General features: G+C 46.6%; 94 protein-coding genes and 2 tRNA genes (1 of these 96 cut by a window edge). 29 read left to right on the top strand and 67 right to left on the bottom strand.

Translation table 11 applies throughout. The features are described from left to right. The 8 genes from BUC22_RS09780 to BUC22_RS09815 form a co-directional block, all read right to left on the bottom strand. A protein-coding gene (locus BUC22_RS09780; protein WP_013380601.1) for a cupin domain-containing protein crosses the window boundary here: on the bottom strand, positions 1 to 160 show its 5' portion. The gene continues 248 nt to the left of window position 1, outside the view; the window shows 160 of its 408 coding nt (coding positions 1–160); the start codon lies at positions 158 to 160; the stop codon falls past the left edge of the window. 209 nt (positions 161 to 369) lie between these two features. Continuing rightward, entirely contained in the window at positions 370 to 540 is a 171-nt protein-coding gene (locus tag BUC22_RS09785) for a DUF362 domain-containing protein (protein ID WP_013380602.1), read from the bottom strand. Positions 541 to 587: 47 nt separating this feature from the next. Further along, the gene (locus BUC22_RS09790) at positions 588 to 956 is read right to left on the bottom strand and encodes a DUF4180 domain-containing protein (protein WP_013380603.1); all 369 of its coding nucleotides are present in this window, start codon (positions 954 to 956) and stop codon (positions 588 to 590) included. A 233-nt stretch (positions 957 to 1,189) separates the two neighbouring features. After that, positions 1,190 to 3,118, bottom strand: coding sequence for an ABC transporter substrate-binding protein (locus BUC22_RS09795; RefSeq protein ID WP_013380604.1), 1,929 nt, complete (start codon positions 3,116 to 3,118; stop codon positions 1,190 to 1,192). A 151-nt stretch (positions 3,119 to 3,269) separates the two neighbouring features. After that, positions 3,270 to 4,505, bottom strand: coding sequence for a glycerate kinase type-2 family protein (locus BUC22_RS09800; protein ID WP_013380605.1), 1,236 nt, complete (start codon positions 4,503 to 4,505; stop codon positions 3,270 to 3,272). Positions 4,506 to 4,585: 80 nt separating this feature from the next. After that, positions 4,586 to 6,004: a C69 family dipeptidase gene (locus BUC22_RS09805; RefSeq protein WP_013380606.1), complete on the bottom strand. Its 1,419-nt coding sequence runs from the start codon at positions 6,002 to 6,004 to the stop codon at positions 4,586 to 4,588. Positions 6,005 to 6,221: 217 nt separating this feature from the next. Beyond that, positions 6,222 to 7,271 (bottom strand): response regulator transcription factor, encoded by a 1,050-nt coding sequence (locus BUC22_RS09810; protein ID WP_013380608.1) that lies wholly within the window; start codon positions 7,269 to 7,271, stop codon positions 6,222 to 6,224. An 84-nt stretch (positions 7,272 to 7,355) separates the two neighbouring features. Beyond that, positions 7,356 to 7,444, bottom strand: a tRNA-Ser gene (locus tag BUC22_RS09815). Between the two features lie 193 nt (positions 7,445 to 7,637). Between BUC22_RS09815 and BUC22_RS09820 the strand changes: the two genes are divergently transcribed. Next, the gene (locus BUC22_RS09820; protein ID WP_070081230.1) at positions 7,638 to 8,036 is read left to right on the top strand and encodes a secondary thiamine-phosphate synthase enzyme YjbQ; all 399 of its coding nucleotides are present in this window, start codon (positions 7,638 to 7,640) and stop codon (positions 8,034 to 8,036) included. Between the two features lie 55 nt (positions 8,037 to 8,091). Here the strand turns inward: BUC22_RS09820 and BUC22_RS09825 are convergent, their stop codons facing one another. Both BUC22_RS09825 and BUC22_RS09830 read right to left on the bottom strand, forming a co-directional pair. Then, positions 8,092 to 9,531, bottom strand: a complete 1,440-nt coding sequence (locus tag BUC22_RS09825) for a sensor histidine kinase (protein WP_013380611.1) — start codon at positions 9,529 to 9,531, stop codon at positions 8,092 to 8,094. 12 nt (positions 9,532 to 9,543) lie between these two features. Further along, positions 9,544 to 10,239 (bottom strand): response regulator transcription factor, encoded by a 696-nt coding sequence (locus tag BUC22_RS09830; RefSeq protein ID WP_013380612.1) that lies wholly within the window; start codon positions 10,237 to 10,239, stop codon positions 9,544 to 9,546. A gap of 154 nt (positions 10,240 to 10,393) precedes the next feature. Between BUC22_RS09830 and BUC22_RS09835 the strand changes: the two genes are divergently transcribed. From BUC22_RS09835 to BUC22_RS09845, 3 genes are read left to right on the top strand one after another with little or no spacing between them, the layout of a single operon-like run. After that, positions 10,394 to 11,302, top strand: coding sequence for an ATP-binding cassette domain-containing protein (locus BUC22_RS09835; protein ID WP_013380613.1), 909 nt, complete (start codon positions 10,394 to 10,396; stop codon positions 11,300 to 11,302). Further along, complete coding sequence (locus BUC22_RS09840; RefSeq protein ID WP_013380614.1) at positions 11,302 to 12,051, top strand: ABC transporter permease; 750 nt, start codon at positions 11,302 to 11,304, stop codon at positions 12,049 to 12,051. The genes BUC22_RS09835 and BUC22_RS09840 overlap by 1 nt, the downstream gene beginning before the upstream one ends. A 12-nt stretch (positions 12,052 to 12,063) precedes the next feature. Continuing rightward, positions 12,064 to 12,798 carry an ABC transporter permease gene (locus tag BUC22_RS09845; protein WP_013380615.1) on the top strand — a complete coding sequence of 245 codons (735 nt, stop codon included), beginning with the start codon at positions 12,064 to 12,066 and terminating at the stop codon, positions 12,796 to 12,798. 375 nt (positions 12,799 to 13,173) lie between these two features. Here BUC22_RS09845 and BUC22_RS09850 read toward each other — a convergent pair whose 3' ends face one another. The 10 genes from BUC22_RS09850 to BUC22_RS09895 form a co-directional block, all read right to left on the bottom strand. Then, entirely contained in the window at positions 13,174 to 14,658 is a 1,485-nt protein-coding gene (locus BUC22_RS09850) for an FGGY family carbohydrate kinase (RefSeq protein ID WP_013380617.1), read from the bottom strand. A 41-nt stretch (positions 14,659 to 14,699) separates the two neighbouring features. Next, entirely contained in the window at positions 14,700 to 16,127 is a 1,428-nt protein-coding gene (locus tag BUC22_RS09855) for an FAD-binding oxidoreductase (RefSeq protein WP_013380618.1), read from the bottom strand. A gap of 39 nt (positions 16,128 to 16,166) precedes the next feature. Continuing rightward, positions 16,167 to 17,693, bottom strand: a complete 1,527-nt coding sequence (locus BUC22_RS09860; RefSeq protein WP_013380619.1) for an FGGY-family carbohydrate kinase — start codon at positions 17,691 to 17,693, stop codon at positions 16,167 to 16,169. A gap of 28 nt (positions 17,694 to 17,721) precedes the next feature. Continuing rightward, positions 17,722 to 19,470 carry an FAD-dependent oxidoreductase gene (locus tag BUC22_RS09865; protein ID WP_013380620.1) on the bottom strand — a complete coding sequence of 583 codons (1,749 nt, stop codon included), beginning with the start codon at positions 19,468 to 19,470 and terminating at the stop codon, positions 17,722 to 17,724. A gap of 190 nt (positions 19,471 to 19,660) precedes the next feature. Beyond that, positions 19,661 to 20,425: a DeoR/GlpR family DNA-binding transcription regulator gene (locus BUC22_RS09870; protein WP_070081231.1), complete on the bottom strand. Its 765-nt coding sequence runs from the start codon at positions 20,423 to 20,425 to the stop codon at positions 19,661 to 19,663. 103 nt (positions 20,426 to 20,528) lie between these two features. Then, positions 20,529 to 21,467, bottom strand: coding sequence for a cation diffusion facilitator family transporter (locus BUC22_RS09875; protein WP_013380622.1), 939 nt, complete (start codon positions 21,465 to 21,467; stop codon positions 20,529 to 20,531). 62 nt (positions 21,468 to 21,529) lie between these two features. Further along, the gene (locus BUC22_RS09880) at positions 21,530 to 21,904 is read right to left on the bottom strand and encodes a RidA family protein (RefSeq protein WP_013380623.1); all 375 of its coding nucleotides are present in this window, start codon (positions 21,902 to 21,904) and stop codon (positions 21,530 to 21,532) included. Further along, complete coding sequence (locus tag BUC22_RS09885) at positions 21,879 to 22,430, bottom strand: phosphate-starvation-inducible PsiE family protein (RefSeq protein ID WP_013380624.1); 552 nt, start codon at positions 22,428 to 22,430, stop codon at positions 21,879 to 21,881. The genes BUC22_RS09880 and BUC22_RS09885 overlap by 26 nt, the downstream gene beginning before the upstream one ends. 53 nt (positions 22,431 to 22,483) lie before the next feature. After that, positions 22,484 to 24,304 (bottom strand): phospholipid carrier-dependent glycosyltransferase, encoded by a 1,821-nt coding sequence (locus tag BUC22_RS09890; protein ID WP_013380625.1) that lies wholly within the window; start codon positions 24,302 to 24,304, stop codon positions 22,484 to 22,486. After that, positions 24,267 to 25,901, bottom strand: a complete 1,635-nt coding sequence (locus tag BUC22_RS09895; RefSeq protein WP_013380626.1) for a 6-pyruvoyl-tetrahydropterin synthase-related protein — start codon at positions 25,899 to 25,901, stop codon at positions 24,267 to 24,269. The genes BUC22_RS09890 and BUC22_RS09895 overlap by 38 nt, the downstream gene beginning before the upstream one ends. A gap of 215 nt (positions 25,902 to 26,116) precedes the next feature. Between BUC22_RS09895 and BUC22_RS09900 the strand changes: the two genes are divergently transcribed. Genes BUC22_RS09900 through phnX form a run of 5 tightly spaced genes read left to right on the top strand, consistent with a single transcriptional unit; the run spans position 26,117 to position 31,479 of the window. Next, positions 26,117 to 26,872: an ABC transporter ATP-binding protein gene (locus BUC22_RS09900; protein ID WP_013380627.1), complete on the top strand. Its 756-nt coding sequence runs from the start codon at positions 26,117 to 26,119 to the stop codon at positions 26,870 to 26,872. Continuing rightward, the gene (locus BUC22_RS09905) at positions 26,862 to 28,544 is read left to right on the top strand and encodes an ABC transporter permease subunit (RefSeq protein ID WP_070081232.1); all 1,683 of its coding nucleotides are present in this window, start codon (positions 26,862 to 26,864) and stop codon (positions 28,542 to 28,544) included. The genes BUC22_RS09900 and BUC22_RS09905 overlap by 11 nt, the downstream gene beginning before the upstream one ends. Further along, on the top strand, positions 28,544 to 29,542 hold the full coding sequence (locus BUC22_RS09910) for an extracellular solute-binding protein (protein ID WP_013380631.1): 999 nt from the start codon (positions 28,544 to 28,546) through the stop codon (positions 29,540 to 29,542). Before BUC22_RS09905 ends, BUC22_RS09910 begins: the two co-directional genes overlap by 1 nt. A 47-nt stretch (positions 29,543 to 29,589) precedes the next feature. Next, positions 29,590 to 30,681, top strand: a complete 1,092-nt coding sequence (phnW, locus tag BUC22_RS09915; protein ID WP_013380632.1) for a 2-aminoethylphosphonate--pyruvate transaminase — start codon at positions 29,590 to 29,592, stop codon at positions 30,679 to 30,681. A gap of 12 nt (positions 30,682 to 30,693) precedes the next feature. Beyond that, entirely contained in the window at positions 30,694 to 31,479 is a 786-nt protein-coding gene (phnX, locus tag BUC22_RS09920) for a phosphonoacetaldehyde hydrolase (RefSeq protein WP_013380633.1), read from the top strand. An 84-nt stretch (positions 31,480 to 31,563) separates the two neighbouring features. Here phnX and BUC22_RS09925 read toward each other — a convergent pair whose 3' ends face one another. After that, positions 31,564 to 32,439 carry a pyridoxamine kinase gene (locus tag BUC22_RS09925; protein ID WP_013380634.1) on the bottom strand — a complete coding sequence of 292 codons (876 nt, stop codon included), beginning with the start codon at positions 32,437 to 32,439 and terminating at the stop codon, positions 31,564 to 31,566. A gap of 161 nt (positions 32,440 to 32,600) precedes the next feature. On the opposite strand from BUC22_RS09925, the gene BUC22_RS09930 reads away from it, so the two are divergent. Together BUC22_RS09930 and BUC22_RS09935 are read left to right on the top strand one after the other, a co-directional pair. Then, positions 32,601 to 33,722, top strand: a complete 1,122-nt coding sequence (locus BUC22_RS09930) for an FUSC family protein (RefSeq protein ID WP_041689869.1) — start codon at positions 32,601 to 32,603, stop codon at positions 33,720 to 33,722. A 147-nt stretch (positions 33,723 to 33,869) separates the two neighbouring features. Beyond that, the gene (locus tag BUC22_RS09935) at positions 33,870 to 34,358 is read left to right on the top strand and encodes a hypothetical protein (RefSeq protein ID WP_013380636.1); all 489 of its coding nucleotides are present in this window, start codon (positions 33,870 to 33,872) and stop codon (positions 34,356 to 34,358) included. 89 nt (positions 34,359 to 34,447) lie between these two features. Here BUC22_RS09935 and BUC22_RS09940 read toward each other — a convergent pair whose 3' ends face one another. Next, positions 34,448 to 34,879, bottom strand: a complete 432-nt coding sequence (locus tag BUC22_RS09940) for a VOC family protein (RefSeq protein ID WP_013380638.1) — start codon at positions 34,877 to 34,879, stop codon at positions 34,448 to 34,450. Positions 34,880 to 35,018: 139 nt separating this feature from the next. On the opposite strand from BUC22_RS09940, the gene BUC22_RS09945 reads away from it, so the two are divergent. Continuing rightward, positions 35,019 to 35,240, top strand: coding sequence for a hypothetical protein (locus tag BUC22_RS09945; RefSeq protein ID WP_013380639.1), 222 nt, complete (start codon positions 35,019 to 35,021; stop codon positions 35,238 to 35,240). 51 nt (positions 35,241 to 35,291) lie between these two features. Here the strand turns inward: BUC22_RS09945 and BUC22_RS09950 are convergent, their stop codons facing one another. Further along, on the bottom strand, positions 35,292 to 35,717 hold the full coding sequence (locus BUC22_RS09950; protein WP_013380640.1) for a DUF3795 domain-containing protein: 426 nt from the start codon (positions 35,715 to 35,717) through the stop codon (positions 35,292 to 35,294). Positions 35,718 to 36,338: 621 nt separating this feature from the next. On the opposite strand from BUC22_RS09950, the gene BUC22_RS09955 reads away from it, so the two are divergent. Next, complete coding sequence (locus tag BUC22_RS09955; RefSeq protein ID WP_013380643.1) at positions 36,339 to 37,166, top strand: EFR1 family ferrodoxin; 828 nt, start codon at positions 36,339 to 36,341, stop codon at positions 37,164 to 37,166. A gap of 52 nt (positions 37,167 to 37,218) precedes the next feature. Here BUC22_RS09955 and BUC22_RS09960 read toward each other — a convergent pair whose 3' ends face one another. Continuing rightward, on the bottom strand, positions 37,219 to 38,862 hold the full coding sequence (locus BUC22_RS09960; protein WP_013380644.1) for an SWIM zinc finger family protein: 1,644 nt from the start codon (positions 38,860 to 38,862) through the stop codon (positions 37,219 to 37,221). Between the two features lie 256 nt (positions 38,863 to 39,118). Between BUC22_RS09960 and BUC22_RS09965 the strand changes: the two genes are divergently transcribed. After that, positions 39,119 to 39,204, top strand: a tRNA-Leu gene (locus BUC22_RS09965). 136 nt (positions 39,205 to 39,340) lie between these two features. On the opposite strand, the gene BUC22_RS09970 is transcribed toward BUC22_RS09965, so the two are convergent. Further along, positions 39,341 to 39,718 carry a hypothetical protein gene (locus BUC22_RS09970; RefSeq protein ID WP_013380646.1) on the bottom strand — a complete coding sequence of 126 codons (378 nt, stop codon included), beginning with the start codon at positions 39,716 to 39,718 and terminating at the stop codon, positions 39,341 to 39,343. A 112-nt stretch (positions 39,719 to 39,830) separates the two neighbouring features. Here BUC22_RS09970 and BUC22_RS09975 point away from each other — a divergent pair, with 112 nt between their 5' ends. From BUC22_RS09975 to BUC22_RS10000, 6 genes are all read left to right on the top strand, one after another. After that, the gene (locus BUC22_RS09975; RefSeq protein ID WP_013380647.1) at positions 39,831 to 40,172 is read left to right on the top strand and encodes a NusG domain II-containing protein; all 342 of its coding nucleotides are present in this window, start codon (positions 39,831 to 39,833) and stop codon (positions 40,170 to 40,172) included. A gap of 1 nt (position 40,173) precedes the next feature. Next, on the top strand, positions 40,174 to 40,689 hold the full coding sequence (locus tag BUC22_RS09980; protein WP_013380648.1) for a Gx transporter family protein: 516 nt from the start codon (positions 40,174 to 40,176) through the stop codon (positions 40,687 to 40,689). A gap of 14 nt (positions 40,690 to 40,703) precedes the next feature. Continuing rightward, a complete protein-coding gene (locus BUC22_RS09985) occupies positions 40,704 to 41,387 on the top strand; it encodes a response regulator transcription factor (protein WP_013380649.1) in 684 nt (227 codons plus the stop codon). A gap of 107 nt (positions 41,388 to 41,494) precedes the next feature. Next, positions 41,495 to 42,445, top strand: coding sequence for an ATP-binding cassette domain-containing protein (locus BUC22_RS09990; protein ID WP_013380650.1), 951 nt, complete (start codon positions 41,495 to 41,497; stop codon positions 42,443 to 42,445). Continuing rightward, on the top strand, positions 42,438 to 43,307 hold the full coding sequence (locus tag BUC22_RS09995) for an ABC transporter permease subunit (protein WP_013380651.1): 870 nt from the start codon (positions 42,438 to 42,440) through the stop codon (positions 43,305 to 43,307). The genes BUC22_RS09990 and BUC22_RS09995 overlap by 8 nt, the downstream gene beginning before the upstream one ends. Before the next feature lie 7 nt (positions 43,308 to 43,314). Continuing rightward, positions 43,315 to 44,226 carry a sensor histidine kinase gene (locus BUC22_RS10000; RefSeq protein ID WP_013380652.1) on the top strand — a complete coding sequence of 304 codons (912 nt, stop codon included), beginning with the start codon at positions 43,315 to 43,317 and terminating at the stop codon, positions 44,224 to 44,226. A gap of 358 nt (positions 44,227 to 44,584) precedes the next feature. On the opposite strand, the gene BUC22_RS10010 is transcribed toward BUC22_RS10000, so the two are convergent. From BUC22_RS10010 to BUC22_RS10050, 9 genes are all read right to left on the bottom strand, one after another. Further along, positions 44,585 to 45,229, bottom strand: coding sequence for a BUD32 family EKC/KEOPS complex subunit (locus tag BUC22_RS10010; RefSeq protein WP_041689870.1), 645 nt, complete (start codon positions 45,227 to 45,229; stop codon positions 44,585 to 44,587). Then, entirely contained in the window at positions 45,207 to 45,968 is a 762-nt protein-coding gene (locus BUC22_RS10015; protein WP_013380655.1) for a molybdopterin-guanine dinucleotide biosynthesis protein MobB, read from the bottom strand. Before BUC22_RS10015 ends, BUC22_RS10010 begins: the two co-directional genes overlap by 23 nt. A gap of 15 nt (positions 45,969 to 45,983) precedes the next feature. Next, entirely contained in the window at positions 45,984 to 46,349 is a 366-nt protein-coding gene (locus BUC22_RS10020) for a hypothetical protein (protein WP_013380656.1), read from the bottom strand. Further along, entirely contained in the window at positions 46,346 to 48,253 is a 1,908-nt protein-coding gene (locus tag BUC22_RS10025) for an alkaline phosphatase family protein (protein WP_013380657.1), read from the bottom strand. Before BUC22_RS10025 ends, BUC22_RS10020 begins: the two co-directional genes overlap by 4 nt. A gap of 30 nt (positions 48,254 to 48,283) precedes the next feature. Then, on the bottom strand, positions 48,284 to 49,162 hold the full coding sequence (locus BUC22_RS10030; RefSeq protein WP_013380658.1) for a methionyl aminopeptidase: 879 nt from the start codon (positions 49,160 to 49,162) through the stop codon (positions 48,284 to 48,286). A 65-nt stretch (positions 49,163 to 49,227) separates the two neighbouring features. After that, complete coding sequence (locus BUC22_RS10035) at positions 49,228 to 49,800, bottom strand: CDP-alcohol phosphatidyltransferase family protein (RefSeq protein ID WP_013380659.1); 573 nt, start codon at positions 49,798 to 49,800, stop codon at positions 49,228 to 49,230. A gap of 39 nt (positions 49,801 to 49,839) precedes the next feature. Next, entirely contained in the window at positions 49,840 to 50,910 is a 1,071-nt protein-coding gene (locus BUC22_RS10040; RefSeq protein ID WP_123876064.1) for a hypothetical protein, read from the bottom strand. Positions 50,911 to 51,005: 95 nt separating this feature from the next. Then, on the bottom strand, positions 51,006 to 52,160 hold the full coding sequence (locus tag BUC22_RS10045) for a transglutaminase domain-containing protein (protein WP_050814061.1): 1,155 nt from the start codon (positions 52,158 to 52,160) through the stop codon (positions 51,006 to 51,008). 112 nt (positions 52,161 to 52,272) lie between these two features. Next, positions 52,273 to 54,000, bottom strand: coding sequence for an oleate hydratase (locus BUC22_RS10050; RefSeq protein WP_013380662.1), 1,728 nt, complete (start codon positions 53,998 to 54,000; stop codon positions 52,273 to 52,275). Positions 54,001 to 54,205: 205 nt separating this feature from the next. Between BUC22_RS10050 and BUC22_RS10055 the strand changes: the two genes are divergently transcribed. From BUC22_RS10055 to BUC22_RS10065, 3 genes are all read left to right on the top strand, one after another. Continuing rightward, positions 54,206 to 55,831, top strand: a complete 1,626-nt coding sequence (locus tag BUC22_RS10055; protein WP_073382823.1) for a PucR family transcriptional regulator — start codon at positions 54,206 to 54,208, stop codon at positions 55,829 to 55,831. Between the two features lie 121 nt (positions 55,832 to 55,952). Next, positions 55,953 to 57,065 carry a DUF917 domain-containing protein gene (locus BUC22_RS10060; protein ID WP_041690239.1) on the top strand — a complete coding sequence of 371 codons (1,113 nt, stop codon included), beginning with the start codon at positions 55,953 to 55,955 and terminating at the stop codon, positions 57,063 to 57,065. Beyond that, positions 57,053 to 58,600: a hydantoinase/oxoprolinase N-terminal domain-containing protein gene (locus tag BUC22_RS10065; protein WP_073382825.1), complete on the top strand. Its 1,548-nt coding sequence runs from the start codon at positions 57,053 to 57,055 to the stop codon at positions 58,598 to 58,600. Before BUC22_RS10060 ends, BUC22_RS10065 begins: the two co-directional genes overlap by 13 nt. A gap of 55 nt (positions 58,601 to 58,655) precedes the next feature. Here BUC22_RS10065 and BUC22_RS10070 read toward each other — a convergent pair whose 3' ends face one another. The 4 genes from BUC22_RS10070 to BUC22_RS10085 form a co-directional block, all read right to left on the bottom strand. Next, positions 58,656 to 59,456, bottom strand: coding sequence for a MerR family transcriptional regulator (locus BUC22_RS10070; protein WP_013380666.1), 801 nt, complete (start codon positions 59,454 to 59,456; stop codon positions 58,656 to 58,658). A 132-nt stretch (positions 59,457 to 59,588) separates the two neighbouring features. Further along, positions 59,589 to 59,906: a DUF6951 family protein gene (locus tag BUC22_RS10075; protein WP_013380667.1), complete on the bottom strand. Its 318-nt coding sequence runs from the start codon at positions 59,904 to 59,906 to the stop codon at positions 59,589 to 59,591. A 145-nt stretch (positions 59,907 to 60,051) separates the two neighbouring features. Beyond that, entirely contained in the window at positions 60,052 to 60,903 is an 852-nt protein-coding gene (locus BUC22_RS10080; RefSeq protein WP_013380669.1) for a phosphate ABC transporter substrate-binding protein, read from the bottom strand. Positions 60,904 to 61,246: 343 nt separating this feature from the next. Continuing rightward, positions 61,247 to 61,678 (bottom strand): DUF4279 domain-containing protein, encoded by a 432-nt coding sequence (locus tag BUC22_RS10085; protein WP_041689871.1) that lies wholly within the window; start codon positions 61,676 to 61,678, stop codon positions 61,247 to 61,249. A 398-nt stretch (positions 61,679 to 62,076) separates the two neighbouring features. Between BUC22_RS10085 and BUC22_RS10090 the strand changes: the two genes are divergently transcribed. Further along, positions 62,077 to 62,457: a hypothetical protein gene (locus BUC22_RS10090; protein ID WP_013380671.1), complete on the top strand. Its 381-nt coding sequence runs from the start codon at positions 62,077 to 62,079 to the stop codon at positions 62,455 to 62,457. Between the two features lie 419 nt (positions 62,458 to 62,876). Here BUC22_RS10090 and BUC22_RS10095 read toward each other — a convergent pair whose 3' ends face one another. Then, on the bottom strand, positions 62,877 to 63,533 hold the full coding sequence (locus tag BUC22_RS10095) for a DUF1905 domain-containing protein (protein ID WP_013380672.1): 657 nt from the start codon (positions 63,531 to 63,533) through the stop codon (positions 62,877 to 62,879). Positions 63,534 to 63,824: 291 nt separating this feature from the next. Between BUC22_RS10095 and BUC22_RS10100 the strand changes: the two genes are divergently transcribed. Further along, positions 63,825 to 64,682: a methylenetetrahydrofolate reductase gene (locus BUC22_RS10100; protein WP_013380674.1), complete on the top strand. Its 858-nt coding sequence runs from the start codon at positions 63,825 to 63,827 to the stop codon at positions 64,680 to 64,682. A 103-nt stretch (positions 64,683 to 64,785) separates the two neighbouring features. Then, the gene (locus BUC22_RS10105; protein WP_013380675.1) at positions 64,786 to 64,998 is read left to right on the top strand and encodes a TOBE domain-containing protein; all 213 of its coding nucleotides are present in this window, start codon (positions 64,786 to 64,788) and stop codon (positions 64,996 to 64,998) included. Between the two features lie 43 nt (positions 64,999 to 65,041). On the opposite strand, the gene BUC22_RS10110 is transcribed toward BUC22_RS10105, so the two are convergent. Beyond that, a complete protein-coding gene (locus tag BUC22_RS10110; RefSeq protein WP_013380676.1) occupies positions 65,042 to 65,695 on the bottom strand; it encodes a hypothetical protein in 654 nt (217 codons plus the stop codon). A gap of 185 nt (positions 65,696 to 65,880) precedes the next feature. Further along, the gene (locus tag BUC22_RS10115; RefSeq protein WP_013380677.1) at positions 65,881 to 66,129 is read right to left on the bottom strand and encodes a DUF6485 family protein; all 249 of its coding nucleotides are present in this window, start codon (positions 66,127 to 66,129) and stop codon (positions 65,881 to 65,883) included. 174 nt (positions 66,130 to 66,303) lie between these two features. On the opposite strand from BUC22_RS10115, the gene BUC22_RS10120 reads away from it, so the two are divergent. Genes BUC22_RS10120 through BUC22_RS10130 form a run of 3 tightly spaced genes read left to right on the top strand, consistent with a single transcriptional unit; the run spans position 66,304 to position 69,760 of the window. Beyond that, positions 66,304 to 67,974 carry a glutamine--tRNA ligase/YqeY domain fusion protein gene (locus BUC22_RS10120; protein WP_073382830.1) on the top strand — a complete coding sequence of 557 codons (1,671 nt, stop codon included), beginning with the start codon at positions 66,304 to 66,306 and terminating at the stop codon, positions 67,972 to 67,974. Positions 67,975 to 68,009: 35 nt separating this feature from the next. Further along, entirely contained in the window at positions 68,010 to 69,311 is a 1,302-nt protein-coding gene (locus tag BUC22_RS10125; RefSeq protein ID WP_013380679.1) for a phenylacetate--CoA ligase family protein, read from the top strand. Positions 69,312 to 69,322: 11 nt separating this feature from the next. Next, entirely contained in the window at positions 69,323 to 69,760 is a 438-nt protein-coding gene (locus BUC22_RS10130; protein WP_013380680.1) for an amino acid-binding protein, read from the top strand. Positions 69,761 to 69,825: 65 nt separating this feature from the next. On the opposite strand, the gene BUC22_RS10135 is transcribed toward BUC22_RS10130, so the two are convergent. The 26 genes from BUC22_RS10135 to BUC22_RS10260 all read right to left on the bottom strand — a co-directional run. After that, the gene (locus tag BUC22_RS10135) at positions 69,826 to 70,035 is read right to left on the bottom strand and encodes a helix-turn-helix domain-containing protein (RefSeq protein WP_013380681.1); all 210 of its coding nucleotides are present in this window, start codon (positions 70,033 to 70,035) and stop codon (positions 69,826 to 69,828) included. Between the two features lie 15 nt (positions 70,036 to 70,050). Further along, the gene (locus BUC22_RS10140) at positions 70,051 to 70,716 is read right to left on the bottom strand and encodes a hypothetical protein (protein ID WP_013380682.1); all 666 of its coding nucleotides are present in this window, start codon (positions 70,714 to 70,716) and stop codon (positions 70,051 to 70,053) included. Next, positions 70,697 to 71,935, bottom strand: coding sequence for an MFS transporter (locus BUC22_RS10145; protein WP_013380683.1), 1,239 nt, complete (start codon positions 71,933 to 71,935; stop codon positions 70,697 to 70,699). The genes BUC22_RS10140 and BUC22_RS10145 overlap by 20 nt, the downstream gene beginning before the upstream one ends. Before the next feature lie 539 nt (positions 71,936 to 72,474). Continuing rightward, positions 72,475 to 73,035 carry a YcbK family protein gene (locus BUC22_RS10150; protein WP_013380686.1) on the bottom strand — a complete coding sequence of 187 codons (561 nt, stop codon included), beginning with the start codon at positions 73,033 to 73,035 and terminating at the stop codon, positions 72,475 to 72,477. 74 nt (positions 73,036 to 73,109) lie between these two features. After that, positions 73,110 to 73,346, bottom strand: a complete 237-nt coding sequence (locus BUC22_RS10155) for a DUF2922 domain-containing protein (RefSeq protein WP_013380687.1) — start codon at positions 73,344 to 73,346, stop codon at positions 73,110 to 73,112. A 196-nt stretch (positions 73,347 to 73,542) separates the two neighbouring features. Continuing rightward, positions 73,543 to 73,767: a DUF1659 domain-containing protein gene (locus tag BUC22_RS10160; protein ID WP_013380689.1), complete on the bottom strand. Its 225-nt coding sequence runs from the start codon at positions 73,765 to 73,767 to the stop codon at positions 73,543 to 73,545. Between the two features lie 124 nt (positions 73,768 to 73,891). Beyond that, the gene (locus tag BUC22_RS10165; protein WP_013380690.1) at positions 73,892 to 74,494 is read right to left on the bottom strand and encodes an RNA polymerase sigma factor; all 603 of its coding nucleotides are present in this window, start codon (positions 74,492 to 74,494) and stop codon (positions 73,892 to 73,894) included. A gap of 11 nt (positions 74,495 to 74,505) precedes the next feature. Continuing rightward, a complete protein-coding gene (locus tag BUC22_RS10170) occupies positions 74,506 to 74,715 on the bottom strand; it encodes a hypothetical protein (RefSeq protein WP_013380691.1) in 210 nt (69 codons plus the stop codon). A 130-nt stretch (positions 74,716 to 74,845) separates the two neighbouring features. Continuing rightward, positions 74,846 to 75,286, bottom strand: a complete 441-nt coding sequence (locus tag BUC22_RS10175) for a primosome (RefSeq protein WP_013380692.1) — start codon at positions 75,284 to 75,286, stop codon at positions 74,846 to 74,848. Next, on the bottom strand, positions 75,283 to 75,996 hold the full coding sequence (locus BUC22_RS10180; RefSeq protein WP_073382833.1) for a hypothetical protein: 714 nt from the start codon (positions 75,994 to 75,996) through the stop codon (positions 75,283 to 75,285). Before BUC22_RS10180 ends, BUC22_RS10175 begins: the two co-directional genes overlap by 4 nt. 22 nt (positions 75,997 to 76,018) lie before the next feature. Beyond that, on the bottom strand, positions 76,019 to 76,567 hold the full coding sequence (locus BUC22_RS10185) for a hypothetical protein (RefSeq protein WP_013380695.1): 549 nt from the start codon (positions 76,565 to 76,567) through the stop codon (positions 76,019 to 76,021). A 61-nt stretch (positions 76,568 to 76,628) separates the two neighbouring features. Continuing rightward, positions 76,629 to 77,636, bottom strand: coding sequence for a hypothetical protein (locus BUC22_RS10190; protein ID WP_013380696.1), 1,008 nt, complete (start codon positions 77,634 to 77,636; stop codon positions 76,629 to 76,631). A 155-nt stretch (positions 77,637 to 77,791) separates the two neighbouring features. Beyond that, positions 77,792 to 79,222 (bottom strand): O-unit flippase-like protein, encoded by a 1,431-nt coding sequence (wzx, locus tag BUC22_RS10195; protein WP_013380697.1) that lies wholly within the window; start codon positions 79,220 to 79,222, stop codon positions 77,792 to 77,794. Between the two features lie 15 nt (positions 79,223 to 79,237). Further along, positions 79,238 to 79,807 (bottom strand): dTDP-4-dehydrorhamnose 3,5-epimerase, encoded by a 570-nt coding sequence (gene rfbC, locus BUC22_RS10200; RefSeq protein WP_013380698.1) that lies wholly within the window; start codon positions 79,805 to 79,807, stop codon positions 79,238 to 79,240. A 1-nt stretch (position 79,808) separates the two neighbouring features. Continuing rightward, a complete protein-coding gene (locus tag BUC22_RS10205; RefSeq protein WP_013380699.1) occupies positions 79,809 to 80,732 on the bottom strand; it encodes an NAD-dependent epimerase/dehydratase family protein in 924 nt (307 codons plus the stop codon). A gap of 10 nt (positions 80,733 to 80,742) precedes the next feature. Continuing rightward, entirely contained in the window at positions 80,743 to 82,077 is a 1,335-nt protein-coding gene (gene rfbH / locus BUC22_RS10210; protein WP_013380700.1) for a lipopolysaccharide biosynthesis protein RfbH, read from the bottom strand. Then, complete coding sequence (rfbG, locus tag BUC22_RS10215) at positions 82,070 to 83,197, bottom strand: CDP-glucose 4,6-dehydratase (protein ID WP_013380701.1); 1,128 nt, start codon at positions 83,195 to 83,197, stop codon at positions 82,070 to 82,072. The genes rfbH and rfbG overlap by 8 nt, the downstream gene beginning before the upstream one ends. Then, on the bottom strand, positions 83,182 to 83,955 hold the full coding sequence (gene rfbF / locus BUC22_RS10220; protein ID WP_013380702.1) for a glucose-1-phosphate cytidylyltransferase: 774 nt from the start codon (positions 83,953 to 83,955) through the stop codon (positions 83,182 to 83,184). The genes rfbG and rfbF overlap by 16 nt, the downstream gene beginning before the upstream one ends. 97 nt (positions 83,956 to 84,052) lie before the next feature. Continuing rightward, positions 84,053 to 85,054, bottom strand: coding sequence for a glycosyltransferase family 8 protein (locus tag BUC22_RS10225; RefSeq protein ID WP_013380703.1), 1,002 nt, complete (start codon positions 85,052 to 85,054; stop codon positions 84,053 to 84,055). Continuing rightward, a complete protein-coding gene (locus BUC22_RS10230; protein ID WP_013380704.1) occupies positions 85,051 to 86,007 on the bottom strand; it encodes a glycosyltransferase family 8 protein in 957 nt (318 codons plus the stop codon). Before BUC22_RS10230 ends, BUC22_RS10225 begins: the two co-directional genes overlap by 4 nt. After that, positions 85,985 to 87,187, bottom strand: a complete 1,203-nt coding sequence (locus BUC22_RS10235; protein WP_013380705.1) for a hypothetical protein — start codon at positions 87,185 to 87,187, stop codon at positions 85,985 to 85,987. Before BUC22_RS10235 ends, BUC22_RS10230 begins: the two co-directional genes overlap by 23 nt. Then, positions 87,184 to 88,302, bottom strand: a complete 1,119-nt coding sequence (locus BUC22_RS10240; protein ID WP_070081233.1) for a glycosyltransferase family 1 protein — start codon at positions 88,300 to 88,302, stop codon at positions 87,184 to 87,186. Before BUC22_RS10240 ends, BUC22_RS10235 begins: the two co-directional genes overlap by 4 nt. After that, on the bottom strand, positions 88,299 to 89,027 hold the full coding sequence (locus tag BUC22_RS10245) for a DUF2334 domain-containing protein (protein WP_013380707.1): 729 nt from the start codon (positions 89,025 to 89,027) through the stop codon (positions 88,299 to 88,301). Before BUC22_RS10245 ends, BUC22_RS10240 begins: the two co-directional genes overlap by 4 nt. Before the next feature lie 13 nt (positions 89,028 to 89,040). Then, a complete protein-coding gene (locus BUC22_RS10250) occupies positions 89,041 to 89,658 on the bottom strand; it encodes a class I SAM-dependent methyltransferase (protein ID WP_073382836.1) in 618 nt (205 codons plus the stop codon). A gap of 15 nt (positions 89,659 to 89,673) precedes the next feature. After that, complete coding sequence (locus BUC22_RS10255) at positions 89,674 to 90,651, bottom strand: SDR family oxidoreductase (RefSeq protein WP_073382838.1); 978 nt, start codon at positions 90,649 to 90,651, stop codon at positions 89,674 to 89,676. Between the two features lie 3 nt (positions 90,652 to 90,654). Then, positions 90,655 to 91,828 (bottom strand): nucleotide sugar dehydrogenase (locus tag BUC22_RS10260; protein WP_073382841.1); only part of this gene is annotated, 1,174 nt, incomplete at its 5' end.

Consider the following 91,828-nt stretch of genomic DNA (forward strand, 5'->3'; position numbering starts at 1 on the left):
AGTTGTTTCTGCAGCCTGGCTCAAAGGTAACATTTCCAATCACTACGCCCGATGTCGACAGCATATTCAGATAACTTTGGCCAACAAAGTATTCCGCAAAGGCGTCGTTTTTTTCTCCAATTGAAAAAACACCCGGATTTTTATAATTATTTTTGTTCATTTTTAACCCTCCTTATATGATTTCTAACGTCAGCCTGTGTTTTCAGGCCTCTGTATATTACTTTAACACTTGAAGTGAACTCCAAGTCAAGCTCATATTGAAAATATTTATGCTGTTTATCATTTTTATTTTAAACAAAAAAAGAACGTGTATATCAAAGTTACACGTCCAAATATTTTTTATTACACTATTTAACGCGATGATGCTTCCTACTCAGATATAATCGCACCAGTAGGACAGGTTTCCTCGCACACACCACAGTCTACACATTCATCTGCGTTAATAATATACCTGTCATCCCCTTTTGAAATTGCCTCGACCGGACACTCTGTCACACATCCGCCGCAGGCTATACACTCGCCTGAAATAATATACGCCATTAGCCACTCCTTATGTCATCTTAAAAATCTGGAATTCGCACTTAATACTATAATTTTTTCTTTAGCCGGTCAACGGCTTCTTCCCGCGTTGCCACGAAAAAGAAATCTTTGCCATGGTTACTTTCATAAATAAAATCTTTCAAAGGCTTACTCGTATATTTTGAGTAATCACCAAATATCGCTGCTTTGATACGATAATTCATAAATTTCTGTAGGATCTCACCGGCAATTCCTGTACTGAGTATAAAAAATTCTTCTGAAACAGCATCTTTATCAATCACAATTCTGTCCGCACCGGTTTCGTATTGTACTGTCATGATTAAATCAAGTGCGGAGTTCGTATCTACAATGATTCTCTCTTCACTGGAAACAACTGCAATATTCGCTTCATCTGTCATAATCTTTTCAATTTTCATAAATCTCCTCCTAAAACTAAATTTGCAGTACAAATTCCAGCTAGCTAGAGAGTATACTATGATTTTTCGTTTTTGTCAAATGCCTGCCTCTGTCCCGCTTTAATTAAGACATTTTATATAATAGAACTTAATTCCATAATTCAAAAGAAAAAAGAAAAACTTTTCGTCATTATATCGCTGAGGGTTCACTTCAAGTCAAGAGAAGAATACCGATATAACCTCACACTGCCAGCCTAACGGATCTTATCCAGAAGCATATTGTACTGGCGGTTTTCTGCATTGATTCCCAATGATTTGATGCCTCCCTGCACACCAGTGTTCTTTTTGATCATAGACTCGATATAATCGGAGTGCTGAGGCCCTGTTCGGAATATTTCCTCTGCATGGTGGTCTTTATCAATGCGGAAGCAGGACATGGTTCGGATAGTGTGGTGGTCCTCCCCGCGGACTGTGACACGGCCGCCGGGACCATCATAGAACACGTTTCCGCTCTCAAGCGCTGAGATAACCGCTTCGGTTTCTGTTGTCCCTGCCATCTCCACAGCCCGTTTATACAAATACATGGCCGTGTAGGCGGTTTCAGTATCCATGTTCATGTATGGTACATTCTGATGGTTGTAGACAGAGCGGAATTTCTTTACATATTGCCGCGCTTTTGGGGTTTTTAACTCTTCAATGAACGATGCCATCACATACATATTCTCAAGGACTGGCGCTTTCAGTTCAACATTCAATGGATACTCTGCTGCGACCTGTGTGGTTGCGTTGGGAATATGGTTCAGCCCGCGCTCATGCCACTGGAGATAAAAGCGGTCCTGATTTGGATAAACGCACATGGAAAACAGAACATCGGTCTGTACCTGGAGAATGCGGTCAATGACTGATGTGAAATCCATCATTTTTTCATCGAGATATTCAATACCGACGACCTCTCCCCCCAGCTTGGGAACAAGGTATTTCACCCACTCAGCAGACAGAATGCCATAATTATAATCTGCTGCCACAACATAACATTTAGAACCATACTTTTTAAAAAGGTAGGCCAGCATTTTTTCCATTTGCTGCTCCGGCATGGCCGATAAGCAGAAAACATAGTGCCCTGAAACACCGCCCTCGGTCTGCTGGGTGTTGAGATAAAGCGTCTTTGTCTGCTGGGCACAGCGCTGCATGATATCTCGTGAGGGAGACAGGGTTGACCCCATTAAAACATCCACATGCTCCTGTTGAGTGAGCTCAAAGGACGCCCTGTTTGTCAGGTCAGACTGAGAACTGTCGTCGCGGATCAGCAGTTCAATCTGTTTTCCATCGATACCGCCTGCCTCATTAATCTCCTTTGCTGCCAGCTGGTAGGCCGCCTGCTTGCTCCGTTCTTCCTTTGAGGCGATGCCTGTCAAATCTCCGATAATACCAATTTTAACCACAGAGCTGTCCTTTCTGACTTTTATATCAAGATAAGTCATTTTTTCTGGAAAGCAGATGGTTACCTCACAGCCCTTTTCAGGTTGTCCCATAATCGACGCCTTTCCATCAAACCGCTCTGCAATCCTGCGAACAGTCGCCAGACCGATACCATTTCCCTCGTAGGCTTCATTGCTCTCAAGCCGTTCAAATGCTTCAAAGACGCGATCCGCATAGTTCATATCAAAACCAATACCGTTATCGCGAAAATGAAACGCCACACTGCCATCACGTACTGTGGCAAAAACCTTGATCTGCGCTTTTTTTCTGCTTCTTGTAAACTTAATACTATTTGAAAGAATATTCATGACCATCAGCTTGATCAGAAACAGATCACCTGTAATCTCGGGCAAATCCTCCATACTTAGGATAACCTTCCGTTTCGGCTCTGCCCGCATCAATTCCTCAAAGCACTGGCGGATGAGCAGTTGTGTATTAATGCGTATCCGATCAATATTTTTAAGATCCGCTTTAGAGTACTCCATCAGCCGTTTCACCATATCGGTCATTCTCTTACAGGTTCTGCGAATGGCGTGAAGGTCCTCAATAGACTGCGGCGCCAGCCTGTCTCTGTTGTCCTCTTCAATAAACTCCGCATACAGGCTGATTTCACGGGCTGGTGTTTTCAATTCGTGGGCAACGGTATAGATAAAAGAATTGAGCTGCTCAGCCGTTTTTTCTTCCATTTGTTTTTTATCTTCCATGGCTTGTATCTCCATATACTTTGTTAATTGCACAAATAAACCGACCAAATACAAACAAAAAAGTGCCGGCTCAACACCGGCACTGCTTCTTCAGGCTGTTAAGTCCTGATGATACTTTATCACGCTTCATGCTTCCAGGCAACAGCTTATCTTAACGTTTTACCAAAACCATCGCAACATCATTGACATTCGTACCTGTCGCTCCGGTCATGATCAGGCCATCACAGGCCTTAAGGGCATTGTAAGCATCGTTCTCCTGAAGGGTATCAAATATCGAAATTCCCAATTCCGATAATGCTGATTTTGTGTTTTCATTCACAAAACCGCCTGCGGCGTCTGTCGGCCCATCCGTACCGTCAGAGCCGACGCTGAAAACAGCCGTATCATGGCAATCTGAAATCTTATCAGCTGCCGCCAGAGCAATCTCCTGGTTGCGGCCTCCTTTTCCTTTTCCGGTCAGCCGGACCACTGTCTCTCCACCAGCGATCCAGGCACAGCTTTTTGTTATCTCCTGATGCGTCAGGGCGATATCTCCCAGCAGTGTTCCAGCCTCCCGCGCGACACAATCGAGGTGATCCGTTAAGAGCTCGGTTTTATATCCGCGCTCTTCTGCAGCGTTTCTAGCCGCTGTACAGAGCTCACGCACACTTCCGGTTATCACTGTCTCAACATTGTCAAGCTGCTTTGGTGTCTCCCGTTCCAAGGCATCCCATGCAGCTGATGAAAGCTTCAACCCATATTTCCGTGCCACGCGCTTAGCGTCGTCGGCTGTTGAGGAATCTGGGTAAGCTGGTCCGCTGGCAATCATATCCAGCGGATCACCCACAATATCACTCAGGACAATACAGTATACTTGGGTAGGCTTACAGGCGAGGGCGAATCGCCCGCCCTTCACCCTGCTCATACGCTTGCGAAGCGTGTTCATTTCAACGATGTCCGCACCACTGGCCAGCAGCTGTTCTGTCAGATCGGCCAGTTCTCTTCCTGGAATCACCGGGTCCTCGAACAATGCCGATCCACCTCCTGAAAGTAAGAACAGAATGGTGTCCTCCTGACTTAATCCCTTGACCAACGCAAGGGCTGCCTGTGTAGCTTTAAAAGAATTCTCATCCGGGACAGGATGTCCCGCCTCAATGCAGGTATAATTGGCGACAGGGCCTTTATTATAGCCGTATTTTGTCACAATTACGCCAGCCTCAATGCGTTTTCCCAACACCTTATCTGCCGCCTGCGCCATCTGCCACGCTGCCTTGCCTACCGCTACCAGCCGCACCCGGCCATTTCCAAAATTTTTGTTTTCAAGAGCCCTTTTGACCGCTTCGTCCGGCAAAACGGCGTCAATTGATTTTTTTATAATATAATCTGCGTCTTCTCTGATACTTGACATTTTATTACCTCTGTTTTCATTTTGGATATTTCCGGATCGCTATGCTTATCCTGCTATTTCACAGATCTTAGAATCTGTTCTTAAACGCGGAACATCTTTTTAGCACGCTCAATAGCTTCCTGCGCTTCCCCAACACATTTTTCGGTATAAGCATAAAGGATATCTGCCGCTTCCTGCACTTTTCCATCATTTTTCAATGCCGCTGCTCTCATCTCAACAGCGTCGATCTCGGCCAGCCATCTGTTTTCCAGCTCATCAAATAAACTCCTTACAATCGCGTGGCGCTGTTCATAGGTGTCTCCATCTGCGTTGCCGTTGATTTCATCCAGCAGCGAACGCATATCCCACCAGAATGAACCTTCTTTACAGGTGTCTTCACAGTCAACCTCTGACGGCGCACACATGGTTTTTCCAAAGGTTCCTGCCTTCTGTAAATATTCCGGCAGGCCTCTGGCGTCAATAAACAATGGGATATAAATGCTGCAGCATGGGACCACTGGCGCCCACCACATAACAGGCAGCTTCCGGTCATTATCGGGTAAAACCGCCACCATCGAAGAGGCAGTATTTCCCCAGGTGAATCCTGCCGGAGAATCGTGCATACAGATCGTAAGAAAATCCGGTGACGACGCATTGAAATATGGGCCTTCTAAAAAGGTGTCCTCATAGTGGTCGCGCAGAATACGTTTCATATCTGTAACACCAATTTTTTCATCACGGCCTGCTGCCTGTGAAAGTAATTGCCGGGCACGCTGAACGCGGATATGAGAAAGCTGGCGTGGGTTGTTCTGATTAATATATGCCTTTGCAAAATCAAAAGCATCCCATTTTTCCTCTGGCCACCAGCCCTTTTTAATCGCGTGGTCAATAAGATCACTGCAGCCACTTGTCATATCTGTGCGGATACTGACCTCATTTGAAATGGCAGCATAGCCTTTTTCAACTTTACGTACAGCCCAACGGTTACCAGCGGTTTCAAGAATGTAGGCTTCTTTTTTATCTGCGATAATATAAGAATTATTATAAGAGCCCGAAACTGTGTCCGACATCGGTACGCCAGAGCCCCACTGCCCATACGCTTCAACCAGTTTTGCCATAACATCCAGGGCTTCTTCTGCGGTTTTACCCCGTTCCAGTCCTAACCGGATAAGCTCCATACCCAGAATTCCCTTATCGACCGGCTTTCCTGATTCCTCGGATTCTGCATTTTCGGTTAAATCCTTTGTATAAACCGCTTCATTGCCAATGGTCACACCAAACTCATTCATGCCCTCTTCATATCCCCAACACCAGTAAGGTGATGACCCAAAGGTCCGATACCGTTCTCCAGTCTGATCAATCGACACGTACGCAAGCTGCAGTTTTTCTCCGTCACCAAATGTTTTTGCTTCATGATAAGCCATCGGCTGACAGTCAAAAGCCGGGCGATCACTATTTTTTGCCAGAATCACGGAATTCAATGCCGAAACGTCAGACAACGCTACAAAAGTATCACACATTTTAATTACCTCCTGAAAAATAAAACTTAATAACCAGTGTACTTCTTATGGTTAAATGATACTGGAAAGGTTATCAAAAGTGAATGCAATTTGGGCAAAGGATTATTTCAAAAAGACAGGAGGAGGACATACTCTGGAAATTATTCCATGAAAAACCTGTCTTTTTTCCAGAAATAAGCCGGACGTGCTCACGCCATAACAACGCGATTAAAGCTGCCTATTTTCTGAGCAGATTCTCTCTGTAACTACTTGGCGACCAGCCTGTCGTATTTTTAAAAATACGGCTGAAGTACTCTACATCCTCGTAACCCAGTACTTCAGCTATTTCATATATTTTCAAGCATTTATCCAACAGCAGTATTTCTGCGCGCCGCATTTTTAAAAATGTCAGATACTGTGAAAAGCTGACCTTCATTTCCTGTTTAAATAAGCTTCCCAGATATTTCTGGTTGACAAAATAAGTGTTGGCCAAGCCAGCAAGGCTATGCTTTTCCTCTGGCTGTTCAAGTGCCAGCTCACACATTTCCCTGACCATTCGGTTGTCGGTTTTTGGGATAAAAGGCTTCAATTCTTTAAATATCCGGGAAATCCATTTTGCAAAGGTAAACGCCTCTGTTTCATTTGTTCGTTCCTGAAGGTCGATATGAAACAAATCCTTCATCATAAAATATTTTTTCAAATAAGGCTTTATGCTGAGAAGAGACTCCTCGAGCTTTTTAAGCAGATCGTTCATACAGATAGCCCGCGCCTCTCTGCTCTGCGTGTCCTTTTCCAGTTCATCATCAACATGCCGCGCATAAACCATGGTGTCATCCAGATTTCCGCTCAGGATATATTCTGCCAGGGCATCGATATAACGTACACTGGAGGGCGCCGTTTCGCTGATACTGCTGAGGAAGGTGTAAGCTCGCTCAAAAGAATCTTCCACCTTAGTGTTATCAATGGGCTTGACAATGTAATCAAAGGCACCGTTTAAAATCCCTTCTTTTGCATATGAAAATTCAGCATATTCACTCAGCAGAATAACACAGCTGCAAAGATTCTCCTGCTTGATCTGCTTAAGCAGTGAAATCCCGTCAACCAACGGCATCCGGATGTCTGTGAGAACCAGATCGATTTTCTGTTTTCTGAGAAGCTCAAGAGCTTCAAGGCCGTTTGAAGCCTCGCCGCTGATCCTGAATTTTCCATTACATTTCTCCCAATAGGGCATACGCTTCAGCTTTCTTCGAAAAACTTCTCTGTCATCAACGACTAATATGTTGTACATTCTTATTTACCTCTTCATAGCATCAGGACCCCTGCCGTCACGCGAAAACAAAAAAGCCCTCAATCATTGATTTCAGGCAGTTTATGGCGGAGAAGGTGGGATTCGAACCCACGTGCCCCGGAAGGCAACCGCATTTCGAGTGCGGCTCGTTATGACCACTTCGATACTTCTCCAAACAATATTTATCTTATAATATCCTAATCCACTTTATCCAAGATGTCAATTCTTTTTTCCTGAAAAAGCATGCGTCCTTTTAAAGATAATTTTCAAGAATACATTGTATAATATTAAAAAATTATTTTATTTCAGCAAAATATAAATCCAGAAGAATGAATGGATAATTAAAATGAAAGAAGGTTCCTGACAATGCTCTATGAATTTAAGCTAAAAACAGACCGTGAAAATATGCACGATATTACGCCTCAGGTTTGGGAGGCCGTCCAAAAAAGTGGTATTAAGGATGGCACGGTTACAGTCTTTGCGCCACATACCACAGCCGCCATTACCATCAATGAAAACGCCGACCCGGATGTGGTTCATGATATGCTTATCGGACTGCGCCATACCTATCCCGATCTTCCCGAATACCAGCACGCGGAGGGCAACAGCACTGCCCACTTAAAATCAAGCACACTTGGTGTAAGCGAGACAATTATGCTGGTGGGCGGCAATTTACTGCTGGGAACCTGGCAGGACATTTATTTCTGTGAGTTTGATGGCCCCCGAAACCGCCATTTTTATGTACGGATCACAGAAGAAAAATAATGAGACGAACGCTGAGCAGTTTTGTACTGTGTCAGCGTTCATTTTTTAATACGCGCTATTCCTCCCGCGGTAAATTAGCATCTTTTTCCTGCGCAGTGAGCAATACTGGCAGAACCATTTTGACAGAAAAGTACTTGTTTTTCTGGCTCTCAAAAGTTATTTTTTCAGCCATAACGCCCACCACCTTTTTTACAATGAAAAGGCCAAGGCCGTGATTCTGCACAGCGTTCTCCTGTTCGTTTTGGATATAATGAGTGGCGTTTCGGATTTGCTTAAGCTTTTCGGGCCCGGCCCCAATCCCGTTATCCGATATTAACAGCTCCAGCTTCTCCCCTCTTTTTTCAAGCTTTACCAGAATATCACAGCCATCCGGGTTATGCCGGATGCTGTTTTGTATCAGATTAACAAGGGCCCTCTCAAAGAGTCTGTCATCCCCCTTTACCAGACATCCGCCGCAGCCGTCACTGTAAACAAAATCAATGGTATACTGCTCTGGAAGACCATTGTTTAAAGTGTCGCTGATAACCTGGCGCAGGCACTCCATAACATCTATGGACTCAAGGCACAGGGGCTGCATTTCATATTCCAGCTTTGACGCCAGATTCAAATCATTGACCAGTGAACGGATACGCAGGGTTTGATGGCTGATGGTTTCCCCTGCCTGCCGGGTTTCGGTATCATCCCTTGTCTTAAGGCCTTCGGCGTAGCCAAGGATAATGGACAACGGTGTTCGGATATCATGGGATACACCGGCAATCCAGTTTGCGCGGGCGCTGTCCTTTTTTTTAAGGGCTTCATTTTTTTCTGACAATATGGCCGAGGTCTGATTAATGCTCGCGAACAGCTCTGAGAATGCTCCTTTTTCTTTGAGCTTAACCGGACGATCTCTGGAAAGTGCCTCTAATCCTGCCACTATATTTTTGACAGGGCGCATCATCAGGGTTCCGCTGATGATATAAATCACCATGATCACCAGCAGATTGAGCGCCAGCATAAGGGGCAGAGCCTGGGTAATGGTCTTTTGAAGCACTGGTATGCTGTAATATTTATCGCCGAGACGCATGTAGCTGTCCTTTGGAAAGCCCAAAACCAACAAGCCATTGGGATTTTCCCAGGTAAAGACCGGGTAGTCTTTCAGGTAATAGCGCGAAAAACCGGCAATATCTGTTGGTGTGAAATGGCTGGGTATTTCCGGCGGCGCGTGGTCACTCCAGATAATGTTACTGGCTGCATTGTCAATGAGTATGGCCCAGGCGCCGCTCTCTGCAAGCAGGGTTTTTCCCTCCTCCGAAAGCTCAGGTGTACCACTTTCGCTTTTCAGCAGGCCACCGGATACCTTTTCGATAATCGCGCCTGGCGACTCCTTCAGATTTCCAGTTACCGGATGGACTGCGACCGCATAGCCCAAATACAGATTGAGGATAAAGAGCACAACAATGGAAAGCATGATCAAAACCATATAGCGTCTGAAAAAAAACCGGATATGCTTAAACATGATATTGCTCCTCTATTTACTTACGAGCAGCTTATAGCCAAGCCCTTTGACTGTAATAAGAGACTTTGGATGGCTGGGGTTAGTCTCGATTTTTTCCCGGATACGCCCGATATGAGCCATGAGCGGTTTTTCATAGCCATAGCTGTCGCCCTCCCATACAAAATCACAGAGGGCGCCAATGGTTACAATTTTCCCTGCATTTTCATAGAGCTTTTGAAGAATGGCATGCTCTTTGGCCGTAAGGGGAAGAATCTCCTCTCCCCTGATAATCTCAGCGCGGTCCAGATCTACTGTGGCGTCAGCCAGGATAAAGGTCGGCGCTTCGTTTTTGTAGGCACGTTTTAAAATAGCTGTGATCCTGAACACAAGCTCCTGGGGCAGAAAGGGCTTGATAATATAATCATCCGCTCCCAGACCAAAGCCGGTGAACCGGTCGTCGGCATTGCCTCTGGCTGATAAAAAAAGCACCGGGATATCCGAGGATCCACGGATGAATTTTAGCAGCTCAAAACCTTCACCATCTGGCAGCATCACATCAAGCACGGCCATATCCGGAGCTTTTTCCAGAAAAACGGTCATTCCCTCGGCCATGCTCGACGCTGTATAAACCTTCGCAAATCCTTCATTTTCGAGTATCTTATGCACCAGCTTTAAAAGCTCTGGTTCATCGTCGACCAGAAGAATGCCTTTATCTTTAATGTAATCCATAATTTTACCTCCTGTTCTAAAGGGATTATACCACATTCTAAGCGCCTTCCGGCGCTACAGATAAAAAAGTAGACTAAAAGTAGAGTGGCTGTAAAGCATTTGTGAAGTGGCGGTGGTAAGCTATAAACAGCTTAGAAAAAGGAGTACAGAAAAAATGAATAATATTGTTGAAACAAAAATGCTTTGCAAGGAATACGATTCAATCTATCGCGTTAAGCATTTAAGCCTCCAAGTGCGTGAGGGTGAAGTTTATGGCTTTCTGGGTCCAAACGGCGCCGGAAAGTCCACTACCATGAAGATGCTTCTGGGCCTGGCGCATCCCACCTCTGGCGATATTACAGTTTTCGGCAAACCCTTCACAGCAGAGAACCGCCTGGATATTTTAAAGCATACTGGATCGCTCATTGAATCTCCGTCCTACTACGGCCATCTGACCGCCCGAGAAAACATGTATATTTTGCAGAAGCTCTCAAATATTTCTGAAAAAGACGCTCTTGAGGCCCTGCGTATCGTGCGGCTTGACAACCAGCTGGACAAAAAAGTCAGCCAGTTCTCCTTTGGCATGAAGCAGCGCCTTGGTATCGCCATGGCCATCGCAGGCTTCCCGAAGCTTCTGATCCTCGATGAGCCTACCAACGGCCTTGACCCTGCTGGAATCGAGGAAATCCGCGAATTGATCAAATCTCTTCCCTCAAAGTACGGCATTACTGTAATGATTTCAAGCCATCTGCTCAGTGAAATCGACCAGATGGCCACCACCTGCGGCATTATCAATCATGGAGAACTTATCTTTCAGGGCAGTCTGAAATCTCTGCACGCATATAGCAGCGCCAGTATAGCTTTTAAAACCAGCAACCCGGTCGGTACAGAAGCTCTTCTGCACCGTATGAAGCCACAAATAGAAGATGACACTGTTCTTGTCCATGATATTGATGATAAAATGACCGCGCAGATCAACCGCCTGCTCATTGAAAATGGGATTGATGTCTACCGTATTGAGGAGCATGCACTGAGCCTCGAGGATATTTTCCTGAAGCTTACCGGTAAAGGAGGCGCGTTATAATGACCTATTTAAAACTGGAATTTTACAAGCTGAAACGCCGCAGGGTTTTTCTGACAACCACAATCATTCTGCTGATCCAGGCCGTCTGGGTCATTGCCGCTACAGATCAATATTTATCGAGAGGACGAATGCTTGATTTTCCCTGGGAATCCTTGCTCATGACCTTTACCTCCATGCAGGTGATTTTCTTTCCCATTGCCGCTGCGGTGCTCAGCAGCCGCATATGCGATATTGAGCATAGGGGTAATACTCTGAAATGGCTGGAGACCACCTCTGAGACCAGAAGCCGCCTTTACCTTGCCAAATTTACTGCCAGCAACCTGCTGCTCTTTATATCCTCACTCATCACCTTTGGCAGCCTGATCGTCTATGGCTTTTTCCTCAAGGATTTCTCAGCTTCCTTTCCAGTCACAGCCTTTCTGACCGCCCTTGTGGGGACAGCTCTGGTTAACGCAGCTTTGCTCGCCCTTTTCCAGGCGATCGCACTGTATTTTAAAAACCAGCTTATCGTGATGGTTGCAGGCATTGTTTCCGGCTTTCTGGGAATCATGGGAAGCCTTCTCCCATCCGCCCTGAGGCGTCTGGTTTTATCCTGCTACTATTTGGATTTATCCCCGGCTGTAATGGCGTATCCCTCCGGGGAAATCCTGCTGACAGCAGTGCCTGTCTGGCCCTTTGCCGTCGCGCTTTTTCTGGGCATTATCCTTTATTTTGCCGGACGTTACTACACCTGCAAAAAAGAATTTTGAAAGGAGTCTGTTATGTTTAAAAATGCTGTTTTGGCTGAAATCCTGAAGCTTAAGGGCTCAAAAATCGCTTTACCTGTAATCCTTCTGCCCCTGATCAGTGTTCTTCTTGGCAGCGGCAACTTTGTCGCTAATCCCCACGAGCTCGTCAACGGATGGTACAGCCTCTGGACACAGGTCGCTCTGTTTTATGGTTATTTCTTTTATCCAATCATTATTTCCATCTGCTGTGCGTACACCATGCGGCTTGAAAAGAGCAATCATAACTGGAACATGATGATGACCTATCCTATCCTTCCGGGAGCTGTTATTCTGTCAAAGCTTATTATCATTTCCATAATCAGCCTGATTGTCCAGTCTTTTCTGGTAATACTCTATCTGACAGCCGGACTGCTTCTCGGTGTTAAAGGCGGCTTTCCACTGGATATTTTAAATTTCAGCCTCTGCGGCCTTGCAGCCTCCATCGCAGTAGCGGCTGTTCAGCTTTATTTATCCATGATCGTTAAAAGCTTTGCTCTGCCCATCGGCATCTGTCTTGGCACCTGTGTGCTGGGGTTGGGGCTCTGCGTCTCTGGCCTGTGGATGCTGTATCCTACTTCCCTGCTGGTCAAGGGCTTTGGCGCGCTGAACCAGGCAGCGCTCAGCCCGCTTGAGCATATCTTGTTTTTTATCCTCTGCGCTGTGTATATCCTTGTTTTCACAGGGCTGGCAATCCGTCGTCTTACAAAGCGGGACACCGCCACATCATAGACGTGATACGTCGAAACGGCGTATCATGAGCGTGTCAAAAAACCTAAGAGACGAAGCCTTTTACCTAAGAAAGGAAAAAGCGTCCTGCGGGCACTGCCTACTCATCTGTATCTTTTTCATGAATGTTGACCCCTGATCTCGCCAATGTCCGGCTGTTCCGGTAAAGCAGTATGATTCCTGACCGTTTACCACAGCGCCTGGACCTTTTTTCTTATCTGGATAAAAGGCCCAGTCTTGGGTTGCTCCACTTCTTTGACAGCCTGATGATACGTCGAAACGGCGTATCATGTCCTGGGCATAACAATTTAAAAAAGGTTTCTGCCGGCGATTAACCAGCAGAAACCTTTTTTATAAAATACTAACAGGGGTTAAGTGTTAGTGTCTAATCCAATTCAGCGAACGTTTTACGGCTTCTTTCCACTCCAGGCTGCGGGTGTCACGAAGCACAGGATCAATTTGGGGCTCAAAGACCTGGTCTGTGTTCAATACATTTTTGACATCCTCCAGGCCGATCATGTTCACGTACAGCGCTGCCATCAGCGCTGCTCCAAGACTGGTGGCTTCCAGTGTATCAGGCCGTGAGACCCTTGCGTCACAGTAATCTGCCAGCATCTGAACCAGCAGATTGTTTTCAGAAGCGCCGCCGTCAATCTTGATTTCCTCAATTTTTACATTGCATTCCCGTTCTACTACATCCAGAATATCCTTGATGCCAAAGGCGATACATTCAAGGGTTGCGCGGGCGATATGGGCTTCTGTGGTTCCGCGGGTAATGCCAATGAGCATACCTCGGGCAAAGGGATCGTTATGTGGTGTGGTCAGTCCTACCAAAGCCGGTACAAAGTAAACGCCGTTGGTATCTGGAACAGAAGCCGCCAAAGCCTCAATATCTGAGGATTTCCGAATAATTTTCAGGCCGTCACGCAGCCACTGAACTGCTGAGCCGGTAACAGACACAAAGCCTTCAACTGCATAGGTAATGGTGTCGCCAAGCTTCCAGGCGATCAGATTATCCACGCCGCCTGAGGCAATATTAAATTTTGAGCCAATGTTGATATCCATAAAGCTGCCGGTACCGTTGGTACATTTCATGGTCCCGGGCTCAAGGCAGCCTTGGGCAAACAATGCGGACTGCTGATCTGCAACCGCCCCGGTAATCGGGATTGCGCTGCCAAAAAGATCGGTGGTTCCATAATCGGAGGATTCTGACTGAATAACTGGAAAAATATCCATCGGGACACCGACGTAATCCAGAAACTCTTTGTGCCATTCACCGGTTCTAAGATCAATACAGCCACTGCTGGAGGCGTTAGAGCAGGAAACCGCATGGGTCTTTCCACCTGACAGCTTCCAGATCATCCATGTATCCATAGTTCCGTACAGTGCCTCACCTCTATCAATTTTTTCTTTGATTTCCGGCACATTGTCCATATACCATTTGATAATCAGGGCATTGTTGTGCGGCGCGATCACCTTACCGGTCTCCTGTAAAATCTTTTCCGCCCATTCGGTCTGCTTAATGGCGTCTACGGCCTGTCCGGTTCGGCTGTCCTGCCATACAATGGCATTGTACAGTGGTTCACCGGTGTTTTTATCCCAGATAACGCAGGTATTCCGCTGATTGGTAATGCCCATACAGGCAATATCATCACTGCTGAGTCCTGCCTTCTCGATGGCCTCGCGGCAGACACCCACACTCTTGGCATAGATTTCCATGGCGTCATGCTCAACCATGTTTTCCTGCGGTGTATACTGCGTAAATTCCTGATAGGCCTGAGCGGCAATGTTGAAATCCGAATCAAAAATCAAAGCCCGGGTGCCGGTAGTGCCTTCATCAATTACTAATACATATTTCCCCATTTTATCTCTCCTCATATAAATATTTAATTTTACCCCTAAAATTATCTTTCGACTAACAAAACGCCCTTATTCATAATGTGGTTTGGATCAAGTGCATCCTTGAGGCGATACATCAATTCATAGGATGAGCCATGCTCCTGCGGCATCCATTTTGTCCGGTATTTTCCAGAGCCGTGATGATGTGCGATGCTTCCGCCCCGCTTCAGTGTTTCTTCCATAATAATGCTGACCAGATCCATATAATCTTTCTGTACGGCATCGACCCCCTTGTCCGCTAAGAAATTAAACCGGCAATAAATATTTGTCCCTGTGAGGTAGCTGTGTGAGGAATGTGCGCCGACAAAGGAAATATTGCTGATTTCATTCTGAATTCTCTCGATCATCGCTTCATAGATGTCCCCGATTTCAGACCAGTTGGCTGCTATTTCAGTGGTGTCTGAAACCAGCCCCTTATTGTAATTGATGGGCTTGTCAATGTTCGGGCAGGAATCGTTTCGTGTTTCCAGCCAGACCTCTACAGGCTTGGTACCCAAGTCTAACAGCTCGTATTCGCCTGCCAGTTTTTCAATGGCTTCGCCTGTAACCCTTGCGATTTCCGCCGGCCCTTCCGCGATAAAGAGAAGCATGGCATAACCCTCTGGAGCGGGCGCTCCCATGCGTTCCGCTACCTCATATTTGTCATGAAGGCGCACCACTGCCGGCTTGTAGCCTGCAATCATAACTTCCCGGATAAAATCAAGTCCCCGCTTCATGCCGATAACACCATAAGCATGCATCCATCTATTCTCTGGCTTGTAAGGATACAGCTTTAAGGAAACCTCTGTCACAAAGCCCAGCATCCCCTCACTGCCAATAAACAGATGTCTGAGATCTGGCCCGGTAGAGCGTCTCGGCACATTTTTTATACGGACAACGGTACCGTCTGCCAGCACCGCTTCCAGCCCGACGATCACATCCTCAATACCGCCGTAAAGGGTTGAAAACTGGCCGATGCTCCGGGTTGCCACCAGACCGCCCAGGCTGGCAAGGGGCAGGGACTGGGGATAGTGCCCGGTGGTGAAGCCCTTTTTGTTCAGCACCTCTTCAAGGTATTCCAGAGGTGTGCCGCACTTGGCGGTTACAATCCGGTTTTCCTCGTCAATCGCAATAATCTCATTCATATCTGAGCCATCTAAAATCACACCGCCCTCTACGGGCTCCAAGCCCATGGTAACGCTGGAACCGCCGGTTCTGGGAACTACATCGGCCTTGTTTGCATTTAAAAATTTTAATACTTCTGAAGCCTGCTGGGTGTCAGCGGGTTTTACAACACAGGCGGCCTTTGGTACCCATATTTTTCCATCTGACCTGTGATAACGTCGAAAACCAATATAATCTCTGGATGCCACTTCAATACTGGCATCGTCTGTGATTACCCGGTCGTCACCGACCACCTTTTTAAGACCTAAAATCAACTCTTCCTGTTTCATGCGCTTTCTCCAATCTGTTGTGTATTTTATTTAAAACGGCTAAGCCGTTATTTCAGCGATTTCCTTCAATAAATCTTCATTAATGGTGTAGCACTGGCTGAACACGCGGTCCATCAGCTTCTGGTATATGGCATGGTGCTCTGCGATCGGGGTATAGGTTTCTGTCTGCTGCCCCATGGCTTCGACAGCCTGCTGAAAATCCGGAAAGATCCCTGCGCCCACCGCCGCGCAGATAGCACAGCCTAAAGAACAGGTTTCAGTTTCGACAGATTTTTTAACCGGGATATTGAATACATCCGCAATGGTCTGAACGGCTGTGACGCTCTTGCTCCCACCACCGCCCACGCGAAGCTCTGTGATGGATTTTCCAATGATGCCGCACATTTCATCTGTGCTGACTTTAAGCTGCATCACAATGCCTTCGATCAGTGATCGGAACATGTGGGCTCTTTTATGGCGGTGGTCAAAACCAATAAACATGCCCTTGGCAGCAGGCTTATCCCAGTTGGATTTCCAGTCTGGAATCGTCACCAGCCCCTCGCTGCCTGCCGGAATGCTCTCCGCCTCCCTGTCAAGGTAGGCTTCAGTGGTCATCCCTAGCTTCTCTGCCTTGGCGTCAAGCCCTTCTGCCAGATTGTCCCTAAACCATGACACCAGCCAAAACCCCTTTGATATTGCCGCCTCGGCATGCCATGTACCTGGAACAGACGCCAGATAAGTGCGGTGCTTCAGCTTTTTGTAAGCATCTGGGATATATTTTTCTCCCACGATGTCCAGGCCGCTCAGGGTTCCCAGCGTAATGTATGCCTGCCCGTCACTGATGGAGCCAGATCCTAAAACCTCACACTGCTTATCACCCGCACAGGCCACCACCGGGCATCCCTCTGGAAATCCTGTAAGCGCTGCCGCTTCCGCTGTGATGTGACCCATCACCTGCCCAGGCTCCACAAAGCGCGCCAGCTGGCTGCGCTTCAGCCCCATCTTTTCAAAAACCTCATCATCCTCATAAAGCGCCCACTGCTCCCGGTCTACAGGCATTCCCAGATTGTTGGCCAGGGTATCCACATAGCCGCCAAAAAGCTGATAGCCCATGTAGCCCGGAGCCGTCAGATATTTGTGTATCTTTCCGGCAAGCACTGGGGAATTCGTTTTCATCCAGTTCATTCTTGAATAATTTCTAAGATAATCACACCAGGGGTCCATCTCTTCAGTGGACGGCGGCAAATGACCGGCGTTCTCACGCCACCGCAAATCCATCCAGCTGATGGGCCTGCAAAGCTGGCGGTTATCCTCTCCGACAAAAAAGGTGGTTCCCCGCTGCCCGGATAAGCCGATCGCAGCGATTTCATGAACATCGCCCTTGAATTTTGAAAACAAATCGTCGCAGGCATGGCAGAGGCCGTTCCACAGATCGTCATAGTCATGTACTGCATAGCCTGCCTTTTCAGCAATCAACGGCGGATGGGCGGCGGTGCCCATACAGACCTTCTGGCCTCTGGTATCAAAAATGATCACTCTGGTGCTCTGTGTGCCGCTGTCAATACCTACCACATATTTTTTATCCATTACTCTTTACCCCTCATTGCGTTTGTGTCTATTTATTCATCTTTTCCAGAAAATTGGTCCCCTGTTCTGAAAAATTGATCTCACTCCAGTCCCTGCCCAGTTTTTTGGCAAGGATCTCGATAACCCGCGGCTGGCAGAAGCCCCCCTGGCATCGGCCCATCCCCGCTCTTGTACGCCGTTTTATGGCCTCGATGGATGCCGGCATAACCGGACTGTCGAGGGCCTCCAATATCTCACCCTCAGTGATGGTCTCACAGCGGCAGACAATTTTTCCAAAAGAAGGCTCTCTCTCAATCAGCCTCCTCTTCTCATCCGGCGGCAGTTTTCTGAAAAGTGTTTTGGGCTTTTCCCGCGGCTGATAATCCTGACGGACATCAAGTTTTCTGTTTTTCTTCTCAAAATCCTCCAGCACAATATCCTCGACCATTTTGGCGATGGCTGGCGCCGAGGCCAGCCCAGGCGACTGGATCCCCGCTACATTGATAAAGCCGTCGGTCACCGGAGACATCTCAATGATAAAATCCTCTTTAAAATCCGCTGCCCGCACCCCTGTAAAAACGCGGATAAGGTCTCGCTGCCCCACGTTCTTGTGCTGGTTGCAGCTCATGGCATATTCCAGGCCATCTGGGTCGGTCGCGGTGTCCTCCTTATTCCAGACCTCTTTGGCTGACGGGCCAAGCAGGTAATTCCCCTCTGGTGTTTTGCAGCAGCCTCCGCCCTTCGATTCAACATTTTTGATGTTTTTCATCCGGTTTTCAAGGGCGTTTCCCACAAAGCCCATCTGGGGCCTGTAGGGATACTGCTTGGCCTTATCCAGAATGGCGATGGTTCCCTTTCTTGGATGAATGGTAAAGGAACGGTCTCCCGCCATTTCTGAAAGATCATCGGCGTAAACGCCAGCACAGTTAATGACACAGCCCGCCTTGATAATGCCCTTTGGCGTCACTACGCCTTCAACTCTGCCATCATGCCTCAGCACATCACAAACCGGCGTGTTAAACCAGAATTTAACACCGTTATGAGCGGCGTTCTCGGCCAGTGCCACTGTGACGTCATAGGGTTCCACATGGGCCAGGCTTGGCAGCCAGACTGCCGCGATGGGCGGATTGTCCAGCTTTCTGAGTTCTGGCTCGATGGCCATTGCCTGCTCGCCGTCGAGCATCTCAATGCCGTCCACACCGTTTTCCACACCCTTGTCATAGCGCTCCTTAAGGGCCGGGATGTAAGCCTCCTCCCACGCAATATACATCAGGCCGTTCCGCTGAAATACAAACCCCAGCTCATCTGCCCACCTGTCATACATCCGGTTTCCCAATATATTGAGCCTGGCTTTAAGGGTTCCGGTTTTGGCCGCGTGACCCGGATGAATATTACCATTATTGGCTTTAGATGCACCCGTACAGACGTCATCGTTCTTTTCGACAACAATAATTTTCAGAGAATACTTAGCCAGTTCCCGCGCAATTCCACAGCCGATGACGCCCGCTCCAGCAATGACAACATCCGCTTCTCCCACCAGTCCGGCTTCAAAGCCCTTTGCCCGTCCGCTCTGGTAGTCCTTTCTGGGAATCTCCAGTCCCTTTACCCACATATCGCTGACGACATTTTTTACTCCCGGCACATTGGCTGCACTGTGTCCCACATCAATTAACTGCTGCCAGTCCACGCACTCTCCTGCCAGTGTTACGATCTGTCTTTTGTCGACTGAAACCTTGATTTCAAGCCCAGGATATGCTTCCCTGAGCGCCTTTTCTACTGTGTTTTTTATGCTGTTCATACTTCTCTCTCCCACGTCAGCCGTTTATGTCCATTTAGGTTTATTTTTAAGGACATATTAGGACATTTTATCTTTTTTGTCAAGGCTTTTTTGGTTTATGTTTCCTTTTTGAACATTTCTTAAGTTTTTTTGCACTAAAAAAACCGGTATGGGAAATTTCCGTATTTTCCCATACCGGTTTTATCATTTGTTATTCAGCAATTATGACGGTCAGCCCCATTTCCTCATAGTGCTTGATCATTTCTTTGTCTGCCTCTGCATCGGTCACCAGGACGTCGCCCGGGCGCAGTGTTGACACATTAATGAAATCTCGTTTAAAAAGCTTGCCAGCGTCCATGAGCGCGACCAGCCTTTTGGAGTGGCTCGCCAGCTGCCGGTATACACCGTACTCGGCAGGGCCGCGGTGGAAAAGGTTTCCCTGTTCATCCACTGTTGTGGCGGATACAAAGGCCAGATCAAAGTAAAAATCCCGCAGTGTGTTTTCTGCAATGGTGCCTGAAGTGCTGAGGGTATGCTTTGTGATTTCTCCGCCCACCATAAAGATACCGATCTCACTGCGGCTGTTGAGCTGGTTGACTACTGTGACAGAATCGGTCACAACATAAAGGCGCTTAGTATTGTCAATATGCTCTGTAAAATGATAGAGTGATGAACCGGCGCCGATAAAAATCTTCTGGCCATGCTCAATCAGTCCTGTGGCCTTGAGCCCCATTCGTTTCTTTTTGTCTGCCTCGATGTTCAGACGAAGCTCCAGAGGCTTTTCTCTGAGGATATCCTCCTTGACAAGCTGTGCCCCGCCATGGGTTCTCAAAAGCTCTCCCTCGGATTCCAGAAGCTCCAGATCACGGCGGATGGTCTTCGTGGTTACCTGAAAAATTTCACTGAGCTGGGAAACGCTAACGGTCCCCTGCTGTTGCAATAGCTGAATAATTTGTTCTAATCGTGGATTTTTCAACGTTCTCCCTCCTCTATTGGTTAAGCATAGCCTAAGTTATTTTAAAAGTCAAGGGGCGCAGACGATGAAGGTACGTCGTTTCGACGTACCTTCATCGATGGATTTACTGTTCCTCTGTTTTTTCCTCCACGATCGGGTCAATATGGATAGTGACATCACAGTGGCACTGGCTTTTAAGCTCGTCCTCAATACTGGTAATAATCTCGTGGGCGGTGACCATGTCCAGCTGACTGGACATTTCCACATGCAGGGAGACATCGGCGTGTGCCGGGCCATAGTCGTGAATGAGCAGCTCATGCATTCCCTTTATCTCTGGATGGGACATGACGATGCGGTGAATTTTCTCCACAAAGCCCTCATCGGGAGGAGCGCCAATCAGGGGCTGAACCGAGTCCTTTGCAGATTTAATACCTGTTATCAGGATAAAGGCCGCCACAATTACACCCATATAGCCGTCCAGATCATAGCCTGTAAAATAATTGATGGCCATACCGATCAGTACCACCAGCGTGGCCAGGCTGTCGCTGATACTGTCCAGGGCTGTGGCCTCCATGGCTGAGGAATTGATCCTCCGGCCCAGCTTCCGGTTAAACAAAAACATCCAGAGCTTCACTAAAATCGAAGCGATCAAAATGACAAAAACCACAAGGCTTACCGAGGTCTCCGCCGGGTTTAAAATCCGTTCTGCGGACGATTTAAGCAGCTCAACCCCCATAAGAATAATGGCAACGGATATAAACAGCGCGCTGAGGTACTCGATGCGTCCATGGCCGTAGGGGTGCCCGTGGTCAGCAGGTTTTCCCGCCATTTTAAAGCCCAGCAGCGTGATGATGGAGGAGCCGGCATCCGACAGGTTGTTGACCGCATCGGCCACAATAGAGATGGCGCCTGTCACAAAGCCCAGCAAAAGCTTTCCTAAAAACAGCAGCAGATTGCAGGCAATGCCTACACCGCCGCTTAATACACCGTAGGCCTGTCGGACCTCCGGGTCTCCGGTTTTATCGCCCTCTTTAATAAACAGGCGTACCAGTAAACGGGTCATTAATTACTTCCTTTCTCAGTTAAAAAAGAGCTGCCGCACTCTGTGCAGCAGCTTTCCATTCATTATTTCACCGCAATAAATTCAATCTCGACCTTGGCATCCTTGGGTATTCTGGCTGCCTGCACACAGGAACGGGCCGGCTGGTTTTCTGTAAAATACTCGCCGTAAATGTCGTTCAGCACAGTAAAATTGGCAAGATCATCGACAAAAATTGTGGTTTTAACCACATCAGAATAGTCATATCCTGCTTCTTTTAACACTGCGCCCATGTTGAGCATCACCTGTTTCGCCTGGGCCTCAAAGGCTTCCGGCATTTCGCCTGTGGCCGGATCAATCCCCAGCTGCCCGGAGGCGTACAGAGTGCCGTCTACTACCAGCGCTTGAGAATATGGGCCAAGGGCCGCAGGGGCTTTATCTGTTGCTACTTTTGTTTTCATGATTGTTCTCTCCTTTGTCGTCACTTAAAATGTTTTCCGCGCTTTCAGAAACAGCTAAAATGCTGTCATCTGCTGGTGCTTCGTGCTTTTTAAAGCGATGCTTAAACCACATCAGTCCACCCTGGGACATACCTTCTCCGCCCTCTCCGTCATCAAAGGTTGAGACGAACAGGAAACGCCGGATGGCAAACAGGATGGCGATGGATATAATACTCATCAAATTTTCGAAGGGCGTGGTGTGCTCAACGATCAGCTCCCTGGCAATGGCAAACAGCAAAACCTCTATGACCGACGCGGTGGAGTGCTTGATCAGCATTTTAAGAAACTCAATGCCGATGAGCGTGTTAAAGGCATAACCCAAAAACACCCGGAAGGCCTGCGAATCGCCGTAATTTCCTATAAACTGCCAAAGATCGGGAATCAGAGCAAGGGCTGAAATAATAATGGCAATGGCGATGAGGATGGCGATAAAAATCTCCAGTACCCGCACAAAGCCCAAAAGCTTATTTTGAATTTTATGTTGCATTGTCTCCTCCTGTTTATGGTTCCCACTGCATTATACCATAATCAGTCCCTGTCTTAAAGCATATCTCCATTATTTTCATCCAGCAGGGCGCTTTCTTTCTTTTTGCGCCGCAGATGATACACATCATAGCCCATGAGCAGCAGCAGGGCGCCGCCCATCACACCGGCAAATACCATAAACAGCTGGCGCATAAACAGCACCGTCTCCCACTTCATGGGACTGCCGTAGATAAACGGAAAAGCACAGATAAATGAAAAGACCGTAAAGGCCATAAACAGCCCGATATATGCTTTTTTCCAGGGCTTTGCCTGGGGCGTACAGCCCATGTACTTAAACAGATAGGCCACCCCCAGCATCAGGAAAGGAATCATCGGGAAATAGTGATATAAAAAGGTATCCCGCGTGATAAAAAGCCAGGGAATCATCTGGGAAAAGTAACCAACACCGATGACGATACCGGCAGAATGGCGTTTCCATATCCCGTGGACCAACGCAAAGGCTGTGCCGAAAAGGCCAATTCCCCAGACCATCGGGTTGCCAGTCGCGTAAAGATAAATGGTTTCCGGCGCCTTCTGATAATAGTAAAACACTGGTTTTAAAGCCAGAAGCCAGGTATACCATTTGGAGGAATAGGGATGGTGGTAATGGGTCGAAGCCCCGGTGTGGTAGCCGAACATCTGCTGCTGATGGCCGAAAAACACCTCGAAAAACCCCTTATCGGGTATGGTGCCCGCATAAGGAATATAGGACAGGGTGTAAATGGTCACCGGAACGACGATAAAAGCCAGGCAGCAGAAAAAGGACTCGCCGAGTCTTTGCCGCCGGACCCCTTTATCGCCCTTTACCATATCCCGGATGAGCCAGTAAAAATACAGAACTGCCAGTCCAAGGGCCGCGTAACAGCCTGACCACTTGGTGCCAATGGCAAGGCCGGTAAAAATCCCACTGAGCAGCAAAAACACATACCGGGCTGGCCTTGATGTACTGATGTGAAAAAAGTATAGGAAGGCATACATAGCCAGGATAAAAAAGACAAGAAAGGCGTCCAGGGTTCCGATCCGTGTCTGTGTATAATGCAAAAAATCGAAAGCCAGCAGCAATGTGGCAATACCGGACCACAGCGGTGATTTGAAAAGTGCCTTGCCGAAGAAATAGATCAGCGGCAGCATGGCGATACCAAAAAGCACCTGCATAAAGCGGAATCCAAAGGGCGTTCTGCCAAAAAGATCCATTCCCAGGCCAATGATCAGCCGGCCCACCGGAGGATGATCCATCTCGGCCACACTCAGGCCATCCTGCATTTCCAGCGCTGAGGCGGGAAAATAGCTCTCGTCAAAGTAAGCGCTGTTCAGCCGGTCTGAGGTGGTCCGCACTGTCTCCGGCTCATCCAGAAGCCTCGCGGAACCTTCGTTAAGGGGCGTTGCTGCCAGCCTGTTCCCGTTTTTGTCAAAGAATGCCACCTCGCTTAATACCAGACGGTTGGCAGTATCCAGCTTTTTAACTTTGATGTACCGGGTATTCTCATCCGTGTTCAGCGGGTAGTGGTACCAGATCATGGCCGCTGTATAGTCGGTGTCGTCGTCCCGGGTATCAAAGGCCTGTTTCCAGTTCACGCCATCATCTGAGCATAATATCTGTATGCCCACATATTTTGAGGAATCATTAACCGTTGGATACAACGCGATGGACGCCGGCTGTTTCTGAAGCTCAAACTCTGCGGCGGGTGTCCCCTCCTCCATATCATAATAGGTCTGGGGCTCAACTCTTGAGCCCAGATTCCAGTAGCCTACAACGCTGTAAATCAGGATTACTGCCACCAGAAAAATGATTTCCTTTTTACTGAGATGATAAAACTTTTCTGTCATTCTGATCATTTTCCTTTCTTCTATTTTTAAAGAGCAGGGCTATCCCCACAATGACGCCCATGAGACTGATGGTCTCACTGACACGCCGGAGAGGCGTTCCCTTGTATTGGACAATTAACATACCGGTTTCATTAACTGCTACTTCTGCCATGCCATTTACGTTTCGGTAAACCTCGACGCGATTGCCATTAAGCATGGCTTCATACCCACTATAATAAATGAGCGGCAGTTCATTTGAACCGTTTCGTTCTAATTCTATTTTATACAAACTATAATTAGTGCGTTTTGCAGTGCTTTGATGGTTTTTTTGTGATTCCTGGATGTGTGATAAAGTGACATCCTCCGGTAAATACTCACATCCTGCGGCAAAGGTGGGGTATGTATTGACAACCATCTGCGCATAATTTTTATAAGTATACGCAACATTTGCAAAATATGCTATGACCATAATTCCAGCTGCGATGGCCGCGATGATCACCTGGTTTTCCCTTTTTTCTGTCATGCTCTCAATAATCCTGCCAGAAGCAAAGCACCAGAATACTGAGATAAACAGATAGAACCGCCATGGAAACTGAAGGGTTGACAGTACATTCTCAAACAAATGCCAGGGAAAATATACCGACGCGCAGAACAGCAGAAGCAGGCCAGACAGCGAAAGAATCTGTATCAGCCTGTCACTTCTGTTAAAAAACAGACCCGCTATTATCAGCAGTGTCAGCGCCAGACCAATCCCCGCCGGCGGTACATATTTTTCGCCGATACTTTGAGGTATTGCCAGAATTAAATTTTTAAAAGGCACGGCCCAGTCCGAAATACTCCCGAGCAGTCCGGTGTCGCCCCAAACAGGATTAACCATCAGCTGTTCCAGCATGGGCAGCAGAAAAAACAAAGTCAGGACAATGCTCCAAAGCGCTGCTTTCCCAAGTGCCGCCAGCCTTTCCCGCTCGCGGGCCAGCCTTGGTATATTGAACAGCAGAAAGACAGCGGCGAATCCCCCCATCAGCACGGCGGTCAGGACATGTGAAAGCACCAGACCGCTAAAGCCGCTGAACAGCAAGGGCCACTTCTCCTTCTCGCCGTAAACCACCTGCCAGAAGCCTGCCACAATAAGCGGCAGAAAGACAAAGGCCAGAAGCTCCCCCACCGACGACCGCTGATAAAGGTCAGTGGTGTGAAAGGAGCATAGGAGGTAAAGCACAGTGGAAGCCGAGGCCGCAAAATCAGACCGCCATACCGATTTGACCGAAAGGTACATGGTGCAGGCCATAGCGCCTGTGAGCAAAATCAGAAAAGCCTTGTAGGCCGTGATGGCCGGCATGCCCAAAAGCGACAGTACTGCCGGAATATACAAAAAGAAATCCGGATAAAAAAGCCCGTTGCCATAGCCGTAGCCATTAAAGTAATCGGCATAGACTCCTGGTAAAAAAATGCCATTTTTAAGACCTTCTGCGATCGAGACGACCCTGGAAAGATGGAAGCTTGCATCATTTCCAAAGGGGATGCCATCCTTAAGAAGCAAGGGCAGCACCACTGCCAAAGCTGCCAGAAAAGGGATACCCCACCAAAGAATTTGTTTATTTTTTATAAAGAATTTTTTAGATTCCATTCTTTTCTCTCATTCTTTTCTCTCATTATTATACCAATCTGACTGCGATTTGTAAAACCAATGATTTTGTAAAGCTTCGGTTAAATTCCGTTAACTCTTTGTTAAGTCTATTGAATTGTGGGATTTTTAGATTTAAAATACGCCTAGGCTTTTGAAAGAACACTTTTATCCAATAAGCCATTTGTTTTAACCAAAATGTTAAGGAGTATAACACTATGTTAAGTTTAAGAAATGTAAAGAAGGCCTATGACGGCACAGAAATCCTGAAAGGCATCACACTCGATATCGGAAAGGGCGAAATTGTTTCCATTCTCGGCCCATCCGGCGGCGGTAAAACCACCCTCCTCAACCTGATTCTCGGCATCACCGACATTGATGAGGGACAGCTTTTGTACGATGGTGAGGATATCACCCATGTACCCATGGAACAGCGTGACTTCAACATTGTTTTTCAGGACTATGCCCTGTTCCCCAACCTGAATGCCTACAATAATATCGTATACGGACTCAAAAACAAGCCGGGTATTTCCACCCAGGAGGAGGTTGACGAGCTCATCGACCTTCTGGATCTCAGACCGCATCTGGACAAACCCATTGACCAGCTCTCCGGCGGGCAAAAACAACGTGTGGCCCTGGCCCGTACCCTGGTCATGAAGCCAAAGGTGTTATTACTGGACGAGCCGCTGAGCGCGCTGGACGGGGTTATCAAAGAATCCATCAAGGAGCGGATCAAAACAGTTGCCAAGGAATTTGATCTGACGACCATTATTGTAACACATGACCCTGAAGAAGCCCTTACCTTATCGGACCGGGTGCTCATTTTAAACGGCGGCAAAATTTCACAATACGCCGAGCCGCAGGAAATCATCACGAAGCCCGGCAACAGCTTTGTTCAGGAGTTTATTCTCAACCAGCTCATGATCAAGCGAAACAATATCTTCTCATTGTTCGGAGAATGCTATGCCCAGTAATTCCGCCACCGATAAAACGCGGCCGAGGCTGCGGAGCCGGGCTGTTACGGGTACCCCGCTGGAGCTGAAGGTTGTTTTCTGGATCATCATCGCCATCTTCGCGGTGTTCCTTGCCGCTCCACTGGCACTGCTGCTCATCAAGTCCTTTAATGTGGACGGCAGCTTCAGCCTGGCAAGCTATGCCGCTGTGCTGAGCAGCGCAGGCTTTCTGAACGCCCTGCTTAACAGCTTCATCATCGCCGGGACCAGCGCGCTCGTCACCACAGTTATCGCGTTCATGCTGGCCTACACAGTCAACAGCACCAATGTACCCGGCTGGTACAAGAGCGCCGTTTCCAGTGTCGCAGTGCTGCCCATGCTCCTGCCCACCATTACCTATGGCTTCGCCATCATCTATTCCTTTGGCCGCCAGGGCCTGATCACCCGGCTGCTGGGCTTTCAGCCCTTTGAGATTTATGGGTTTAACGGACTGCTGCTGGGTTATGTAATCTACACGGTTCCCATTGCCTTTATGCTCATTAACAATACCTTTAAGTACATTGACAAGAAGTTCTCTGTGGTATCCCGTGTGCTTGGTGACAACAGCTTTAAAACCTTTCTCACCACAACCTTTAAGCCACTGATCGCCACCCTGGGGGCTTCTTTTATTCAGGCCTTTTTCCTGAGCTTCACCGACTTTGGGATTCCGGCATCGGTTGGCGGTGAGTACAAGGTGGTGGCCACCACGCTGTACAATCAGATGCTGGGCTCTATCCCCAATTTCAGCAAGGGGGCTGTTGTTGCCATGATGATGCTGATCCCATCGGTTTTCAGCATTTTGATCCTGCGCTACCTGGAAAAATATAATTTCCGCTATAACAAGATCTCCCAGATCGAGCTCACAAAAAACAAAGGACGCGATGGCCTTTTCACGGTTCTGTCCGCTTTGGTAATGATCGGTATTCTGTCCATTTTCGCGGTTATCTTTATTGTTCCCTTTGTGCAGAGCTGGCCCTATGAGCTTGGTTTTTCGCTTGACAACATCAAGGAAACTCTTTTTGGCGGCCAGCTGACCAGTGTCTACCTCAATTCCATTCTGGTAGCGGCGCTCACAGCGGTTTTAGGGACGGCCATTGCCTACCTCAGCGCACTGGTCACTGCCCGCAGTAAAATGGGCAAGCCCTCCAAAGCCGCCATCGACGGCCTGGTCCAGACCACCAACACCGTACCGGGCATGGTGCTTGGCATCGCCTTTCTCCTGGCTTTTTCTGGCACCAGCCTCCAGTGTACCTTTATTATACTGATCATCTGTAACATTATCCATTATTTCTCAACCCCCTACCTGATGATCAAAAACTCACTATCAAAGATGAACGCCTCCTGGGAAACGACCGGTATGCTCATGGGCGACAGCTGGACCAAAACCATTTTTAGAGTCGTGATCCCCAACTCCTGGTCCACAATTTTGGAGATGTTCAGCTATTACTTCATCAACGCCATGGTGACAATCTCCGCTGTCATTTTTATTGTCGGCGCGCGTACCATGGTCGTTACCACCAAAATCAAACAGCTTCAGCACTTCGGCGATTTTGAACAGATTTTTGTCTTATCCCTGCTTATTCTTGCCACCAACCTGGCTGTCAAGCTGATCCTGAAAGCCTTGTCGAAAAAAACAGAAAGGAAGGCCGCCTGATGAATAAACTTATAAAAGCCCTGGCTGCCGGACTGCTCATTGCCGCCACAGCCCTCACCGCTGCGGGGTGCAGTACAGGAAAGGCGGATAACAAAGTCGTTATCTACTCCAACGCGGATGACGAAGCCTTGACCGCCATGGAAAACGCTCTGACTGCCGGCGGCTACGAAGGCCAGTATATCATCCAAAGCTTTGCCACCTCCGAGCTGGGCGGCCGGATGATGGCCGAAGGCTCTAAAATCGAAGCCGACCTGGTGACCATGAGCACATACTATCTGGACACTGCCCAAAAGGAATCCGAAATGTTCTCTGACCTGAGCTTTGACCATACCACCCTGAGCGGTGACTGCCCATCCTATTCTTCCCCCATCACAGCCCAGGAAGGCGCTGTCATGGTCAACACTGAGGTGATGCGGGAACAGGGCCTGTCTGCACCGGCCTCCATCAAGGATCTGGCTGATCCAAAGTACGCGGGCCAGGTATCCATACCGGATATTGAAGGTTCCTCCACTGGCTGGATTCTGGTACAGGCTGTCATCGACGCTTACGGCGAGACGGAAGGCGCTGAAATCATGACAGGGATCATCCGAAATGCCGGGCCGCACATGGAAAGCTCCGGCTCCGGCCCCTTTAAAAAGGTAAAAGCCGGCGAGGTCGCACTGGCCTTCGGCCTTCGGCATCAGGCCGTCGCGGCCAAAAAAGAAGGTCTTCCCATCGACTACATCGACCCGTCTGAGGGCAGTTATGCTCTTACGGAATCCATCGCCGTCATTAATAAAGGGGATAAAACCAATGCCAAAGCCATGGAAATGGCTGAATGTATTGTAAAAAGCGCCCGAACCGAGCTGCTCAAGACCTATCCGCTGCCCCTGTATCCCGGCGAAACAGCCGACCCTTCCCTGTGCACCAAAAACCCCAAAACATTCCCAGAGCCTCTGACCGTGGATCTTTTACAAAAACACCAGGAGTTTTCAGAGAAATGCAAACTTAACAAGTAAAAAACAAATTTTATACAAAGATATATCTTACAGAGGAGAAAACATTTATGAAAAAATACAAGTTACTCACCCCCGGCCCACTGACAACCAGCGATGCGGTAAAGGCAGAAATGCTCTTTGACCACTGTACCTGGGATAATGAATATAAAACCATCACCCAGAAAATCCGCGCTCAGCTGCTAAAGCTGGCCCATGTCAGCGAGGATGCATATACCGCCATCCTCATGCAGGGCAGCGGCACCTTTGGCGTGGAAGCCGTACTTTCGAGCGTGATCGGCGATAAGGATAAGGTGCTGTTCATCACAAACGGCGCCTACGGCGAACGCATGCTGGACATCGCGGACTACCACCGTCTGAACTACCTTGCCTACAACGAGGAATACAACATAATCCCTGACGCCGCCAAAGTGCGCGCGATTTTAACAGAAAACCCAGACATCACCCATGTGGCCATGGTACACTGCGAAACCACCACCGGCATTCTCAACGACATCCATGCCATCGGCGAGCTCTGCGCAGAATTTGGCAAAACCTATATTGTCGATGCCATGAGCAGCTTTGGCGGCATTGATATCCCGTTAGAGGATGACCATATCGACTTTATGATCAGCAGCGCCAACAAATGTATCCAGGGCGTACCGGGCTTTTCCTTTATCCTGGCCCGCACAGCCGCCCTCGAGGCCTCAAAGGGCAATGCGCGAAGCCTGTCGCTGGATATTTACGACCAGTGGAAGACCATGAACAAGGATGGAAAATGGCGATTTACTTCCCCGACACATACGGTTCTGGCTTTCTCCAAAGCCTTGGATGAGTTAGAGGAACGCGGCGGAGTCGAAGCCCGTTATCAGCGCTACGCCTCCAACAATAAGCTTTTGATTGAAAAAATGGCAGTGCTCGGCATCAACGCTTATATTGATGAAGCCTACCGCTCCCCCATTATCACTACTTTCCTCTATCCCGAGCAGGGCTTTGACTTTACCGATATGTACAACTTTGTCAAAGAACGCGGCTATGCCATCTATCCCGGCAAGCTGACCAAGGTGGACACCTTCCGCATGGGCAATATCGGAGAAATTTATAAAGAAGATGTTGAAAATCTCTACAATATCTTTTATGATTATTTAAAACAGAACGCTTAGGAGGCCATATTGATGAAAAAGATTGAAGCGGTTATTTTTGACTGGGCCGGCACAACGGTCGATTACGGATGTTTTGCTCCAGTACAGGCATTTATGGAAGTTTTTAAAAGCTTCGGCATTGAGCCCACCATGGCGGAAACAAGAAAACCCATGGGGATGCTCAAGCGTGACCATATCCACACCATGATGGATATGCCGCGTATCAGCCGTCTCTGGAAGGAAAAATACGGGCGCGGCTACACCGAAGAGGATATTGACGCCCTGTACGCCCAGTTCGAGGAAAAACTCATGAGCATTCTGGATCAGTTTGCAGATCCCAAGCCCCATGTGCTGGATACCGTTGCGGCTCTGCGTGACATGGGCCTGAAAATCGGCTCAACCACCGGCTACACCGATGAAATGATGGCCGTAGTCACCCGTGTCGCCGCCGATAAGGGTTATGCGCCGGACTGCTGGTACAGCCCAAACGCTGTGGAAAACTATGGCCGCCCCTACCCCTTTATGCTTTTCAAAAACCTGGAGACTCTGGGCGTTCATTCCGTCCATAATGCTGTAAAAATTGGCGACACGGTCTCCGATATTCTGGAAGGAAAAAACGCCGGCGTTGTCTCCATCGGCGTCGTGCGCGGAAGCTCTGAGATGGGGCTGACCGAGGAAGAATTTAACCATCTCTGTGATGATGACAAAGCCGCTGCCATCAACAAGGTAACCAAAACCTTCAGAGATGCCGGCGCAGACTATGTTATCCAGGATCTGAGCGAGCTGATCCCTCTGATTAAAACGCTCGATGAACAATAAACAAAGACTGGCTTTGCCCAGAACAAAAGCAGGTACGTCGAAACGACGTACCTGCTTTTTCTTTTTTTAAATTACTTCTCTGTTCTAGACCAGCTCAAGACGTTTCATCATCTCTGGCAGCACACCTTCAAAATCCACACCTTCGCGGCGATTAGTCTCACGGGCAACCGTTCTGAGGATGCAGTCTGTGGTCAGATCGACAGCAAACTGTGTGGAATCCAGCAGAGATTTACCGTTCAGCAGAGCTGCCAGGCAGAAGCTTCCGAAAATATCACCCGTCCCGTGGAACTGTCCGGGCACTTTTTCGGAGAAGGCGTACTCTACCTTATCCTCGGCGCGGTCATAGCAGGCGGCGCCCAGCTTTTCATTATCAAAATACACGCCAGTCAGCACGACCTTTTCAGGGCCCATGTCGGACAGGCCGCGCACAATCTTTTCAATATAATCCCTGGTGTATGGACCGTGTTGATAAGGCTGCTTCAAAAGAAAGCATGCCTCGGTGATGTTTGGCAGCAGCAAGTCTGCCTTTTCGCAGAGCTCGCGCATTTTATCCACCATATGGTCGTCAAAAACGCTGTAAAGCTCACCCTCATCAGCCATAACCGGATCCACATAGACCAGTGTGTTGTCTGAATTAAAGGTATCCATAAAATTGGATACAATGTCTACCTGCTCCGGTGAGCCTAAAAAGCCGCTGTAGATTGACGAAAAGTGCAGATCCAGCGATTTCCAGTGCTCGGTAATAGCCGGGAGGTCTTCGGTGAGGTCGCGGTAGGTAAAGCCCTCAAAACCGCCGGTATGGGTCGAAAGAACCGCGGTAGGCATACAGACCACCTCAATGCCTGCCGCAGATAAAATGGGCAGCACGACAGTCATGGAGCACTTTCCAAAGCCGGATATATCATGAATCGCGGCCACCCGCTGTAAGGGGCCTTTTGGAATATCGTTTGTATTTTGCATGTTAAATATCTCCTTATTACAATCAAAGATGCTTGGATTCCCTGAAAAAGGGGCTGTTAATTATTGTACCACAATTCTGCCTGTTTAACGCACATAAATCGAATAAAATTCCCTTTTTGGGTAAAAACTATGATAGCGATGATGATGAAAGGAAGTCTGTCATGAGTGAAAAAATAAAACGCCTGAACTTTAAGCATCTGCGGCAAGCGGCCTGGAAAGGAACTAAGAAATCCATACCGGCCACCACCCTCTGTCTGCTGCTCTTTTTTATGAACATGGCTTTATTTGGCTATAAAAATGCAGTCATCGCTGTTCCACTCACCATTATTTTCAACCGACTCAAGGACTTCCCGCCAGACCGCTGGCACCCCTACAGCGTCATGCTCATCAACCTTGTGCTGGCGACCACCGCCCACCTGGCGGATATGAACGTCTGGCTCTGCGTTACCCTGGACTTTGCCGCAACCTATCTCATGGTCTTTCTTCTCACCGACTCCGACACCTCAAAGGCTTACTACAGCTATGGCTTTGGCCTTGTGCTGTACCAGAGCTTCTCCACCACTGTTCCGGAGCTCAGGCTACGCCTGATGGCCATTGTTTTATCCTGTTTTATCGCGACCCTTGGCCTTGTGGTCATGTATTTTCTGAGGCGCAGGCAGACGGGCTTTAAGCTGGATCCGCGGATTTTTAATCCCTTTGTCCGCCTCGGCGGTAAAACCCGCGATTTTTTAAAGGGGACTGCCCGTGCCCTTAAAAATCTGGCTGCCATGCTGCGCTTTCGTCTCTTTTACAGCTCCAGTGACAGCCTTCAGGCCGGCACCTTTGATTTCCGTCTCACCCGCTTTGCCATCCGCATCTCTCTGCTGGTAACCTTCAGCTTTTTCCTGGAGCAGGTGTTTAATATTCCGAAAGGCTACTGGCTTCCCCTCAATGTTTTTATCATGACCCTCAATTTTTATGAGGACAGCATGGTCAAAATCAAACAGCGTGTGGGCGGCAATATCGCCGGGGTTTTTATCTCAGCCATTCTGCTCCACTATATCACCGGCTTTACCGGACATATGATCATTCTCTCCATTGGCACCTTCCTTGGCTACGCGGTGGATAACTATCTTTTCCGCGCCACCTATATGACCTGCTACGCCATTGCGCTCAGCACCCTGTTCATGAAGCAGTCTGAGGTTTTTGAGCTTCGTCTGGCCTATGTGCTTCTGGCCGCTGTTATTGCTGTCATCGGAAGCCGGTTCATTTTTGCCAATAAAAAAACAGATTTTCAAACCTGAAAACAGCTTGTTTAAATTTGGACTTTTTGATATAATAATAACTGTAAAACTTAACAAACGCGTATAATGGTTCAGCGTAAGACAATTTCTCGTCTTACGCTTATTTTTTTGCGTTGGTTTTAATATTTAAGAAGTGAGGAAATAAAAATGGAATTTTACATGAAGCTCCCTCGGAGCAAAAAAGAGTTTGTGCTGTTTATTGGGGTGATCTCCATCCTGTCTGTAAACATTATTGCTCCGATTATCACTTGTTTTGAGCTTGGCTTTCATTTGGGGGTATGGGCCGATACCCTGCGTGTTATCCCTTTTATCTGGCTCAGCGTTGTCGCCCTGGTGCTGCTGACGTACAGACCGGCCGACTGGATGACCGGGCAGATCGTGGATAAGGATGACAGCTTTAATGCCCACATCGTGGTCAATATTCTGTGCACTGTCTTTTTGATGTCTGTCTTCCTGACCGTTATCGGTACCTGGATTGGAAGCCGTCAGATAAGCCTTGAGCCGATCCGCCTGTTTTTTTACAAATGGCCCCGCAATTTCGCCATCTCTTTTGCTGTGGAGGCGCTCTTCTCACAGCCCATCGCCCGTTTGGTTATGCGGAAGCTGCATGAACACAGGGATAAGCAACCGGATTAATCTCTGAAAACAGATAAGGGGTGTGCTGAATAAAGCTTTCCCTCAATGCAAAACCTGGAAAAGCAACCGGAAATCCGATTGCTTTTTTATTATTTCTGCTTTTCCTCCATGGCTTTACAGCGCTCCTCAAAGCTCACCTCCCGGTGGATCTGGTGGAGCATCCAGACATAGCCAAAAGTGTCGGAAAACATGGCGTTTGCGGCGCCCATCTCAGGCATCTCGGTAACGGGCTGGATCTCAGCACAGCCAGCTGCCATGGCCTTATCGTAGACCGCCTGAATGTCTGGCACCAGCACATTAAACCAGACAGACTGGGGCTGGCCGGGCTTTGGCGCGATTAGCTGGTACTCAGGGTTTTCGTCCAGCATGTGAAAGCGGGTATCGTAGATGGTAAAGACTGCTTCATTGGTACCTTTCGGGTAATCGGTCACCTCTATACGCTTAACCTCAAATATTTTTTCATACAGCTCCAGGGCTTTCAGGCTGTCGGTCACAACCATATCAATTTCTACGCCTGTCATTGCTTTTTCTCCTTTGCATTTGGTTGAATTTATGGTATAAAATACCCAAAATAGCCTTATGAAATCGCTTTAGACTTTTCGGCTCCTCTGTGTTATAATAAAAAACATAAAGGAAAGATGAAAAGGAAGGGATTCTCTGATGAAATTTTTTGAAAAGAAAGGCTACTGCTCTTTCGTGATGATTCTATATCTCGTGGGAATGCTGTGCTTTACAATGTCTCTGTTTATGAGCCGCCTTCTGCCCGATTTCTGGCTTGGCTTTGCCGAAGGCATTGCGATTGTCGGTATTGTAATGGGCATGATCCACATTGTTTTTTGTTTTGTCAGGGGGCGAAACCCCTTTACCGGTAAGCCCATCTAACCGGTGTGCCCGATTTTTATAAAGGACTGTCCGCGCGGCCGGGCAGTTTTTTTATTCCCGGCCCGCTGTTTCAAGCTTCTGTCCGCACGCACTGCATTCTGCGTCGTGTAATGAAATGACCCCGCCGCAGTCTGGACAGGTAAACAACTGCTTCTGCTGTGCCATAAAAGCCTCCAGCCCTGATTCCTTAACCCGGCGGCTGTTTTCCATCAGGCTGGTGTTATAGCGGATGTTGTAGCTTTTTTCCAGGGATTTTACAGGCTTGCAGGGATACGCTGCGCACTCAAAACAATATTGGACACCCTTTTCCAGAGCGCATGCCTTAATCCTGCACTTCCTGCAGTGCTCTGGCTTTCCTTTGTCACTGTTCAGGCAGCCCGCACAGGGCTTTTTATGGTAACAGTGCTTATAACAGACCATGCAGTTCATTCCACAGGGGGCGAACATGGCGGTATCAATGGTATCTGGCATTTTCATGGGTACTGCTCCTTTCGGCTTTAATCCTTTTTTCTGCTTACCTGCATTATAACATCCTCTGGCAGTAATGGAAACAGCGGGATTCTTTTATATTCTGCCCTACACTTAATACAATCGCAAAAAATTCCAAAAGGTTCCCGAAATTTTCAAAAAACTTAAACGTTCCGTGTTTTCGTCCATTCTGGTTACCAGGAGCCTGGCCATACACCGGCCTCCCCACCGCTAATGACATCACAGGCCTTATTTACGCGCCCGGGCAGACTCCATAGCTGTTCTGACCTGTGGATAACCTGCGACTCATGAATAATAAAAGATTAATATATAATATTATTAATATATTACTAATGGCGGACACGGGTGTCAGTGATTCCGCCGCCACTTTTGCTTTTTTGGCAAAATAGCGGACATATATGTCTTTTGACCCTTTCTCTCCGCTGCTTATTCATAGGTTATCCACAGATCCCCTTGGGGGTACGCCGTTTCGACGTACCCCCATTGCCTTTTAAAAAACTTTGGCTGAAGAAAACCGCCAGCTTTTTGGGGCTTTTACTTGAAAACCATCTCACCCTCTGATATAGTTAAGGCATAAAAACCACTCTTTTTATGCAAGGGAGAAAAATAATGAAATTTAATCGAGTATGGGCCGTATATTTCAGCGCTACCGGCACCACCCAAAAACTGGTAACAGCGGTTGCAGATAACCTGTCACAAAAATTTGGGGTCCCCTGTGAAAGCTTTGACTTTACACTGCCCGAGGAGCGAAAAGCGCCAAAAAGCTTTGAAGCTGACGATCTGGTGGTATTCGGCACACCGGTCTACGCAGGGCGTGTGCCCAATGTACTGCTGAAATACCTGATGACCCTGGAGGGAAACGGCGCCGCGGCTGTTCCTCTGGTACTCTATGGCAACAGGGACTATGACGATGCCCTAATCGAGCTTCGGGATATCCTTGAAAAAACCGGTTTTCACACCCTTACAGCAGGGGCCTTCATCGGAGAACACTCTTTTTCTGATGTACTGGCAGCCGGACGACCAGACGGGCAGGATATGGAAAAAGCCCGCGTATTTGCCGGATTAACCTATGAAAAAGCCGCTGCCATCACCAATATCCAGGATGCCTCACCTGTGGCTGTCAAGGGCACACCAGCCCCATACCGTGGCTATTATCAGCCGCGGGACCGCAAAGGTACTCCCGTAGATATCCGCAAGGTTAAACCGCTTACAGACGACACCTGTACCGACTGTAAGCTATGCTCTGAGGTTTGTCCCATGGGCTCCATCAGCCACGATGATGTGCAGATTTACACAGGCATTTGTATAAAATGCGGCGCCTGTATAAAAAAATGTCCGGTCCACGCGCGTTACTATGATGACGCGGGTTACCTTTACCACAAGCACGAGCTTGAGGAGGGCTTAAAGCGCCGGGCCGAACCGGAATGGTTTCTTTAAACAAAAAATGCCATGGTACTCCCACTGGAACACCATGGCATTCTAAATTTTGTCAAAGTTTTTCAAGCTCTTCAATAAGTGCGCGCCGTTTAGCATAACGGAGACGCCAGTCCGCAGTCAGAACCCTTACTTTTTCTGGCCCGCCGGGGTAGTCCTGCATTTTTCTCAGATAATCCACGATCTGCTGATACTTTCTTCGGTTTGCCGCCTTCTTAACCATCGCCTTTAAAAGCTCGGCGTAGAGCTCCAGAGTGTCCTCAGGGCATCCTGCCTTAAGCGTTTCCTCATAGTAATCCAAGTCAGAAAGCTCTCCCTGGCTGCGGATGCTTTCCAGAAGAAGCTCACACAGTCCCTCTTCCTCATACAGGTCGCGCAGATTATGTCCATAATCCACGGCTTTGAATATTTCTTCACGAAGCTCGTGCCATTCTGCCTCGCCGCAGAGAGCCTTTAGCTTTTTGAAATCCTCCAGATTGACAAAATCCTCGCCCACCAGCATTTCTGCCAGTGCCTTTTTCAGGACTTCGGGCCTGCCTAGCTTTTCATACAGCCAAACCAGCACACGCTGGTATTCATCTATTTTGGCTGGGTCATCCCGGTCCATCTCCATACTCTCATTGATCATCCCAATGGCGGCGTCCATCTCACCATACTTGATTTTCAGGGAAATAGCGGTATTCCGTATTCCGGAAAAACGCCAGTATTTTTTCTGGTAGGCCTCGATGGCTTCCCTTGGCAGCTCCATTTTTTCCATGAGCTGTACCCGGCAGACAACATAGGTTTCAAGCCAGTAATCGAGCCGCTCCTGTGTGGCGTTCCGGATGAGCCAGTCCACGGTTTTCATGCTCTCGGCAAGCAGCACCGGCTTCCAGTTCCATTTCATAAAGACATCAAAGACATAGTCCTCAAGATAGTCGAGCGTGTCACCGCCCAGACGATTCATAAACCAATGGTGCATCCTCCGCTCTTCTGCCTCATCATTGATATGAGTCAGGATTTTCATCCATCCCTCTGCGCAGTCCTGGGCAATAAAATCAATATCTCCGTCGGAGTCATCAATCTCTATCTGGCAGAGCTTGGTGTAAACCATGGCGGTAAAATCAAAGGCACTCCCATAGTGCTCCCGGACCATCAGGGCCTCAAGATTATCATTATAAAACTGCTCAACCTCCTCACAAAAGTCTTTTACATCCCAGTATGGAATAAACTGCTCCAGCCCCAGATATTTCTTGCAAATGGCGTTTAGAGAGCGTTCCAGAGGGCGAAGCTCCTCAATGCTCTCCCCCTTAAAAAAGCGGAGCCAGAGGCGGTTTGCAAGGTTCCTGTCCGTGCAGGCCAGCTCGTAGATAAAATCTCTGAGCTCATTTTCTCTCGCCCCCTGTACAAGGGCGTACAGCTCAGTGTTTTCAAACTGCCATGGGTCCCTGAACGTCTCGGATACACTTTCCGTCAGGGCAAAAAGCGCTGCCGCCATATGTTTGCAGTGAGTGCCCTCTGACGCATAGGTACAATCGCAGTGCATGGCAGCGACCTCGCCAAATTCTGTTTCGATCATCACCCGGTAGTCTTTTGTATCGCGCACCACTGCCTCATAGCCATTATCACAGCGCACTGCCTCCAGAACCTGGTCGTTTGTAAAAAGCGCATATCCATTATCTAAAACATCTTTTGTAAAAAAATCTTCCCATTTTTTCATTATTATTTCTCCCTTTTGCTATAGGGCTATTTTATCTCAGCCTGCTCTACTTTACAATTACTAATTGATTTTCTTCAAATGCAGCGCTTTATTTTTGAAGCTAAAATGCAGAAAAATCATATTTTTTTATGCTGAAAAACATTTTCGAAAAAAAAGTTAAAAATTTTTAAAATTAGTGTTGACAAAGCGGACAAAAAAAGTTATTATATACAAGCACTCAGGAAATGAGTCGCCGCTCAGAAAAAAAGAGCGCTGTGCGAGAGTGTTGGAATTGGCAGACAAGCACGTTTCAGAGGCGTGTGTGCTACGCACGTACGGGTTCGACTCCCGTTTCTCGCACCATTTAATTGGTGACAAAGCAGATGTTAAAATAACATCTGCTTTTTTATTTTTTGCCACCCCAAACGCCTCTCTAGCCATTGCCTTTCCTTATCACCAGATTTTTCCATACAAAAAAAGGAGAATTTTTCATTCTCCATTACTTAAAGTCTTTTCCCAGCGCTTCACTGAGCAGCCCGCAAAAATCTTCCCAGCTTTCCGGATATGCCGCAGTGCCCACCAGCCTCTTTTCACAATCCTCAAAAACCAGGGTCATCTCCCAGATTGGGCCATCCAGACAGCTCAGATCATAATATTTTTTCTTCCACTGCAGTACACCAGCTTCCGCCATCCCTTTTTTCAAGGCGTCCAGCGCCTCGGTATCCAGTGTTTTTAAATACTTGGGGGGTTGATAAAAAAGCGCACTGGCAGACCAGCATGCCTTACCCGTTTCAAAATCAATACAGGCCGCATAGCCGTCACCCACATAGCCGTCGGTGGTCACCTTGAGCTGCCGGATATCATTATAATTTTCCATAAAATCGTCGCCTCCCGTCTTAAAAAGTGATTATATCAAAAAAGTTGCTCTTTACCAAGACTGTTTTTTTCGTTAAAATGGACACTAGAATGAACCAAAGGACAAATCAAACATGAAAAAACGTGATCTGATCATCATTGCCGGGGTTTTGGCCGTTGCCCTCATTGCCTTCGGCGTCTTCCACCTCATGAACAGCCAAAGCTCCGGCCTTATGCTGCGGGTCAGCCAGAATGGTGAGGTTATCCGCACGCTGCCGCTTAGTCAGAACCATACCGAAACCATCACCAGCGACCTCGGCAGCAACACCATTGCCATTAAAGACCGCAGCGCCCGGGTCGAAAGCGCAGACTGCGATAACCAGGTGTGTGTGCACAGCCCGGCGATCCAGTCCCCTGGAGAGACCATTGCCTGCCTGCCCCACCGGCTGATTCTTGAAATCATACAGGAGCCTTAAAATGGAAAACAAAACGCGCCGCCTGGTCGTCATTGCCCTGTACACCGCACTGGCTTTAATTCTCAGCTATCTGGAATCCCTGGTGCCCATCCCCATGCCTGTGCCCGGAGCCAAGGTCGGCCTGCCCAACATCGTGACCCTCATCTCACTGCTGACTCTGGGTACTCCCCTGACCCTGCTCATCGTCACCGCACGGATCTTTTTATCCGGCTTTTTATTTGGGAGCATGAGCGCGATTCTCTACTCCCTGGCCGGAGGACTCCTGAGCCTTGGGGTGATGGCCCTGCTTTTAAAGGCCGCCAGAGAAAAGCTCTCCCTCATCACCATCAGCCTGCTCGGCGCAGTGTCCCACAACCTGGGCCAGCTGGCCGTAGCGGCCGCTGTGGTACAAAATATGAACCTGTTCTGGTCTTATCTGCCCTTTCTTATGCTGCTCGCCATCCCGACAGGGATCGTGGTAGGCGTAGCGGCAAACCTTTTGTACCGGCAGCTTCAGAAAATCAATCTATTTAAATAAAGAGGACAAATGAAATGGAATCCATCAATATCTTAATCGTCGAGGACGATGTCAACATCAGCAACATGCTTGTGGATCTGCTGACACACAGCGGCTATACGGCAGATACCGCCTATTCTGGTACCGAGGCCTTATTCTGCCTTGAAAAGAAAAGCTATGCTTTAATCCTTCTGGATTTAATGCTCCCGGGAATGAGCGGCGAGGAAGTGCTGAAAAGCCTGCGCCAGACCTCGGACACCCTGGTCATCGCCGTGTCCGCAAAGGACGATTCTCCCACCAAGATCAGCCTACTCAAAAATGGCGCAGATGACTATATTACCAAGCCCTTTAACAACGAAGAGCTTCTGGCCCGTATCGAGGCTCTTTTGCGCCGTAATTCAGGAAATACAAGCCTTTCAGGCAAAACCCTGACCTATAAAGGGCTCACCCTCAACCCCTCTACCTACGAAGTCTACCTGAAAGGGCAGCCCCTGTCACTGACTAAGCGCGAATACAAAATTCTGGAGCTTCTGATGCAAAACCCACAGCGTGTTTTTTCCAAAAATGTCATCTATGAGACTGTCTGGGAGGATTTGTTCCTGGGCGAGGATAACGCCATCAATGTGCACATCAGCAACCTGCGCCAGAAGCTGGCTAAAATCGACCCCGACGAAGCCTATATCCAAACGGTCTGGGGCATTGGCTTTAAAATGAAATAGCGTCAATCTTTATCTTTTCTTTAGGATTGGCTTACAGAATTTAAAAAACAGCGTGTTACAATAAAATTGAAAGCCACCTGAATAAAAACAGAAAAGGATCAAAAACCATGCCCACTATCCTGAAAACCCATAATCTTACAAAAATCTTCCCACCCGCGGGATTTGCCCCGCATAAAAAGCGAAAGAGCGAGGGCCGCCATGCCGTCGATCATGTGAATATGACCATCCGGAAGGGCGATATTTATGGCCTGATCGGGCGAAATGGCGCGGGAAAAACCACCCTCATGCGCCTGATCGCAGGCCTCATGCCCCCGACCGAAGGCACCATGACCCTCTTTGACAGTACGGAGCTGGAACAGCACCGCAGACGGACAGGCTGTATCATTGAGGCGCCCGGGCTTTACGGCAACATGAGCGCTCCGGATAACCTGGAGGCCCACAGACGTCTGCTTGGCATCACCAGCAGCACCGCTGTTGCCGATTCCCTCGAAGCCGTTGGCCTGAGCAGCACTGACCGCAAAAAGGTCAAGCACTTCTCACTGGGGATGCGCCAGCGCCTCGGCATTGCCATGGCCCTTCTGGGCAGCCCGGACTTTCTCATTCTGGATGAGCCTACCAATGGCCTCGACCCAAGGGGGATTGCAGAAATCCGCGCTGTCCTGACACAGCTCAGCCAGGAGCAGGGTGTGACCGTTCTTATTTCAAGCCATATCCTCGGCGAGCTGTCAAAGCTGGCCACCTGCTTCGGTATCATGCGCGAGGGCATGCTCATTGACGAGTTTAACCGGGAGGATCTGGAAACACGCTGTCAGCGCTGCCTGAAAATGGTTGTGGACCAGCCTAAAAAAGCCGCAATGCTCATCGAGACCCTTCTGGGCACGGACAATTATGACATTCTGCCAGAAAACACCATCCGTCTTTTCGACTATGTGGACCAGAGCGGTTTTGTCAACCGGGAGCTTAACCAAAACGGCATCCTGGTCGAATCCATCACGCCGGTCGGGCAGGATATCGAGGCTTATTTTATGTCGAAGATGGGAGGTGAAGACCGTGCTTAACCTGCTGCGCTCTGACCTTTTCAAGCTTTTTAAGTCAAAATCATTCAGGGTCTGTATGATCCTCTGTGTGGCGCTCATGGCTTTTGTCGCTATTGGGCAGCTCTATTCCGCCGATCTTTTTTCAAACATGTCCCCTGCCGCCCTCCAGGAATCCGAGAACCGCATTGAAGAGAACAACAGCTTTGGCATCCGTTTCGGTTTGTCGAACAGCTCGGAAAATCTGGCTAAAACAATTGAAGCCATGCAAAATTACAATGCCAATTCCTTCATCAAAACCGCTCTTTCCGGCAGTGTAACCACAGTTTTAATGGCAGTTTTTATCTCCCTGTACATCGGTGCAGATTTCAGGGATGGAACGCTCCGCAACACTGTGTCGAAGGGCTTTAAAAGACGCGATATCTATCTTTCAAAGCTTATCACCGTCATGGCCGCAACCCTCTTTCTCGTTGTGCTGGCCATACTCAGCGCTGTTCTGTTCAGCGGCCTGTGCTGGGGCTTTAGCTCCCTGGATTCACAGACTGTCAGTCTGCTGGCTTACCGGCTCTTTTTACAGACCCTGCTGCACCTCGGGCTGGCTTCCTTCTTTGTCATGACCGCTGTATTCATCAAACAGACCGGCCCCACCGTAGCCGTCAACATCTGTCTGCTTATTTTTGTCACCGCCTTTTTATCTGTCGGCAACGCTTTTCACGCCACAGATTTTAACCTGCTCACCATCTGGATCGCCGAAGCGCTTTCCAGCCTTGAATTTGACACAGTCAGCGGCCTGGTCGTACTTCAAGCCCTGGCGCTTATGGTGGTTTATATTCTATTGCCCACGCTGGCAGGCATTGCCGTTTTCAAAAAACGGGACATTATGTGAGGTTTTTATGGAAGTATCACTCATTATACTCTGCATTATCCTCGGGGCAGCCGCCCTCTTTTCCATTATTCACAGTCTGCTTTTGAAAAGGCAGATTCGGGATATCATACGGCAAAATCATTTTATACAAAATGAGGATACCAACCTGCCCATCACTGCCGCCATGCCCGATAAGGAGGTGGAGGCTCTGATCGAAAGCATCAATACTCTGCTGGAGACCCACCGCCAGTTTGAAATCCGCATGACTCAGGCAAACCGCAGCTTTAAAAACAGCATCACAAGCATTTCACACGACCTGCGTACCCCGCTCACTTCTGCCTCAGGCTATATCCAGATGCTCCAGGATTTTGATCTGCCTGAGGAAACCCGAGCCGAGTATCTGGAAATTGTCCAGCAGCGGATTCAGGCAGTGCGCAAGCTTTTAGACCAGCTTTTTGAATTTGCGCGCATCGAGGCGGATGAGCTGGTTCTTGCCGAGGAACCAGTCAACCTCGGCAATGTGTTGCGCGATACGCTGGCTTTGTTTTACAATGATTTCTGCAGTCAGGACAGCGAACCGGAAATCCAGATTCCTGATGATCCCTTTATCGTCACCGGTGATGCCGATGCCTTCAAACGGATTTTCAGCAACATCTTAAGCAATGCCCTGACCCACGGCGAAGGCCATTTTTCCATAAAAGCCGTATTAGCGGACTGCGCCGTAAACATTACCTTTGAGAACAGTACGCACAGCATCATCCCCGACGATCTTCCATGTATTTTTGACCGCTTCTACACCACCGATGTGTCCAGAAGCCGTAAGACCACCGGCCTGGGCCTTTCCATCGCCAAACGCCTTGCCACCCGTATGGGCGGCAGCATCAGCGCGTCGCTTGACAATGATGTGTTCGGCATACATTTGCAGTTTTCTTTGAAATGATAAAAAACCGCACGAACGTCGTAAATAAAAATGTTCGTGCGGTTTTTATTCAATCAGAAATAGTATAACTGTTTATTTTTGAATCAGAAATTCCCTGAAATAGTTTTTAAACGAACGGTGTTTCCCAATCCATTTTTCAAACCACTTAAAAAAATAATGTGTAAGAAGAAAATCGGCTGTCAGCATAAAAAGAAATACAAACAGATTCCATACCGGGAAAGCCGGAAAATAAACAATTGCCAGCACTTCATTAAAAAACATCAATATATTCCAAAACATCAACAGCCAAAGCGTCCACATTACGCCTCTGTATAAAAAATACAGCACTTGTTTTTTCTGGTATCGTTTGTCCTTCATTTCAAACCTCTTTTTCAAAGCCTCTCAGCCATCCTTCCGCTCTTTTGACATCAAAACACTTTCTCCGCCTTTCCATATGCTTAAAGGCAAAGCGCATTTCTTTCAAAACCTTGCTTTTATCCAGTGTGATTTTTTCTGAAAAAGCGTTGAACATTATGACTGCGCCCTCTGTCCTTTGGGTGGTAAAGGCTGGACTGTAGGTTGCATAATAAGACAGCAGGTTTCCCATATCCGTCTCTTTTTGTCCGATTGGAAGCGTCTCAAAATCAATGCCGGTTATGCCTGAAACACCGACAATAAAATTTCTGAAGTTGACATCGCCACGGATATGTCCAGGCACCGCCTGGTAAAACTGATTAAACCAGTCTGCCAACTCTGCACACAGACCAGACAGGCCTTCCGCGCTGTTTTTTTCCTCCAGCTCAAGCACTCGGTCAAGCAGCAAAGGGCCGGGACAGTACTGCAGATACAGCACATTTTCCCGCAAGTCGAGAACTTCCGGCACCGTCACACCTCTTAGCTGGAGAAGTGTGAGGACATTCCACTCATGCTGTGCTGCTTCGGCGTCGCTAAAAACTTTTTTGATCTGCCCTTTTTCCAGGCTCACAGTATTCCGCCGACTCTCAAAGATTTTGTTTTTTTCCAATGCTGATCTCAATGACAGCCCCTTCCTCATAGCCCTTCAGCTCTCCCACAATGCCGGTCACTGCGCTCCTGATAATATCCTGGACAAAGGGAACCATCTCGAGGGGCTGTCCATTGATCTTCACGTCCACCCCGGGCCGGGTTCTTACCACACAGTCCTTTTCCCGGGCCTCGCCCTTTAAAATCGCAGGGCCAAGCCCAGCGCAGCCATATCCGCAGGCGTCACAGCAGTTTTTATCAAAATCCGGGAGAATATGGTAGGTTTTTAACTCAATCCGATCGACCAGGGCTTCCGCCTGAGTTCTGGCATCAAAGACAGGGAGGCCTCTGTAGGTGTCCAAATCTCTGGCAATCCGCCCTGCACAGCAGATAATATAATCGCTCCACCGATTGTCAAGCTCAGGTGTTTCGTGAGCCGTTAGTATCATTGGCACCCCGGCGTCGGCAACGCCCTCAAGCACCACATAATCAAAATCATAAAAGGACAGAATATCCCGAATCGGCAGTTTTTCCTGAAATAAAATATCTGTTTCATATTTTCCCCTGGCGGTCACCAGTTGAGAACCTGCCCGCCTGTGACGATCCGTATTGCTGCCCTCTGTATCCATTTTAAACTGGTCATAATGGATTTCCTTGACTGAGCCCACACTGTAGCCGCGCCGCCTCAATTCTTTTATAATATGCTCAGCGGTCGTTGTCTTTCCGCTGTCTGAAATACCACAGATGGATATTACCTTCATCTTCTTTCCTCCCAATCATTCCCGGACAGCTACTTCATCAAGGTAGCGGCACCAACGCTGGCTGGTGGTATCCTTCAGCATAAGCATCATACAGTAAGGCCTGCCATCCTCCAGCGTCAAAGCTTCTCCTCCCTCGCTCACCGCGATAAAGCACTGTTCAGTGTCCATTGCTTCCTCACCGACGAGGGCAATGCTGAAGCCGTCAAGGGCTTTAAAAACACAAACACTTTCCTCTGATAGGGGCTGTCCTGCGTATTCTGCCAGTCTTTTAAATGGAATGCCGGCATACTGCCGGTTTTCCGGAGCCTGCCGGCTCTTTTTAAAGCTCGCGCAAACCGTTGTCAGGCCTGCGCGGCACACATCCTCTGTCTTTATCTTCATTCTGTAGTATCCTTTTTAATGTAAATATAGGGAACCAGCATATCCTCTGCACAGAATATGCCATGACTTCCCCTGCTGTCATAGCCTGTCTCCTCATGAAGCCCATGGTCGGCGGTGACTATAATGCTGCCAGTCCATTCCTCTGCCAGACGGCTGACCATAATGTCATTTTTCAAGACCCGTTCCATGGTCTCGCTGGCATAGGGGCCATAGGTGGTGGCGTCATCGTCGATCCCGTGAAAATGGATAAAAAGGAGGTCGGGTTGTTTTTCCGCCGCCTTGAGTGCAGACTCAAAAACAGCTTTATCTGTTGTGGTGCCGCCCCTGCTGGGATTGAGCACTGGCTCCTCTGAGGTGTTGATCAGCTTGCTGTAGCCCTCGATGTAGGCGCACTCCTTCCCCATAGCCATACAGCGTTCAAAGACATCGGGCATTAAAAGGGTACGGCCCTTCCGGTTATGGATACCATTGACATCCGGCGTTGTTCCTGTAAGCATAGCCGCCAGTCCAGAGTGGGATACCGGCCGAAATACTGTCATGGCAGGCCGCATGGGGTGCGATGACAGGAAGGGCAGCTTGCCTGAGGACAACGCCTTCCTGTAAATATTTAACCCAAAGCCGTCCAGCTCGATAATCATGATTTTTTCATGATTTTTCAGACATTCAAGGGCGTCCCAGGCTGTACTCATGACAGTGGTTTCCGGTTCGTTCACGAAAAGGCCGGCCATCTCAAAAAGACTGCCGTCTAAACGCCGTCCAAAAACCGTATTTCCCCGAAGCTCAATGGGATTACTGCCAATATTAAACATCCCGCCATCCTTTCCAACCGCATGGCTCCGGCCTGCCCCTTCGGTGAAAGCGCCGTCTGTCAAAGTTGTCCCCGGGACCACTGCGCAGAGTCCGCCTGTTTCATCCCACTGTGGATAAAACATAAGGGTACCGGCCTTTTGATAAAGGACTCCTGGTGTGTAAAGCTCTGAGGCTTCTCCGTCAATGACACCAAAGGGCTCGATCTGAGAGGATGGCTCCAGACGCATAACCAGCTTTTTACCAGACGGAAGGTCAGAACGATCTGAGGCCTTTGGCCGTTCCCTGCCAGAATCCAGCCTGAGGATATTTTTATAGACTTTTCCGTTTATTTCACAGGATACCGCCCCGTCTGTCTCCTGGTAAAACCGCGCCTCAAGCACGTCCTGACGTTCGATTTCAACTAAAGTGTTGTCTGAGCCGGTAAGCTTTAAACAGTCCGTCTCTGGCAGTATGTCTTCTAGAAAGTCTTTACCCGGCAGTTCCGAACACTCGCTTTTTTCAAACGCCATCTTCAGGCTGACAGACACTTCTTTGCCAATGTGCAGGGTCTGTATACCCTTCATCCGCATACCGGCTGGCAAATCAGGCGCTGTAAACTGAACGGCGTTTTTTCCCGTCAGCTTTAAAAATCCCTTGCTAAAAACAGAGTACTGCTCCCGCTTGACCAGTCCGTCGATCATTTCTGCCTTGATAAACTCTGGCTTCTCCTCAAAATAGCCATCGAGAAAATCAGATGCCTTAATGGCCTCAGCCTCTTCATCATAGGCTGCGTAGGGTTCCTTTTTCATGGCCTTCACGGCCGTATCAAAGAACAGAACCGACTCCACGGGTACTGCCACAGCCCGGGGCAGCAGAGTCAGGCTCACCACATCACGCACACAGTACATAGCTCTTTCCCTGCGGACATATACCCGCAGGGAAAGCCGCCTGTCATCGGCCTCAAAGACCAGCATCACATCTTTCTGCCAAAGCATATCCTCTGAAATTTCAATGGCGTAGCCATCGGAGGCGCGGGCAACCGCACTTCCAAAATCGGATGGTTTCAGATCAAAATGTTCTAAAACTGCGCTTAGGGTTGTTTTTTTCAGCTTCACTGGTCCTTCTCCTTTTTAGTTCTCCTGCTTTTAATATACCAGCACTTCATGGCCTGTCCCGGTCACGGCAACGGTAACCTCCCATTGTGCCGAGGGCTTGCCGTCATCGGTATAAATGGTCCATCCGTTTTCATCGTCCTGGTATATTTCATCAGTTCCCATATTGACCATTGGCTCAATGGTAAAAACCATGCCGGGGACAAGCAGCATTTCTGTGCCGGGCTTCGTTACAAAGCTGACGAAGGGCTCTTCATGGAAATCGAGTCCAATGCTATGTCCGCCGATTTCCTGAACCACGGTATAGCCATTTTCAAGGGCGTGCTGGTGCACCGCATAACCCACATCGCCCAGAAAATTCCAGGGCTTTACCTGCTCCAGGCCTTTCTCAATACATTCCCTGGTCACTTCGACCAGCATTTTCTTCTCGGGGCTTACCTCTCCAATACAAAACATACGGGAGGAGTCTGAGTAATAGCCTTTATACTCGGTAGACACATCCACGTTAATGATATCCCCATCCTTAAGCACAATATGCTCTGACGGAATACCATGGCAAACCTCCTCGTTGATGGAGGTGCAGACACTCTTTGGAAAGCCCTCAAAGCCTAAAGGCGCAGGCCGTCCGCCCATTTTAACAGTCGTGTCATAAACGATTCTGTCGATCTCCTCGGTGTTCATACCGGCTTTTATCTGGCTGGCCACCTCGTCCAGAACAGCAATATTGATCTTGCCGCTGACCCGGATCCCCTCGATCTGCTCTGGTGTTTTGAGCATACTCCGCCTGGGCACCATATGTCCCTTAAGGGCAAAGCCCGCTATCCTTTCATCTATTGCCTCGTGGCACTTTTTATATTTCTTACCGCTGCCACACCAGCAGGGATCGTTTCGTCCAATTTTGTTTTCCTGCATATATGCCTCCTGTTTCTGTCATTTCTATATCATTATACCATATTTAAAAATACTTCACGGCTTTTTTACTGTTTCTTTTTCTCCTCAGCCGCCTCACGGTGCATTTGTAAAAATACACGTCCATACATAATAAAGGACAGCAGCAGAAAAAAGCCTGTGACGCCCATAAACACATTAGCCCAGGCCGTGCTGATTTCCGGAAACGCAATGAGAATAAAGGTGAGCACATAAAATACCGCCGTGGACACTTTGCCGTACCACATGGCGCCGCCCAGCTTCTTACCCTTGCGCATGAGGACAAGGTCATTGATTAGCATGAAAAGCTCCTTGATCACAAATAAAACAACCACAAAAATCATGCCCTGATATCGGAACATCAGGCTGAAAACAATGGCCGCCTGGGTGAGCTTGTCTGCCACCGGGTCCAGCGCCTTTCCGAGCTCAGTGATCATGTTAAACCGCCTGGCGATCTGACCATCCGCAAAGTCTGTCAATCCTGAGATCAGAATAATAAGCGCCGCCAGATAATAATCCCGGGGCGTCTGAGCATTGATATAAACGCCGATGAACACCGGGATCAGTAAAATGCGGACATAGGATAAAATGTTGGGAATACTGAAAATTTCTTTTGCTTTCATTTCTTACCTTACTTTTTATATTTAGGTTGTTAAGGGTCCCTATTGCCCCTGGCTTCTCTCATCTTCCAGACAGTGCTTTTCCATCCTTTTACACAGGCCAAGCTCTGCCCCCATCAGAAGCAAAAGTAAACCAAAGGAGAGAATAATACTGCCTGCCCCGGCTTTCATGACAGGCTCGGTGGTATCCTGTCTGGCTTCTTCCTCCCGGGAGGATGCCGTCTGGGCGGACCGTGCTGTTGGGGCTGTGTCTACCTTCACATCTGTTGACTGCTGAACATCAATGACAGTTTCACCAGCGTTCTTTTCGGTGTAGTCCGCCCCATTTCCAATGGTGTCGGCGCCGTCACCACCCTGGGCATTTATATTCTCAGAGGTGGTATCAAGGCTCCCGGCCAGTCCGTAATGTCCCCCGCCGATACCGGCAGCGTACTTCCCTCCCCGGGCAGTTACCATTCCGCCGGAAATCCGGATCACACCGCCGTCTCCTTTGTAGCCGCCGCCAATGCCAGCGCCTTCCTCTCCGCCTGCGGCAGTAATGGTCCCACTGTCAATGGTGATGTTTCCCCCTGTTCCGTACCAGTGTGTGATGTTCTGGGCACCGCCAATGCCGGCAGAGCCTCTGCCACCAATGGCGGTCAGAGCGCCTGTTCCGGTTATTCGGACTTCTCCGGCCTTTCCGCCAAGATTTTGAGCCTGCAGACCAGCATAATAATCCGCACTGGTCAGCCGGTTATCGGTTCCGTCCATCAGCTCAATGACGACCGAAGCATTTTCTAAAATAGAAAAGGCACACAGATCATTTTTACTGGTATCAATCTGAAGATTATCAAGCTTGAGCTTGACAGGGTTGCCAGTGCCGACACCGTAACGGACGGTGATACCGTACTGGTCGCTGGTTCCGGTCAGCCGGAGGCCTCGGTCATTGGAAAAGGTATAGGTATTTCCGGTCTGTGTCGCTTTTCCCACCTCCGAAATGGAGATATTGCCATTTTCAATATTCAGAGTATCTGTGGGCTGTTCTTCCGCCATGGCCATCTGTGAAAATAAAACAGGCGATATAAGCAGGAATACGCCCAAAAGAAACATTGTTTTTTTTACTTTTAACCGCATAAGACATGCCACGCCCCGGATCATCAGTCCGGGGCACCTTTCTTTCAATCATTTTGCCATATAGTAGCATTTTCAGCTTAAATTTAAAAGTAATATCAGGGGCGCCAGATAATCAGCACTTGATTTTCATCATATCTCAGGTAGCGGACTCCAGACTCGTTTAAAATATCACTTTCCTCAATGCCGGCCAGTGCGCGGTCCATCATACCAGGCTCTGTAAACCGGGCCTCCATCACACTGCCGTTGTCGAGCGTACCCCTCAGGGTATCAAGAAAACGTGTCTGTTCATCTGCGCTATTTAAATCGAAAAGCATATTTTCCCGGACATAATAATTATCCGCTGTTGCCGTGAAGCCTGGGTAGGTGCTCAGGGTATTATCAAAGGTATGGTTTTTCAAAAGCTCTTCTGTTGTCAGGCCAAAATAGACATACTCGATGTTCAGCGGCGGGTCTGCACGAAGGGCCGGGTCCTCCCAGGTTATATCGTCAAAGCTTGGATCATCCCAGGTTGCGTCCACATAATAGTATTCACCGTCCATCTGTACCAGATTCCAGGCATGTGGGCCTCTGCCCACTGCGTTGCCTGTGACATAATTTGAAAAGATCCCGATGTCTTTGAGCACATACTGCAGAGCCTTGCTGTAACCGGCACAGACAGAACGGTTATTTAAAAAGACTGAGCATATATTCTGGTTGTCCTCTGAATTCAGATCATATTCGGTATGGCTGACGATAGCGTCATGGACAGTCTTGACCTTGGCATAGTCATCCATTTCCGGCGTAATACCAGACTTGATCTGTGTTACCGCCGCATCAATTTCGCCCTGGCGCCGTTTGATTTCATCGGTATTATAATGATAATTAAAATTGACATCTGTCACCATACTTGTTTCCTGGTCATAGTGATAGGTGTAGCTGTCCAGCCAGAAATACTCTGGTTTATCCTGTTGAATGGCTGTCCAGACACGGTTCAGGCTATCTACCGATATTTTGTTATCGCCAAGCTCTACCGTACTCTCATAATTGTCCAGCTTGTCGGTCAATCGAAGATAGGCTTTCCTCTCATCTTCATTCAGCTGTGAAAAGCCACTGTAAGGGTTGGATAAAAAGTGATCCTCTGCCATTATCTGACTTAAGCGTTCATCTGTAACAGCATCCTTATCCTTTGGGGTGAAAAAGGATACCCCTACCAGCCCAACGGTTATGACGATCAGCACTGCAAACACGACTTTAATGATTTTTTTAAACATCCACACCGTCTCCTTTTTATTATTACTCTCTATTATACCGGGAATATCGTTTTTGCACAATAAAAAAGGCAGGCAAAAGCCTGCCATAGAAATCGGCGTTTCTTTTTCTTTTTTAACGGTACGCTGTCTTCAACGCTTTTGCCAGAACCTTGGGGTCACGCTTATAAGGCGTCACTGGGATAATGGGCTTCTTAATGTCGAACAGAGTATAGATTGCGGTTCTGGCTGCTCTTACAGAGTATTCTTCTGTAAAGACCATGTCCTCAGGAATTTCTACAAACTGGCTGATCATGGCAAAATTAGTGGAGCCTTCCGGAACCACTGCGGGTCGGTCACTCATGGCCCTTGGCTGGAACTGGGCATCAATATAAGGCATCATGCACGGTACCACATTGACAACGGAGTCCATCAATTCTTTTTCATGTTCTTCAAAGTGAAGCTGGTGGATCAGTTCTTTTAAAATTTCAGCACCGGTACAATCCTTCATCGGTTTCTTAACATAATCGCCTTCCTGGTCAGGGTACAGGCCATAGCCCCAGAAGATTGTGGTGTCCATGGGCTGGTTTCTAAAATGCGGCTGAGCAGCCACAACAATGCTCATAAGCCAGCTGGAATCCTTAAAGGTCATTAAGGCCCCGCTTCCAGGAATATTGCCGGAGTAGTCCTCGATCATCTTAAGGAATTGATTGCCCTTACAGGTAACTGTAAAGCTTTCCCATTTTGTTTCCTGCACGTTGCCAAAGAAAGGCTCTGGATTGCCAAGTCCGGCTTTCTTCGCGGCAATTTTACCCCAAAGCTCACCAGACATAGAGGGTTCTTCCGGCTCCGGCGCTGGTTTTTTCATATCGCCAAGCGTTGCGCTGTCTGTCATACAGCCATTGGTGACAATGCACACATCGCCATCCTTCAGGGTGATTTCTTCCGGTTTACCCTTCTTTTCCACATGAATGGCAGTGGCAGTAATCCCTTCGCCGTCCTTAAAATCAATATCGACGACCTTGGTATTAATCTCGAACTGGACGCCGTGATCTTTTAAATAGGCCTTAAGAGGAAGAATCAGGCTGTCATATTGATTGTAAGGCGTACGGGTGACACCCTCCAGTGTCTCGATACGGCTGAATTCCAGAATCATTCTTTCCATATAGCGTTTAAGCTCAAACAGGCTGCTCCATTTCTGGAAAGCAAAGGTGGTCTGCCACATATACCAGAAATTGGTTTCAAAAAAATGAGGGGTACGGTTAAACCAGTCCTCAATGGTCAGGTTATCCAGATCCTTTTCCGGGGTTGCCAAAAGTCTGGCCATGGCCATACGGTCTTCATTATTAAAGCCCATGCTGTAAACATCTAAAATTTTTCCATCCTTGTCAATAAGACGGGCCCGCGCATGGGTTGGATGGGCATGGTCAAAATTCAGGATTTCTGTGGTGACATCACGGTCCGGGTTATCCAGAGATGGAATGGAAGAAAACAGATCCCAGAAATTTTCATAGGTCTCTTCATTCAGCATTCTCCCGCCGCGGCATACAAAGCCTTTTTCTGGCGTGCCGATACCATCATTACTCCCGCCGAGGATATCCATCCCCTCAAGGATATGGATGTTTTTACCCTTAAAGTTAGCATCGCGCACCAGATAGGCGGCGCCGGCCAGGCTCGCAATGCCGCCTCCCACAAAATAGACCTGTTTATCACCGTAATCACGGTTCTGGACCGCATTTTCGATTTCTTCTTCCTGCTGTCTGCGCATTTTTTTAGTTGCTGCCACTGTTGTTGCCGCCACCGCTGCTGCTGCAGCAGCACCGGCACCAGCAGCCAGAGCTTTACCTAATTTATCTTTGTTCATGATTCGTAACTCCCTTCGATTGTTCGCTTTTGTTACGGTAAGTATAATACCCCAAAAGCCCGGCTGTCACCTTACGAGTCTGGACATTTGTCAAAAAAAGTGACAAAACCAATGGATTGTCTTAAATTTAATGCTAAAGCTGAATGAAAGCTTAAAAAGCCTTTTTGTGTTATAATAATCACATTAACACTTCGGAGGTTTTACAATGAGCGTCACTGTCGCGGATTTATTAAAGCTGCCCTGTCTCAGGGAAGCCCGGGTGGCAGGCGGCCACAAGGGGCTTGGCCGTTTTGTAGGCTCCATCTCTGTTCTGGAGTACGCTGATCCTGGCGCCCTGGTGGACAGCTTTTTTGAAAATCCATCCTTTGTGCCGGGCAGTGAGGTTGTGGTCAGCGGTTTTATCAATATAAAGGATGATGTCGATACCCAGTGCCGTGTGCTCAAACGGCTGAGTGAAGGGGGCGAGGCTGCCCTTATTCTTTATTATGTTGGTATTTACCTGCCCTCCATTGATAAAAGGCTTGTTGATCTGGCCGACACTCTGGGCTTTCCCCTTATCTGCATGCCAGAAAACCGGCTGGATTTCAGATACAGCGAGGTTATTACCCAGACCATGGAAACCATCTTTATGGATCAGAACAAAGATCCGCATTTTGTGAGCGCCATGCTGGAACGCATCACCCAGCTTCCTGACAACAGGCGTACCCTGGGCAATGTGCTGCGCATGCTCAGCGACCGCCTGCGTTCCTCTCTCATCCTTTTTGACCATACCCTTAACCACCCTGAAATTGCCGCCTGGCCTATCTCAGCAGCGGAGTATATCGCCAATGTTCTTCCAGAACTCACCAGGGAAGGCCTGAGTTCCGGCTCTCTTGTATTAGCGGAAGAAAACCTAACGCTGTACAGCACCGTCCTGCCGGTTCTGACCGACCATACGCCCAAAATGAATCTGGTGCTGATATCTGAAAATCCTGTTCAAAGCACGGCAGCTCTTGAGGACGCTGCTGAGGTTCTATGTCTTTTTATCAACATCTGGAATAAAAAAGAGGGCACCATTGGCTACAGTGAGCTGATCCGTTCCATTTTAAATGACGAACCTCTGAAAATGCGCCGCCTTGCCGATGTTCTTGGCATTGATGTCGCATCGATCCACACCATGTGGCTTGTCCGGCCCGAAAATGGTCTCAAACCCACCGCTTCGGCACAGCTCAACGAACAGGTTTTAAAAATCTGCCGCGATTTTATGCAGCGCCAGCATCTGGCAGGCCCCTCAGATATTTATGACAACACAGTGGTGCTTTTTATCCAGGACACGCCTTTATCCTTACAAATGCTGGCCCATGCCGAAAACCTGATGGCCTGTCTGGAGGAAGAAGCCTTTCCGGTCAGCTTTGGCTTTTTTACAAACCAGCCCGATACTTCCAGTGTGCGCAAAAGCTTTTTACTCTATCAAAATCATCTGAAAAACGCCCGTATCCTCTACCCTGCCAGCGCCTTTCTCTCCCAGGCAGAGCTGAGTTTTACCGCCGATTGTGCCGAGACTATCGCCAGGGGTGAAGCCATGGTCAGGCAGGTCACCGCTCCCATTGAGCCGCTGCTCCATACTGATTCCACCATACAGGAAGATCTGCTGGCAACCCTGTCGGTCTATCTCCTCGACGCCCAGGCCAATGTCAGCCGGACGGCCGAGCTTCTGTACCTGCATAAAAACACGGTGAAGTACCGGCTTCATAAAATTAACAGCCTTCTGGGATATCGAGTGACTAAAATGCCGGAGAGCAACCAGCTTTATACAGCCCTGGCAGTCAGGCGGCTGTTAGATGGCCAGTAGATGCCTTTGTCCTTTTGGACAAAAGCATCTTTTTTATTTTATCCCATTGGCCCATTACTTTTATTTTTACTTTGTTTATACTGTAACCATTGCAGATAAAACGGATAAAAGGAGAATAAAATTGAGAACGCTTGGTATTAACGAAATCGAAGATATCGCTCTGGGCGCATCCCTTTTGGGTGCTGGCGGCGGGGGCGATCCCTATATTGGCAAGCTCATGGCTATAGACGCCATCAAAACCTGCGGCGATGTCACCATGCTTGACCCTGAGGAAATCGCTGATGATGACCTGGTTATTCCCATCGCCATGATGGGAGCACCCACTGTACTTGCCGAAAAAGGCATAAACGGCAGTGAGTACAAACGCCTTTATGATATGGTCAGCCAGTTCTATGGCAGAGAAATCAGGGGCTTCTTTCCCATCGAAGCCGGCGGTGTCAACAGTATGCTGCCCATTGCGGCTTCCGCCCGGCTTGGCATCCCTCTCGTGGATGTTGACGGTATGGGGCGGGCCTTTCCAGAACTCCAGATGGTTACCTTTACCTTGGGCGGCGTCAGCGCAACACCCATGGCCCTGACCGATGAAAAAGGCAATACCTGTATTTTTGAAACCATCACAAATAAATGGACCGAAGACCTCGCCCGGGCGGTCACTATGACCTGCGGCGGGTCAGTCTGTATTGCCCTGTACGGCATGGACGGAGCCACCATGAAAAAATGGGGAGTCAAAAACATTATCACCCGCTCCCAGAAGCTGGGCGCTGCTATCCGGGGCATTAAACAGCTTGATAAAAGCCAAACACCCGAAGCAAGCTTTCTTACGCAGACCGGCGGCTACAAAATCTTCAAAGGCAAAATTACCGATGTGCTGCGTGAAACCACCGGCGCCTTTAACCTTGGCCATGTTATGCTGGACGGTATTTCTGAATACCGGGGGCAGCAGGCCGAGGTAACCTTCCAAAACGAAAACCTGACCGCTACAGTCAACGGCCGTATAAAGGCAACGGTTCCAGACCTGATCTGCCTGGTCGATACGGAAACCTTTATTCCTGTGACCACTGACGCCTTAAAATACGGCAAACGGGTTATGGCTGTGGGACTGCCCTGCTATGATCTATGGCGCACACCACAGGGGCTTGAGATGGTCGGCCCGCGTTATTTTGGCTGTGATACAGACTATATTCCTCTGGAAGAACGATTATCTGGAAAGGAGATTGCATCATGTACAAAATAGGAATTGACGTTGGCGGCACCAATACCGACGCGGTTATCGTAGATGAAAACCGGAACATCATCGCGGGTATTAAGCACACCACCTCTGAAGATATTTATTCCGGCATTCTGGGCGCCTTGAAGGATGTTCTCCGTGAAGCCGATATTGACCGCACACAGGTTCATCAGGCCATGCTTGGTACTACCCAGTGTACCAACGCCATTGTGGAGCGTAAAAAACTGGCTCCGGTAGCTGTAATCCGCCTGGCAGCGCCGGCCATGCAGGGAATCATGCCCATGGTGGACTGGCCAGAGGATCTGACAGATTTTGTCATTGCCACTGCGACAGTGGCCGGTGGTTACGAGTTTGACGGCAAAGAAATTGCCGCGTTTGACGAAGCCGCCGCGCGCACTTTCTTTGAAAAGATCAAGGGTAAAACCCAGTCCATTGCCATTTCCTGTGTTTTCTCCCCCGTACGGAATGAGCATGAAGAGCGCTGTGCGGAGCTGGCCCGGGAAGTCCTGGGGCCGGATATTCACATTTCAAAATCCAGTGAAATCGGAACACTAAGCTTTATCGAAAGAGAAAATGCGACCATCCTGAACGCTGCCCTATACGAAGTTGCCGAGAGCTTTACGGAAGGCTTTGCCAAAAGCCTGGCCGACGAAGGCATCGAAAACGCCGATGTTTTTCTGAGCCAGAACGACGGGACCCTTATGACCATGGACTTTGCAAGACGGTATCCCATCCTCACCATTGCCTGCGGGCCTACCAATTCTATCCGCGGCGCCTCCTATCTGAGCCGTCTCCACGATGCTGTTGTCATCGACGTGGGCGGCACTACAACAGACTTTGGTGTCATTCAGCATGACTTCCCGCGCGAAAGCAGTGTTGCCGCCACCATCGGAGGTGTGCGGACAAATTTCCGCATGCCGGATGTTATATCCATCGGCCTCGGCGGTGGGTCCATTGTCCGTGAAGAAAACGGTGAAATAACAATCGGGCCAGACAGTGTGGGTTATCAGATAACTGAGAAAGCCCTGGTCTTCGGCGGAAATACCATAACCGCCACCGACATCGCAGTCCGTCTGGGTATGGCCAGGGTGGGCGATCCACCAAAAGCGGATATCCTTGAGCAGAATTTTGCTGAGAGGGCCATGGCTGTTATCCGCGAAATGATCGAAGACAGTATTGATCAGATGAAAATTTCCAACGACGATATCGACGTGGTGCTGGTGGGAGGCGGCTCCATCATTGTCCCGGAAGAGCTTGCGGGTACCCGCCAGGTGGCAAAACCAGAGCATTTTGGCATTGCCAATGCCATCGGCTCTGCCATCTCCAAGGTCAGCGGTACCTATGAAAAACTGGTATCCTACGATGAAGTTCCCAGAGATGAAGCCCTGGAAAATGCCAGGGAAGAGGCCTCAAGCCTGGCTGTTGCGGCCGGGGCCATCCCCGGGACTGTAGCCATCATTGATGTTGAGGATGTTCCTCTGGCCTACTATCCCGGCAATACCAGCCGTCTGAAGGTTAAGGCGGCCGGTGATCTAGCATAGTTTTCCGTAATAAAGGGCCCCGGCTGTCACAAAACAGCCAGGGCCCTTTTCACGTTTATTTTTTTACAGGGACATAAATCTCTGTAATATTCTCTTCAGGCAGTACCTGTGAGGGGTCCGTCTGATAAATTTCATAAGGGGCTCCCGAAACAGTGTAGCCTTCCTCTTCAATCCACTCTCTTATTTTTGCGTAAACAGAGGGCAGTTCAGTATAAGCTCCCCTTAATACGGACATGACACATAAGCCGCCCTCCAGGATACGGGTGCTTTCCTCCGCCTCCCTGATGGCGACAGCGTCCTCCATATCATAGTTTTCAGGATCATAAACCTCATCATGAAAAATACTCATGGGGCCGGCTGTAAGTGTCAACCCTTTTTCCTGAACGGTTGTCATCAGTTCCATCATATATTTTTGTGAGTCCCTGACATTCATTTTCTTTCTTATGGATAAAATGGGCGTGGGCTTTGTTTCAACGAGCTTGACTTCAATCTGTTCTAAATAGGCCATAATGTGTTTACCTCTTTCTAAGTTTGAAATATCTTTTTCCAGCAGAGAGAGAAGCATCTGATAATGCTGCGCCGCCTCCCTCAGACCTGCCTCCTTCTCTCTGATCCGCGAGAGAATAAAGGTGTTATCCTCGGGATTCTTAAGCACTTCAGCAATTTCGTCCAGCGAGAAACCATACCATTTCAGCTTGCCTATGAGCAAAACTGTCTCCAGCTGGCTGGTTGAATAATAACGGTATCCGTTCTCATCATTGACATAAACCGGTTTGATCAGGCCGATTTCATCATAATACCGGAGAGTTTTAGTGGTAACATTACTGATTTTTGAAAATGCACCAATGGACAGCATTTTGTTCCTCCCTTTGCAATTCATTGTTCGAACATGCCTTAAGTATACACATTCCAGTTACTGGAAAGTCAAGCACTGTTTTAAAACTTTTTAAAAAAGCCTGCCTTTCTACCCGGCAGGCTTTATGCTGTTCTACTCAAACTTCATCTCAATATCGGTCTTGAGGGCCAGTCCCGCTTCAGCCTCCATGGCCTTAATCACGCCGACAGCCACCGGACAGGCCGGATGCTTCATATGCTTTGCAAAGATCTTATACACAGTATTGCTGTCATATTTTTCTTTACTACAGATTCTCAAAGCATCCAGCGGCTCTGCCAGATCATCATTTACAGCCTTGTAATGAGGGCATTCCGATTCAACGGTCACTTTAACCTTGTAAGGCTTTTCGGTTTCAGCTTTAATGACTGTGTTAAAGCCGCAGGGGCCAGCATTCAATTTCAGGGTTGTCATTTTTTTCACTCCTTCTTAAAATCTTACCCTTATCATATGCCTTTTTGCCACAAAAAACAACATTAAACTTTTTAATGACCAGACAGGCTTCCAACATCAAAAAAGCCCCCGGCGAACCGGGGACAAGGGAAGGTGGCGTGTTTATTTACTGTTCAAGCGCAACCTTGATGCCGCCTTCTTTTTCAACAATGGCCTGTCCTTCATCTGTCATTAAGAAATCTAAGAAGGCTTTTGTCTGATTGTTGAGACCGTCAGTCTTATAAACGGCCAGGAACGGTCTGGATACCGGATAGCTTTTGTTTACAACATTATCGACGGTAGCTTCGACATTGTCTACATTTACCTTTTTAACGGTGTTGTCCACAAAGGTTAAGGATACATAGCCAATGGCATTTTCATTTCCAGCGACTGTGGATTGTACGTTTCCATTACCTTCTTTAATGGTAGCGTCTGGTTTTAGTTTATCCTCAAATTTTAACAGTTCTTCGACCGCGGAACGGGTGCCGGAGCCATCTTCTCTGGATACGACCACGATCGGGGCATCGTTGCCGCCAATCTGGCTCCAGTTTGTGATTTCTCCAGTATAAATCTTTGTTAAGTCTGCTGAGCTAATGTTGCTGACCGGATTGGATGGATGTGTGATCATGGCAATACCGTCATAGGCAAAAACCAGCTCGGTCAAACCGGATTTTTCTTCATCTTTCAGTTCTCTTGAAGCACATCCAAAAGCATAGGTGCCTTCCGTTGCTCCCTTGATCCCGTCAGATGAGCCGGTACCGCTGTATGTAAATTTGACATCTGGATTCTGAGCCGCGAATTCGTCGCCTGCCGCTTCGATGATTTTCTGGACTGAGGTGGAGCCTCCGCCATTGATTTCACCGGAAATGGCCGCTGAGGAGCTACCTGTACTGTCTCCCCCGCCACTGCATCCTGCAAACGCAAATGTTCCGACAACCAAAGCCATGGTCAGGCCTGCTAAACGTTTTTTTAATCCCATTTAATTTCTTCTCCTTTGAAATTTAATTTCTTAAGTTGTGCTTAACTACGAGATTAATCATACCAGAGAAAAATGCGACTTTGGTTTTGGATCGGTAAAGAAAAGGTTAAAGCTCTGTTAAATCCGGCTAGAGTACATCAAACGAAAATATCCCCGGCTTGGGGGAGCCGGGGATATTAACAATAAAAGGTATAAGGAAAATTTTGGGGAGATGTAAGTAAGAGGTATGCAGTAATAATATACCCTGATTTTGGTTTTTAAACCGGTGGTATATGTGATTTTTGTTTTCAAATACAGGCAATATACTTTTTGTATTGGGAGTGTACTCTTTTTCAGGAAATGGCTAATAAAATCCAAAACCTATATCGGCATCTATTTTTGCAAGAAATTCTATTGATTCCTTATTAAGATAGATTTCTGGATAACTTCCTCTTATTTTTATGGAAACTTCAAAATAAATACGAAGATTCAATTCTTTCCTCAACTGGTTAATAATTGCTTCTTTTCCCTTCAATTTCTGTAAAATTTTTTTTAATTGAAACTCAACAGCATTGCTCTCCTCATATTCAGTTGAAATTTCCCATACAGTTTTGGGCTTATACTCATCAAGAATATCAGGATTGTAAACAGGCCAGTTTCTAATCGCTTCTGGCCAGTCATCTTTTGTCCTAAAACGACTTGGTTCTAAATTTAATTTTTCTGATAAGTACTCTTTCGAATATTCTTCCCCTATAACAGAGAATCGTACTTTTATTCTGGGTTCTCTTTCTTTCATCTTTTTTGATTCCATGTGATCTAAACCTACCTTTCTAATTAATCAGACGACCCAATTTCTATGATTCCCGCCTTTCCATCCTTTTTACAATCGACAGCCCTTCACTCAAGGAGTCCATGGAATCATATTCCATGGGTACATCGACTGTTCCAGCCCGTATTTTCCATCTTTTTTACGACTGTATGGCCTTTTTTAGAGCGGCTGTTGTCGCAAGACGCATTCTCTAAAGGCAGTAAGAGTTGTCCTGTTTTGTCAATATAATTATACTTATTCTCTTTTCTCACTACCGTAATGGCTTTATCTATAGTTTTTTAATATCATCCATGATATAATTCTGATATAGATTTGTTGGATAATATGCCGCACAGAAAATTTATATTATACGGAGGTAATCAGACATGGATTTTGATGTTATGGTAAGCGAAGCAAAAAAAGTGATAATTGAAAGCGCTGCAGATGATGGTATAGCGTTCGCTCTATTTACAAATAAAGGGAATTTATATATTCCTTTTTGCGCTGACTGTTGCAGTGGCTATGGAGAAAAGTTTTGCAAGAGCCATAACCTTCTTAATGACATGATTGCCGCTGGTGATACCAGAATATTAAAAATTGCTGGTGTTTTCAAACAAACCACCCCGGTAAAACAAGCTGGTATCGACCTCCCTTGTGCATGGATTCTTAAATTTATTCGTAATATGAATAAGGAAAATGTTCATGCAGAAATTCTTATGTCATCACATGGCACCAAAACACTTAAGTCTTGTTGCCCGCCACGCTAAGTATGAAAAGCGATAAGGAAACACCGAGCAATGTTTCCTTGTCGCTTTTACATTGGTATTAACTGAAGTCTTAGAGCACTTTAAAAATATGGAGTACCTGCCAGTCCTCATTTTCGATACTGCCAGGCAACCTTATATACGGGAGATGAACCTTTAAAGAACCCCTCTCCTACCATCATATAACCGCCCATTCCAGTGACATCCACACCTTAATATTCAGACTTATGCGGGCAGTCTTTTTCTTCACTGAAGTAGATCACCTCATAAGATTCTCCGGTTTCCTGCGTTGCCAGATTGGCCTATTCTTTTAGTTCGTCAAGCGTGAGTTCATTGGTGATTCCCATGTTTTTCAATGGTTCCATATATTCACTGTACCTTTCCCACAGTAGTCGAACACTAATTAAAATTTCTTATTTTTTCTAATCAACTCTAATTCCTAAATAACTTATTATATTGTCAAAACCAATATCTTTCGTATCATAATAATGCCCTTTATAGTATAAAACAAGATGGCTCATTTGCTCCTCTTTCACATTAACAATACAACATTTTGGTAAAACAAATTCTTTCCGCTTGGTGTAAGTTATCTTATCATCGTGTATAATGCCAAAATAGTCCAATGTTTCTAACAACTTTGAAAAAGAACATTGCCATGCCCTTGCCTGCATAATACCTACAACTTCGTCTACACTAAGCCCAGTCAGCATAGCAATACATATCTGACCGCAATATCCATCTTTTGTATAAACAATACTCTGGATATTGTCGATTTTCCGTATAGGGTTTTCCTTTGAATATGGACTATCATGATTAATTCGGGTTAATCCGCTAATGAGTTTAAAGGAAATGCTTATCTCATCATCGCAATTAATCTGATTTACAATATTTTTTTTAATTGGTATGTAATAGATTCCCTCTCCTTTTGGAATGAGGCGGCACTCAAATGTGCAGCCTTTTATGAATACTTTCACTGGAATCAATCCCTTTTGATCACATTCTTCCCACACATTAAAGGGAATTTTTATGAAATACCGGTTTCCCGACTTGAATATTTTTTCTTCAAATGTATATTTCATTATATTTTCATTTCCTTCCAGTACAAACTTACAAATTCTAGTTTGTTACAATGCCTTAATTATATCTTTTTCTCCCGAGCATAACAACTTATTTGTTCCCTCTTGATACACCACCTGAGAAACTTCCCTCAAGTTAAGACGCAGGCCATCGGAAAAATCATAAGCACTTTAAACCTTCTATATAGAATTCCGTTGCATTTACACTGTTTATTCACAGAAAAATGGGATATGCTTTATACAAAGCTTTAAGCTTCTACGCAATTAGTAGAAATCAAAAAATGGAGGGGTTTTATGACAATACCAGAAATTATGAAGAATCGGATGTGTTTTTCTTTTGAGGTTTTTCCGCCAAAGGAGGGGCAGCCGCTTGAGCCGCTGCTGGATACGCTTGATCATCTCTATGCGTTCAAGCCGGATTTTATCAGCTGTACCTATGGCGCCGGCGGAACCAACGCAGGCAGAAATGTGGAAATTTGCAAGGCCATTAAAGACAGTGGCGCAACGATCCCCATCACCCATTTTACCTGTATTGGGAATTCTAAGGATAAGATCCGGGATGAACTCAGAAATTATCTGTCACTGGGCGTAGATCATATTCTGGCGCTGCGGGGCGACTTTCCAAAGGGCAGCGCTTCGACAGGCGGAGATTTTAATTATGCCAACGAGCTGATCGCTTTTATAAAAGAAGCGTTTCCAGAGTTCAGCATTGCCATGGCCGGAGATCCGGAAAAGCATTTTGAAGCCAGCAGCTTTGACGAGGATATTGCCCATCTGCGCATAAAACAGGATGCCGGCGCTGATTTTATTATGACACAGCTTTGCCACGATGTTGCCCACTATGAGTGGTGGGTCGAGAAAATCCGGAAAGCGCATATCACATTGCCGGTTGATGTCGGTATTATGCCGGTTCTGGCTAAAGACCCGACCATCCGCATGGCGGTATCCAATGGCAGCTCCATTCCAAGAGACCTGGCTGAAATTATTGCCCGCTATGGCGATAATCCTGAAGACTTTAAAAAAGCCGGCATGGAGTATACCGTCAAACAGATTCACCGCTTTATAAGCGCCGGAATCGACGGGCTGCACATCTACTCCCTTAACAAATGGGCAGACATTTCCGAGATTGTCCGCGCTGCCGGCATCCGTTGACCAATAGCATTGAAAGATCGGATTTTGCTTTTCTTTAAAGTCATTCTTAAGCTATATTCATTATGATAATAATAAAATAAACCATAGAAAGAAGGCATTTCTTATGAAATTAAGTGCTCGCAACCAATTGGCCGGAAAAGTCGTCTCAATTAAAGAAGGCGCCGTAAACGGCATTGTTGTTTTAGATATCGGCGGCGGAAACCAGATTTCCTCCACCATCTCCATGGATTCCATCCGGGAACTGGGCTTACAGGTTGGCTCTGACGCCTATGCGGTGATCAAAGCGACCTCTGTCATGATCGGTATTGATGACTAGTATTAAAAAACCAGGACGTCTTCATTAGAAGCGTCCTGGTTTTTTAGAGCTGTGCTTTATACGCATCCAGCAGTGCTGCGTATTCCCTGTAGGGAACCTTGTACTTCTTTGCGCAGCCACAGCCAAGCCCTACGCAATATGGTTCCAAATGCACCTCTATCCAGTCGTCCAGATCCAGATTACCATCAAACTGAGACCATATTTTTGACTCGGCCTTTTCCCGGTTTGAATCGAAGGGGTAACGAACCCCCACAAAGCGCGGGCTGTAGGAAAGCTCAATAATATCATCATCCCGAACGTTTTTGTCATTTTCATCCCGCCGTTTTTCGGCCTCTGCCTGCAGCTCCTCGATCTCTTTATCAAGACTTTCAATCTGCTCCAGATAAGCTGCCTGCACGCTTTCGGGGATAGCCACATAGAGGGCCTGTCCTTTTTTATTTTCAATGCCGAACTGCTCCTCTATCCACTTGGCCATACCAAACTTAAAGCATAGCGCAGGACCTTCTTTTTTATTGGTTTCGGCATAACAGCTGATAAAAGCCGGATTTTTCAGGGCTTCACCGTTTACCATGACCTGTTCACATTTATAGCCGCGCAAAGTCGTTTTCTTGGCGGCGTCCTCATCGGTTAAAGGAGCTGTGCGGAGTTCAAACACGGCATTTTTACCACCCAGCTCTGTTTCAAATCTAAATTCCATCCATTCTACCTCATTCTGTCAATTTTCCTCGTCTATTATACACCTTACGTCCAAGAATTTCAGCAAAAATTCAAGATAAAAAGTGGTTTATAAAACTATTTTATCTGGATTTAAGGGCGTGAATAATGCCCATATACAAAAAAGGCAGAGAATATAAAAAATCCTCTGTCTTTTTCAGCGGCGGCCTAAGCCTGCTGCCTTCTCTTAACATCCTCTAAAAATGCTTCCAGGCTTCTGTCGTGAAGCTTTTCTCCTTCTTCGGAAAACAGGCAGCCTGGTATCTGTCCCCGACCCCGATGCTTGGCGATACATTCACAGCAGTAGCCATGCTGTTTACAGCCAAATTCGGTACAGGTACAGCCCTGCTCATTTTTCTCCCTCCGGCAGATACGCTCTTCGGCAGTTTCGGGTGCCTGACATGTATTGCAGCTCATGATCATATTCCTCCTGATTTGTTTTTCAGGATTATTATATCACAGTGCCCAGCACTTTGAAAACTTTCCTTCTTTTTCTCCCACAATATCCCATCTTAACTATAGGCTTTTGCACAATTTTATGATATTATTTTAGGAAGTATAAAAATTAAGGATCACAACAGGAGAGAATAGATGGAGACAAACGAAAAAACCAATTTTATTATCAACGCCATTGATGAGGATAACAAAAACCATGTGTATACCGACGAGCGCGTACACACCCGTTTTCCACCCGAACCCAACGGCTATTTACATATTGGCCACGCCAAGGCCTCTTTGCTGAACTACCGCATCGCCAAAAAATACAACGGAAAGTTCAACCTGCGTTTTGACGACACCAACCCTGTCAAGGAAGACATTGAATATGTCAACTCGATCAAAGAGGATTTATCCTGGCTGGGCATTGACTGGGAAGACCGTCTCTACTTTGCGTCCAGCTATTTTTCAAAAATGGCGGAATACGCCGTTGAGCTCATTAAAAAGGGCCTGGCCTTTGTAGATGACTTAAACGCAGACCAGATTCGTGAATACCGCGGCACACTCAAGGAGCCTGGTAAGGAAAGCCCCTTCCGCAACCGCTCTGTATCCGAAAACCTTGAGCTTTTTGAAAAAATGAAGGCCGGCGAATTTGACGAGGGCGTCAAAGTACTCCGGGCTAAAATCGACATGGCCAGCCCGAATATGAACATGCGCGATCCGGTCATTTACCGTATCCTGCACACCAAGCACCCCAACACTGACGAAGACTGGTACATTTACCCCATGTACGATTTTGCCCATCCGGTGGAGGACGCCATCGAAGGCATCACCCATTCCCTCTGCACCCTGGAATTTGAAGACCACCGTCCTTTCTACGACTGGGTTCTGGCCAACCTGGACGACTTTAAGGCCGAGCATCCCCGCCAGATCGAATTTGCAAAGCTGAACCTGTCCGGTACCATTATGGGCAAACGCTACCTGAAAAGACTGGTCGATGAAGGCATCGTGGATGGCTGGGATGACCCGAGGCTGGCGACCATCTCCGGTATGCGCCGCCGTGGCTATACACCGGAGGCTATTCAGGCTTTCTGTGAGGAGATCGGCGTCGCCAAGGCAAACTCCACTGTAGACATCGCCATGCTGGAGCATTTTATCCGCGACGACTTAAAACTTAAAGCCCCGCGTGTCAATGCTGTACTCGATCCGCTCAAGGTTACCATTACCAATTATCCTGAGGGTCAGACCGAGTGGCTTGAAATTGAGACGAATCTGGATGTACCGGAAATGGGCATGCACAAAATGCCTTTCGGACGTGAAATCTATGTTGAAAAATCAGACTTTATGGAGGTTCCGGTTAAAAAATACTTCCGTCTCTTCCCTGGCAATGAAGTCCGCCTGAGAGGCGCCTATTTCATTACCTGCAACGAGGTTATCAAGGATAAAAACGGCGAGGTCATCGAGCTTAAATGTACCTATGACCCAGAAACAAAATCCGGCTCCGGTTTTACAGGCCGCAAAGTCAAGGGAACCATCCACTGGGTATCAGCCTCCGAAGGAAAACAGGTTGAGGTTCATATGCTAAACCCGCTGCTTAAGGATGAAGAAGGCTTTGACGCTGACACCTTCCTTGATAAAATTAACCCGGACTCACTGAAAAAGATCACCGCCTGGGTAGAACCGCGTGTGCTGGAAGCCAGCCCCTATGACAAGTTCCAGTTTGTCCGCCAGGGTTATTTCTCCGTTGACCCTAAATATTCAACCGAGGGAAATCCGGTCTTTAATCAGGTCGTGCCGCTTAAAAGTTCCTGGCGTCCAGGTAAGTAATCCGCATTCAATCGCGTTTATCATAAGGAGTAAATATGATTTGGTCACTAAAAGAAACCCTGCCCCGCGAAGAAATTCGTGAAATTCAATTTAAACGTCTGAAAAAAACACTCAAGCACGTCTATAAAAATGTGCCTTACTACAGAAACCTGTTTAAGGCCAATAAAATCAAGCCCGATGATATCCGTTCTCTGGAGGACCTGCGTTTCCTGCCTTTTACCACCAAGGAGGATCTACGGATGAACTATCCTTTCGGCCTGTTCGCGGTGCCGAAGGAAAAAATCGTGCGCTACCATGCGTCCTCCGGCACCACCGGCAACCCCACCGTTGTAGGCTACACCAGAAAGGATCTTGAAACCTGGGCCGAGTGTATTGCCCGTCTGGTTACCATGGGTGGCGTTACGAAACGCGATACTGCGCATGTATCCTTTGGCTACGGCCTGTTCACCGGCGCTTTTGGCCTGCACCAGGGCCTTGAAAAGGTTGGGGCCGGCGTTGTGCCCATGTCCAGCGGCAATACCCAGAAGCAGATAAAAATCATGAAGGATTTTGGCGCCACTGTACTCATCGGCACGCCTTCCTACGCGCTGCGCCTGGCCGAGGTGGCCCAGGATATGGGCCTGGACCCGGCGACGGATTTAAACCTGCGGGTCGGCTGTTTTGGCGGTGAAGGCTCCACCGAGGCCATGCGCGCCAAGATTAACGAGGCCTTTGGCCTGTTTGCCACTGAAAACTACGGGATGAGCGAGCTCATCGGACCCGGTGTTTCCGGTGAATGCCACGCCCTCACCGGCATGCACATCAATGAAGATCACTTTATCGCAGAAATCATTGACCCTGTGACCTTGGAGGTTCTGCCGGAAGGGGAAACCGGCGAGCTGGTCATTACCCCCATCACCAAGCAGGCACTGCCGCTGATCCGTTACCGCACAAAGGATATCACCCATCTCGATTATTCCCCCTGTGCCTGTGGCCGTACCACTGCCCGCATGGCCAAGATTGAAGGCCGTACCGATGATATGCTCATCATCAGCGGTGTCAATGTCTTCCCGTCCCAGATCGAGGAAGTGCTGCTGAGTATTGACGGCATTGGCTCCAACTATCTGATTACCGTCAGCAAGAAGGGGTACCTGGATAAAATCGACATTGACGTGGAGGTTGGCGCCTATGACTTGCTGGATTCTGTCACCAAGCTGGATGCACTCTATGCCGAAATCAAGACCAAGCTTCATAGCATCCTGGGGATTCATCCGACCGTCCACCTCGTTGAACCAAAGAGCTTAAAACGTTCCGAAGGAAAGGCCCAGCGTGTCCTTGACCTTCGCAATGAAAAATAAGGAGGCCCGATATGTTAATCAAACAATTATCCATTTTTATTGAAAACAAAAAAGGACATCTTGCCAGCATCACAAAGGTGATCTGTGACGCCGGAATCGATATCCGGGCAATCTCGGTCTTTGACAGTTCCGAATTTGGCATACTGCGCCTGGTCGTCAACGACCCCTACAAGGCCGCTGAGCTTTTAAAGGAAGCTGGCCATGTGGCCAAAATGACCGATGTGCTGGCAGTTGAGCCCGAGGATCGTATCGGCGCCATGTACCGCATTTTTGACACTTTATCCGAGAACGACATCAATGTGGAATACGTCTATTCCTTTGTCATGCGCAATCAGAGCGCCATGCCCCTGGTCATCATGAAAACAAACGACCAGGAAAAAGCCATCGAGGTGCTCAAGAACTCTGGTGTCATCGTTCTGCCAAAGGAAGATGTCTATCAGGTCGACTAAAAACTGCTTTTACAGATAAAAAATCACAGGGCCGCTGCTCTGTGATTTTTTATTATACATGGTTCTCAGCCATGGCTGCTGCCTGCTGTTCGGTGTTCTACGGCGATGTGGTAGCGTTTTATTTTATGCTGGAGGTTTTGTCTGGAAATCCCCAAAATTCTGGCGCTTTTGGAAATATTGTAGCAGTTCTCGGCCAGCACATCCAATAAAAGCTTTTTTTCATAGGCATGAAGGGCTTCTTTTAAGTCGCGTGTTCCTGTTTCTTCGCCTTTCATTTTTTTACCTCCATTTTATCCAAATATCCGCGCATAGGCTTCGGGGTCAAAGGGAACCTTTCGTCCGATGCAGTCATATTTCTTGCACAGACTACAATTATCATAATCCGCATCGCTTGAAAAGAGCAGCTCTGACACCGAGTATCCCGGCTGCATATAGTTTTTTTCTGTCAGCCGGACCCCGATGGTCTCTGTCACGTCGCCGATGATCTCAAAAAGCGCGGGATTGTTGGCGATCGGCCAGTCTGGCAGTGAGCCCGGATTCAAACGTCCCATATGGTCAAAGGCAAAATGCTCTTTTAGATAGCGGTCCACCGCCGCGCGGGCCTCTCTGAGCGCGGCATATTTCAACAGATTGCGCACCTCATCTGAAGGCTCCTGTAGGGCGTCCAGCTCGTCACCAGCAGTTACCACTGTGGCAAAAACCCGTTCGATTCCTTCTAGCTTTTCCGCCAGCAGGCGGCTTTCAAAAATTTTATGCGCAACCTGCACCCGGTCATCGCCAAGGGCCTTTACGGCGCACCATTTAATGATGGCCCTGGGCCTTACAAGCTTTTCGGCCGCTGCTGCCCATCGAAGAAGCTCGCTGTAAACCTGTGATTGGGGATCAATGTGTTTATCCTCTGCAAAGGCCTCGATGTCATAAAAGATTTCCATGGGGTTAAATACGATTTTTTCCATTTTGTTTTCCGCCTTTCTCGCGATCACTTTTTATCATCAAGCAGATTACCACGGCTGAAACTGCCATTACCAGCATGAGCTGATAGGCCAGAGTAAAGCTGCCTGTTGCCTTTTTAATGATACCGCCCGCATAATTGCCGATCATGGAGCCCAGCCCCAGCGAAAGGTTCAACAGCCCGAACAGGCGGGCTGTTTTATCCGGCGGCAGAATTCTTGAAACATAGGTAGGGTGCAGTCCAAAAATACCATTGTAGGTCAGTCCAAAAATAGCACAGGCCAAAAGCGCGGCAGCCGCGCCGTCTAAAAAGACCACTGAGGCAATGGACAGCACCGATATCCCGTAGGTTATGATCATGGCTGTTTTGGCCGAGGTGCGGTCCGCCAGCATACCGGCCATAAGCCCGCTGAAAATGCCGATAAAGCCAAACAGGCTCCAGCAAAGTCCTGAAACCTGCTCACTGAGCCCCAGATCCTCCTGCATAAGAGGCACAATGTAGCTTTGAAAGGGGATCAGATAAAGACCAGAAATCACAAGCAGAGCCACCAGCAGCAAGTAATGCCGCCAGACACTACCGGCGGGCTGTCCTCCCTGCGCAACCGGTCCGGGCTCATGCCCTGACTCCGCCAGCCCAGGACCCTCTGGGCTCTTTTTCCCGAGCGCCGTGACTGCATAAATTCCTATAGCTCCCAGAATAAGGCTGATTATCCCAAAGACCAGCCACACTGTGTGCCATGTACCGTATTTAAGGAGCCACGGAATAAGCACCCCGTTTAAAATCAAGCCAAAGGAGGTTCCGCTTGAGATAATCCCCAGGCTCTTTCCCCGGTTTTTCTCCTGGATATTTTCTGCCACAAAGGCCACCATGGGGATCCAGGAGGTAGCGGCAAAAATCCCCTGGAGGGTAACAATACAGAGCAGTACCCATGGGTTATTCACAAACGCCAGCAGTGTGACGCTGAGGCCGCAGAGCACTACCGAGCCTCCAATCAAACGCCTGACGCTGACCACGCTGCAGAGCAGCCCGCCAAGCAGTGAAAACAACAGATAGGCGCCCTGATGAAAGGCGTTAATCCGGCCTACAAATTCATAGTCAATCCCCAGCTCTTTCACAATATCCGGGGTAATCATCGAAAAAATATATCTTCCAAAAGCAAAGGTAATCGTGATAAAGCCTGTCAGGCAGCAGACATAAATAAGCTCTCTGCGTCTTTCAGTCATGATAATCCCTTCCTTCTGTCATTCAGTTTTTAAAAATATCCTCGGCTTCCCATCTCTCCGGAATCCGCGTCTCTATAACGTCGCATACCATTTCTTCAAAGCCTGTTTATGTTTTATGGAGGTTTTTTAAACCGCTTTTTTCTACATTCATTATACTTTCCTTTCCCTGTTTTAAACAAGCCTTTTCTGCCTAAAACAAACTAAATTTCCTGACATTATACCGACGCAATTTTCGTGCCAGTTCCTTCAATATTTTCAAGGAAAGTCTGATTTTCATCATACCTAAAATATCTTATAAAATCACAATTATTTTATAAAAACAGACTGCATATTCTTTTGTCAGGCCTTTTTTACCGCATAAACCCATTACACGCAAAATCACATGACACCCTCCCTATTAAAGCCATTGTCAACGTTTTACAAACCGCAATTTAAAAAAGCGCCAAATATTTTGCACCCAATATGTCTTAAAAAACAGCAAAAAATAGAAAAATCTTGAGCTTTTTCAGACATTTTTTAACAAGCCGGACGCTCTGACCTCAGGGAATGATCTCCACATGAATATACCCGCTGCTGTAATAGGGCAGCACGTTCATACCCAGTTCTTTGGCAGTCTGGGCCAGGTCCCCAACCCCGATCCCAGGGCAGTAGAGATCCGCCGCGCAGCCCCGCGTGTGGAAGGACCAGCTGACGCCTCCCACTTCCTCGTTACGTGCCTCACACCGCACCCCTGAGGTGATGATGACTGGCCGTCCAAAATAGCACCGCAGGGCTTCGATCTTCTCTAAAAGCTCAGGCCGCATGGCGCAGGGCCAGCCATCACAGCAGCCCGCACAGTCGCACCGGTATTCTTCCATGGCAAAATGGGAAGATGCCATGAGGGGTTCTCTTTGTTCGGGTTCTGGCGCTTTTGGTTCTTCTGTCGCCCCGGTCGGGATTTCCGGCTCAGCGGGCGGCTCCTGTAGGGTCTGCTCCACTGCCTGCTCTGCTGTGGGTGCGGGCGGGGCTGCCTCCCTGTCAAGCCGCCCCAAAAAGACCAGGGCGGTCAATGCGCAGGCAGCTATCAGTGTGAATACCACACCTTTTTTATATGTGTTCATTTAATTTTCCTTTCTTTTCTAGTTTGTTCTAGTTTGTCCCTTTCGCTATTAAAAAAAGGGCTTTCGCCCCTTTTTTACGCTGTTTCCTCAATGACCACGTCAGTTTTTGTGGTGTCGACCTTCACGGCCCCGGTCACCTTGACCAGCCCAAACCCGTCGGGCAGAAAGGCGCCCTGGTCCACAATGGCCTGGGCCCCGGTCTTGATCTCGGCGTCGGTGATGCCCTCCTTGTAATCGGGAATGGTGATTTTAAACTCCTTCCCGTCCGCGCGCTGAAAATAGATGGTTAAATCTTTATTGGTTGTTGGCATTTTTGTAGTCTCCTTCTTATTTTTAATTTTGTGGTTCTGGTTTACTTGTATTCTTTTTTAATGGAGAATTGAGAATGCAGAATGGAGAATTTCGGAACAAAATCGCGATGCGATTTTGATGAAAATCAAACCGGCTCTGCCGGTTTGGCCCTTTAATTCTCAATTCTCAATTCTTCATTCTCCATTGTTGAAATCGCTATGCGATTTCAACCATCTCTTCCGCGGTCACCTTTACCTGCTTCTCTCTGATGGGCTCCTGCATGCCAGTGATAGCTTTGGCGGTGCCCACGAAGGCTTCGTCGGTGACGGCGGGGTCGACGTCGCCGTAGGTCTTTGAGGACTTGACGATCTTCCCTTCTTTCTCGCCATGGTTGACGGTCACCTTCATCCCTACGGATTCAACGCTTTTTTCGATTGCCATTTTTCTTACCTCCTGAATTGTTTTTTGTGTCTGGCGTTTTGCCTTACACTTATACAATCCGTTTTTGGGGTACAAAAAGGACATGGTGGTTTGAAAAAAATAAAATTTAAGTTTTTATTAAGCTTTAGAGGAATTCTCTGAGTTTTCTAAAAGCGCTCCGGCAGGCCCGGGTCATCATGGATGGATTCACACCTTCTTCCTTTGCCAGCTCTGTCAGATCCCCTTTCTGCTGGTAAAAATACTGAAAAGCTGACTTCTGGCGGGGCGGCAGCTTCTCGTAGATCTGGACCAGCCGCTGGTTTTTCTCTTTTCGCAGATATGCCTCTGCCACATCAGTTTTCTCATCTATAATCAACTCGATCAGCGCTATGGCTCCGCCTTCTCCTTCTATCTGCCGGTCCAGGGATTCCTCTGGCTTGACGGATCTTTCAAACCGCCCCTCCCGCCGCTTTTTAAAGTAGTTGGTGAGCCGTGACCGGATGAACACCTGAAAGTAAACCCGGGCGTCCAGTTCAAAATCACGGAGGGCTTCCAGGAAAACGCAGACAGCGTCCTGGTAAGCGTCCTCATATTCCTTTTGATCATACACATACTTTTGTATGGTCGTTAAAATCAGCGGCTGGAAGGCAAAGATCAGCTTTTCCTTTGCCTGTTGATCGCCTGCCTTCGCTTTTTTTACCAGCCGCTCTAAGCCGGTGTAGTCTTCTGAATCATCGTTTTGTTTCAAACTTACCTCCTTTAGTCATCCTCCCGGATGCTTTTAAGCTCCAGCACAATGCCTGGGTAACGGCTCTCCACTGAATCTGAGAAGTCGTTGAACAGATCCTCGGCCTCCTCATCGCTTCTTGCGAAAAAGCCCATGTCCAGAAAACATTCTGCCTTGACCCGGTAAGCTCGTCTCCGTCCGATGATCACCGGGCCGGTTCCATAAAAATTCTGCGCGTGCATGGCGCACCTCCTGTATGTATATATATAATATATAAAAATAATAATGTTATTGTTATTTATGTCGACACGGGTGTCGGTGATTTAGCGTCCACTTTTTGTTTTTGCCAAAATTTGCCGACACCCGTGTCGGTTATGCCTGTGGATAACTTTTTCCGGCATCCTTCCCCGGTTCCAGGGAAAAGGACTCTGGATTACCCACGTAATCGTAAACCATGGTCACCTTTTCGGATAACACATGCCTGATCTCCCGGGGCTCCACATTGGGGCGCAGAGGGATCATCGTGTAAATCCCTGCGCCTTGGGCACTGCCCTTTTGATAGATGATCCGCCCCTTAGCTTCAAGCTCCTGCCGGTAGCGCATCATCTGCCGCTCCGAACAGTGCATCACATCAATGATCCGCTTGTTGCCGATAATGAATTCCACCCGCCAGAGCCATTCGCCCGAGGTAGTGAGCAGCGCACACCAGCTGTTAAACACCATGAGCACCACCCATAAGAAGAAAGCGCCCGGGCTCAGCTCGTGATCTTCCAGCCACTCAAACAGATAGCGGATCTCCTTGAAAAAGCTCAAGCCCCATACTCCACAATAAAACGGATATCCTCAAACAGCGCTTCCTTATGCTTAAGGCGGCTGATCTCTTTGTCAAGATGGGCAAGATTGCGGTGAAGCGCCCCGTTTGTAGACGCTTGCTTCTCAAGGGCTTCTGTCAGAATTGATATAGTTTTATCCTTTGCGTAATCAACGCTGCCCAGAGCTTCCAGATACACAAGGGGCGGATAATAGTCCATGATAATCGAACAAAAACGCCTTGCCTCATCCCTGAAGCTGGCTACACCCATGAGCTGAAGCTCATTGCCGCTGACCAGATAGGCCCAATGCCGCTTTCCGTCCGAGCACCGAACCCGTTCCATTCTCAGGCCGCCGGGGAGTGCAATCTTCTCCAGAAAATCCCGATGACAGCGAAGTTCCAGATAATCACAAAGGTCTGTTGCCACATACCAGTGGGCCCTCACCTCAAAGATATCATAGTCCCCCTTCATCCCATTAATCAGTTTTTTGAGATGGATGATCTGATCCATCAAAGCACCCGACTCGTTGTCATGGGCGGTCATCAGGCGCTTTTTAAGCTTTGATATCTCATGGTGTAAAACAGAGACGTGCAGCTCGCGCTTTTCCTGGATCAGAATACAGCGTACATCTGCATATTCGGATGATTTCAGGGTTTTTTCTTCCAAAATTATGGTCTCTTCATCAATTTTTCGGTTTAATATTTTGTTCATTGTAAACTCTCCTTTTAAGCTTTTAATCCACTTTTAAAACAACCGGAATCGATACATTACAGTGCACCTCAATGCCCGCTTTCTCCGGCTCCAGGCTAAGCAGCCAGCTGCGCAGCGTTTCCCACTCTCTAAAAAGCTGATGGTCTTTTTTGGTTTTTCTCACGGTTCTGCGTTTGGCCTCAAGCATTTTTCTCAGCTCCGTTTCATCCACAAAGTTTTTGTACTGAACCCGCTCTGCATTTCCCGGGTGCGGGATGGGTAAAACCTGCACACCCAGCCTCTTAAAATGCCGGCTGGTATAGCGTCTCGTTTTTTTAAACCCCAATACCCGTTCCACATCAGTAGTAGAATAAAATACTTTTCCCTCTCCTACACACAGAGTATCCACCTTACCATAGGCGCTGTGCTCCAGCTTATGGTAGCTCTGGAGGATTCGTTTTACTTTTTCCGAAAGTTTGGCGACAAAATGCTCCCGCTGGGAACTCTCAATATTTTGACCGCATGGAACCGCCCCTTTTTCCGCTGTTTTTTTGGAAAAAGTGTTTTGTTTCTTTTGTACTGATTTCTTCATTCTCAGTACCTCCTCATTCAATTTTGGCCCTACGCTTTCCCGCGCTGACCTTGACTCTATTCTACAGCCTGATGGATGGTGTGAGAATATACTCGGAGTTGGACTTTCTCCTGGAAACCGGCTTTTTCCAGAGCGGATCGCCGTTGGTGTCGGAGCATTTCAAGCGCAGCAGGCTGTACCAGTTTTTTATACAGCCGGTTTTCTCTATAAATCTGGCGGCAAAGGCCTGAGCCCAGGCTGCCAGATGGCGCAGCCGGTTTCTTTTAGCATCCTTGCGGTCAGGCTTCTCGCCCTTTTTAGGGGCTGGGACCTCTACCTCTGGCCGCAGACCCATAGGCCCCTGAACAACGCGCTTCGCATAATTTACGTTCTTCTGGAAATCCCGTTTTCGGGCCTCAGCCTGCTCCTCCTCGAAGTAAACCACCAGCTCGCCAGCCTCCAGGAGCTCCAGAATATCCTCGGTCAAAAGCTTCTCATAAACCTCGGAATCGTAACGGCAGTGCTTGATCATCTCAAGGGTGAGCACCCGGTGGCAGTACTGGAGCTTCTTAAAATAATCGAACGCACACCGCTTTTTACAGTCGGGACAAAAAAGAACCGGTATGAGGAAGATGGTGATCTCCTCATACCGGTTGATTACAATGCGCACCGCAAAACCATTACGGTTCAGCTTTCTAAGACACTTGCGTGTTTTCTTCCTGGACCGTTTTTTAAATTTTTTGTTGTAGCTGGTCAATACTTTTTTACCGCTGGCGGTCCGTTTTAGACGGGGCTTCCGCTTTCTTTTGCGCTTTGGCGGTTTTGATTCTTTTCGCTCTTTCTCGGGCTCGTGTTCCATGTCCTTTAAAACTTCTTTGTCCACCCAGATATCGTTCTGGCAGTGCAGCTCCAGCCCTTCTTTGAGGTTTAACTCCTTTAGGCACGGAACCCTGCCGGTCCGGCTGATAATCGTTTCCACAAGCGCCTGCGCAGCCTGGGTGGGGGCTTTGAGAAGGGCCTGATCCGGCATGTCTTCTGGGATGATGAGGGTGGTTAGGGTGTAGTGGGATTCGGGCAGGTGGATGGTCATGATGGGAGCTCCTTTTTATTTTTGAATTTGGCGGGCAGTGGGCGGATTGGGTTTCATAAAAAGAAAAACCGACAAGCGAAACGCATATTGCTATGCTTTCGCTTGCCGGTTGATTGGGTATGTGTCCCGGAAACCATTGATTTAATTGCAAAAAATTATTTTGCTGACAACTTTGCATTTAATATATTTTTAACATGTCGGAGCAACTCACTTATTCCAAGATATATCATCTCCCATAAATTCATATGGAGTTCTTTTAATACAATCATCGGCCAGTGCCAGTTATTATAACATAACTGCACTACCGCTTGTACTGCCATAAGGGCATAAATTCCCCAATCGGTAAAAATAGCCACAAATAATTGTCCGACTAGAATAAAAAATGCAGATACGATTGATGATTTTACATAAGGCACTTCATTTGAAAAAGTTATATAGCTGGCAAAAAGTCCATGCGTTCCCTCTAAAAACAAATAACTCCCCATGAATAGTACCATAAACAAAGGTAACGGGGTATTGGATCGAATCAAATGCACCAACGGAATACCAATGGTCGCTAAAACAGTGATTACTAAAATAAAAACGCCCCAGTAAATAACCATTGCCAAAGACAATTCTTTTTTACTTTTTTCAATATTACCACTTACCTTAGTATTAATCATTTTTGGTTGATTAGCATCGAAAAAGATTTGTGATACACCGCGAACGACTGTTATTAGCTGCAGACAAATCCCATAAGAGGCCGTTGCTTCAAGACCAATGAATGCAGAACAAATCATTGTATTTCCTTGTGTAATAACAAATGCTCCTAAACTTACCAGACCCGTTTTTTTAGCGTTATACCAAATTTTCAGCAGCAGACTTCTAAGTTCATTCAACTGAATTTTAGCAACGTATTTTTTTCGTTGTTCGGCAATATTTTCATAATGGAACAAGAATCTCTTTGCTATAAAACGCATTATAAACTCACTCAATAGATAAGCGACCGCTAAGGCTATAATCCCATAACCAGAATACAAGCCAAATAAAGAAATGACAATCTGGACTATTTTTGAGATAATCACAGCTATCTGAGACTGCTTGACCGCTCCAATACCCTTAAGTGAAGTCGTCCAGTAATTATAGAAAATGTTGAGGAAAACAGCCGCACTGAAAAACAACCAAGCCGTTGCATACACTCGAAAAGGAATCTCCCGCGCCACATAACCAATATAAGCACTTCCAACAGTTAACATACAGATCAAGGCAATCCCGGCAATGAGCATGCTCACATATTTACAGGCCTGTAAAACATTAAAAAACAAAGCATAGTTAGGCTCATTTCCTTGCAGATCAGAAGCCCCCTCTTTTTTTATTTCTTTAGCGCCGCACCAGGCATAAGTGACGTTTCGAACCAATGTGGGAGAAAATCCAAAATCCAATAGGTTGACAAGTGTTCCAACGCTTAAAAAAGTGTACCAGAGCCCCAGCTCATTGCCTTCAACCGCTCTTAATATAAAGGGCATTAAAATAATATTTGTACACAAATTAAAGAAATAGCCCAGATAACTCCAGATTACATCTTTTTTTCCTATATTAACAGCCATCCAACACCGCCCATTCTAATTATCAAGGTTTCTTTTTTCTTTAAAGTGACTGAAAGTTTGCAGCCTACGATCTTTTTCAGAAACGATTATTTCATCGACTTGATTAGTTGGCCAATCGATTTTTAATTCCGGATCGTTCCATACAATACCCGTATCCGTTTCTTTTGAAAAAGCTCCTTCACATTTATATGATACTAATGCGTTATCTGACAAAACCAAAAAGCCATGGGCGAAACCTTTTGGTATGAAAAAAGCTTTATGATTATCAACGGACAGTATCTCAGCATGCCATTTTCCAAAGGTTTTAGACGTTTTTCTTAAGTCCACTGCGACATCATAGATCGTCCCTGTCAGAGCACGTACCAGTTTGGCCTGGGGCTTTTCTGTCTGAAAGTGTAAACCGCGAAGGACGCCTTTAATGGAGTAAGACTCAAAATCTTCAAAGATTTCTGTCTTGATCCCGTTTTGCCAAAAGATTTCTTTTTCAAAGGATTTGAGGAAAAAACCTCTTTCATCTTCCATATAAAAAGGATGTATGATCATTAAATCTCGAATTGGTGTTGTTTCAAATGAAAACTGCTGCATCTTATTCCCTTTCGCGTAACCATTTTATGGTTTTTTGAATGCCCTCCTGAAAGCTTACCTTGGGTTCAAAATCAAATTCATCATATAACGCCTGTGTGTTAAATTCTTTATAGGTAAGCATTGGGCCATTAAACGGAATCTCTCCAAAACCCAATTCTAAACTTGGATCAATACAGTCGCGCATTTGTATGATAAATTGTTTTAATGGCTTTTGCTCCCGGTTTCCAATGTAATAATTTTTATAAGCTTGCCCTTTTTCGCCGATGAGGATCATGGCGTTGACCGCATCGGTAATATAGATAAAGTCGTAAAGCTGTACCCCCTCTGTAAAACGGGTTTTCTCACCGCGAAGCATTCTTGACAGGGTCGTATTAATTAATCGGGCGGATACTTCACCGGGGCCATAGATGTTGGAAATGATCATGGCTTCAAAATCTAATCCGATGTTATAGGCCAGGGTTTTTGCCATATAGTGTGCCGCGACTTTACCGGTACTGTAAATGTTCCCTAACCCTGGTCTGGATAAATCTTTGGGAATGTACTGTTCACACTCATACTCCATAATACTTCCGGCAAAAATAAATTTACCAATCCCCATCGCTTTCGCCAGGCGAACGGCATCACAAGCCGCTTTAGCATTTTTGAGCTGCAATTCATAGTTTGCCCGCGCGTCCCCAGATGTGCCCGCCCAGGCCAAATGATAAAATGCATCAATTTGATCTTCGACACGGATTTTTTCTTTTAAAGTGTCGAGTGAAAAAAGGTCACAATAAACAATTTCGACATTTTCTAATGTCTGAATGGTATCAATGTTCTCATTTTCATCTTTAACGACTGCAAAAACATGGACGTGCTTTTCGTCAAGCGCCCTTACTAAATGGCTGCCTACAAAACCATTTGCGCCTGTTACAATCACATTTTTCATAATATTTCCTTTACTTGAGCACTTTTCTGATCGTTTCAGCCATTCGATCAATCATCGCATCATTCATCCCCGGGTAAACGCCTACCCAAAAGGTATCTTTCATAATCCGATCGGTATTGGTAAGCTCTCCAACAACGCGATACCCTTCTCCCATTCTTCGCATTTCATCAAAGCAGGGATGCTTAATGAGATTTCCAGCAAACAGCATCCGGGTTTGGATTCCCTGATCTTCGATGGCTTGAACCACCCGATTGCGGTCAATGCCTTCTTTGCAGGTGATCAGAAAACCAAACCAGCTTGGTTTTGAGTTTGGTGCGGGTTCTGGCAGGATGATTTTATCGTCTAAGCCCTGAAGGCCTGCCTTTAACCGGTCAAAGTTATGGCGCCGTTTTTCGACAAAGGATGGGAATTTTTTTAGCTGCGCCACGCCGACAGCGGCCTGCAGGTCGGTTGCTTTCAGGTTATAACCAAAATGAGAATAAACGTACTTATGGTCATAGCCCAGGGGAAGCTCACCGTACTGCCTGTCAAAACGGTGTCCGCAAAGATTGTCTTTTCCGGATGGGCAGGAGCAGTCTCTCCCCCAATCTCTAAAGGATTTGATGATCTTATTCAGTAAGGGGTCATTGGTGTAAACCGCGCCGCCTTCGCCCATGGTCATATGGTGCGGCGGATAAAAGCTGGAGGTACCGATATCGCCAATGGTTCCGGTGAATTTTTCTTCACCGTTTAGGGTATACTTTGAGCCCAGTGCATCGCAGTTATCCTCGATGAGCCACAGGTTGTGCTGATCACAGAAAGCTTTGACGGCCTGCAGGTCAAAGGGATTGCCGAGGGTGTGGGCGGCCATGACGGCTTTTGTTTTGTCCGAAAGGGCGGCTTCCAGCTGATGGACGTCCAGATTGTACTGGGGTATGGTCACATCCACAAAAACGGGGATGGCGCCATACTGTATCACCGGGGTAACCGTGGTGGGGAAACCGGCTGCCACGGTGATCACCTCATCACCTGGTTTAATGGCCCGTTCTTTTAATAATGGCGATGTCAGGGCCATAAAGGCCACCAGATTGGCGGAGGAGCCGGAGTTGACCAGGCTGCAGTAGCGCACGCCTAAATATTTGGCGAAATCCCGTTCAAACTGATCGTTATAGCGCCCGGCGGTCAGCCAGAATTCCAGGGCGCTGTCCACCAGGTTGACCATCTCTTCGTGATCGTAAACACGGCTGGCGTAGGGAATGCGGTCGCCTTTCTGGTAGTCTTTGGTGTTGTGGTATGTGTCACAGTATTCGGCCACTTGCTCTAAAATCAGCTTTCGGGCTTCTTGTTCTGTTTTATTTTCAAACATGCTGGTCCTCCTGCTCGGTCTTGATAAAATCGATAATCTGTCTTTTCATAATTTCTGCCATATTCTTCTCATCTTTATACGCTATTGTCCACTCCACGGTTTTAGAGACGGCCTGGGCCACGTTCCAGCGGGGCCGCCAGCCCAGACGGCTCTTGATCTTTGAGCAGTCGAGCTTTAAAAAATTGGCCTCATGGGGGCCGTCCACCTGCTGATTTTCCCAGCTCTGGCTTTCTCCGGTCTGCTGCTGCCATTGCCTGCAAAAAAGATCGACCAGCTCACCGGTGGTGATGCAGTCTGTCTCATCAGGCCCCACGTTATAATAATCTGCCAGCGCTGAATCTTCGTACTGTTTTTGGGCGATCAGCAGATAGGCAAAAAGAGGCTCGAGCACGTGCTGATAAGGCCGGGTGGAGTTAGGATTTCGGACAAGGATGGTTTCACCCTTCAAGGCGGAGCACACGCAGTCCGGGACAATCCGGTCATTGGCAAAGTCACCGCCTCCGATGACATTGCCCGCCCGGGCTGTGGAGACAGCGGTGCCGCCGCTCTCTGTCTTAAGGGCTTGATCTGCACCATTAAAAAAGGACTTTTTATAGCTGTGGGTCACCAGCTCCGAACAGGATTTGCTGTTGGAGTAGGGGTCGTACCCGTCAAGGGGCTCGTTCTCCCGGTAGCCCCAGGGCCATTCTTTGTTTTCATAGACTTTGTCGGTGGTGACGTTCAGAAAAGAGCGCACACTGGGGCAGCAGCGCACGGCCTCTAAAATGTTGACGGTGCCCATGACATTGGTCTCATAGGTGTATACCGGGTCCTTGTAGGAATCTCTTACAATGGGCTGGGCGGCCATGTGGATGACGATCTCGGGCTGGAAGGCTGTCATGGCTTTTTTGAGTTTCTCCAGATTCCGGACATCGCCGATGACGGTCTGGATATGCGGGTCCTGATCTAAACCGGATAGACTAAAGAGATCGGGCTTGGTCTGGGGTGCCAGGCTGTAGCCCATGACTTCTGCACCGGCAAGCTTTAGAATATGGCAGAGCCAGGAGCCCTTAAAACCGGTGTGGCCGGTGACAAAAACTTTTTTGTTTTTATAAAAATTCAAATCTACCATTTCACCCATGGGGCTTCTCCTTTGACCACCAGTTCTTCCAGCATGTTCTTTTCCCGAAGGGTGTCCATACATTGCCAGAAGCCGTCGTGTTTGTAGGCGGATAGCTCGCCGCGCCTCGCGCATTCCTCTAAGGGATACTGTTCAAAGACCGTGTTGTCCCCTTCTATCAGATCAAAGATTTCAGGCTCCAGCACCATAAAGCCACCGTTGATCCAACCACCGTCCTCCTTGCGCTTTTCCTGAAAATTGGAGATGCTGCCATTCGCTTCAATGTCTAAAACACCGAAACGGCCCCCGGGCTGCACGGCAGTAATGGTCGCGATTTTGCCCTGCACCCGGTGGTAGTTTTCGAGTGCTTTAATATCGACGTCACAGACACCGTCTCCGTAGGTGAGCATAAAGGGCTCATCGCCAATATATTTCTGGACCCGCTTCACCCGGCCGCCGGTCATGGTGTTCAGGCCTGTGTCCACCACGGTGACTTTCCAGGGCTCGGCCACGTTGTTGTGGATGGTCATGGCGTTGTCGTTGGCAAAGTCGAAGGTGATGTCACTGCGGTGCATGTAGTAATCCGCAAAGTATTCTTTGATGGCATGGGCCTTGTAACCACAGCAGATGATGAACTCATCATAGCCGTAGTAGGCATAGGATTTCATGATATGCCATAAGATCGGCTGATCGCCGATCTCGATCATGGGCTTTGGTCTGAGGTGGGATTCTTCGGAGATTCGGGTTCCGAAACCACCGGCTAAAATAATAATTTTCATAAGCAGTTCCTTTTAACAATTTAATATATTTTGATATACGAAATCTTTTCAATTCAATGTCTTTAATTCATCTGACACTTATGTTTTTAATTTCGGACTATTCCTTTTTTATGTAATACCATGAATTTTTATCGAATCTTCCAATTTTTTCTTTTATAAAATTTGAAATTAGTCTTAATCTATAAAAAATCGGAAAAGGAAGTCTTTTATATAACTGATAGTTTTTTACTGAATTTTTCGGTGCATATCCTTCTATATAGCAATTTGCCCAAGGTGTTTTGTCTAAATAAAAAATATAACGATTTTTTAATGGATGAGTGCAATTTTTACACCATGGTCGATTGTAAATACCATCTACATAATGAATAAATACAGGATGATTCTTTGCTTCATCAATTTCATTTTGGGAATAATAATAATCTAAATCAGAGACTTTTTTTATTTCATTTGCATTAAAAGCAAAAATACAATTCAAGCAATTATACTTAGGGTGCAATAAAAATATTTTATTTTTACAGGCACTATTAATAACTCCTTGATCCCAAAATGGGACATCTCCTTTATATTTTTTAATAATATTTATGAATTTACTTTCAATATTTTGTTCTCTCCATTCCTGTAAATTTATTAACAAAAAACCGCAATTAATATAATTATCACTTTTCTTCTGTCCAATAATATATTTATTTCTAGGCGCGACATCTTCTAAAACGCCAGCCACTAAATTATCTTTTAAGTCTATTTGCCAAAGTTCTTTAAATGAATCTTCAACAATCGAATCAGAATCAAGATATATAATTTTATCTTCATCTATAACACTGCTAAAAAACAATTTTGCGTAAGTTGCATATGAATGTCCAAAACTTTTTATCGTTTTCCAATTTTTAAACAAATCATTGATTGGTATAAATTTTAAGTTTCGATTATATTTTTTTGCTAAGTGAATAAACATTTTTTTAGATTCTTCTGTTAATCCGGCATCAATAAAATAGACAAATATACTTGAAAATTCTTTGTTATTTTCAAAAAGAGATAACATTGATACATAAGAAAATCTTACATATTCATTACTACTTGCATAGGAAACGTTTAGTTTCATTGTCTATTAGCCCCCCTTTCCAATTTATTTTTTAAAAACAAAAAAACTTTAAATGGTAATACCTTATATAAAAAAACCATTAGTTTATTTTTTAATGGTAGCTTTTCATTCCCTAAAGCATTTTTCCATGGGGATCTTTCTAAGTAATATAAATAGATATTTTTAGCAGGGTGAGTACACTCTTTATTCCAAGGTCGGTTATACAGATGTCCAAGAAAGTGTATGAAAACAGGATTTTTTAAAGCATTATCTATTTCTTGTTGTGTATAAAAAGATTCGCATTGATGGATTTTTTTCATTTCCTCACTCTTAAAAAAATAAAATTCAGGTACTAAATTATATTTAATGGATAAGTGTTTGATTTTATTTTCACATAATATATTAATAAGAAATTCATCTGATAGCTCTTTTTTAGAATTTTTTTTTAAATAATCAACAATTTTTTCTTCTAAATAATCATCCCTCCATTTTTTTAAATTAATTAATATAAATCCCGGATTTAAATACTCATCAATACTATCAAAATAAGTTTTGTATTTAGGAACTGTTGGAAGAAAAACACCTGCACAATAATAATCTTCAATGTCTGTCTCCCATACATTTAATAAAGAGTCCATTATTACTGAATCGGAGTCTAAATAAAGAACTTTATCGATGGTATTATCTAAATAAGAACCTAAAAAAAGTTTACAATTTAACACATTTGAACCGTTCCAACATTTTATTTTTGCCGATTCCCTAAGAATGTCATCAGAATTTATAAACAATAAATTTCTTCTGTATTTTTTGACTAAATATTTTATTTTTTCTTTAGTATTTTCTGTCATATTATCAGTAATAAAATAAATATTAATTTCGTCGAATATTTTATTTTTTTCTAGTAAAGAAAAGATTGAAACGTAAGCATGTTGAGCATACGTTTCGCTAGCACTATAAATTACATTTAATTTCATTTTCTCCTCTTATTTTATTAATTATAAATGGATAAAAATACATACCACTAACCCCAAAAATCGTGTCTCCAGCAAAGGCTATAAATAGCATCAATAATAAGATTACTTTTTGTTCTGAATCTGAATTGACTACAATATAAAGATATATTAATGAATAAATTAAGACGCCTATTATTCCAAAATATAAAAAAATCCTTGGTATCCCTGGAATATAATAAATAGTATTTATCATAGCATTGCCAAAAATTATTTGCGATACAGTTAAATCTTTTAAAGAAAATACTTTATCATAATTTTCAAATCGCCCTAATACTCCATATCCCCATTCATTGTTCATGCTATATGTTTTATTAATGAAGTATTCAAACGCACTTGATTTGAAAAATATAACTATGCAAATTACTCCTAATACTAATAAAACCATCATTTTTTTTAATTCTTTTTTCGAATGATTTTTTTTGATTCTTATCATAAGGTATACACACCATAAAAAAAATGCGCATACTATTCCTGTTGAAGATTTACTTACTACAAGCCCAATTGTGACTATAATCTCACACCAGTAATTTCTTATACTCTTATGCTCTTTTTTACTAAGAAGCAATTCAACCGCAAGAAAAAGGCTCGTATAAGTTGCATATTCTGCAGGCTCATTAAAGATAGATCTTGGACGAATTACCATGTTACTTCCCATCACAGTCTCATTAAAAAGCTCTAATTCATCTCTCATTACAGGAACTCCCGGAAGTGTGCCTGGTATATAAATATGAAATATAGTTACGCCCATTATTTGAATAAAAAGAAAAAAAGTAGCTACAATTGATACGACTTTAAGTACTTTGTATCCAATATCAATATCATAAAATGATTTAACAAAAAAACTTAAAGTAAATAAATAAAACAAATTATGGATAAACTTTATTGATGTTTCACTAAATAGTTTTGCATCAATAAAAGCTAATAATAAATAATAGACCAACAAATATAAAAATAAAATTACCAAGGGAAAGTAGACAATATCTTTTACTTTCCTTTTTTCTGAAATGATTTTATAAAACAAAAACGGATACAGTAATAATAATATCAAATCTCCATAAGCAATCCCTTTGATAGGAGTCTCATATGTCATCAAAATAGGAAAAATAGTTAAACATAGCGTAAATATATTTCGTATTTTCATTTTATATTAACTCTTTCATAAAATAACCCGATCCATTTTGCATTTTTTTTTGCGTCATACATATATGTTTTAATTTTTTCTGTTCTACTATTTGTTTTTTTGTTTCTTAAAATATTATCTGCCCAAATAAAAGCATTATCTTTTAAAGAAATATAATCAACTAAATTTGTGATCCTCGTCTCATATGGCACACCTTCACTACTTGCATAACATAATAATCCAGACATTTGTGCTTCAATCAAAGCAATCCCAAACCCTTCAAAATGCGATGGAAACACAAACACATCCATCGCCTGCATTAAATCTGGTACGTCATCCCTTACGCCCGTAAAAATCACTGAATCTTGAAGTTTATATTCCGCTACTTTTTGTTCGATTTTTTCTTTTAATTCTCCATCCCCGACAAGCAATAAAACACTATTAGGTTTTTCTTGATGTATTTCATTAAAAATATCAACCAGAAATTCATGGTTTTTAGGGTACGTAAAATTTCCAACATGGCCGACGACAAGTTGACTATCTTTAATGCCAAATTCTTCTCTCGCTCTTTGTCGTGTTATAGGATTAAACTGATACTTTTCGACCTCTATACCATTTTTAATGACAAAAAAGTTTTCTTTCTGGGGCGCCTTTTTACCATAGAGCCACTCCCCTGCTTTCTTTGAACAAGCAAATAAATAGTCTGCTTCATAGCGTATTGGGAATTGCATAATATTTTTAACAACAGCCGCAATGCCTTTTCCTGATGAAGTACTATGACTATGAGCAATGGTCACCAAGCCAAATTGATTCGCGATTTTTAAGTATATCGCAGCTGTACTTCTTACATGACCATGAATAATATGATACTCTGGATGGTTCTTAAAAAAAGTTTTCCATTCGTTTTTGTACTGAAAATGATTCTTTCCTGTATATCTATGTATATGAAAAATTTTTCCACCTAATTTTTTTATTTCTTCATCATAATCACAATGGTCTTCTGTATGCACAATAAAATCAAATTGGACTTTAGAGCGGTCGATGTGCCGGTAAACATTCATAATCATTGTTTCCGCGCCGCCGCGATCCATTCTTGCAAAAACCTGAAGGACACGAATTGGTGAGTCGTTTTTCATCTTCTTTTCCTCAGCTTTTTTAATCCAAAATAGCCTTTTTTTAACAGACGATCATAAAAACTTAACTGCTTATTTGGATCAAACTCAAGTTGATCCATTGATGTGAACTTATTGCAGTTTTTTTTGATAAAGCTCTCCAGTCTTGAAAATGCCGACACGTTCATTGTGTTTGGGTGGTAGCAGAAAGTGATCACTTTGAATGGCAATTTCCGTACTTGGCCGGACTGTTGAGGGATAAAGTAAAACCCATTTTGGTAATAAATTTTATTTGCGATTGTATCGCTTATGATTCGTATATTTGTTTTATCTTTGAGTGCTTTTAAGGTGTTATCATCAAATGTGTGGGATGGTGCGAAAAAAACTTTTGTGTCTATTTTTTTCTTCTCAAATATTGTTAACGCCTTTTCAATTTTCACGCACTGTTCTTCATAACTCATTCCGGCAAATTCTGATTGCTGGTTTACAGGATTAATTCCGCCATCATTTGAACTATAAACATGATTGTATCCATGCATTGCGATCGCCCATCCCTTATCAATCCATCGGTATACCTTATTCCAAAATAGGGGATCCTGCTTATATCTGGTTATCAGGGAAGTATCTTCGTTGTTTGGTATGACTCCAACCATTGGCTTTATTTTATATTGATCAAGGATTCTTTCGATTTTTTTCCATTTTGCGGTATCCATATACTCGGATGCATCATCTAATCGTAATAAATACATATTATTCCTTTTATCAAACTTGTGTTTTTTCAAAAATCATCACGTATCTTTTACTGTCATTTTCTTCTGTTCTGTATGGCCCCAATTTTTTCATTAATTGATATTCTTCTGGTAATATCGCAACATAATCATGGTGATATTTATAACCGCCGCCCGTGACGCTATCGACAACGATATAATGTATTTCATTTTGCTTTATTAAGCTTGCGAAAATTTGTTTTAGGTCGTCGCTACTAATTTCATGGATAAAACTAACACTGATAAAGCAATCAATTTTTTGATTAATGATTTTATCAAAAGTGCCTGTTTCATATTTCACTTCGGACTTTTGGTCTAAATATTTCGCGCATTTAATGGCGCTTTCACTCAGATCATAGCCAACCCGTGTTTTAGCGTGAATTTTCCTCAGTATATCACCTAATCCGCAGCCGACTTCGTAAACCGATACGGGTTTAAGATGATTGACTTCTTTTACAATGTCTCTGGCGTATGGTCTCCACTCGATCGGCGAAAGGTGCCAATTATCAAAATGATACTCTGTTTGGAGCGTTTTATAGTATTGATGTCTTCTTAACCCACGAAATGTATCGAATACACCTATTCGTTTTATTTTGGCAATGATCTTACTCATTCTTTTCTCTCTCTTTTATCTTAAATTGCTTTCGTACCACGCAATCGTCAACTCAATCCCCCGCTCAAAGCTATACTCCGGCGCATATTTTAGAAATTTTCTCGCCTTGTCAATATCTGCATTGGAGTGTTTGATATCCCCTGCCCGTTCCGGGCCATAGACCGGCTCGATCTTTTTACCCAGCAATTCGCTGAGCTTCTGGTATAGCTCATTGAGGTTAACCTGCCCGCCGTAGGCGATGTTGAAGGCTTCTCCGGCGGCTTCCCTGGGAGCCTGCATGCCTTTCAAATTGGCTTCAATGACATTTTCAATATAAGTGAAGTCCCTGGACTGGGTGCCGTCTCCATTGATCTTTGGTGCGATGTTATAAAGCAGTGAACTCACAAACTTTGGGATGACGGCAGCGTAAGCGCCATCGGGGTCCTGTCTTCTGCCAAAGACGTTGAAGTAGCGAAAACCGATGGTTTCCAGGCCATAAAGCTCGGTGTAGAGCCTGGCGTATTCTTCATTGGTTCTTTTGGTCAGGGCGTAAGGAGAGAGCAGATTGCCTTCTCTGCCTTCTTTCTTGGGCAGGGTGGGCTCATCGCCGTACACGGATGAGGAGGAGGCGTAGACGAACTTTTTCACGTTGTTCTGTCTGGCGGCTTCGAGCATGTTGAGGGTGCCTTTGATATTGATTTCTTCGTAGACCAGGGGCATCTCGATGCTTCGGGGCACGCTTCCCCAGGCGGCCTGGTGGGAGACGTAGTCGATGTTCTTGCAGGCGTTCATGCAGGTGTCGAGGTCTCGAATGTCGCCTTTGATGAATTCGAAGTTTGAGTTTTCTAAAAAGGGCTGGATGTTTTCTGCTTTTCCGGTGGAGAGGTCGTCCAGGCATCGGACAAAGTGTCCGCGTTTTAGCAGGGCTTCGCAGAGGTTGGAGCCGATAAAGCCTGCGCCGCCGGTGATCAGAAATTTGGTCTCTTGGGGGAAGGTGATGTTTTCATATCCCATTTTTTATAACCTCCAGTAGGTATAGTTTTGCTTTTCACAGGTTTGTTTATCCAGGATGCCTTTCAGGTCCATGAGGATTTTGGCTTCTGGATTTTGATAGAGTTTGTCGAAGTCCTTGAGGGTTTTGTCTTTAAAGCTTTGGTGGGCAACGGCGATGACGATTAAGTCGATATCTTTCAGGTCTTTATAATCCGTAAATGTGACGCCGTATTCTCTTTTGGCTTCTTCGGCGTCGGCTTCGGGGTCGCAGAGGATGGGCTCAATGCCGTAGTCTCTGAGCTCTTTGACGATGTCGATGACTTTTGTGTTTCGGGTATCGGGGCAGTCTTCTTTGAAGGTAAAGCCCAAAATGGCGACTCTGGCGTTTTTGACGGAGATGTCTTTTCTCAACAGCTGCTTGACGATGTTTTCGGCCACATATTTGCCCATGTCGTCGTTGATGCGCCGTCCGGACAGAATGATCTGGGAGTGGTAGCCTAACTGTTCGGCTTTGTAGGTCAGGTAGTAGGGATCCACCCCGATGCAGTGACCGCCGACGAGGCCTGGGAAAAAGTTCAGGAAGTTCCACTTGGTGCCGGCAGCTTTTAGAACAGCCTGGGTGTCGATGCCCATCTTGTTGAAGATAATGGACAGCTCGTTCATAAAGGCGATGTTGATGTCCCGCTGGCTGTTTTCAATGACTTTGGCGGCTTCGGCGACTTTGATGCTCTCGGCCCGGTGGACGCCGGCGTCGACGACGAGCTCGTAAACTTTGGCAATGGTGTCTAGGGTTTCTGCGTCCATGCCAGAGACAATCTTGACAATGGTCTCGAGGCGGTGGACTTTGTCGCCGGGGTTAATGCGCTCTGGGGAATAGCCGACTTTGAAATCTTTACCGCATTTTAAGCCGGATGCTTTTTCTAAGATGGGGATGCAGACTTCTTCGGTAACGCCGGGATAAACAGTGCTTTCATAGACCACGATGGAACCTTTGGTCAGGTTTCTCCCCAGGGTGTGGCTGGCGCCTTCCACGGGGGTCAGATCTGGTGTTTTATCCTCGCTCACCGGGGTTGGAACGGCCACAATGTGAAACCTGGCTTCTCGAAGTTTTGTCTCGTCGTTTGTAAAATCCACGGTACAGCTTTTAATGGCTTCATCCCCTACCTCTTTGGTGGGGTCAATGCCTTTTTGATAAAGC

Origin of the sequence: Eubacterium callanderi (genome assembly GCF_900142645.1) — a bacterium.
Taxonomy (GTDB): Bacteria; Bacillota; Clostridia; order Eubacteriales; family Eubacteriaceae; genus Eubacterium; species Eubacterium callanderi.

Excerpts from the sequence above, each read along its gene's own strand:
- BUC22_RS10240 (WP_070081233.1), bottom strand. The coding sequence starts at position 88,302 with ATGAAAAACGACTCACCAATTCGTGTCCTTCAGGTTTTTGCAAGAATG.
- BUC22_RS10185 (WP_013380695.1), bottom strand. The coding sequence starts at position 76,567 with ATGAAGAAATCAGTACAAAAGAAACAAAACACTTTTTCCAAAAAAACA.
- BUC22_RS10050 (WP_013380662.1), bottom strand. The coding sequence starts at position 54,000 with ATGAACAAAGATAAATTAGGTAAAGCTCTGGCTGCTGGTGCCGGTGCT.
- BUC22_RS09960 (WP_013380644.1), bottom strand. The coding sequence starts at position 38,862 with ATGAAAAAATGGGAAGATTTTTTTACAAAAGATGTTTTAGATAATGGA.
- rfbC (WP_013380698.1), bottom strand. The coding sequence starts at position 79,807 with ATGCAGCAGTTTTCATTTGAAACAACACCAATTCGAGATTTAATGATC.
- BUC22_RS09785 (WP_013380602.1), bottom strand. The coding sequence starts at position 540 with ATGGCGTATATTATTTCAGGCGAGTGTATAGCCTGCGGCGGATGTGTG.
- BUC22_RS09810 (WP_013380608.1), bottom strand. The coding sequence starts at position 7,271 with ATGTACAACATATTAGTCGTTGATGACAGAGAAGTTTTTCGAAGAAAG.
- BUC22_RS09885 (WP_013380624.1), bottom strand. The coding sequence starts at position 22,430 with ATGCAACATAAAATTCAAAATAAGCTTTTGGGCTTTGTGCGGGTACTG.
- BUC22_RS09840 (WP_013380614.1), top strand. The coding sequence starts at position 11,302 with ATGACCTATTTAAAACTGGAATTTTACAAGCTGAAACGCCGCAGGGTT.
- BUC22_RS10245 (WP_013380707.1), bottom strand. The coding sequence starts at position 89,027 with ATGTATTTATTACGATTAGATGATGCATCCGAGTATATGGATACCGCA.
- rfbH (WP_013380700.1), bottom strand. The coding sequence starts at position 82,077 with ATGTTTGAAAATAAAACAGAACAAGAAGCCCGAAAGCTGATTTTAGAG.
- rfbG (WP_013380701.1), bottom strand. The coding sequence starts at position 83,197 with ATGGGTGAAATGGTAGATTTGAATTTTTATAAAAACAAAAAAGTTTTT.
- BUC22_RS10020 (WP_013380656.1), bottom strand. The coding sequence starts at position 46,349 with ATGAAGATAAAGACAGAGGATGTGTGCCGCGCAGGCCTGACAACGGTT.
- BUC22_RS10090 (WP_013380671.1), top strand. The coding sequence starts at position 62,077 with ATGGATTTTGATGTTATGGTAAGCGAAGCAAAAAAAGTGATAATTGAA.
- BUC22_RS10075 (WP_013380667.1), bottom strand. The coding sequence starts at position 59,906 with ATGACAACCCTGAAATTGAATGCTGGCCCCTGCGGCTTTAACACAGTC.
- BUC22_RS09975 (WP_013380647.1), top strand. The coding sequence starts at position 39,831 with ATGAAAAAACGTGATCTGATCATCATTGCCGGGGTTTTGGCCGTTGCC.
- BUC22_RS10110 (WP_013380676.1), bottom strand. The coding sequence starts at position 65,695 with ATGGAATTTAGATTTGAAACAGAGCTGGGTGGTAAAAATGCCGTGTTT.
- wzx (WP_013380697.1), bottom strand. The coding sequence starts at position 79,222 with ATGGCTGTTAATATAGGAAAAAAAGATGTAATCTGGAGTTATCTGGGC.
- BUC22_RS09945 (WP_013380639.1), top strand. The coding sequence starts at position 35,019 with ATGAAATTTTTTGAAAAGAAAGGCTACTGCTCTTTCGTGATGATTCTA.
- rfbF (WP_013380702.1), bottom strand. The coding sequence starts at position 83,955 with ATGAAAATTATTATTTTAGCCGGTGGTTTCGGAACCCGAATCTCCGAA.
- BUC22_RS09950 (WP_013380640.1), bottom strand. The coding sequence starts at position 35,717 with ATGAAAATGCCAGATACCATTGATACCGCCATGTTCGCCCCCTGTGGA.
- BUC22_RS09820 (WP_070081230.1), top strand. The coding sequence starts at position 7,638 with ATGCTCTATGAATTTAAGCTAAAAACAGACCGTGAAAATATGCACGAT.
- BUC22_RS10230 (WP_013380704.1), bottom strand. The coding sequence starts at position 86,007 with ATGAAATTAAATGTAATTTATAGTGCTAGCGAAACGTATGCTCAACAT.
- BUC22_RS10015 (WP_013380655.1), bottom strand. The coding sequence starts at position 45,968 with ATGAAGGTAATATCCATCTGTGGTATTTCAGACAGCGGAAAGACAACG.
- BUC22_RS09790 (WP_013380603.1), bottom strand. The coding sequence starts at position 956 with ATGAAAATTGAAAAGATTATGACAGATGAAGCGAATATTGCAGTTGTT.
- BUC22_RS09795 (WP_013380604.1), bottom strand. The coding sequence starts at position 3,118 with ATGGAAGATAAAAAACAAATGGAAGAAAAAACGGCTGAGCAGCTCAAT.
- BUC22_RS10095 (WP_013380672.1), bottom strand. The coding sequence starts at position 63,533 with ATGAAATATACATTTGAAGAAAAAATATTCAAGTCGGGAAACCGGTAT.
- BUC22_RS09910 (WP_013380631.1), top strand. The coding sequence starts at position 28,544 with ATGAATAAACTTATAAAAGCCCTGGCTGCCGGACTGCTCATTGCCGCC.
- BUC22_RS10105 (WP_013380675.1), top strand. The coding sequence starts at position 64,786 with ATGAAATTAAGTGCTCGCAACCAATTGGCCGGAAAAGTCGTCTCAATT.
- BUC22_RS09955 (WP_013380643.1), top strand. The coding sequence starts at position 36,339 with ATGAAATTTAATCGAGTATGGGCCGTATATTTCAGCGCTACCGGCACC.
- BUC22_RS09805 (WP_013380606.1), bottom strand. The coding sequence starts at position 6,004 with ATGTGTGATACTTTTGTAGCGTTGTCTGACGTTTCGGCATTGAATTCC.
- BUC22_RS10205 (WP_013380699.1), bottom strand. The coding sequence starts at position 80,732 with ATGAAAAATGTGATTGTAACAGGCGCAAATGGTTTTGTAGGCAGCCAT.
- BUC22_RS09895 (WP_013380626.1), bottom strand. The coding sequence starts at position 25,901 with ATGGAATCTAAAAAATTCTTTATAAAAAATAAACAAATTCTTTGGTGG.
- BUC22_RS10120 (WP_073382830.1), top strand. The coding sequence starts at position 66,304 with ATGGAGACAAACGAAAAAACCAATTTTATTATCAACGCCATTGATGAG.
- BUC22_RS10035 (WP_013380659.1), bottom strand. The coding sequence starts at position 49,800 with ATGAAAGCAAAAGAAATTTTCAGTATTCCCAACATTTTATCCTATGTC.
- BUC22_RS10255 (WP_073382838.1), bottom strand. The coding sequence starts at position 90,651 with ATGGGATATGAAAACATCACCTTCCCCCAAGAGACCAAATTTCTGATC.
- BUC22_RS09905 (WP_070081232.1), top strand. The coding sequence starts at position 26,862 with ATGCCCAGTAATTCCGCCACCGATAAAACGCGGCCGAGGCTGCGGAGC.
- BUC22_RS10040 (WP_123876064.1), bottom strand. The coding sequence starts at position 50,910 with ATGCGGTTAAAAGTAAAAAAAACAATGTTTCTTTTGGGCGTATTCCTG.
- BUC22_RS10045 (WP_050814061.1), bottom strand. The coding sequence starts at position 52,160 with ATGTTTAAAAAAATCATTAAAGTCGTGTTTGCAGTGCTGATCGTCATA.
- BUC22_RS10030 (WP_013380658.1), bottom strand. The coding sequence starts at position 49,162 with ATGCAGGAAAACAAAATTGGACGAAACGATCCCTGCTGGTGTGGCAGC.
- BUC22_RS10055 (WP_073382823.1), top strand. The coding sequence starts at position 54,206 with ATGAGCGTCACTGTCGCGGATTTATTAAAGCTGCCCTGTCTCAGGGAA.
- BUC22_RS09865 (WP_013380620.1), bottom strand. The coding sequence starts at position 19,470 with ATGAACAGCATAAAAAACACAGTAGAAAAGGCGCTCAGGGAAGCATAT.
- BUC22_RS10000 (WP_013380652.1), top strand. The coding sequence starts at position 43,315 with ATGGAAGTATCACTCATTATACTCTGCATTATCCTCGGGGCAGCCGCC.
- BUC22_RS10145 (WP_013380683.1), bottom strand. The coding sequence starts at position 71,935 with ATGACTGAAAGACGCAGAGAGCTTATTTATGTCTGCTGCCTGACAGGC.
- BUC22_RS10160 (WP_013380689.1), bottom strand. The coding sequence starts at position 73,767 with ATGGCAATCGAAAAAAGCGTTGAATCCGTAGGGATGAAGGTGACCGTC.
- BUC22_RS10070 (WP_013380666.1), bottom strand. The coding sequence starts at position 59,456 with ATGCTGTCCATTGGTGCATTTTCAAAAATCAGTAATGTTACCACTAAA.
- BUC22_RS09925 (WP_013380634.1), bottom strand. The coding sequence starts at position 32,439 with ATGCAAAATACAAACGATATTCCAAAAGGCCCCTTACAGCGGGTGGCC.
- BUC22_RS10130 (WP_013380680.1), top strand. The coding sequence starts at position 69,323 with ATGTTAATCAAACAATTATCCATTTTTATTGAAAACAAAAAAGGACAT.
- BUC22_RS10140 (WP_013380682.1), bottom strand. The coding sequence starts at position 70,716 with ATGGAAAAAATCGTATTTAACCCCATGGAAATCTTTTATGACATCGAG.
- BUC22_RS09935 (WP_013380636.1), top strand. The coding sequence starts at position 33,870 with ATGGAATTTTACATGAAGCTCCCTCGGAGCAAAAAAGAGTTTGTGCTG.
- BUC22_RS09980 (WP_013380648.1), top strand. The coding sequence starts at position 40,174 with ATGGAAAACAAAACGCGCCGCCTGGTCGTCATTGCCCTGTACACCGCA.
- BUC22_RS10155 (WP_013380687.1), bottom strand. The coding sequence starts at position 73,346 with ATGCCAACAACCAATAAAGATTTAACCATCTATTTTCAGCGCGCGGAC.
- phnX (WP_013380633.1), top strand. The coding sequence starts at position 30,694 with ATGAAAAAGATTGAAGCGGTTATTTTTGACTGGGCCGGCACAACGGTC.
- BUC22_RS10190 (WP_013380696.1), bottom strand. The coding sequence starts at position 77,636 with ATGACCATCCACCTGCCCGAATCCCACTACACCCTAACCACCCTCATC.
- BUC22_RS09890 (WP_013380625.1), bottom strand. The coding sequence starts at position 24,304 with ATGATCAGAATGACAGAAAAGTTTTATCATCTCAGTAAAAAGGAAATC.
- BUC22_RS10085 (WP_041689871.1), bottom strand. The coding sequence starts at position 61,678 with ATGAAAGAAAGAGAACCCAGAATAAAAGTACGATTCTCTGTTATAGGG.
- BUC22_RS10125 (WP_013380679.1), top strand. The coding sequence starts at position 68,010 with ATGATTTGGTCACTAAAAGAAACCCTGCCCCGCGAAGAAATTCGTGAA.
- BUC22_RS10235 (WP_013380705.1), bottom strand. The coding sequence starts at position 87,187 with ATGAAAATACGAAATATATTTACGCTATGTTTAACTATTTTTCCTATT.
- BUC22_RS09875 (WP_013380622.1), bottom strand. The coding sequence starts at position 21,467 with ATGACCCGTTTACTGGTACGCCTGTTTATTAAAGAGGGCGATAAAACC.
- BUC22_RS09830 (WP_013380612.1), bottom strand. The coding sequence starts at position 10,239 with ATGGATTACATTAAAGATAAAGGCATTCTTCTGGTCGACGATGAACCA.
- BUC22_RS09835 (WP_013380613.1), top strand. The coding sequence starts at position 10,394 with ATGAATAATATTGTTGAAACAAAAATGCTTTGCAAGGAATACGATTCA.
- BUC22_RS10135 (WP_013380681.1), bottom strand. The coding sequence starts at position 70,035 with ATGAAAGGCGAAGAAACAGGAACACGCGACTTAAAAGAAGCCCTTCAT.
- BUC22_RS09860 (WP_013380619.1), bottom strand. The coding sequence starts at position 17,693 with ATGGATAAAAAATATGTGGTAGGTATTGACAGCGGCACACAGAGCACC.
- BUC22_RS09930 (WP_041689869.1), top strand. The coding sequence starts at position 32,601 with ATGAGTGAAAAAATAAAACGCCTGAACTTTAAGCATCTGCGGCAAGCG.
- BUC22_RS09940 (WP_013380638.1), bottom strand. The coding sequence starts at position 34,879 with ATGACAGGCGTAGAAATTGATATGGTTGTGACCGACAGCCTGAAAGCC.
- BUC22_RS09990 (WP_013380650.1), top strand. The coding sequence starts at position 41,495 with ATGCCCACTATCCTGAAAACCCATAATCTTACAAAAATCTTCCCACCC.
- BUC22_RS09970 (WP_013380646.1), bottom strand. The coding sequence starts at position 39,718 with ATGGAAAATTATAATGATATCCGGCAGCTCAAGGTGACCACCGACGGC.
- phnW (WP_013380632.1), top strand. The coding sequence starts at position 29,590 with ATGAAAAAATACAAGTTACTCACCCCCGGCCCACTGACAACCAGCGAT.
- BUC22_RS09985 (WP_013380649.1), top strand. The coding sequence starts at position 40,704 with ATGGAATCCATCAATATCTTAATCGTCGAGGACGATGTCAACATCAGC.
- BUC22_RS09900 (WP_013380627.1), top strand. The coding sequence starts at position 26,117 with ATGTTAAGTTTAAGAAATGTAAAGAAGGCCTATGACGGCACAGAAATC.
- BUC22_RS09825 (WP_013380611.1), bottom strand. The coding sequence starts at position 9,531 with ATGTTTAAGCATATCCGGTTTTTTTTCAGACGCTATATGGTTTTGATC.
- BUC22_RS10115 (WP_013380677.1), bottom strand. The coding sequence starts at position 66,129 with ATGAGCTGCAATACATGTCAGGCACCCGAAACTGCCGAAGAGCGTATC.
- BUC22_RS10080 (WP_013380669.1), bottom strand. The coding sequence starts at position 60,903 with ATGGGATTAAAAAAACGTTTAGCAGGCCTGACCATGGCTTTGGTTGTC.
- BUC22_RS09855 (WP_013380618.1), bottom strand. The coding sequence starts at position 16,127 with ATGAAACAGGAAGAGTTGATTTTAGGTCTTAAAAAGGTGGTCGGTGAC.
- BUC22_RS09850 (WP_013380617.1), bottom strand. The coding sequence starts at position 14,658 with ATGGGGAAATATGTATTAGTAATTGATGAAGGCACTACCGGCACCCGG.
- BUC22_RS09880 (WP_013380623.1), bottom strand. The coding sequence starts at position 21,904 with ATGAAAACAAAAGTAGCAACAGATAAAGCCCCTGCGGCCCTTGGCCCA.
- BUC22_RS09800 (WP_013380605.1), bottom strand. The coding sequence starts at position 4,505 with ATGTCAAGTATCAGAGAAGACGCAGATTATATTATAAAAAAATCAATT.
- BUC22_RS10065 (WP_073382825.1), top strand. The coding sequence starts at position 57,053 with ATGTACAAAATAGGAATTGACGTTGGCGGCACCAATACCGACGCGGTT.
- BUC22_RS10150 (WP_013380686.1), bottom strand. The coding sequence starts at position 73,035 with ATGAACACATATAAAAAAGGTGTGGTATTCACACTGATAGCTGCCTGC.
- BUC22_RS10250 (WP_073382836.1), bottom strand. The coding sequence starts at position 89,658 with ATGAGTAAGATCATTGCCAAAATAAAACGAATAGGTGTATTCGATACA.
- BUC22_RS10170 (WP_013380691.1), bottom strand. The coding sequence starts at position 74,715 with ATGCACGCGCAGAATTTTTATGGAACCGGCCCGGTGATCATCGGACGG.
- BUC22_RS10225 (WP_013380703.1), bottom strand. The coding sequence starts at position 85,054 with ATGAAACTAAACGTTTCCTATGCAAGTAGTAATGAATATGTAAGATTT.
- BUC22_RS09845 (WP_013380615.1), top strand. The coding sequence starts at position 12,064 with ATGTTTAAAAATGCTGTTTTGGCTGAAATCCTGAAGCTTAAGGGCTCA.
- BUC22_RS10100 (WP_013380674.1), top strand. The coding sequence starts at position 63,825 with ATGACAATACCAGAAATTATGAAGAATCGGATGTGTTTTTCTTTTGAG.
- BUC22_RS10180 (WP_073382833.1), bottom strand. The coding sequence starts at position 75,996 with ATGAACAAAATATTAAACCGAAAAATTGATGAAGAGACCATAATTTTG.